The following is a 115,343-nucleotide window of genomic DNA, read 5'->3' on the forward strand; positions in this document are numbered from 1 at the left end:
CAGAGACTATTACTGGAAATATTATAATGGAGTTATTATGTCTAAGGTCGCCTTAATTACTGGAGCAAGCAGAGGTATAGGTAGAACTATTGCATATTATTTTGCGCAGCAAGGATACTCATTAATTTTATTATCTTTACATAAAGAAAATCTTCAGAAAATACAATCAGAACTAACTCAACAATATTCATCATGTAACATAGAAGCAGTAAATGTCGATTTTAATCATCCCAATGATGTTGAAACCGTTATTACGTCGATAATTTCTTCTCATGAAAAAATTGATGTGATGGTTAATAGTGCAGGAATATTAAAGGCTGGAGGTACTAACCTCTCTTTATGTGAACTGTCTGAGTTAATAAACATTAATTTACTTTCAACAATAACTGCTTGCAATTTAGTTGCTAATAAGATGAAACAGCAAGGTTCTGGCGAAATATATAATTTAGGTTCAACCGCAGGATTAGAGCCTGTTCCTAAAATTGCCGCTTATTCTGCAACAAAATCAGCCATCGTTAGTTATACTCAATCGCTCTATCATGAACTGCTACCATTTGGTGTGAAAGTCTGTTGCTTATGCCCTAGCGTGGTAAATACAGACATGACCAATGATGGTCGTATTGATAATAATCTAAAGATTGATACAGAAGATTTAGCAAAAGCGCTTGATTTTATTCGTAGTTTATCTTCAGCAGCCGCAATTAATACTTTGGCAATACGTTGTAAAGTCATCGATTTAGAAAAGCAGCCCTAACCGATAACATGCACATAGTAAGTATAGGCAGCCATACTTTCACACAAAAGTATGGCTGCAATAAAGCTAATCCACTGTAGTTCTCTATTGCTATAACAGCGAATTGCTATTTTTTATCTGCGTATTTCATTGAGTCTAAAGCCACAGCAAAAATAATAATTCCACCTTTTATTATATATTGCCAATATGGGCTCACACCAATATATGTCATACCGTAGTTGATTACCGTAAATATCAATACCCCAGTTACAACACCAGCAACACTACCGACACCACCAGCAAAAGAAACACCACCAACAACACAAGCAGCAATCGCATCTAATTCATACATAAAACCGAGGTTATTTGTAGCACTGCCAATTCGTCCTGCTTCCAACATGCCACCAAAAGCATAAAATACACCGGATAAAGCATATATTTTAAGCAAAGTCAGCGGAACGTTTACACCTGATACTTTAGCCGCTTCAGGATTTCCACCAACAGCAAATAGATTTTTCCCAAATACCGTTTTATTCCAGAGGATCCAAACAAAAACAATCGCCACAGCAGCATAAAATGTTAGATATGATAATCTGAAATCACCTAGGCGAATAAATCCTTGTGTAAACTCAGAGAAGCGTTGATCAAATCCTGCAATTGGTGATGCACCAACTGAATCAAAATAAAGAGAATTAATACCGTAAACAATGATCATTGTTCCTAAAGTCGTAATAAAAGGTGTTACTTTTAAATAAGCGACAATTAATCCATTAACAAGTCCAATTAAAGCACCAACAGCACATACGGCAATAATAACGCCAACAATTGGGATCTCACCTAAATTAGGAAAGACTTTGTTCACATTATCAGAAGCTTGTAATAATGTTGCTGATAAAACAGCAGCTAAACCAACTTGCCGACCAACCGATAAATCGGTACCTTGTGTAACAATGATCCCTGCAACACCAAGTGCAATGATAATACGAACTGAAGACTGAGTAAGAATATTACTTAAATTTCTCAAGCTAAGAAAAGAAGGCTCTTGTATAATTATTATCGCAAGTAATATAAATAAAACAGCATAAATACCACCTTCTTTAAGATAACGGGTCATACTTAATTTTTTTAGATATTCCATGTTGTTAACCTTATAAATAACGTGATGCTAAACTAAGAATTTCATGCTGGGTTGTTGTTTTGGTTTCAACAATGCCAGCAGCACGACCATTGCTCATAACTAAAATACGATCAGTAATTCCTAATAACTCAGGCATCTCTGATGAAATAATAATTACGCCTTTATCGCGGTTTGCTAAATCTAGAATAAGTTGATAAATTTCAAACTTAGCTCCAACATCAATCCCTCTTGTTGGTTCATCTAACATTAAAATTTCAGGCTTGGTCAGTAACCAGCGGCCAATAATAACCTTTTGCTGATTTCCTCCCGATAACGATCCAATTTTTGTTTTATGTGATGGCGTTTTAACGCGCATAGAATCAATTACCCATTGGGTATCACTATCCATTTGGCTATAACTTAACAATCCCCCCCATGCTGTATAATTTTCAACGTTAGCCACTAACGCATTAAAGGTAATATCCAAGTTACTATATATACCTGTTGCTCGTCGTTCTTCTGTCACGAGTGCAAATCGATTCCTAATAGCCTCATGTGCATTACGATTTAGCACTCGGTTATTATTTAAAATTATCTGTCCCTGACTGCATTCACGAATACCAAAAATTGCTTCGACAATATCTGTCCGTCTTGAACCAACCAATCCCGCAATACCAAATATTTCGCCTTTACGTAAATCAAAGCTAATATTTTGAATTGAAGGCTGATTGAGAGCTGTTAAATCTTTAATCGACAGTATGGTTTCTTTAGGTATATTGGTTTTATCAGGGAATCGTTGTGTCAGTTCTCGGCCAACCATCTTTGCGATAATTTGATCCATATTAAGATCAGCCAGTTTTTGTGTATCGACCCAGCGTCCATCACGTAAAATAGTTATTTCATCGCAAATAGAAAAAATCTCATCCATTTTGTGAGATATATAAACAATCCCACAACCTTTACTTTTAAGCTTTTGGATTATTGTAAATAAATGATTAACTTCTTTTTCTGTTAGTGAAGATGTTGGCTCATCCATAATGACAATTTTTGCGTTATAAGAAAAAGCCTTTGCAATTTCTAACATTTGCATCTGTGATACAGATAATGTTGCAACTTTTACTTTGGGATCGATATCAATATCTAACTCAGAAAATATTTCTTTTGTATCTTGATACATTTTTTGATGATCAATAAATATTCCTTTTGTTGGATACCGCCCTAACCAAATATTATCCATTACTGTGCGCTGTAAAACTTGATTCAGTTCCTGATGAACCATTGAGATTCCAGCTTCTAACGCTTGTTTTGACGACTGAAAATTAACCTTTTCACCTAGAAAAAAAATCTCTCCCTTATTTTTTTCATAAATACCAAACAGGCACTTTAGTAAAGTTGATTTACCCGCACCATTTTCTCCCATTAATGCATGGATTGAATAAGGTCTAACATTTAAATTAACCTCATCGAGTGCTTTTACTCCGGGAAATTCTTTACAAATGCCTCTCATTTCTAAGAGAAACTCATGGTTATCAACCGCTGTCATTATTAATACTCCATCTAAATTAATACAACGACATGGCAGATAACGATCTGCCATGTATCTGCTAATGACTTAATTCAGATTGGATTTATCAATACCAACGTAAGGAATTCGAACAACTTTATTGGTGATTATCCACTTCGTTCCTTCCTCTGCTGGTCGACCATTTGCAAGGTTTCGTGCCATTTCAAATGCCGCTTTTGCTTGGTTATCGGCATCATTCAATACAGTACCAACCATTGACCCTGTTCGAATTAGCGCTAATGCTTCTGTTAATGCATCTACACCAAAAACAGGCATTTGCTTTTTATCTGCTGCTTTTAAAGACTCAATAGCCCCCATTGCCATACCATCATTATTCGTAATGACAACTTCAAATTTATTGCCATTCGGACCTGACACCCATGCATCCATTTTATCTTTCGCCATTGCGGTATCCCACATAGCGGTATCTAAATGCAATTGCTCAGTTTTAATACCATGATCATTAAGTGTTTTAATCGCATACGTTGTTCTAGCTTCTGCATCTGGGTGACCAGGCTCACCTTTCAATAACACATATTGTAAAATACCATCTTTATTTAAATCCCATGCAGCATTAGCTTGCCAATGTTTAGCAATAAGATCGCCTTGGATAACACCAGACTCTTTAGAATCAGTACCGACATAATAAGCTTTGTCGTAACTTGCTAGTACTTCTGGTGCTGGTTCTTTATTAAAAAACACAATAGGGACATCATCCATTTTAGCTTTTTGAATAATGACAGGAGCTGCTGCTGGGTCAACTAAATTAATCGCTAAGGCTTTCACGCCACGAGCCAACATAATATCAATCTGGTCATTTTGCATAGATTGGCTATTTTGAGAATCATTCATAAGCAATTTAATATCTTGATCTTTACTGGCTTCTTTCACTATTGCTTGACGAACAACTGACATAAAATTATCGTCATATTTATAGATAGTAAAACCCACCATCGTCTCAGCAAATGCCGCAGTACCCACACTCATACCCGCGCACAAAAGCGCCAATAACTTTAATTTTTTCATATAATTAATTCCTAAGTTTAATTTAGATTCCGTCTCGGAGTATATATACAGGAAAGAAATTCATTTCACGAAGAGAAGTTTACAGCTAACAATAAAGTTAAAATGTGACCAATAATTAAATATGTAATCGTTACCATATAATATTGAAGATAATAATATTTTGATCACAAATAAAAATATCAAACAACAATATCTTACACTGAAAAACCCAACAAAATAAAATCAAAATGATATAAAACAATAAGATAAACAAAATCCAACAAAAGATAATAATTATAATTAAATATCTTTTTATAAAATAATAAAGACTTAAAACATCATCCCACCATGGAATAAATACGTCATCCACTATAGATAAAAATATACTTACTTCTATTATTATTTATATAAAAATAACATCAAAGAAAAAAACAAACAAATAAAACCACCTTTAATTATATTGAAAAATATCTTTCCTAATATAATTATTCTCTTTACTTAAGCCCGCAGTATACTTTGATTAATGTTCCTGCTTATGTTTGTACTTGTAATAACATCCTTGAAGTATCATTGCTGCCATACCCAAGCATGCAAACTCCCAACTACTTAATGTGAAATATGTATTTTTATCAGGGAATAAGCCTAAAAGAAGCATAAATGGCGCCATAATAAATGACCTTTTTTCTTTTGCTTTATTATCCAGTTTCCACCAAAGTATCGTCATCGTTACATTCCCTGTTCAGATCCAGCGCGAGCGAATTAATGCTTCAGTGTAGTTACTTATAGATGATTTACAAGAATGTGGATGACTTATAGCAGCCCTTAAAGGATTCGTCTTTAAAAAGGCCTAAGTTCGATATTAAACCAAACTTAGGCCTTAATATTTATGCAGTTTATGTCTAATTTTCAGCGCTCACTGAACCATAACAGTAAAAGTTAATTTGCTTGCTCAGTCGGTAGTTTACGCCCGGTTACTTTCTTCCAAACTTGATCTTTGGCGCTATTACATACTTGTTGGCCATTTATATCATGACAATTTGGGTTGGTTAATGTTTTACCCTGATACTGACCTGTCAGTGCTTTTAGATAAGCAACCATCGCCTTGGTTTCTTTTGGCGTAAAATCAGTATTACATTGGTATTTTGCCATTGCATTAACCGCCTCTGATAAGGTTGCTGCACGACCACCAGAGAAATAAGGCCCTGTAATAGCAATATTACGTAAATTTGGCACTTTAAAGTAATGCATGTCTTTTTTATCATGCGTCACTAAATAGCGGCCTTTATCGCCTTCAAGGTGTTTGCTTTTAATATCATCAAAGAAGCTGCTGTAAACACCCATTTTCTCATATGACTGCCCACCCATACTTTGGCCTACATGACATGTTTGACAGCCTGTTTTTAAGAATAACTTAAAGCCTTCAACCTCTTGTGCTGAAAGTGCACTTAAATTACCTTCTAAATATTGGTCAAAACGACTATTTGGAGTGATCAGTGTTTTTTCATATTCAGCAATTGCATTAGTAATATTTGCTCCAGTTATGCCATCTTTGTAGGAGTTATCAAATAACTTAACTAATTGCGGATCTTGTTTAAGTTTGGCAATGATATTAGTCCAATTTTTAGAGCCCATCTCTACCGGATTGAAAATAGGCCCCGCAGCTTGTGCCGCTAAATCAGCCGCGCGACCATTCCAGAATTGGCTCATATTAAATGCTGAATCATATACTGTCGGCGCATTCATCGGATCATCAAGATTATTTATGCCTAAACTAGTCGGTAAGTTATCGGTACCGCCATTATGGATAGAGTGACAACTTGAACACGCATACTTATTATTTGCAGATAAGTGGATGTTATTATATAGCGATAAACCTAGAGCAACTTTCGCAGGATCAGTTTTGAAAACGGTATGAATTGGTTGAATAGCCAAATTCTTAAATTGTGGTGCGGCTGTTGGGTTTGGATAATATTGCTGGCGTTGATGACGGATCCAATCTAATAGTAACTGTCGATCATCATTATTAAGGTATGCCGATGGCCAATAGATAGCTAAATATTTAGGGATTGGCATTGAATTATTAGTAATAACATACTCTAATTTTGCCAAAGCAACTTGGCTAACCGCTTGGTGATGTATAACAGCCTGCTCTACAGGTGCGAGTTCAAATGATTGATTAGCCTTATCAATATCACCTTGCATGGTTTGTTTTACACCTGGTACTTGGGCATAAAATGGCAATGGGCTATTACGCGTATGACAATCTGCACAACCTTTTTCAGCTAATAAGCGCATTGCTTGTGCTGAAAGGTCGTCGATATTACGTAGCGGTAATGCTGCTAAACGTTTATTGGCTAAGGCAACGTCTTCTTTATGTACGGTATAAACAATTGCACCATAACCAACAATACCTAATGCGATTGCACTCACAATTGCTCTTTTTATATATTTCTTATTAATCATGATATTAACTCTTTTGAAAACTTCCGCGCGCAATATATACGCTTACAGCATAATTCAAATGGCTAAATCACAATAACAACAATTAAGTTGATTTAAATCAATGTCATATATAAATATGTATTACTTTATTTATAGCAAAAAACAGCTAATTATATCCTTATTAATAAAATTTTTGAGTAAAGCATTAGCAAACAGAATAATACTTCACCCAAAAATCGATAAAATAGATTGATATCGATACTTTTAATCTATTTTTTCTAAAAACCATTCCTTATCTACAATTTATCCCCGCTAATGGCTATTTATGTTTTATCATTACTGGTAATAATAACTGAATTGATAACCCTTGAGGATGGCGATTTTCAGCATGGACGCTGCCATTCATAACTAACATTGCTTCTTTAACAATGGCTAAACCCAGTCCGTATCCGCCAGATTGCTTATCTCTTGCACCTTCAATACGTGTAAAAGGATCAAAAATACGCTTTAAATGCTGCTCAGCAATACCATGTCCATCATCTTCAACACTCAATTGTACAAATTGTTTACCATCAATAACCACCAGCCTTGAAACTAAGCTTATTTGAGCATGATCACCGGCATATTTAATTGCATTGCCTAATAAATTATTTATAGCGCGAACAACCAAACGGCTATCGGCCATCACTAAAGGCATATTATTATCAATATCGGTGATAAATGTTTGCTGTTTTCCCAGTAATGTTTTGATATCAGGCACTGTGGTTAAGCATAAACTCTCAACATCAATAGGGATCAAATTAACATTTTCAGTGGTGTTCTGTAATTGGTTAAACTCTAGAATTTCATTAACCAGTTGGTTCATTTCTTCTGATTCATGCTCTAGACGATCAACAAGGTGCTGAAACTCTGGTGCTACTCGCTTTCTCATTAAATGTAATGATAAATTATGGCGTGCTAATGGCGTGCGTAACTCATGTGACACATCACGTATTAATCGTCGTTGACGTTCAGACAAGCTCTGAATTTGTTCTGCCATCTCATCAAAATCAGCCGCAAGAGATTTAAATTCAACAGTACTATCTTTAACAGTATTGGCGACCCTGACAGAAAAATCACCGTTTGCTAGGCTACGACTCGCCTCTTGCAAAGTATTTAATGGCCGTTGTAAATATCGAGCAATAAGAAATGAAAACATAAACAAGATTAAAACAGCGATCACAACTTGAATCAGCCCAAAATAAAATGAAAAATATTTAGCTGGATGCAGTTGATGTGGCAGTTGCACCATTAATTGATTGCCATCTTTTAATGGGATCGCAAAGATAGGTTGATTTACTCGAGAATCTAATAGCGCATTAATACTACGCGCATAGTTTAGTTTAAACGCAAAATGGGGATGCATTTTTCTCGTCCCCATTTCATGCTGATCTTTGTCTAATACAAACAAATAATAAGGCTGCTTATTTTCCCACTCACTAAGTTGCTGTTTATTACCATTATCAATAAGTTGCTGAGCTTCATCTGCCATTACCAATATTTTTTGTTGGACGTTTTTTGGCACATGTAATAGCGTTTTAACTAACGCTATTTCAGCTAAATTTTGCAGTAATAATATTAATAACAAACTCACGGTAAAATACGAAAAAAGCCGCATAACCAGACCGTGCTGTTGATGCGGTTTATACCATGCTTTACGCTGAGAAAGGCTTTCCACACCATGATCCTTTTAATTATTGATTATTGATTAACACTTTCGGTGTAACTATAGCCACGTCCTCGTACTGTTTTAATATGCAGTTTAGACATTCCTGCCAATACGATTTTACGGCGTATATTACTAATATGCATATCTAAATTACGGTCAAAAGGGCTCAGCTCTTTTTTTAGAACTTGCTGTTGTAGTTCCGCTTTTGAAACCACAATACCGTCATGTTTAATTAAATATTCTAGCAATTCAGCTTCAGTGCTGGTTAATGGTAAACGCGACATTTCTGCAGCCATGTTTTCTGCACCAGAACGGATCTGATGTCGTTGTCGCTCAAGTCCAACTCGACGTAAAATCGCACTGATCCGTGTCAGTAATTCAGGCACTTTAAACGGCTTCGTAATAAAGTGATCTGCCCCTGCCTGTAATCCATCGAGCATGGTTGCTTCATCACCTAATGCCGTTAGCATTAAGATCGGGGTCGCAAACCGTTGGCAAATACGCCGTGCAACTTGCATACCGTCAAGATTAGGCAACATCACATCAAGTAAAACTAAATCGACACCTTTATTTTGTAGATACTCAATCGCTGATTCACCACAATGAACACAACTCACATCATGGCCTTCATCCTCAAGCACTTCTGTCAGTAATTCACACAACTGTATATCATCATCAACAACTAATATCTTTGACACAATTTATCACCCCAAAAGAAAACATCGGCATAGTAATATGCTTAATATGCCTATTCAACCATGCATCAACAATCAGCTCATCATTCTCGCTAATATTTAGATTAGAATGCTGATTAATGATGCATTTAAATACGTTTTAGCTACAAACGAGGATCAGTACTCGTTGATGGCTGAACGGATGTCGCTATAGGGGTAATTGCCTGACATATTTCGGCTAACGTTTTGGCATCTCGTTGTGGTTGATACCAACTATTTAATCCCATTTGAACCATCGTTACCGCTTCTTCTGGCGTCATGGTGCCATTTAACACTTCAACACTGGTTTGCCATAATTGCAGTTCAAAATCAGGGGTACCACGTGACAATATTTGCGCTGAATTTCGAATTGTTGAATCACAGCTATTGCGCCATGCCATCATCTCATTTGCGATAGGATGCTTTACATCAAAAAAGTGATTAGATAATGAAAAGAAACCCGGAATGGAATTGGTTAATAATTCAGCAAATTCAGCTGTGGTCATCCATTTTAAAAATACGGTAGCGGCGGCATTTTTTTCTGATGCGGTATTTAAGCCCATGCCTAAATCCGTATGATCACTGATGTAGCATTCATCGCCTTTTTTAACCACAGGCGGAGCAAATACACCAAAATCAACGCTATTAGCAAAAGTAGAAATATCCCATGATCCTGTTGGATAGATAGCTGCTTTACCTGTTTTAAATAACTCAATAGCGTTAGCATAGCTACGCTGCTGATAATTGTTACCTAAATATGGCATCCAACTTGCTAGTTCACGATATACATTAAGATATGCCGTATCAGTAAACCGTTGTTGCGCTTGAATTAACCCTAAGCGTCCATCTTCGCCTTGCCAATAGTTAGGTCCAATATTTTGAAACCCCATTGTCGCGGCTTCCCACTTATCTTTAGTGCCCAATGCTATAGGTACATAACGTTGGCTGGCTTTAATTTTTTCAAGCACATGTTTAAATTCAGTGGTAGTCGCTGGCACTTGCAGGTTTAAATCGGAAAAAATGGTTTTATTGTAAAAAAAACCATGAATAACCGATGCCATTGGTAAGCAAAATGTCTGAGCACCAGAATCTGTTTGCCATGGCCCTAACGCAAAACTAGGGAAATTTTCCATGCCTTGCATTTCAGTAATATCACTAAAATGGCCTTGCTTAAATAGCGCTAATGAGCCATCAAAAGGTCGACACGCAATCAAATCGCCCGCCGTTCCCTTAGCTAAATCACTATTTAACTGTTGATTAAACGTCGATGGATCAGCCGGAGAGCGATAAGTAACTTTAATATTCGGGTAATGTTTATTAAACGCTGGAATAATGGTTTGATCCCAAATGGCATTATCATTACGCCATGAATCAATCACTACTTCACCACTGATTGGCTGTACATTAGCTATTACCAAAGTGGGAACAAATAACACTGAGTAACAAACTGTTTTTGTTAATTTTTTAAAAGAGTTACGTGCATATTTAGATACTAAGAAAATTTGCATAATTAGACCTTAAAGCGTTCAATCAATTGACGTTGTTGAGTTGCCAGTTGTGATAACGCTTCACTGCTTTGTGCAGATTCCCTCGCTTCACTTTCTGCGTTATATGCCACAGCAGCAATGCCATTGATATGCTCCGACACATCTTGACTCACAGCAATTTGTTCTTCTGTTGCATGAGCGACTTGAATCGCCATATCTAAAATAAGATGCATTCGCTCAGCAATGGTTTGTAAGGCAATATCTGTCGAACGAGCCTGCTCAACACATTGCTCAGTTTGTGTTTGCGAACGCGTCATCACCTGCGATACTTGCAACGCGTTTTGCTGCAAATTAGTGATCATTTGCTGAATTTCTTCTGTTGATTGCTGAGTACGATTGGCAAGGGCTCTCACTTCATCAGCAACAACGGCAAACCCACGACCTTGATCGCCTGCGCGCGCAGCTTCAATTGCCGCATTAAGGGCTAATAGATTAGTTTGTTCTGCAATACTACGAATTACGCCTAAAATACTGCCAATATTGTTTGAAAATTCAGATAGCTTTTGAGTAATAGCCACCGCTTCTGTCATTTCAACTGCAAGTTGCTCGGTGATAGTACGGCTGGTTAATACTAACTCTCGTCCTTGTTGCGCAGCTTGGTTTACTTCATTCACTTCTTCAACCGTTTGTTCTGAAGATCGTGAAATTTCTTTAGCGCTAACTTCTAATTCTGAAATAGCTGCAGCCACTTGATCCGTTCGTGACTTTTGATCTTCAACACGATTCATGGCTTTTTCGCTAGTAAGTGCTGTCTTGGTTGCTTCATCCACTAAATGAGCTGAGCCGAGATTAATCTGGGTTAAAATTTCGGCCATACTTGCGGATAATTGATCAATTGAACGTGATAATGCACCAAATTCACACCGTGATTGATAATTTGTTCGCTGCGTCATATCTCCTGCAGTCATTTTTTTTAATACTGCGTTAATCTTTACTAAAGGTGTATGAATACTTTTTGCGGTCGTCACAGCCACAACTAATGCAATCACAGCAGAAATAATAGCAGCAATAATAATACTCAATGTCGCTTGATTTGCAGCGTCATCAGCGGCATGTTGACTTGCTTTAGCATTCGCTTGAGCGTATTCCATATATGCTGTTAATGCTTGTTGTGTGACTGTTACTTGTTGATTTGATTTTTCATTTAATGCCGCAAGCTCTGTGGCTAGGCGATGCTGTTTTTCCATCACCGCGAGCATGCTATTTGCCCCTAATGTCAGTTCGTAAACACGGTTTAAATTTTTGCTATAACGTGCTTTTACATCTTTAGCGACATCAATACGTGCAATACCTTGCTTCGCCATTTCAATATCTTTGGTTAATACCTTTGATAATGTCTTGAGATCTGTTTGAGGATTTGCTCGACGAACATTTTTCAAATCACGACTAATACCACTAGTGATCAATTCCGCCCTATTGCGCAATGAACGTTTATGGCTAGCACTTTGAATAAGTAAATTAGCAGCCGATTGGTAAGTATCTTCTAAATGAATAAATTCAAGATTTAATCGTTGATGTTGGCGTTTAACCCCTAACCATTGATTATAACGTTCAATAGTCGTGTTTGATGTGGTAAAGAAAGTATTTGCTGCCGATAATGCTGCTGTTAATTGAGCCTGTGCTTTAGCATCAGTAGCATAAATTTGAGCTTGTTGTTCTAATAATCGAAACCGATGTTCCGCTTTTTGAACATCCACTTTTTTTAGCGCTAATAAATCAATGTTAGTTGTCGTTTGATAATCAATCACTGTTAACTGATTTTCTCGCAGACTTGCTAATAACTGGCTGGCAGAAATCACCATCGGCGTTGATATTTCAGTAACATGCTGTAATCGACTGTGGATTCTATCTGTATTAGCATAACTTACCCCACCAATAATGAGAATAAGCACTAGCATTAACGTAAACCCAGCAATGGTACGTTGAACAATTGAAAAAGACATACCGCGCTCTATTATTAAAGAAATGAAACCATTACCAATAACTGCATCAATAATGGATAGTCGCTAAATATAATTATTTCGGCACTCAAAATAAAAAAATATCAGTCATTTCAATACATAGATCACACTATTTTACTTCTATATTTTTATAAGACATACAAGCTTGTCGTTAATGAGAAATTATTTCGCTAGCGAATGATGGCTTCATTATATTAGAAACACTATTTCAACATTTAGCGTTTAATAACGATTTGGGTATAGTTTTATATTTTAAATATTAAACTATATTTTAACCCCAAATACAAAAAATAACCTTTCTGTTTGATCATTGAACTAAATCAATAAATTTATTGTTATTCACGAATTTCAATTAACTATATGTTGACTTTGCCAGAGGCAGCACCAAATCTAGCTTTAGCGCATTTCCCACAGAGTTATGCACAGCTTCTGTGGATAAACACATTTTTGGGGATAAATTAATAAAACAATACCTTATCAATTTATAGAATTTTACCCATAAAAAAAATTAATCATAACTAATTGATTATAAAGAAAATAAACAAGTAAAACTATTAACCCTAAATATGGTTACTCAATAAATCAACATCTTTATTAATTTATTTCTTCACTAAAAACATGTTTATTGTTAATAAAATGATACTTATACATTGAATGAGTCTGTGTATTATAAATATACCAGTGCTAAATTTCCGTATTAAACAAAGTATAAAGATAACATAGCCAAGTCTTATAAATTAAGTAACTTTATACCATCCCATTGTTTATATTCAAAAAAAAATGGAAGTCCACTAATAAAGCAGACTTCCATATTAATCACTGTTAATTTGGCTATTAGTATCAGTTTAATCGTATTGCTATTGCTGTTTTTATGCTATTTAAACTCTTAAACGTCTAAAAAACGCACTGCTACATAGCAATAATAAGCCAATAAAACCAAAACTACCGCCGCCATCACGATCTTTACCTATATTGCAATTATTGGCTGAAAGGCTGTCATTACAGCCATCACTGCCAGTACCACCACCGTCTGTACCACCGCCGTCTGTACCACCGCCGCCAGTACCACCGCCGCCAGTACCACCGCCGCCAGTACCACCGCCGTCTGTACCGCCACCGTCTGTACCGCCACCGCCTGTACCACCACCGTCTTGATCATCATATTTATCATTAAGGAAATCAGGAGGGGTAATAGGGTAAGTTGGTATTTTGTTACTGTTATCAATAATCCAATTAGTATAATTACCAACACGAGCATAGAAACTAGGGCGTGTCATTGAACCGCAAACAGGGCTACCAACCGTCCCACCACTGACAATACCCACCTGTAACTGATTACCTTCACTATCAACAGCTAAAATAGGACCGCCACTGTCACCTTTACACGAATCAGCACCAGTCAGTTCAGAAATCACAACAGGAGGCAAAGCACATAATTTAGTAACATTTGCTGGGCTATCAATAATTAAACCTGGATTATCATTAGACTCAATACGCTCATAACAAAGATCAATTGGGAAAAAGCTCAACATCGCTTGTTGCAAGGTATCAGACGCTGAGTCGCTACTTCCTAATGGATCCGTTGCTCCCCAGCCTAATACCTCAATATTTTCGGGACGATGGTCAGTAGGAATAGGATCATTGGCCACTTCCCATTCTGTTTTTAAGCGTTGCTCAATCAACTGTGATTGCGATAACGTTGCTAATGTAACTTTACCTAAATCAACAAACTTACGGTTTACCCGTATTAGAGCAACATCATTATCTAGTGCTGAACTAACAATCTCAGTAACCACTTGATCATTAACTGTTGTCTCTTTTATTACAGCTACTGGACTATAAGCAGGATGTATCACCACATGCGTAGCCGAAAATATATGTTTTTTTTGTGGGTAGCTATTATCAAGTAACCCTGCGGTAATCGTAATATCAGAAGGAGCTAATACAACAGCATCTTTATCACTTCCTTGAACTACACAATGTGCTGCGGTCAATACCCACTGATCATTGATAATTGTTGCACCACAAAAAGGAGTGTCATCTGCTTTATTATTCCGTAGCGATACCATAAAGTTTTCAGTGGCGGGTGTATTACTATCAACATCATCACCGCCAACAACATATGGTGAAACGATATTTTGTGATATAACAGCATCAATGGATGCATATACGGGCGTTGTGATACTTGCTGTAATCGCTAACATCAACCCACTGTATTTATATGGGAACATCCTTTTTCCTTTATTTAATGATAATGGCAATAGTTTACCCCTATCATTTTTTTAGTGCTGTTCGAAACTAACACACTGCGATAGGCTTCATTTTTTGATGTAACTACTGCACATATTACTTAATAAATTATGTCTGTAACTGCTACTCTTTCAATGATGCCAGTGTGGCTATATTGTTAAATGTGAAACATTACCTACTTCATTGAGTTAATAGAATGAAGCCATCTGAATATTAAACAGTCTGTTGTACTATAAATTTCGTGATCTGGGACTTGTTTGCTTTTCTTCTGTACAATAGAGCGGCATAATATCGGCACAATAAATCAATGGACAATTCCCATGACTATCGAACAAGCATTAAAAACGCGTAGTGAATCAAAATGTGAGCTATGTTCTTCTGAAAATAATCTAGCGGTATACGCTGTTCCTGCTTCTGAAGACAAGAGCGCGGGTTGCTGTGTACTACTTTGTGATACTTGCCGTGGTCAGCTTGAGAATCCAGAAACAACTGACGAAAACCATTGGCGTTGTCTAAACGATACCATGTGGAGTCAAGTTCCTGCTGTTCAAGTTATGGTTTACCGCCAGCTTAAGCGTCTTTCTGCTAAAACTGACTGGGCAATGGACCTAGTTGACATGATGTACTTAGAAGATGACGTGAAAGAGTGGGCTGAAAAAGGTCTTGTTGAAGAAGAACAAGCTTCAATCCCTACCCGTGATGCAAACGGTGCCATCCTTCAAGCTGGTGACAGCGTAACCATCATTAAAGATCTACCAGTTAAAGGTTCAAGCATGGTGATCAAGCGTGGTACACCAGTACGTAACATCAGCTTGACTGACAACCCACTTCACATCCAAGGCCGTGCTGACGGTGTGCAAATGGTGATCATCTCAGCTTACACTAAGAAGTAATTCTTACTGTATTGAGAATAAAGAAAGCCCCTGCTGTGATTAAACAGCAGGGGCTTTCTTGTATTACACAGATGCTTTTATTGTTGTGGCTGTTTTATTGCAACGGTTTAACCACTACTGTACGGGCTAATTTATCATGCCATCCCTGCTTTCTTTTATCCCATCCAACCCACATTAAACCAAGCCCAAAAGGAATGGTTGACACAAAATAGCCAAAATAACGTATCACCGATTGTTTCAGGCTAGGTTTATTACCGCTGTTAGCATCAACTATCTGCGCTTTAATGACCATTTTCCCGGGTGTAGCTGATTTATAAATCCAAAATAAAATCACCCCAACAAACGGTAATAAGTAATTGAGCATTACATCCATCGGCCCAACAGCAAAACTATCGGTTGCTGGGTACATTTCACCATATGCGAAATACATAAGTGGCGCTGTTATCAATGCGACAATTGCAGTATCAACCAAACTGGCTAATACTCGCGGCCAAAATCCGACATACATCATTGTTATTTGGTCATTCATATCGAGATAGCTTTCTATTTATAATAAAGTTAATCAATCGTTTACCTATTTTTCCATACGGCGCATAGAGATATTTGTTTGAGCTCAGCGCAGCTTGTTGCATCACTGGGCGCATTTTGGATAAACGCTCAAACCCTTCACGACCATGGTAATGCCCCATACCGCTGTGACCGATGCCACCAAAGGGTAAATCTTCCTGCGCGACATGTAACATAACATCATTCAATGCAACCCCACCTGAACGTGTTTGATCTAATACTTGCTGTTGTACTGCTTTATCGTTACTGAATAAATACAGTGCTAATGGACGCTCTCGTGCATTAATATAATCCAATGCTTGTTGAAGGCTCTTATACGTCACTACAGGCAATAATGGCCCAAAAATTTCACGCTGCATAACTGTCATCGCGTCTGTTGGCTGGCAAACAAGTTGTAACGGAAACTTGCGTTGTTGTGGATCAGGGTCTGAATGAGGGATCAAATTAATCACCTTTGCGCCCTGCTGCTGTGCATCTTTGACGGTATCACACAAACGAACAAAAGCAGCATCATCAATAATTGATGTGTAATCAGGATGCTGAATATCGGTAAACCGTTGTGCCATGATCGATTGTGCGTGTTTGATTAGTTCATTTTCTAAATCTTCAGGGATCAGTAAGTAATCAGGTGCAACACATGTTTGACCACTGTTATAAACCTTACCGCCAAGAATACGTGATAACGCTGTATGTAGATCATAATCATCTGCCAAGATAACCGGTGATTTACCACCAAGTTCCAACGTTACAGGTACTAAATTAGTTGCGGCTGCCGCCATAACAGCTTTACCTGTAGTAGTAGAGCCGGTAAAAATCAGATGATCAAACGCTAGCTGTGAAAAAGCGATACCTGTTTGGCCCTCTTCGGCAATAATGCATATTTGATCATCACTGAATTCATGACCAAACAATTGCTGTAATAACTGACACAAAGAAGAGGAATTTTCTGACATTTTGACCATGACACGATTACCTGCCGCTAATGCTGCTACCATCGGCGCAATCGTCAAAAATAGTGGATAATTCCACGGCACAATAATACCGACAACACCTAACGGCTGTGGAATAACTTTATTCTTTGCCGGTTTAAACCATAACGATGTATGTCGACGCTGTGGCTGTATCCATTTCGGCAAACGTTTAATTGCATCGTTAATTGATTCTAACGAGGTAAATATTTCAAGAAGTGCTGTTTCAGTGGCTGAACGACAACCAAAATCAGAGGCTATTGCTTGACAAATCTGTGTCTGATTTTGGATTATCAATTGCTTTAATTTATTTAAATCACTGATACGACTATCTAAAGAGGGCATAGATTGCTGCATAAAAGCCTGATGCTGGCGCAAGCGGTAATATTCAAGTTTTGCAACTGATGTCATCATAGGTTGGTCATCTTCTAGTATAAAATCTATCAAACTGTATACCTAATATACTCATAGCAATACTCTCTAGAACAGCATTATTTTGTTCTCCATCGCATTAAAATCACAGCCGATATCTTATTATTAAGAATATGTACTAAACTTAATTATCATTAAAGGACAGAATTTTTGGGAGGGATCAGATGACAAAACCAATATTATATAGTTTACGTCAATGCCCTTATGCTATACGGGCACGTTTAGGTTTACGTTTGGCAGAACAAGATGTAGAAATGCGTGATATATCCCTAAAAGACAAACCCATCGAAATGCTGGCAGTAACATCAAAAGGCACTGTCCCTCTTTTAGTATTAAATAATGGCGATTATATTGATGAAAGTCTGAATATTATGATTTGGGCGCTGAACCAACATGATCCACACAACATACTATTAGCTGATAATAGCCATTTATTTACAGATATGATCAACCTTATAGCTCGTAATGACTGTAAATATATTGCCGCACTTGAACACTACAAAGCTGATATCCGTTACCATAATCCCGATATCGCTATTTATCGTAATTTATGCCGTTCTTTTCTTGATGATCTCGAACAGCGCCTTAACAAACACCGCTTCTTGATGTGTGATAATCCAAGCCTTGCTGACTATGCAATTTTACCTTTCATTCGTCAGTTTTCTCATGTTGAGCGACAATGGTTTCGCCATGCTCCCTACCCTAAATTACAGGCTTGGTTAGAAATGCATTACCAAGATCCTATATTTTCACAGATAATGAAAAAGCACCCTCGTTGGCAATCTAGCGACACCTCATGCCCACATGAAATAGCATAAAAGATAGGTATCTAACCAATAATCGAAGCTTGAAGCATTAGTCATAGGCTAAAAAATTATTCCCCTGACAGCGTTGCACTGTCAGGGTATTTTATTATTTGTTACGGCTAGCGATATACTCGTCTTGCAACATATACATACGCTTAACGTCAGTATATTGACCGTTAATGAAGATTTCCTTCACTAAATGGCCTTCTTCAATAAAACCGCACTCTTCATATAAATGAATCGCTTTTTCATTTTCAGTTGCAACGTGTAAATATACTTTATGCAAGTTCAAAATCGTAAAGGCATAATTTAAAGCACGGTTAATTAGTGCACGCGCATAACCACAACCTTGAAAATCAGGTGCAATAATAATCTGGAACTCTGCACTACGGTGAATGCTATTGATTTCAACGAGCTCAACAAGACCAATTGATTCTTTATCATTATTTTCAGCAATAAAACGTCGCTCAGTGCTGTCATGAATATGCTTACGGTAAAGCTCTTCCAGCTCATAAAATGACTCATACGGCTCTTCAAACCAGTATGACATAATGGCACGGTTATTATTAAGCTGGTGAATAAAACGTAAATCAGTTTGTTCTAAAGCACGTAGACGAATTTCATTATTCATTATGGTTATCCATTTCCTAAAAATCACTATTGTAGAATAATCTATTAGTGAACTTGTTGTGTTCTAGAAAATATCACTAAAACGTAAAAATAAAAGATGTAAAATGTAAATTTTTACGACAATATGCTAAAAATACAATTAGCCGCTCACTTTGCACTCCAACAGTTCGATAAATCGCCGCACTTTCGCTGATAGATGTTTGCGACTGGGATAAACAACATACACATTTACTAATGTACGGTCGTATTCAGGCAATAGCGCCACTAACTCTCCGTTTTCTACTTCTGATTCAATATAAAACTTGGGTATATGGCAAATTCCTACCCCGCCTACAGCCATAGCGACCATCATCGGCGCGCTATTACAACGTAACTTTTGTTGAACATCAACGTTAAACGGTCTGTCATCAGCTGCTGTATATTGCCATTGGTTTGATTTTTTAAGATTGCTATAACATAAACACTGATGATGAATCAATTCCGATGGATGTTTTGGCACACCGAATTTTTGAATATAACTTGGCGCAGCAACAGTGCATATCGGACTGCTAAAAAGACGTTTACAAATAATACTTGATTCAGTTAGTGCGACTGATGCACGAATAGCAAGATCATAACCATCAGCAACAACATCAACCGTTTTGTCATTTAAATCAATATCTAATTGCATATCAGGATACAAGGCTAAGTAGTCACTAAATACCTGCTGTAAATATGTTGTCCCTAACCATACCGGACAGCTTATTTTAAGGGTGCCTCTTGGATTTAAGCTGTCTTGTGAAATAAGCCCTAATGCTTGCTCTGCATCTATAATTAATTGTGTACATTCTTGGTAATAAGCCTCCCCTTCAGGAGTCAATGCCAGCGAGCGTGTCGTACGATTAAGCAACCGTACACCCAAGCGTGCTTCTAATTTATTAATTTCTTTACTAATGTGTGAATTTGAATGTCCAAGCATTTCAGCAGCAGCACTAAAACCACCACTTTTAACAACTTGAACAAAAATAATGATGCCATCAAATAATTTATTATTAGTCATATGGAAATAGTTAAAATACTTTTGGCCTATTAATTAATTTAGACTATCAATATACACTGAAACAACACCAACAAGGTATCGTTATTAACCAATAAATATAGCGAATCCAAGATTATAATGAAGGATTAAACATGAAATTACTTACTTTTGCCGCTAGCAGCAGTCGCCAATCAATTAATAAGCACCTTGCAACATATGCAGCATCATTAGTTACGAATGCTGAAATTGATTTATTAGATATTAATGATTTTGAAATGCCACTTTATAGTATTGATCGTGAAACTGAATCAGGTATTCCATCATTAGCGCAAGACTTTTTGGATCGTATCGCTCAAGCTGATGCCATAATCATCTCTTTTGCAGAACATAATGGTTCATATACTGCCGCCTATAAAAACCTCTTTGACTGGGCATCACGTATAAACCCTAAGGTTTACCAAAATAAACCAATGGTATTACTGGCCACTTCCCCTGGCCCTGGTGGTGCAAATACAGTATTAACCACAGCCGTTACTTCTGCACCGTATTTTGCAGGTGAAGTAAAAGCTTCGCTATCAATACCGAGTTTTTATGATAATTTTGACTTTGTTACCGCTAAAGTAACGAATGAAGATATTAATATAACATTAACAACCACAGTTAATAGCTTAACTGAAAATAAACAGTCATAAATAAAAAATAGATATTAGTTCCAAACTAAATAATAACATGATGCTGTAGCAGTATTGATTACAAAAAAGCTCTACCGAGATCACTATTAATAATAAATCTATCAGTATAATTTAAGCCAACTAATGATAGTTGTTGCTAATTAACTGAGATTACGGATGAATTTAATTAAAAGTCTTGCTGCTATTGCCATTACTTCAGCCCTGTTAGGTGGATGTAATAGCCATAATACAAATAGCGTTAAACCTGTGGCAAAGGATGTCACTATCGCTACCTTTAATCTGTCATTTGATCGCAGTAGCTTTGAGCAACTCGTTGATGAAATGCAAACCTCTCCTGCTGAGCAACAAGCATTAATTAAAGGCTTTAATGACAATACTCTTACTCCAGAACAAAAACAAAAAGCCCTTAAAATTATTCAAATCCGTAACGTTGCTGCAATTATTCAAACCAAACGCCCTAATGTCATTCTTTTAGCTGAGTTTAATAATGATGGCAAAGGTGAAAATACTGCTGCACTGACAGGTTTCCAAGATAATTATCTTTCTATTGGTCAAAGTCCAAATAGTATTGATGGTGGTGATACGCTAGAACCAATCAAATACCCGTTCTTTGAGAGCTATGCAACCAATACAGGTTTAATGAGCGGCTTTGATCTTAATAACGATGGAAATGTAAATTCAGGTCCTAACGATGCGTGGGGATTTGGTTCGTATCATGGTCAATATGCCTTTTCACTAATGTCACAGTATAAAATCGACACAGCTAATACCCGTACCTTCCAAAACTTTAGATGGAAAGATCTCCCTTCAGCAGAAATGCCAACAATCACCAATTGTAATGATCCTGTAAATAAAATACCTAAAGGTATGGCGTGTGGTGATGACTGGTACACCCCAACTGAATGGGACAATCTACGTTTATCATCAAAAAATCACGTTGATGCACCGATCATTATTCCAACCGCTAATGGCGAGCAAACCATTCATATTTTGATGTCACATCCAACACCACCAGTATTTGATACGGTGACTCAAAAGAATAAAATGCAAAACCGCGATGAGATTCAGTTTTGGAATAACTACATTACCCACGGTGACTTTATTTATGATGATAAAGGCACAACTGGCGGCCTTGCAGAAAATGAAAAGTTTGTAATTGTTGGTGATTTAAACGCAGATCCTTATGCTGGTGATGGTTACCGCCAAACAATTGAAAGCTTATTAAATCATCATCGCGTAAACCAAACTGCGACGGATGGTGAACTGACGCCTAGTAGCTTAGGGGCTGAAACTTGTTTTAGTGATGGCGAATGTCATCAAGATAACCCTTATCCAAATCGTTTAACCAGTAATTTTGGTTTACAAGTCGACCACGCAATTCCATCCAATAATCTTAATATCACTGCTTCTGGCGTATATTGGCCAGCGCATGATGAACAAGGTCGATTACTTGTTAACGATGCGCGTATCGGCAAAAAAGGAGCAGGGAAAGACGTATCTTCTGATCACCGTATGGTATGGATAAAAGCAGCTTTATAAGCCTATTTGTATCTACCGTTATGTAAATTAAGGCACTTAGGTTAAACAACTAAGTGCCTTTTAATTTCAAAAAACTTGTAATTAAAACAAATTTGGCTGATGACTATAGTCAGCACTTAGTGTCTCGATTGAAGTCACGCCCTCAAAATGGGCAATCCATGCCATATTGCTGCGGGGAAATTCTTTTGCTATGGCTTTTTTGAGTTGTTTTAATAAACTCACGCTATCAAAAGTGCATGTTTTAGAATCAAAACCAAACTGCTTAAAGATAAAACGATCAACATCTTGCTTTAGCACCACAATACCACGATCTTTTTTAAATGTTCTTGCTTCTATCGCCTCACCTGCCACCATATCAGTCAACGCTCTCTGAAAAGTATGATGCAATTGAGAAATATGAACCTTAGCCATGACGAACTCAACTTACTTATAATATTAAAGGCAATAATGCATCATAGAATGTTGTTATCACTCGCCTCTATTCAATTATAATTAACGTTAGTATAAATAAGTCTTAAATGATCATTATTTCAACTAACGTCAAGCAGTTATCGGTTCGTATTGCTGTTGTTAACCTGAATCGGCCTCGATATAATTCAGAATCTTACCTTTATTAAAGAGAGTTATTTATAATGTCACGCTTTAGCCAATTTTTTCATGCCTACTGGAAGTTAATCAGCTTACTCATACTCATTCTTATAACCGTTTTATCTTTAACACCTCAAGCTGAATTACCTATTGTTGCAGGCACAGATAAAACCCATCATTTCATTGCTTACGCTGCTTTAATTTTTGCTGTCGCATTTGTAAAACCTAAGCAATGGTTCGCGATTGCCGTTTTTTCTTTTGCTGGAGCGGTGCTATTGAATTGATCCAACCTTATGTTAATCGGTATGGTGAATGGCTCGATTTGGCTGCCAATACTGGCGGGTTAATTTCTGGCTTTATTGTTGCTAGAGCAATGGCTTATATTTGTCGAACTAGGCATTAATACGTTAATTCCATCATTATTTATTCGATTACCTAACCAATTGTTGACAAATTAATGGTTATTTAGGTTTATTTTGTCTATATATAAATGACACTGTTTGTGGTCGATGCAAGCAATATAGCCATACAATATCGGCTGATAATTCAGCATATATAGAGTGAATAACACAATTAGAACTAAATATAAGATTACTATTTTCAACGCTATTATTGCTTATATTTTAAACAAAACAATAAAAGTCATATTTAATCATGAAGTTACGATTGGCATGTTATTTGACTGTAATAAAATATCAATGAAACCTAAAATTCATTAACTTGAATTACATATAAAATGCGAGCAATATCCGAAAATTATATCTAACCGGAATTTGATGTTTCTGTGTGCATCGTCATAATAAAAATGACTTAACGAAATGGATACTCAGTAGCATAGAAATCGCTAATTTGTTAATTCAATGTTTTTACAATCAACAACAAAACAAATAAAGCATTACTCAAAAGTAATGTGGGGAAAAAGAATGAATCCTGAAGATAAGCAGTTTGCTGTAATTGGCCTTGGCCGATTTGGTATGTCGCTATGTGAAGAACTTAGCGAGCGCGGAGCACAAGTATTAGCCATTGATGTTAATGAGATATGTGTTCGTCAAGCAGCCGATATTGCCACGCAAGCTGTCGTCGCTGATTGTTCAAACGAAGCAACCATTGCCGAACTAAAACTTGATGATTATGATTTAGTGATGGTTGCTATCGGTGACGATATCAATGCTAATATCTTAACGACATTATTATTAAAAGATGCCGGTGTTAAAACTGTCTGGGTCAAAGCCAAAGATACCCCACATTGTAAAATCCTTTCAAAAATTGGCGCTGATAAAATCATAAGACCAGAACGTGATATGGGTATTCGTATTGCTCGCAACATGTTAGATAAACGTGTATTTGAATTTTCAGAACTTGGCAGTGGTATTTCTTTAGCTGAAGTTGTCGTAACAGCACGGAATATGGGCAAACCCCTTTCACAACACCCTTGCGCAAGCAGTGATGAAACCCAAGTGTTAGCTCTGAAACGTGGTCCTGAGGTACGTAAAGCTCCTGATATGGAGATGGAAATGCAAGTTGGTGATATTTTAATTATTACTGGCCCTGAAGACGTATTATCAGAAACATTAAGAAAGTTATGAGTTTTATCCCTAATCGGGCAATGTATGTCCCTATAAAAACAGACAAACGCAATAAACGTTGGTCTGAACCAAAAATCATTATCTTTAGCTTTTTAGCGATTTTGATCCCTGGTGCCATTTTATTAACCTTACCGGTATTTTCTGTGTCCGGCTTAAGTTTTGTTGATGCGCTTTTTACGGCAACGTCTGCGATTAGTGTTACAGGACTTGGCGTTGTTGATACTGGCACCCACTTTACTACTAGTGGTAAAGTTTTATTAATGATCTTAATGCAGATTGGTGGCCTTGGGCAAATGACCTTATCTGCTGTTTTGTTATATATGTTTGGCCTACGCGTTAGTCTACGCCAACAATCGCTAACAAAAGAGCAACTCGGGCAAGAAAAGTTTACCAATATACGTTTACTGGTTAAACACATCATTATTTTCGTTATTGTCTGTGAATTGATTGGTACTTTTTTTCTATCACTGCGTTGGGTACCAATGATGGGATGGGATAAAGGTCTATTTACGGCTGTTTTCCACTCAATATCAGCATTTAATAATGCGGGTTTTTCACTGTTTTCTGATAATTTAACCCAATATGTTGATGATCCTTTAGTGATTATCACTATTGCTATGCTCTTTATTCTAGGGGGTTTAGGCTTTACGGTTATTTCAGATTTACAACGAAATTCACATCGTGGTTTTCATTTTTTATCACTGCATTCAAAAATAATGATTATTGCGACACCAATATTATTACTTGTTGGCACAATAATGATTTGGTTGCTTGAACACGATAATATGCAAACATTAGGTAGCTTAAATACTTCTGGTCAATGGCTTGCAGCATTCTTTCAATCAGCAACAGTACGTACAGCAGGCTTTAACAGTGTTAATATCGGCGCATTTACGGAGCCTGGTTTATTAGTTCTGATGCTTTTAATGCTAATTGGTGCAGGTTCAACATCAACAGGTGGTGGTATTAAAGTATCGACCTTTGTTGTTGCAATTTTGGCGACCTGGTCATTTTTAAAACAGCGAGATCGGGTCGTTTTATTTAAACGCACCATATCCAATCAAACCGTAACCAAATCACTGGCAATTATTGTCGTCAGTGGAATTGTGCTATTGATAGCGATGTTTGCTTTAATGCTGACAGAAAAAGCGCCTTTCTATGAAGTCATGTTTGAAACCATTTCAGCCTTTGCAACCGTAGGTGTAACCGCTGGTTTAAGTGCAACTCTTTCTGAACCCGGTAAATACATTATCATTGTGGTTATGATCATTGGTCGTCTTGGCCCATTAACATTAGCTTATATGTTAGCGCGTCCAAAACCTACATTGCTTCGTTATCCTGAAGATAACGTTGCTGCTGGTTAATCGTAACACTCGTTAAAACGATAAAAAAAGCGTGTTTCTAATTATTTCTTTCTGTTTGAAAGTATATAGAAACACGCTTTTTTATATTAATCTCGTGGAAGATCTGACGATAAATGGTCATCGAATCCTACTGTAACGAGGTGTTGATATGCTTGCCACACTGGCTGAGGGATCACTTGTTCAGTTGAAAATCCTAAGGCCGGATAATAGCGAATACGTTGTAAGTCCCCTACCATCACATTGATAGTGTCACCATAGCTAATAACATCGTTAGCAAAGTCATCAAACTCAATCGGCGGAGAGGTTACCAAAGCCGTTTTTGTTGGCCATTGTTTTTCAAATGTTGCCAGTGTTCGACGCTCCATAAATGGTTTTTGTACTAGAATAAAGCTTTGTGGATCAAGGTGCTTATCTTTTAATAGCGCTCGCGTTTTTATAACATTGTCACCCGTATTGGACGCTTGTGATTCAATATAAATACAGTGATTGGGAACACCCATTTCACGTGCTATATTTGCAAAATGTTCAGCTTCTGAGCATGGAAATAGCCCTTGTGTGATTTCTCCAACATTGCCAGAAAATACAATATAAGGCGCATATCCTTGTAAGAAAAGTTGAGCTGCGTACTCAGCAACTCTTATATCATTACTACAAAGCACAAATAAGCAATCACTTTTCAGTAATGATTGATGTAACAAATGATAATCCCAAACAGTTTTAGCTGAACGATAAATGTTTGACGGCATAAGCAATCCTTTGGTTATCTTAAATTCTTATTTCAATAATGATGACGATTAATTGTATATTGCTAATATCAAAAATATCATTCCCATTATAAGTAGTGTTTTGATTTTATTCGTTAACTCACGCTACCATGAGCACCATCAATATGCCACAGCCAAATAATACCAAAACCAATTAACTATGCCACTTCACTATTACTTAAAAATGATCAAAAAAAATGGAATAAGTCTGCACTTATTCCACTCTTTTTAGCAATACACATAATAATCGTATTGATTAACGCTGCCACCATTCTGGCATAATCGAAATACTTGTACCGTGTTGATCACTTAACCAAGCTTGCTCGCTTTCAATCGTTAATTGCAACTGCATTGAACGCTCAACTAACTGCTCTAAGCTCTTTAATTCTTCATCACGGATAAAGACCACTGATACATTTTTTAGAGCACTAATCTTAGATTTATTTGCTTGCCACCACACAGGTGCAGCATGATCACCGTAGGCATAAACAATCACTTTCTTAGCACGATGTGATGCTTTACGGATACGTTTTTCATCAGGTAAACCCAACTCAACCCATAATTCAATTTCATCAACTAAGTTTTTAGTCCATAAATCAGGTTCTTCAGCAGAACTTACACCTTTAGTAAATTGTAAGTCGGTGTCTGCATTTAATCCCCATGCAAGCACTCGCAGCATAAAACGCTGCAATGTTTCTGATGGATGACAAGCAACAGTATGCTGACTATCAAGATAAACATGGCGATCCATGTCTGCTACGTTAATATTTACTTTGTATATAGTGGCACTGATCGCCATGGAAAAACCTTAATGAATGTAATCATTTCTAAATAATAATGTTCGCAGGCCATCGATTATTTATGGCACACACAAACACAAAAATACTGCTGACGTTTTAATCACTAAACAGCATATATAAAGAAGTATTCTGCACAATCAAATCTTCTTTTTGCGCTTTGGTTAAACGTTTTTTAATTCGATACTCAAACTGCATTGCATCGCGTTTAGATTTTACTTGTTGTGACCACATTAACGTTAAAGGGCCTTTACCTTTAAGATATTTAGCCCCTTTTTTACTGTGTTGATGTTCTTCAAAACGACGACCAACATCTGTGGTAACACCACAATAGAGTGTCCCTTGACGAGTACGTATAAGATAAACAAACCAAGGTATGGTAGACATGATAACAAGCCATAAAACAAACAGGCTCAACATATAATGCTGAGCCTATATAAACGATAATGCTGTACGAATACAGGTTGAGTAATCTACCAGTATTCGTAAATAATAGAAACTATTCTGTCAATGATTCTAACATTGCTTGTAATTCAGTCAGTTGTAACTTTAATTGCTCAACGTCTTGCTCTAACGCAATGATTCGCTCTTCATTAATTGTACTACTCGTAGTAGCTGACTTAACGGGAACATAATTATCAACATCGATCTCGCCACTTAGTAAATGCATATAACGGCAATCACGTTTACCTGATTCTTTTGGCAACTTAACAACATAAGGCCCTTTTTCGGCAGAGGCTAGTTGTTCAAGTACCAACTCTGCTTCTTGCGTATCAGCAAAATCACACAAACGATTAGTACGTGTACGAATTTCACCCACACTTTGTGGTCCACGTAATAGCAACACAATAATAGCAGCTAGCTGTTGTTTACTAAATTGCAATGAACCAAATTCAGTATTGCAAAAACGATGTTGGAACTTAGAAACACGACTACCAAAACTTGATACATCGCTCACCATTCGCTTTTCTTTTAGTTCTTCTAATGTATCAAGCACCGTTGCTTCATCAAGAGCCATAACGGGCTCACGACTTGATTTTTGATTACATGCTGTCGTTAACGCATTGAGCGTTAAAGGGTATTGATCTGGAGTTGTAATTTCTTTTTCAAGTAAGCAACCAATCACTCGAGCCTGGTGTTCTGTTAATTGCATATCCATGATCATCCTATTCATCATTACCAAATAGCTTTAGCGTAAGAATACAGTATTGATATTCACCACTCACAAAGCCATTACTACAATACAGTGTAAAAAGACTCTAAGAAGACTAGCACATTTAGCTTTAGCAGCAAGCAGTTAGCTCATCAAATACCGTAATCTTGACCAAAGACAAGTGAATATTAGTTTTCATTATGGCTGACTAAAGAATATGGGTATTCTGCTGTTACAAATTGATCACGACCATTATCTTTTGCCTGATATAGTAAGGTATCAACAGCTTGATATAAATTCTCAACCAGTTCAAGCCCTGTTGGCACCCATGAAATCGCACCTTGGCTCACCGTCAACTGATTGCTAATTAACGAATTCTCATGTGGTACTCCAAGCTGAAAAATTGCATCCTTTAGTCGTTGACACTCTTTAATTGCTTGTTTTTCATCACAATTACAGATTAATATAATAAATTCTTCACCACCATAGCGACCACAAACCTCCCCTGCGCGATTAAATATTTTTTTCAAACTTGTAGACAATAATTTAAGACAATTGTCTCCCTCAATATGCCCTTGAAAATCATTGAATAACTTAAAGAAATCGACATCTAATAGGATAATTGTTAACGGTAAATTGTTGCGTCCATGTAAGGCAATAAACTCTTTTAACTTTTGATCAAGATAGCGACGATTAGCAAGCTTCGTCAGTGGATCTTCATTTGCTTGTTCTAACAATAACTTATTAATTTTCTGTAGCTGTATCGTGGTATGCTCTAACCGTTGTCGCATAACAGCAATTCGGCTCATCGCTTGCATTTTTGCGGCTAAAATAATCGCATTAACAGGTTTAACCAGATAATCATCGCCACCAACATCAATGGCTTTTGCGATAATATGAGGATCATCAAGTCCGCTTAAAAATATTACAGGTACCCACTCTTGATATTGATGCCGAAGTGTGTGAACTAATTCAATGCCATTTTGTTTCGGCATTTCAATATCAATGAGTAACAAGTCGGGCTTAAACTCTGTATAGCAACTCAAGAGCTCAGCACCTGATGATACTGACTTAACAATATGACCAAGATTAGTTAAACATGCCGTTAAATATAACCGTTCACTAGCGATATCATCGGCAATTAAAATCCGCATCACTCCCATATTAGATCCTTATACGATAGCAAGCATACAATATAAAACATATTGCATTGTTCGTGCCATATATGCTGGGTATAAAAAAAATCCCTTAACAGCGTGATTGCACCATGACTATTTACTAAAATAATTTTTATTATAACTTTTATAATCATATATTGACATTTATCAGTAGGAATATAGGATTCCTCCTCTCAAAACACAATGCGTTAGGAAAAACTATGTCTGAAATTAATAGCAACGAAGAGCAAATCATTGAAGAAACAGTATTCACACTCGATGACTGTTCTCCAGAACTTCGCCAAGTAGTCAAGTTTGAAGAAGTGCCAGCAGAGTTGATTGATATGCTTGTGAACGTTTATAAGGTATCAGAGCCTACTTCACGTGAGGCATGGAATACATTGCCAGCCAGCGCACAAAATGTTTTGGATAATTTTGAGCAATTTCACTCTCTTGTTGCACTAAGCCAAAGTTACTCTGGTGTAGACTTCCTTGGTGAAATGCAAGATACCAAATTCCCAGAAGATATGAGTGCAGAAGAACAAGCTGAATACAAAGCATCTATGCTTGATAAAGTGCTGGTTAACTGCGTTAAAGACATGTGTAAACAATTGAAGAAAGCTCGTCGTAACCCGCCAATGAAACGCGAGTTTACTGAGATTTTTCAAAAGTAATTACGATTACAGCTATAAATGATATCTAAAGAAAGAGTATTTATGCTCTTTCTTTTATTTGAAACAACTATTCACTCAGGCTATCAACCATAGTTAAATCTATAAAATGTAAAAATCACGTCAATTAACATCATTTATTGATAAAAAATAACATCTTTGCTCATAAAAAAGTGCTCATATGGCATATTTTTGTTTGTCGCTAGTTTGGAATATTCTTATTTGTAAATTATTTATTTTTTCGATGTGAACAATCATTTAGCCTATTGTATTTCATGGTACTAATTAATATTATCACAACAATTAGATATAACTTTAACACCTATAAGTCATTTTATAACTCTTTCATGATAGAATTGACAAACTAAAAATTAATATGTGAGGTTTATAAATGGCAAATATTGAGCAAATAAGATTTAGAACAAAAGTATGCTTCATTGCAAGCCAAGGCGTACTCAAAACATCTGAATCTACGCTCAAGCTAAATTTGTCAGAACAATATATTCTTAGCTACCTCATCGAAAATCATAGTACTCCTGTCACTAAAGATGAGTTACTCAAGGTTGGTTGGCCAGATCGTATCGTTACTGAAGCCTCACTGTTTCAGGTTATTCGTGCGTTACGTGTAAAACTTAATGAGCAAAACAAAGGTGATGTGATTGAGACATTGCCTCGTGTCGGCTATCAAATTCGTGAATTTACGCGAGAAGAGGTTGATCTAAGCGAACAAAAATCACACTCTATTATTAATAAAATTAATAAAAAGACTGTTGCCTCTGTCGCTATTTTGGGCGTGGCATTATTAGGTAGCGGTGCATGGTATATGTCACCGGCTCAAACAGAACCAACACATTTTTTAACCGAAAATGAAAAAATTGGTACTAATAATATAACGTTCATCACCAAAAATTTAGAACAACAAGTTGATTTAAGAAATAAAATCAAAGCTATTTTTTCACAGCAGGTAGACAAGCACGGAAAAATAATAACAACAGATCATAAAATCTATTTTTATACCTCTGATGATTTTTATTCTATTGCTTGGTGTAAAGTCAAACCAGAAACCAATCAATGTATACCGATGACTGATTTCAGTTATAAAATTGCTCCTGATGAATGGACTCAATTCACTCATCTTATTATTGATAATGAAAAGCTATTTCATGAAGATATTAGTATCGCTTCTGACGCTATCCACGAACCATTGTCAGTGGTCTACCGCTCATATCTTGGCGATTATGGCGTAACATATAAAGTATCAAATTTTTATATCTCGCCAACAGATAAAAATAATGTTTTCGATTACTCAAAAGTCAGTTTTATTGCCGATAAAAAAACTGGACGTTATCAGGCCTTATCACTATCAGCAGAATCGTTAACAATAATTAAAAAGGATGCTCAATTTATTGCGACCTTAAAAATAACTCCTGAAGTTTTTCATTGGGCCTATCAAGCAAATGCCAATTTAAATGAAAATAAATCCATTATCTTTTCTGATGATGATAATGCGTCTAGTTCATATAAAAATAATGCAATTCGTTATGACTATATCATTGCCGCTCAGAAGAAATTACAGCTCATATTAGGTGAAAATTCGGGTCTTTATTGGCTACACAGCAGTAAAAATAATCCATTAACCGTTTTACCAACAAAACATTATAAGTAATTTATCATTTTACATGTTTCCCCTCCCCCCTACGGCTAATAACGATGAAGTGGTAATATAGTGCCACCACCGCCTTTTAGCCATAATTTATTGCCCAATAATGCCTATCGCGCTCCCCTCTTCCAGATAAATAACTACGGTCATGTACCGTAAATATTTCACATTAACACACTCACCCACACTCTTAACCATTATGTAGCAATATGTCATAATATTAGCAATATGTTATGAATATAATTGTTAAATATGATAATGTTCTATAAGGATAATTTATAAAAAACACATTAATAAGTAATGAATCCCCTTATTAATCTATTAGTAAACTCGATGGTTAATCAACATAAGGAATATATAGATGCCGCTTGATCTCATAACTAACTTGCTTACAAGTCCACAACTGTATTTACTGATATTTATTGTTGTTACACTTAAATTAAGCATTATTTTCGTACCACAAAATGAAGCATGGCTCATTGAACGCTTTGGTAAATATCGATCAACCAAGGAGGCCGGTTTAAACTTCCTTATTCCATTTATTGATAGTATTAGTGCCAAAAGAAGCCTCAAAGAAACAGCGGTTGATGTTCCATCACAATCTGCAATAACCAAAGACAATATTAGTCTTGTGGTTGATGGAGTACTCTATTTTCGCGTTCTAGAACCTTACAAAGCAACGTATGGTGTTGATGATTACCGCTTTGCTGTCACTCAACTAGCACAAACGACTATGCGTAGCGAGTTAGGTAAAATGGAACTCGACAAAACATTTGAAGAGCGTGACCTTTTAAATGCAAATATTGTTGCAGCGATTAATACCGCATCTGAGCCTTGGGGTGTACAAGTATTACGATACGAAATTAAAGATATCGTACCGCCAAGCTCTGTGATGGAAGCAATGGAAGCACAGATGAAAGCCGAGCGTGAAAAAAGAGCACAGATTCTTGAATCGGAGGGTGATCGTCAATCAGCAATCAATGTTGCTGAAGGTAAAAAACAAGCGCAGGTGCTTTCTGCTGAAGCTGATAAACAAGAGCAAATTTTAAGAGCCGAAGGTGAAGCTGCTGCTATTTTGGCCGTTGCAGAAGCTCAAGCACAAGCGTTAAGAAAAATCGGTGAAGCCGCAGATACAGATCAAGGTCAAAAAGCGATTCAACTTGAGCTGGCAACTAAAGCTATTGAGGCGAAAAAAGCTATTGCTAAAGAGTCATCGGTTGTTCTTCTTGCAGATGATGCAACCAATGCAAGCTCGATGGTTGCTCAAGGTTTATCAATCATTAACTCAATTAACAAAGCTCAGACAGGTAAATCCTAGAGCTAAGGTGTTATATGTTTAGCAATATTCCGCAAACATTAGTCACTTTAGGGCTATTAGCTCTTATTATCGAAGTACTAATACTCGGTTGCAGTACGTTAGTATTGCTATTTTTCGGCGTTGCTATGCTCCTTACGAGTGGTTTAATTTACATAGGTATTATTGATGCTAATTGGTTGAGTACGATTTCAACCTTAGCGATTATAACGTTGTTATTAACCCTTATACTTTGGAAGCCGATGAAAAAATTGCAAAATAAAGCAGCTAAAACTGATATAAATAGTGACTTTGCTACTATCCAATTTGAACTAGAAAAAAACTTATCACCATCAACGCTGTATCAATATAATTACTCAGGCATTCAATGGCACATTAAATCAACATCACCCATCAATAAAGGTGTTATTGTAAAAGTAGTCAAAAAGGAAGTCGGTATCTTATGGGTTGAACCTATTGATAATACAATTAGTTAAAATAGCATAATAAAACATTTCATCTAAAAATAAGCCGTTAACATTATTTAACGGCTTTTTTAAGTACTATTGCAATATAACACTTATTAATCAACAAGTTCAGTTTTTGCCAATAATTGACAAAACTGATGTTTGATAATTGTTTGGCTAATATAAATAACGTTAATCGTATCATTAAAATACGTATAAGCTAATCGAAATACGGCGTCTTTAGCCGCCACAATTTTATATTCATAAATTCTTAAACCATTATTACGCAATTGTCTAGCCGTCTTTATTTTTGCTGACTGTGTAAGAATTAAATGTGGTAGCCGCTCTCTTACATCTTTATAAATAATTTCTTGATATTGTTGTTGTAAATGAAAAAATTTTCGTAAATGTCTATTTTCGCTATAAGTAATATTCATGGTTTGTTTATCTATTTATACTTTTTACTTATTATATTCCTTAAATTTCAGATATTACAGCTTAAGCAGATTAAATCCCCCTTCAAAAAAAGTGAACATTATCCACAGAATAATTCTTATACTATGCATAAATGACAAATCTGTACCACAATTAAAGTGTACCAGCGAAAAAGGAATACGCTAATGAGTACAAGATTAAGTGATACAGTCAGTATCGAACTACATATTCAAGCCGCTGTTAGGGAAATAGCGACATTTACGGAGCTAACAGCACGTTCGCCGTCTATCGACGATCGAATGCATGAAGCTGTTTATCAAGCTAAGATATTTTTCACGTTATACTTAATGGTGCAGTCACTACATAGTGAGGCCAAAAACACTGCTGCCAATATTCTTTCTCAACACAACATCACGGCGCCTAAAGTTAACTTTGAATGGGTAATACAACATTGCTTTAATATGTTTTATATCTCAAATCACGACTATGCAATAGAGCAAGCGAATACCTGTCGTCAAATAACGACGGTAACATCTAATGATATGTTTAGATGGTTGGCATCTCCTATACCTGAAAACCTTGAGAATATGATAACAGCACTCGCGACTAAGCATGTCAAATTTCTTGCTGACCTATTTTCACAAAAACAAGATATTGATAATGCATTACTATCGGTTTTCAGTCACGCAATGACAAATAATACCTTAGATCTTGGTGTTAAATTATCATCACAGGCAGGTACTCAGTTATTAGAGCAAGTGATCCATTCAAGAACAGGAACTGTATGCCTTATTTTTTTAAATATGACTAACAATAAAGAAGAAAAACAAGCAATAAGCCAATATTTAGCAGATATCGATAGCTTTTATAACACCTTAACCGTTAATGGTTTAAAACAAGGTTTATTTTTTTTAGACAAACTGTCCAAATAACTCTCCTTTCAAATAGAGAATATGTCTCACTCTCAGGTAATCAAGACATATTCTCGACTCACTAGTTTAAATCACGAAAGTTTACACATTAAATATTTTGATTTTTTAACCATATCTTTAGTTATGGATCAGTTAATATAAGCCGCTTTTTATAATGTTGATCGACATATCCAGAGACTGAACTCAGCAATGAATCTTGCAGGAATGACTTTAATGAACCCATCCCTACTATATAGATTCAACTGTTAATTATTATCTTGTTTGTAGAAAAATACTGTTCAACGACGGAAAACATAAAGCATTTAAACAGTAGTTATTAAATAAACAAATAACAGCACTTAATAAATAACTATATTAAATAGTTCACTTCTTATATTCACAAATCAAATAACCAGATGCAATATCTGCCCCCTCTATATTCATCAAATAAATACATTTTTCTTTATTTGTCAACTTTGTGATATCGCTTCCATTTAAAAGCGTATTTACATTAAGAATTAAGGAAATAATTCATTATTATTCAGCTTGCATTATTATTAGGATAACAATGAGTGAAAAAGCTTTCTTTATATATAATTCCTGTACAGATCTTTTTAGCTGCGTATTGGTTAAAAAATGGCTTTCTTGATAAAATAGTTGGAATTTTTCTAGGTATAATTCACCCTGAAACAGCTTATTATGGTTTAACATGGAATGGTTGGCATGATCGTATTGTTGATAGTTGGGATAATAGCCGAATAGGCCATTTATTTTTTAGCCCCTTTTTCGACATTTTATTTCCTACAGTCATTGTTTTACAATGCCTGCCTTTTTTATTCATTTTTATGTCAATCATAAAAAAAGAATTTTTGACTAACAAACATCGTCCATGGTTAATAAAATCAGCTATCTCATCATTTGTCGTCACAGCCGCTATGATTTTTAGTGAAACATTATCAAACACCAGAGATGCAGAATATTTATTACATTTATTCAGCATTAGTATGATATTAATCATCTATGTTCATTTTGTTGAAAAAATAATAGAAAAATAGCCTTCACTAACAAAAATAATGATAACAATAAAAAGAGTCTTGTAACTTTTTTTATTGTTTCATTATTAAATCCTACATTTCTCTACAGCCTTATTTTCTCATAAATAAGAATATTCGATTTATTTCCCTCAATAAAATCGATGCATAAAATAACTCTATGAAAGAAGTGATATTTTATTCTATCCAATGGTAATTTTTTATTCTTAAGTATCATAGCTAATCGATTGAGTTTCATAATTTCATCGACTAACTTTAAATAGAGTGAAAAACAATCAAAATAAGAGGGTGTATTATGCATAAATCGATGAGGAAGTTAGCTTTTGTTACATTAGCAATAATGCCATCATTAGCACAAGCTGAAGTAGGAAGTATTCAAGCAACCATTGAGATTATTCCTCCTCTATCTATTTCACAAACCAGCTCATTAGATTTTGGAACTATATTCTCCGATCGAACAACAGATGTTATTGTCGCTACAACGGACGGTGGTGCAGCAGCATTTACAGTAAGTGGTCATGATGGCTTGACGGTTGATGTTTCAACAGAAGCAACAACAACCTTAACTCATACCACTGATGGAACAAAAACAATTCCTGTAGTTGGTATTAATTTAAATAACGCATCAGTGGTCTTAAACGGTGCCACAGAAGTTAAAGCTGGCGGTACTGCAGATATTGATAATGCAACTGGAGCACTCACTGTGGGTAACTATACCGGATCATTTAATGTTACCGTTGTCTATCAATAAGTATTTATGCGCTTTCCTTTTTATAAGTACAAATGCTTTTTCGCTTGAATTTATTGAACAAGAGAATATTGTCATCACTGTTGTTGAAAGCCATTATTCACAACAGGTAAAATTTTCTAAACATAATATTGAAAGTGGAAGCTTTAGTTTTAAGCTAAAAGGAAAGCCTAATTCTCATGTTAAAATTGACACACTAAAAAGTAAAAAAAATCATATTTTCATTAAAAATATAACATACAGAGATGGTTTTACTTCTAAAGGTTTAGTTGTTATCAACTCTAAAGGCTATTCAAAAAAATTAAGTATTGATGGAACAATTATTATACCTGCTAAAATGCGCAGTGGAGAGTTTATCACATCACTGATGTTACATGCGGAGTATATAAAATAAAAGGAATTACCATGTATCGATTATTAATCTTCATTTTATTTTTCTCCCATCACGCAATGGCAAATATGAAGATAGCGCCATTAAGAGTGATTACAGCAGAAGCAAATACGACTCAAAAATTTCTCGTTTCAAATACTGGAGATAAACCGATTAGAGTCCGTATTGCCCCTTCTTTTATTGCCTCGCCAATGGCTGAATATCAAACTCGGCATAATAATATGACACCAGAGATGGAGGATCTTACGCCTTTCCTTCGAGTCTCCCCACCTGTTATTAGCAAGTTAATGCCAAATGAAAGAAAAATTGTCAGATTACGTATTGCTGAGTTACCAAATAGTTATGAAAAAGGTGAATACCGCACTCATTTAAAGTTTACTCAAGAAGTTATCAGAAAAGTAAATACTCCAGCAAATAATAATGAATCGATCTCATTTGATTTAACAATGCTCGTTAATTCATCGATACCTATTTATTATCAAAAGAAAGATACTAATTCACCACCTAAAGCTATCATTCAATGTAGTAATAATAAACTCAAGATAATTAATAACTCTCGCTACCAGCAAAAAATAGAATTATTAAACGATAATATCTATAAACAATTAATTCTTCTTCGCCAATCTGACCTCAATATTGCTTATAAAGGAAAAACAACGATTAAGGTTAATGATGAACAACAAGAAATCTGTTTATAACATCCTATTTCTGTTTTTTTCTTCATCCTTATTTGCAGAAAACTTATCAGAAGCATTTATCGAAATTCAAACTAATGAGCGTTATGACTCTTTTTTTAGGGTGCTTGTCGATAATGAAACACCTTATGTAAATATATCAACTTTATTGCCCTTACTTTATGGGCTTGAAGAGAAATGTAACAATGATCGTTGCCATTATTTTGTGGCTTTAAAACCAGCGGATAATCAAACAACGATTGATTTCAATAAGCTTCATTGTTATACGACATCAAATAAAAAACGCCATCAGATAACAGTTCAGCATGAGGAGGAGCAATATTGGTTGCATTGGCAAGATATTGGAGTTTGCTTTGATGCCAGTGTTTATTGGGATCCTGATAGCTACATATTAAAAATACAAACGCGTCATCTATCGCCGACAGACATTCAAGAAAGTATTGATCTCGCTCGTTCTATCTCAATCAAAAAAGCACAAATGCTTAACCGCCAAAACGCTCAACCGCGTACCCCACCAACCAATACAACAATGATACAAAATCGATTATCACTTACCACTCAATATACTGCACAACAATTTCGCGTAGAGGTCGCGAACGATTTTTTTTTCGTAACAACCAACAATTTTTCGATGTATCAATGCAATCAAATAGCGCTGATATCTTTAGTTATTACCGCTATTTCTATGAAAACATTCTTGCAGATAGCAGTTTAACTATTGGCGATATTGTCATTCCTGAATCAATGACCAATAGTATTTACCATACTAAAAATGGCTATAGCCTGACTAACTATGAAAGTGACGGCGAAGGCGGTTTTTATGATGAAAGAACGACCCTTGCGGATGCTTATGTCGATATCTATGTTAATGGTATTTTTGTCAAAACGGTGCAAGCCAATAATTCAGGAAGATACATTGTTGACGGTTTTTCAGTTATGCCCGGCGATATGGTTAACTTTAAAGAACGTATTGGAATAGGAAAGATCGTCGATACACAAATTCATATAGCAAACACTTCTGAATCCGTTCTCAAACAAGGTCGTTTCGCATATTCGATTCAGGGCGAAATCGACAATATACAACGTAAACGTGCGCGTTTTAGTTATGGTTTACAGAATAACCTTACATTAGGCTTGAGTGCTTACCACTCAAATGAAACCACAGATTTTACTGTTGGTTTTCGCGCGATTCCAACCTCAAACATCGGTATGACCCTTGCTTGGATCGCCCCTCGTAATGATATTTTAGCTGAAATAGACTTCAATCTTTATGCAAATCATTACTTAAAACTTAATTATAATCGCTCTAATTTATTTTCTGCCAACAATGAGCAACAATTTAGCCAACTTGAATATCGATATTATAATAGTCTGGCATCATTAGCGGTTAATGCGATCAAAAATGATGAACATCTTAATACTAACGTGACTATTCGTTCTCAATTTAATTCAATGCTATCTGGCGCATTTACCATCAATGACACTCGTGCTAATAAATCCCCTTATACAGAATATGCGCTTGCGTTTAACTACATAAAAAGTGCCTCTGAGGCATTAGAATTAAACGTTCTACGTTCACCTCAGGATAATCAATTAGCTTATAATGTAAACTATCGTTACCAATGCGATAATTGTTTTTTTCCCTCACTTATAACCTCAAACCTAAGCAGTTATAGCTTTAATGCGTCTTATAAAAACAATCTAACAGCGTCTGCTGCTTTTTCGATTGAATTAAACCCTGCCCTAAAGTTAACAACCAGCGCGACTCTTAATTCAATTTCAGTATCAGCCCGTTATAGTTATGGGCTTAAACTTGCAAAATCGAATAACTGGCTATTATCCTCAATGGATCCTAATGATTATGGTTATGCGACCATTAACGGGCAAATAATTGACCATACAGGAAGCCCTATTCCTAATGTTAAAATTAATGTTTACCGTAAACAGACAATGTCTGATACTGATGGGTTGTTTAAAATAGAAGGGGTTGCTATTGCTGATAATGTCGCATTAACACTCGATCCTGAAACCATTGATATAAATTTACAGCCACAATTTAACCCAGTATTGATTAATACTCAAAAAGGCGGTGTAACCAATGTCATTATCAGCTTAAATCGTATTTTTGGAGTCGATGGCTACATCACAAATTTTGATGGTCACACCAATGCGACGATTACTTTTCTCAACAATAGCACCCAACATCAGCTTACTTATAAAATAGACTCTGATGGTTTTTTCATGATCGAAGGACTAACCGCAGCAGATTACACTATCACCTATCAAGCCGGCGAACGAAAAGCATCAGTTTCATGGTCTGCTATTAATCAACAACAATGGCTCAGTAATATTCAATTACAGATTAACTGTATCGATCAAGCGCAATTTTGTGGTTTATCAATAAACGCTTCCCACTGAATTTGACAGCAGTAAATTAACTCTTTCAGCAAGTTATCATTTACATTCATCACCAATGATATTACTTTGCGATCACTTAATTACTCATTTCGTAAGCATACTACCATGATCATCGAATCAACGACGTTACTTGCCATTGCTATGATCTTTTTAGGCTCGTTTGTACAAACGGCTATTGGATTTGGGCTAGCAATTATTTCTGCGCCTATTCTTATTATTGTTGCACCACAATATGTTCCCGCCCCTATTTGTCTTGTCGCTTTATTTATATCATTACTTAATAGCAGAAAATATCGCTCATCTATCGAACTTGGTGGACTAAAAATGGCAATCCTCGGCCGTATTCCAGGTTCGATGGCAGGTGCTGCACTACTGGTTTTTGTATCCGCTCAGACATTATCTTTATGGGTTGGTTTATTAGTATTATTGGCTGTTTTTATTAGCATCATGCCTTTTAGAATTGAACCGACACCAACAAGAATGGTTTTTGCGGGATTTTTCTCTGGACTGTTTGGTACAAGTTCAGCGATTGGTGGACCGCCGATGGCTATTTTGCTACAACATCAAGAAGCTAACCAGTTACGTGCTAATTTATCGGCTTTCTTTGTCTTTAGCTCTATTATTTCCCTAACAACATTAATACCCGTTGGTTTTTTAACTTTTGAAAAATTATGGCTAACACTGCCGTTATTACCAGCGGCATGGGCTGGATATTGGTTAGCACTCAAAACAACACAATCACTACCAAAAGAAACGATTCGCTATGGTGCATTAACGTTATGCTTTATTTGTGGTGCACTGGCTGTCTATAAGAGTATCGGGTGAACCGTATTATGAAGTAATAGTAGGAGTGACGATTACTCCTACTATTACCTATACGTCACCTAATCAATATTGACGCGATATACAACACTACCACTTTCACCTGGTCTTAATGTTCCGGTTAAGATCCACTTAACATTACCTCGATAGCCACTTGCATTTAAAGGCGCGATAGGTATGAAGTTACATGTTAATCCAGCAGGTATTGTTCCTGCAGTACAATTAATAGAGCTATTAAGTGAAGTGTGTTCTGGTACTGTATCTAAGATCACTACTTCTTTAATATTACCACTACCAGTGTTGGTAAAAATAACAGTATATTCTAAGTCTTCACCCGGTTTAGCAGTATTGCTAATGTCATTACCATTTGATGTGGTTATATTAGCGACTTTTTTCTCTAGCTTCAGCGTTCCTGCACCAGAAAAAACAGCACGTACAGTATCTGAATCAATGACTGTTTTGGTCACACCATGCGCTGTTGAGGTAGTATCATCAAAAACCATAACCGATTTAATATTGTAGTTAAATAAACTATTTAGTGAGGCATCTGCAGGAATAAAGACTTGTACAACTAAACACACTTCTTTGTTGGTATCCGCATCAACATTTATACTACTTAGAATAGTCTGATTATTATTAATTTGATCATCACAATCTACATTATGTTTTAGCACCGTACTCCAATCACTATTTGCAGGAGTAACTACTTTATTGACGATAGAAAATGTCACACTACCACTGGTATTCGCTTTAAAGTTATGATGAAAAGCAATCATTTTCCCTGGTTCTACTTCGGAATAGTTATCAGGGTTCATAACGGGTTGTTGTACCTTACCAAAGTTAATATTTTTAAGATTATCACCAGCAGATGCAATCACGACCATTTGGCTGTCTGTTACTGTTGCTGATGTTACTTGTGAGTGACTACCGTTATTTTCACTAATATCAATCCATTTTGCTTGGGAAACGACCTCAAGCTTCAAGCTTTTACCAGCAAGAATAACAGGAATAATCAAACTATATTGCCCAGTACCACCGCTAATATCAGTTGCAACCACATCACCAGGGTTATAGCCAGCAGCAGCAATAGAGCCATTAAACAACGCCCTTACCGTAAAGCCAGCTATACCAACTTCATTACCATCTATAATTCCATCATGCGCTGCGGTTGCTGCTCCTAAGCCATTGTCTTCAAATATATTACCATTTAGTACAATCTGATTAATCAACCTAAATTGATAATCTTCAACCTCACCATCAGCAGCTACACTCGCAGCACTATTACACGCACCTGCGGTACTACAGAGACGAAAACGCATAATGCTATCGCCGTTATAAGAATCTGTTTGTGCCGGATCAATGGTTATTTCAAGGTTTGTTGTTTGCTGACTAATGGCTTTATCATTTTCAATATGTTCATCGGTATCATTAAAATCCCCGTCACCATTCAGATCAACAAACACATTTAAGAAACCTGTACTTGCTGGCACAGTAACAGCAATTTGAGCAGGAATTCCCACGGTAATTGATGCAGGAACATTGACGCCATCATCTTCTAGATCTGCATTGGCCGCACTGTCTTCCTTAGTGCTTAATTCACTGTCCCATAAACTGCCTAAAGCCAGATCTTGATTGCCGTTACTTGCGCTATCGTGATAACCATGACCAGCAATGCCATAAGAAGTAACAGCATCACCATAATCACGTGAGTAGTAACAACCGGCGATATCTTGGTCAACGATATTAATATCTTGTCCTTCGGCAAAGAAGGTCATCTTTCTTGTTAATACATTAATTTTATAAATAGCCGATTTATTAATTAAATCATAGCTGCCATCTTGGTTAGTATCATGATCACCATTATTAACAAAAGCATAAATATTATAACTTTTATCTGCGATCAAACCGCCAGAGATTGCTTCGCCGCTATTATCTTGAGGAAATAATCCACCGCTATAAATAATGTTCTGTTCAGTAACACTACCTTGCGCTGTAATAGATGACAGCTTACCTGTGGCCATCTTAGTCGCATAAATCGTATCTGTTTCTGTATTAACGGCAATATCACCATCATGTATATATTGAGTTAACGGAATAACCTCAAATGTTCCAGATGCTAATGCTATTTTTATCAGCCCTTTTAAGCTCGGTGAAGATGCGTAAAGATATAATCCATCCGTTGATATATCTCCCATCGTTACACTGCCTATCGCATTACCTCCAACCGTTAGTGCCAACGCATCGCCATCAGCAAAATTAATCACACCATGGGTTGTATGAGTGAGTGATTGTGCGCCATTCGCCGTTATTGAATCTAAACCTATAAATGAATTACCCATACGGTCAGTATTGAATAAGTAAGCATCGTCACCACTGTAAAAGACACCATAAAATAACCCTAGGATACGATTGAAACCAAAGCTATTAATATCAGTAACAGTAGGATGACCAGCTATAGTAATTGGTGACGACAAGGTTGTGAATGCCATCGGATTGGAGGCTGGATCTAATTGTGATAAAGCAGCGTTACTGCCACCTACCGAATCAGTTCTAAGAATGACATCACAAGTTGTGTTAGCGATTAGATCAGAGAAATATAATCGATAATCTTCGACTTCACCATCATAAGAAATACTGTTGGGCGTATCACAACTTGTATTAAGACTACAAAGGCGAACGCGTAAAAAGCTATAACCCAATAAAGTATTATTAGGGATCGTAATTGAATAAAGTTTACTACCCACAATTGCGCTATTATCGTTAATTACTTTTTCACTAACTTCCCAGACACCATCTTGATTAAAATCGACCCAAGCATGTAGTTGACGTCCGTTATCAACTTCCTCTTGAATTTCAATAGTTAGCTCAAGATCATTATTAATATCGATAAAGGGAGTAGAAAATGTCACACCGTCATCATCAGCTAAGTTATCATTATCGTCTGCTAATGCCAGTTTATCTTGTTCATTTATATTAGGATCCCATAATGTACCTAAACGAAGATCCATAATATAATTACCATCACTATCTGCTTCGCCATGAAAAACATCATTACCAGCTAATAAGGCATCACCCATATCACCTTGTAACACATCCGTCGACATTGCATAGATATTACTTAACCCAGTATCATCCTCAATATAAATACTAATATCCCTATTGCCGACAATACTACTATTATTTTGATAGCGAATAGCTTTCATTAAACCAGCAGCAGTGGTCGTTGTCGCGGCATCATCAATAAAATTAATTTGTAATGGCATTCCAACACCATCATTAATAATGTCAATTTCACCAAATAAAACCCCTTCATAATAAACTTTGTTTTGCGCATCAACACGAATTTCACCTGTGCCATCTCCAACAGACTCGACAAATGTTATTTCGTTTGCAGCATCTTTATAGGCAACATTAATTTTAAGCTGACCACCATTAAGAGTAACACTATCAATATCTGTTGATACGGCATCTGCGTTAACATCTAAAGAAGCAACAAGCCCCATAATATAGAGAGATTTATCGCCATTAATATTTAGAATTTCAGGGGCATTAGGATCGGGAACAATATAGGTAACAGTAAAGTAACCATGAACAAAATTATTTGTAGTATCAACAACTTGAAATGTCATCGGGTAAATGCCCGGATCTAATCCACTCCCAACAGGTCCAGGAGTAAAGGTAAATTCATCAACCCCAGTTTCAACCAAAGCACCAGAGATGTCACCTAAGCTCATAACATCAATATTATTTCCGGTGACATTAAAAGTATAACTGTCTCCTTTTTTAACAATAACTTCACTATCAGTGAAAGCAATATAATTAACAACCGGCTTATCAACTAATTTAAATAATACATCAAAATGTGTTTTAGACTTAATAACGCCATTATTATCAACATCTTCTACAACAATACCTGCACTATATAACCCAGGTGATAATGTGCCAGAGTTATTCCACGTTAAAACACCAGTACTCTCATCAATAGTTAGCCCAGGAGGATTACCACCGCCTCCCATTTCACTTGTATTACCAACACGGAATTTAATATTATCGCCGTCAGGATCTAAGGCTGGAATTTTAATTGTATAATTTGTTAGAACAGAACCGTCAGTGTCTTTTTGAGGAACTTGAAATAAAATAGGAAAATCAATAAGTGGAGATCTATTTCCACCTTGAACAAGAATTGTCGATTGTATATTCCAAGAACCACCAGAGTTATTCTTCAAATTAATGCGACAACAACTACCATAATTAGCAAAATACGTTGTATTTACATCAACATCTTTAATCTGAGTTTCTGATACTTCTAATTTATATTCACCATTGATTATTTGATTCGTAATTACGCCAAGATAGGTTTTTGAACCGCCAGAAACAGTTACTCGATTACCATTACAATCAGAACGGTTAACATGACAGGCTGTTTTTAATGAAATAATCACATCATTTTTGATTCCATCAGCGTCTAAAGCAACAGGTGACCATGTTATACCACCTCCACGCCAGTGAGCGGCATGAATCGCTGCCGAAAAAAACACGGTACAAAAAAACATTAATAGAGTGATAATGCAAAATGTTATTTGTTGATAATTGTTATATTTTTTAAATATCATATCTCATCATCTAACTTTTTTATAAAGGTGAAACAGACATGCATATATTAAACCAACCAAGTATCACAAATAAAAAACTTATAATATATTGATTTGAAAGCAAAAAATAGAACTCACTCATCAACTTCCATTTATATTTGCAAAATACAATTTATTCTTGTTGATGGTTTTTATTTTGATTATCATTTTCCAATAACTCTAAATCCTTAATTATTATTTTTCACACACCGTAATACTTATATTAATGATATTAAAAGAATATAGCGTTATGAGGTTAACCAAGAGTAACAACTCGTAGAGATATTACATCCTCATATAAAACATAGGGTTCTCAGACAAAATCCCTATTTTTAGACAATTTACTTCTAAAACCCGTCATCACACTGGATAAATATTCCAACAAGGGATAAATTAGAACCATGCGCATTTCTTATTAACTACCGTGCCGACAATGATTCAATCCAATATTTTACTTCGTTACCCATTTTTACGAACCTTCTTAAATTTAAGAACAAATATCGCAGCGCTTAGTTTCATTAGCTGCTCTATTCCATTGTTTCTCATGGGGCATGTCACCATGGGGATTGCATTCTCGTTAGGTAGTATTAGCTGCGGCTTTGCCGATACTTCAAGTGTGACCAAATACCGTATTTTAGATTTTTCAATTACCCTACCATTATTTTTCTTGATCAGTTTAGGTATTGAAATCGTTTTTCCGCACTCATTATTATTTGTTGGATCATTAGCGGTCGTTAGTTTTGCACTTTTTATGCTAGCGGTATTAACACCACGATTAGGTGCAATTGGTTTTGCAGCGATTCTATTAGCCATCTATGCAATGCTATTACATCTTGATGGACGTCCAATATGGTTGATACCGTTATGGCTAACGGGTGGCGCTGTTTGGTATATTTTATGGCAAACGTTGGCGATTATTTTTCTTCCAAACCAAGAATCTAAAGATATTTTATCCGATTTATATCAGGCGCTTGCAAAGAAATTGATGATTCATGATCAAGGGTTTATTTTTGCAACAGATAAGAATCAATTATTTATTCAATCTGCACAATTACGATCACAAATAGCTACCCTGTCACACACGCTTGAATACCGAATCCACCAGCAATTTAGTTGTGGTGAAGACAGCGCAAAATTACAAGATCTTTACCGCTTTCTAAAAATTGCAGAGCGTATAAATGAACAAACACGATTGATGTATTTCACTTCAACACCACTTTTAAAACAACATTGCCCACAATGGTTAGAATATATCCACCATGCTAACCAACAAATTAGCCAATATCTTGCACAGGTGAGTGTCAATAATGTTCACCATTTAGCTTTACCTAACATTGATTTTGATGCATTACGTCGTTATCAAGCCCCTAAAGAAGCACAGCAAGAAATCATCGCAGCACAAGCGTTTATTAATAAACTTGATATTATTTATCTGTCTTTATGTGAATTAAAAAACCAATCAAATACATTAACGAGTCCAATTATCACTAAGCCGATTCTATTAACTTGGAAATGGCGTGATATTGCCTCCAAATTAACCAGTCAGATGACGTTGAAATCAAGTTATTTTCGTCATGCACTGCGTGGAGCATTAAGTCTAACCACTGGCCTTATTGTTGTTCGTTTATTAGATCTCGATTTTGGTTTTTGGACACTGATGACAAGTTTATTGATTCTTCGCCCTAATTTATCAATGACGTGGACAAGATTACTGCAACGTCTAACAGGCACAATCTGTGGTTTAATGGTGGTGGGAGGATTACTACACTTTCAAGTAGCAACCAGTATTTTACCGTTTATGTTTTGTATTGCGGCGGTATTATTTTTCCATACCTCTGCCCGTCATTATGGGTTTGCGGTCTTTTTTGTAACCTTATTTGTATTTGCTGGTTTTTCCCTTAATGGTCAAGGCGATAACATTATGTTACCACGACTTGATAACACCGTCTTAGGGGTTATTATTCCACTCGTATTTGTGTTTATTTTAACGCCTGGCTGGCAAAAGAAATCATTTCCAACTCAACTTGATACAACGATTAACGGCTATATCGATTACTTAAAAAGTTTACAAGTATATTTAGTAAATAAACAAGAGTCACAGCTGAATATCGTTCAAAGCCACTTCCAAGACTGTGTTGTTAATGATACCAACTTATTTGATCACTGGATGGGTTACCTTGGAGAACCGCACCGTAAATCACAAACCAGCAGTCATATTTTATTGTGTAGCCGTAGCTCTAATATTATTTTACGGATCTTAACTCAACTGAATGAAAATAAGCAGACACTACCGCTAAACCCTAGTGTTAGTTCAAATCTAGACCATGCAATTACGTCACTGACATTATTACAGCAAAAATTACAGCAATCACCACATCATACTGATTTATTTGACCATATATCTAAACAAGAACAAGTTATTTATCAATCATTTACATATATAGAAAATGAAATTTATCAACTTAATAATACTGAACTACTCGCTTTGTTATCACAAGAAGTTCGCTCGTTTCTTACCACAATGGATCTGCCATTAACGGAAAAATAAAAATACCGACAATCAACATAAGATAGAAATCACTTGATTGTCGGTAATTTTTAACCCGTTCTAGTTAATAATATTAATGGTACAAATTACACCAAAATGATCTGAGACCACATCATAAAAATCACCATTAAAAATAACTCGATGTTGCGGTACGATAACGGGCTGATTTGCAAAAATATAATCTAATCGTAGAGCTTGGCTATTTTGTTGCCAGCCATCAATATTTTTCACCACCGTGGTACCGTTATCTTTACTTTGAGCTAATACAAAGCAATCCTTTAAGTTACAATGTAACGCATAATCATAGCCTTGATCACGAACATGACTTGGATTATTAAAATCGCCGAGTAAAAAGCTTAATCGTGATGATAGCGTTGCTGTAATACGGTTTAAATGATCGTCAAACGGACTTTCTTGATCATTCCACCACCCGCAATGACAATTATAAAAATCAATATGCTGGTGCTGATAAGCGACGGTAATGCGTACCGCTCGGCGATGTTTCCAGTCACTTTCATCATAGTTATCGTTCAAATCAATCACACGATGTTCAACAATCGGCAACCGCGTTAAAAAAGCTAATCCTTCTTGGTAAACCTCGTAACTTTGATGAACAAAATCCCACGTTAACTGATAATGATGTCCTAATTGAGCCAATTTTTGTTGTAATAAATAGCCATAATTATCCTTTCGCACAGGGTGATTACTTAATATTTGATCACTAATAATGTCACTTAGTGAATGCTGATTAACCTCTTGTAAGGCAATCACATCACACCCTTGCTCAATAACAGCTTGCGCAACAATATCTAACTTTTGATATTGTTCTTCTTCTTGCCAACTGTGGGTATTTAAGGTCAATAACTTCATAAATCATTCACTTATCGATACGATATGAGATAAAAAAGCGCAGCAATAATCTTCTGCGCTTATCGATAATATCCAGTCTCTGGGCAAGTATTATGCTATCGCAAACTTATCCACTAATCCTGATTTGATCACATCAACACCTGGGCCATAAATCGCTTGTACCCCTTGATCTTTAATCACCAGTCCTAGTGCGCCAGTTGATTTCCATAGTGTATAATCAGCCACTAGTGCAGGATCTTTTACAGTAATACGTAGACGCGTCATACAGGCATCAACCTCAGCAATATTGTCACGACCACCTAAATTTTGAATGATGATTTCCAGTTTGTCGTCTTGTGACATCCCTTCTGCTTTTTCATCAATGTAATTACCTGCGCGTCCTGGTGTTGGTAGATTAAATTTCACAATTAATAAGCGGAATAAAGCATAGTTAATTGCAAAGAACGCAATACACACCATCACAAAACTAATTAAATCACCGCCAATCCCTGCAGAAATCATCATCGGAATACGTGTTATCAGTTCAATAAGGCCAAATGCATGTACGCGTAAATCAATCAAATCCACCAGTGCAAACGCCAAACCTGTTAATACTGCATGAGCGACATAAAGTACTGGTGCAACAAACATAAACATAAATTCAATCGGCTCTGTCACACCTGTTAGCAATACCGCAAGACAAGCAGAGAAGAACATTGGTTTATATTGCAGACGCTTATCGCTATCAACACAGTGATACATTGCTAGACCAATACCAATTAAAGAAGATGCAGCAATGATCACCTGGCCTGCTTTAAAACGTGCAGGATGAACAGTATCAAGCAGATGTTGGTATGTTGTTGGATCGGTTAGTTTAAGGTTGTTTAAATCACTCACCCATGCGAGCCATAATGGATCTTGACCATATACACTTGAACCTGCACTTGGCCCTGTTAATAGCTGATATGCGCCACCTAGCTCGGTGTAATTCATTGGAATAGTTAACGTATGGTGGAGGCCAAAAGGCAATAATAAACGCTCTAACGTACCGTAAACAAACGGAGCAATAATCGGTGCGCTGTCTTTTGAACTTGCAATCCATTGACCGAAATCGTTAAGCGCGCCTTGTACTAATGGCCATACGACAGCTAAACCAAGCGCAATGATCACTGAATACACAATCACCATAAACGGCACAAAACGTTTACCATTAAAGAACGCTAACGCTTCTGGTAATCGCGAAAAATCATAATAACGGTTATATAAATTAGCACCTAAGTAACCAGAAATAATGCCAATAAATACTCCCATGTTCAGTGCTGGCGCGCCAAGAATAGTCGTAAAAAATTGAGAAACAGGCAGCTCAGTACCAAACAAGCTCATTACTGTTGCATGAGGATCGGTCATCATCGCGCCATTAACGCCAAAAATAACCCCAGTGGTACGGTTGATCAGTATAAATGCAATCACCGCAGCAAATGCACCACCAGCTCGCTCTTTTGCCCATGAACCACCAATTGCCACCGCAAATAGAAGATGAAGGTTAACAATTACTCCCCAACCAATATTTTCCATAATATGGCCAAGGGTTTCGAGTGCACCGACTCCTCCCGCATACATGGCAACCACTTTACCCAATGAAATCATAATACCGGCAGCGGGCATTACGGCGATAACAACGATCAGTGACTTTCCAAATCGTTGCCAAAAATCAAACGATAGCAATTTACTCATAACTATTTCCTTGACTGAGATGGCAGGTTTACGTCATCAATGACCTGCCATAAACACAATTAATGTTTTTTTACAAACACGTAAGCGGCATAAGCAGGCGCAATATGTGTGGTAGTGAAATCTGTTCGCGTGGCTTCATTGTTCGGTGTCTGGTTATCGAGTACTAATTCCCCGAGTTGGTCGCTATCAAGATCAACCACTACTTCTTTATCACTTAAATTAGTAATAATGGTCCATGTGTGATCTGAACTGATGCGTTGATAGGCATAAATATTGGTGTCATTATCAAGCAACAATTGATAGCGACCGACAATCAAACTGTGGTTATTTTTTCGAAGCGCGATTAGCTGTTTATAAAACTGCAAAATGGAATACGGATCATGCGATTGTTGTTCAACATTAATCTCACTGTAATTAGGATTTACAGCCAACCACGGCGTGACTTCTGAAAAGCCAGCAAACGACGTGTTATTCCATTGCATTGGTAAACGGCTGTGATCACGCGAGACTTGATTGAGTAAAGTTAAAATCTGCGCATCGGTTTGCCCTTGCTGCTGTAATTTGATGATCAAGTTTTTTGCTGATACATCATTAAACTCAGCTAGTAATGTAAACTGATGATTTACCATGCCAATCTCTTGACCTTGATAAATAAACGGCGTGCCTTTCATTAAAAAATAACAAGCGGCTAATGCTGTTGCACTACCATACCAATGGTTAACATTGGCAAAGGTATTAATACTGCGCGCTTGATCATGATTTTCTAGGTATAACGCATTCCAACCTTTGCCTTCTAATGCATTTTGCCAACGGGTTAGAATTTGCTTAAATTCCACTAAATCAAACTGATCACGCGATTGTTCTTCAGCCCACAGTTTCATGTGTTCAAACTGGAAGATCATATTAAAAATGCCGCCTTTATCGGTGGCAGTCGCTTCAGCAACCCAAGTCAATGCATCTTGAGCCTCGACACCATTTGCTTCACCCACAGTGACAATATCAAATGGTGCAAAAGCTTGATCGCGCAATTCATAAAGGTGCTGCTCAATACCATCAACATTCATGTGATAATCAAAAGAAGACACATGATCTAATCGCTTAGGGTTAGGTAATGACGGTAGCTCTGGTTGTTTTTGAATATGGCTGATCGCATCGACACGAAATCCATCAATACCGCGCGCTAACCACCAATGGATCATCGAAAACAGCGCTTGCTTAACGTCAGGATTTTGCCAATTAAGATCCGGTTGTTTTTTAGAAAAAAGATGTAAGTAGTATTGCGCCGTATCAGCATCATATTGCCATGCACTGCCATGGAAAATACTTTCCCAGTTATTAGGCTCAAGTGTGGGTTTTTCAGCCGTTGCTTCACAGCCGTCACGCCAAATGTACCAATCACGTTTAGGGCTAGTTTTACTTTGACGAGATTCAATAAACCACGGGTGCTCATCGCTTGTATGGTTAATCACTAAATCCATAATGATACGAATGCCACGCTCATGAGCAGCACTGATCAAGCGATCAACATCTTCAAGGCTACCAAAATCAGGATGAATCGCTTGATAGTCACTAATGTCGTAACCATTATCGTCGTTAGGTGATTGATAAAATGGACAAATCCATACTAAATCAATCCCTAACTCAGCCAAATAATCAAGTTTTGCAATGATCCCTGCAATATCACCGATACCATCTTGATTGCTATCATAGAAGCTGCGTGGATAAATTTGATAAGCCGTAGCGGCCTTCCACCATATTAATGGCGATGATGTTGCATTATTGACGTGATTCATCCCTTTGACCTTAGAGAATGTACAATGCATTCTTTGCATGTGTTACCGATAACACATACGATAAGATCGAAGCTAATCACATGCAAAATATTTTTAAATAAACTGAGAGCTTTCTCTTATTTTTATCTCAAATTGACCTTCACAGCTGCTGAAATCACGTTTGATTAGCTTCTTTACTGCTTGGTAACCCATCTGATAATAGTTAAAACTCACGCTGGTTAAGCTCGGTACTAACAGATCGCTATAGTCATAATCACCAATGCCCACCACCCAAATATCATGACCAATTTTCAATTGCTGTTGTTTTGCTAACCGGTATAAACGAATGGCAATATTATCCGTCGCGCAAAAATACACGTGCTGAGGTTGTAACTGGATGTCTTGGTAGGCGTGTTTTTGCTCAGAATCTGTGACAGGTTGTAGATAGCATGGCAAGTGAGGCACGGCAGCTGCAATAGTGGTTTGGATTAACTGGGTTCGACTCGATAGCATTCGCTGATCATAAATATAATCAATCGCAACCACTGGCGCCTGTTGGTGTTGAAGTTGAGTCAGGGTTTGTGTCACCAATGCAGTAATTGCAGCGTGTTCTGGATAATATAAACAGCAACGTTGCGAGCTCTGTTTACCAATGAAGATCAGGTTTTCTAATCCTTGATAAAAAGGTTCTACGACACTGTGCTTTGACGCAATAACAATGGTACCTAATGCATTCAAACCGTTAAATTCGCTAACCGCTTGACGTTCTGATTCATGGCTAAAGCCAGTTGCATGAAACAGCATACGCGCATTTGATTCATTTGCTGCCGCTAGTGCACCTTTAATCACTAAACTGGTGGTATAAGATTCAATTCTTGGTGCGATAAAACCAATAATATTTGATTGGCTACGAATTGATCGCGCAAATTTATTGGGGGTATAGTGATTTTCTTTTACGATCGCATCAATTTTAATACGATTTTCTTCTGACACATAGCCACCATTAAAATAACGTGACACTGTCATTTTTGAAATTCCAAGCTGCTTTGAAATATCAGCCATAGTCATTTTTTGCGTCATAAAAACTGTATTACTCTATCAATATCATTATTTACAGTATCCAATATATCTGCCTACAACACAGTAACTAAATGGCATACAGCACCTATTATCCTTCATTCTGCAGCCTATAACGGGCTCGAACCCTATCACCACCAACAAAATCACCTCAAACAAACCACAAAAACACAACAAAATTTAAACTTTTTTTCAAAAATACAACGCATGTATAAATTTTAACATTTTTAATACAGTAATTTAAAATAAGCATTTTATTACTAGTGTTAATTGATCCAAAATAGAGAAAATCAGTCGTTATGGTGATAAAGACAGATTAGTTGATTAACTGACAACCAACTAAAAATCTCACAACTAAGCACTTTTTCATCATAAAAAATAATTAAATATTATATATCATGCAGTTATCTTTTGTTACAATGAAAACCGAAGTTATTACAATTCATTAACGAAAATGAAGTGCTATCAGCAGTTTTTAACGTTCTCAGTTGATTTGTATAAGTAAACTGTTTCATGGAGGAAAAAATGAAAATAATCCGTAGTAAGAAGATGATAATAATTCTTCTTACCTTACTTGCAACATTGCTTATAGTGGCTCTTTTTGCCAGCAGTAATATGGTGCTGTTCGACTCTAAAGGCATCATTGGTGAAGCCCAGTCATCATTAATCATTACATCAGTACTCTTGATGGCAATTATTATTGTGCCGGTTTTATTTATGTCGATTTACTTTCCTTATAAATACCGTCATAGCAATAAAGAAGCTGAATACACGCCAGAATGGGAACATTCAACCAAAATAGAAGTTATTGTCTGGACAGTGCCTTGTCTTATTGTTTTAGCTTTAGGTTGGATCACTTACCAAACCTCTTATTCACTTGATCCAAGAAAAGAAATTGTCTCAGATAAAGAGCCGTTAACCATTCAAGTCGTCGCAATGAATTGGAAATGGTTATTTATTTATCCAGAACAGCAAATTGCAACAGTGAATGAAATCGCATTACCCGTTAACCGTCCGGTTAAATTCTTAGTCACATCAGATACCGCCATGAATTCCTTTTTTATTCCTCAGCTAGGTAGTCAAGTTTACGCAATGGCTGGTATGGAAAACCGTTTAAATCTCATGGCACAACAAGAAGGTTCTTACCGCGGTATTTCAGCAAATTACAGTGGTTATGGCTTTGCCAACATGCGATTTAAAGCGCATGCAGTAAGTGATGCCGATTTTGACCAATGGATACAGAAAGTCAAAACCTCTGAGCAAGTTCTAAATAACACCACTTATGACCAACTCACAGCTAATGCTAAAGAGCAAATTAAGGCCCCTCATCCAGTGACCTATTTTGCCTCTGTCGCACCGCTGAAATTTAAAGATATTATTGAAAAGCATGCAGGAGTCCAAAATGGCTTATAAAGGAGATGTATACGCCGAAGCGGATCCAATTTTCGGCAAATTAAATTGGGATGTCATTCCTTTTACTGATCCCGTTGTTTTCCCCGTTATGATGGCTGTTGTCATTGGCGGATTAGCACTACTTGGCTTGATTACTTATCAAAGAAAGTGGCACTACCTATGGAGCGAATGGTTTACCTCTGTCGATCATAAAAAAATAGGTATTATGTACATCATTGTCTCAATGGTGATGCTTGTACGTGGTTTCTCTGACGCAATACTGATGCGCTCCCAACAAGCAGCTTCAACGATTGATGCCAGTTATCTGCCACCAGAACACTACGACCAAGTCTTCACCGCTCACGGCGTGATCATGATTTTCTTCGTTGCAATGCCATTCGTGGTAGGGTTAATGAATATTATTGTGCCATTGCAGATTGGTGCCCGTGATGTCGCCTTCCCATTTTTGAATTCCCTGAGTTTTTGGCTATTTGTTGTCGGTGTTATTCTGATTAACATGTCACTGTTTATTGGTGAGTTTGCCGCAACAGGTTGGTTAGCTTACCCGCCACTGTCAGGAATGGATGCCAATCCTTGGGTCGGGGTTGATTATTGGTTATGGTCTCTGCAGATATCAGGAATTGGTACGCTATTAACGGGTATTAACTTTGTTGTTACCATTCTTCGTATGCGTGCACCTGGCATGAAAATGATGCAAATGCCGGTATTTACATGGACATCACTATGTGCCAACGCACTGATCGTCCTCGCTTTCCCTATTTTAACCGTCACCCTAACCTTACTCACCCTCGATCGTTACGTCGGTACCCATTTCTTCACCACTGATATGGGTGGTAATCAAATGATGTACGTCAACCTGATTTGGGCATGGGGTCACCCCGAAGTTTATATTTTAGTCTTACCCGCTTTTGGTATTTTTTCTGAAATAACCGCCACTTTCTCTCGTAAGCGCTTGTTTGGTTATACATCGTTAGTGTGGGCAACAATGGTAATTATGGTGTTGTCATTTATTGTATGGCTACATCACTTCTTTACCATGGGCGCTGGCGCAAGTGTTAACGCCTTCTTTGGTATTGCGACCATGATTATCTCAATTCCAACCGGAGTTAAGATCTTTAACTGGTTATTTACCATGTATAAAGGCCGAGTCGAATTCAGTGCCAGCATGTGGTGGACGATTGCGTTTTTGATCACCTTTACCATTGGTGGTATGACAGGGGTAATGCTAGCAATACCAGCGGCCAACTTTGTGCTACATAACAGCCTATTCGTTATTGCCCACTTTCATAACGTAATTATTGGTGGTGCCTTATTTGGCTACTTTGCCGGTTTAACTTACTGGTTCCCTAAAGCAACTGGATTCACCCTTGATGAACGTCTAGGTAAGATTTCATGTGCACTTTGGACCGTCGGTTTCTTCGTCGCCTTTATGCCTGTATATGTGCTTGGCTTTAACGGTATGACCCGTCGTCTTAATGTTGCAGATAATCCAGAATGGGCTCCTTACTTATGGGTAGCAGCATTTGGTGTGTGTATTGTTGCGGCAGGTATCGCTGTTCAATTCTACCAAATCTACGTCAGTATTCGTGATCGTAAGAAGAATGTAGATCTCACAGGTGATCCATGGAATGGTCGTACATTGGAATGGGCTACATCATCCCCACCTCCATTCTATAACTTTGCTCTATTGCCAAAGATCCATGATCGTGATGAGCATCATTACGCGAAAGAACACAGTTTAGCCTACCAAGAACCTGAGCGTTATAAGCGCATCCATATGCCCAAAAACACTTGGGCAGGTGTGGTTATCAGTCTGTTCTCATTGATGTTTGGCTTTGCTTTCATCTGGCATATCTGGTGGATGGTGATTGTCGGCAGCGTGGGCATGATTGCATCTTGGATCATTTATAGCTTCCAACGCACTAAAGATTACTATGTTGAAGTTGCTGAAATTGAAGCTATTGAACGTAAGCATTTAGCCAAAGTTCGCGGTGAGAAGACATTTGAAAACGAAGATGGTGAAGATGATGATGATTTCAATCCATCAGGTCTAAATCCAGCAGATTCAATGGCATAAGGGACGAGAGCAGTTATGACTACAGACGTAAAAGATACACTTAACCTCAATGTCCCTGCTCAGTCTCATGACGGTCATGATCTCGATGATCATGACCATCACGACTACGCTGGTGATACTATTTTTGGCTTTTGGATTTACATCCTCAGTGACTGTTTATTATTCGGTACGTTATTTGCCGTTTATGCGGTTTACTCCAACAGTTTTGCTGGCTTAATTGAGCCTAAAGAGCTGTTTAATTTAACTTTTGTATTGGCGGAAACGGCGTTACTACTGTTTAGTAGTTTTACCTTTGGCATGGCAATGTTAAAGGCTAACCATGAAGACATGAAAGGCATGCTCAAATGGTTAGGCATTACTTTTATGTTGGGTTTCTCTTTCTTAATCATGGAGCTATATGAGTTCTACCATTTCAGCAATGAAGGTGCGACATTCCATAGCAGCGCATACTGGTCTGCATTTTATGGCCTAGTTGCAACTCACGGATTACACGTATTTGCTGGTTTAGTATGGATGATTGTACTGTTCTTCCACTTTAAACGTGATGGTTTCTCTGAGGACAACAAAACGCGCTTAGCCTGTTTAAGTTTGTTCTGGCACTTCTTAGATATTATCTGGATCTGTGTGTTCAGTGTTGTTTACTTAATGGGAGTATTGTAATGAGCAATTCAACTAACCAACACGCAACTGGACATGGCCAAGGTGGCCAAGCGCATGGCAGTGTTAAAGAATATGTTCGAGGACTGATATTCTCGATTATTTTAACCATTGTTCCTTTTGCAATGGTAATGGCTGGCGTTGGTTCAACCCAGTTCATTATTGGTGTGATCATGGTATTAGCCGTGGCACAAATCCTGGTACAACTGGTGTTCTTCCTTCATATGAACACCTCATCAGAACAAATGTGGAATACGTCATCGGCCGTATTCGTGGTCGTCATTGTTTCTATTATTCTTATTGGCTCTTTGTGGATCATGGATCACTTAAACCACAACATGCTAATGGGTCATTGATCAGGGATGTTCTATGATTAAACCTTATCTTAAACTCACTAAACCGGGCATTATCGGTGGCAACTTAGTTGCCGCCATTGGTGGTGTTCTACTTGCATCTCAAGGCAACATTAATTGGTTATTACTCCTCGCAGTATGCGTTGGTACAACCTTAATTGTTGCTTCTGGGTGTGTATTCAATAATGTCATCGATATTGATATCGACAAGTTAATGAAACGTACCTGTGAGCGTGAGTTAGTCAAAAAAGTCGTACCTGTCTCCCACGCTTTATTGTGGGCAACGGCATTATGCCTGGCAGGTTTTTTTACCCTTTATCAATTCACATCTTTAGTCGCATTTGAATTTGGTGTGCTTGGATTTGTGGTTTACGTCGGCTTTTACAGCCTCTATTTCAAACGTAAATCTATTCATGGCACTTTAATTGGTGGCTTATCTGGTGCATGCCCACCTGTTATTGGTTATTGTGCCGTTACTGGCCAGTTTGATGCTGGTGCAGCGGTATTATTCATCACATTTTGTTTATGGCAGATTCCGCACTCATATGCGATTGCGATCTATCGTTTCGAAGATTACAAAGCCGCATCAATTCCAGTGTTACCGGTTGAAGTGGGGATTGCGCGAGCACGTCACCATATCATCGGTTACATTATTGCCTTTGCAATGGCGGCATTTACCCTCACTTACCTTGGTTACGCTGGCAGTTGGTATGCATTAGGTATGGGGCTGGTGAGTCTACATTGGCTCTATATTGCCAAAGTCGGCTATCAAAAAGTGCCTAATGCGCAATGGGGTAAAAAAATGCTGCTAAGCTCTATTTTTAACATCATGGTATTTTGCACCTTAATTTCTCTGGATTTTTCATCTGAAACTCTCGAAGAAAACTACCAAGTAAATGCACTTCCAGCAGTAATAATGGAGCCGCATTCATGACCAAAAACCCAACCAAAATGGTGCTTCTCGTCGGAGCACTGTTTCTTGCCACACTGATGGGGTGTTATGTCTATAACACCACGACCCCTGTTGGTGAAAATGTTAAGCCTCTTAAAGATCTCGGTGGCCCTTTTGAGCTTAATAGCTTAAATGGCCCTGTCAGCCTTGATCAATATAAAGGCAATATCGTAGTGCTTTATTTTGGCTTTCTAAACTGCGCTGAAGTGTGCCCTTCTTCAATGGGGGTGCTATCGGCAGCTTTGTCACGCCTATCACCACAAACCTATGACCATGTGCGCGGGCTATTCATTAGTGTCGATCCTGAACGCGATGATTTAGTGTCTTTAAATCAGTTTGCTAAGTATTTTGACGATCATGTTGTCGGCGTAACCGGTACACAACAACAAATTGATGCATTAACCAAACAATACGGGGTCTATTTTGACATTGTCGACATGGAATCATCGGAATTAAGCTACACCGTTGATCACTCTTCACGGTTCTACATTATTGATGAAGCAGGCACATTAGTTGGTGCGATGAGTCACAACACCACCCCCACTGAACTCGCTGCAGGTATTGAGCGCGTTTACGCCAAATCAATTGCTAAACAATAGGAGATATTATAATGAAAAAAAGTTCTTTGTATTTAGCATTATTGCTTAGCTGTTTTCCAGCGGCGGTTTTTGCCACTGAAATGCCTCATGCGGAACATCAGCCACCAGCCCAGCACGATTATACTAATATTCAGCAAATTAACGCTGCATTAACCGTTGAAAATGCGACAGCCAAAGCCACAATTCCAGGTGCCAAAGTCAGTTCTGGTTATATGAAAATCATCAATAACAGTGATAAAGCAATCACTCTTACAGGCGCGAGCACAGCTATTGCCAAGCATACCGAATTTCATCGAATGTTTATGCGTGATAGCAAAATGGCAATGCGTAAAGTAGATGCACTTGAGATCCCAGCTAAAGGCAGTATTACCCTTGCAAGCAATGGCTATCACCTGATGTTTATGGGCGTTAAAAATGCGCTTAAAGCCGATCAAGTGATCACAGTCCGCATGCAACAAGCTGATGGTGAACAGTTTGATGTTCAGTTATTAGTTATGCCGCTGAAAAAGCATTGATCGGAGCGCTGAAATGAAAGATGCACAACTTTTTATTATTGGAGTCTGTCTATTGCCAAATATGTTTATTGCACCAGCAATGGCGAAAACATCAATGGACAGTATACTAGAGAGTCAAGCCATCCCTTGTTCGACCGAATTAATACAACTTGCTGATGTGACATTGAAAACCAACCCCCATCGTATATTGTCTTACACCGATAAAGTAGACGATATTCACCTTTTTAATGCACTGGCAGTAACCAGCTATCGCGATCGTGATAGCCATATTAGCTTTCACGGTGTCAAAAATACCGCAGGTGGCTGTGATACTTCAGTCACTGAAAGTTACGTATTACAAACTTCGTGCTCTGATGCTCGTCACGAAGCATTCAGTAAGTGGAATTTTCAAGGCAAACTCAATGAAAGAACTTATGTACTCAACAGTAAACGTATTAAAGGTAAACAAGCTTTTTTAACTGATCAGCTACCCAATATTTGTTTAGTCACAACTAGGCAAGTGATCAGTAATTAATATTATTGTTTTATTAAGAGTACAGTAATAATAACCACGCATAAAAAGGCTCAATTCAGAGCCTTTTTCTATACGTATTCCAAACTCGAAATTGAGTGGTGAAGATGTTAAAATCGCCGCCCTTATTCGTAATAGATACCATCATGCACGCATCTGACACTAGCTTCACCCGCTTTATCGCAGCAACTGATATCCACCCTCTTCCTGAACGGTTTACATTTCCGTTTTGCTACACGCCTCATCCTTTATGCGTGTTAGCCGCTCAAGAGTTACAGCACCATATCGATACTCAACAGCAGTGGCAGCATAATTTTGGGTTGGATAATGATGATGCGATTGGTCACATGTTTGGCATATTATTGGTTCAAAACCAACAAGGTGAACTCGGTTATTTATCGGCATTTTCAGGCAAGATTGCCAATCTTACCCACCTAGCTCACTTTGTTCCGCCTGTGTTTGATGAACGCAACATCGATCCTACGATGAAGGCTCAGCAAGCCTTGATTGATGAACTTAGCACTAAAATAACCGCAATTGAGTGCAAGCCAAGCTACATTCAATTACAACAGCAGTATCAAACAGCTCAAACTCAAGCCGAGTTAGCCGCTGAGTCATTTCGATTACAAATGATAGAACAGCGCAAACAACGTAAATTACAACGCAAAGCGGCAGAGAAAAGTAACGATAGCGAGTTCATGACCCAAGAATTCCATCGCCTAGCCCGTGAAAGTGCATTTGATAAACACCAACAGAAAGCAATTCGTCAGCAGTGGACTCAAACACTGGCCGATATTAGCGATAAATTACAAGCAGATAAAGCAGAGTTAACCTTACTCAGATCAGAGTACGACAACTTAACAGCAGCATTACAGCAACAGCGTTACGCACAATATCAATTTCTAAATCAGTATGGTGAAACGCAAGATTTAAATGCTCTCTTTGATGATATAACACCACCACAAGGTGCGGGAGATTGCGCCACCATTAAATTACTTCAGCATGCCTTTAAGCAACACCTGAAACCTTTAGCGATGGCTAAATTTTGGTGGGGAGCCTCACCTGCTGCGCAAATTCGTAAGCACAAATACTTCTATGAAGCCTGTAAAAACAAATGCGAGCCGATTTTACAACATATGCTAGCAGGACTAGACATTGATGCGAACCCGCTCGAACAAAACCCAGCGGAAGGCAAAGAGCTAGAGATTGTGTATCAAGACGATGCGATGGTGGTTATCAATAAACCGGCAGAGTTTCTATCGGTTCCTGGCAAAACTATCACCGATTCTGTTTATAGCCGCATGCAAGCGATGTTCCCTGACAGTGATAGTCCATTAATTGTCCACCGTCTAGATATGTCGACCTCTGGGCTAATAGTCATTGCACTTACCAAAGATGCGCATAAAGCCTTGCAAAAACAGTTTATTGAACGCACCGCAGAAAAACGTTATGTGGCATTATTAGATGGTATTGCCGAGCAGGATCATGGTGAAATTAACTTACCAATGCGGGTTGATTTAGACGATCGCCCGCGCCAATTAGTCTGTTATGAACACGGTAAACCTGCACTCACCAAGTGGCAGGTTCTTGAGCGTAAAGACGGTAAAACCAAGGTGTATTATTACCCGAAAACAGGCCGCACTCACCAACTGCGTATTCACTCTGCCCACCACAACGGCATGAACATGCCGATTGTCGGTGATGACTTATATGGTCAAAAAGCAGATCGTTTACATTTGCACGCACAATACCTTGGCCTAACCCACCCCATCACTGGTGAGCCAATGGTATTTGAGGTCGATGCCGATTTTTAAGTCGGGTTAGATAGCGGATATAAAGCTAACAAGCAATAAAGCGAATGTTAGCTTTTTGATTTATTTATCATGGCAGCTCTGAATATTACCGTCAAATAACTAAAAGATAAGCTAATTGAGTCCCGACATATTCTCTTGGTAGTTATCGTAATGACAAAGTCGCTTGGTAATTACGATACGACAGAATCGCTTGGTGATCACAAGAAAGTGCTCACTGTGAAGTGAAGGTTCTGGACAGAAACTGCTTAGATTATTTGCTCTATTTCGGCTAGCAGGTATTAGGAAAAGTAAGGGTAATGTTATATTCGACTTTTCAACATTACCTTTGAGGTATTTCCAATATTTACTTATATAAGGTGCCTTGGGCTTATCCAACACTTTGAATAGGTATCGGCTAAGCAATACGCACCCTTATTTTTTATGTGTCTAATTCGATCTCTAAATTTTGATTTAATCGAATACTGTAGAGCTTTAATATATCTATACTCGTTTTCTTCCCTGCGGTTACAAGGATGTCACAGGTAATTGAAACTTGTTTTTTTGCGTGTTCTGCTTTTAAAGTTTCATATAACTCAGAATCAGTCTCGATATAGCAAGTGAAGTCTTTTCCATCAATACTTAGCCTTAGGTAGACTCGACCTTTTTCATCTTCGATAGGCCAACTATATTTTTCAATATATGCTGGTAAATCAACATACTTTTCAGTTCGGATACTGCTTAAAAGCTTTTTAAATTTCTCTATCTTTTTTCTATCAGAATAATCAAATTCAACTTTATTTGGTACATTATCAGGTAATTCTTCCTTAAAAGACCAATCGAAATTAAATTCAATCTTATCTGAATTACAAGAAAACAAACCCAAAAAATCAGTACAAAATTTATTATCAATACCGACACTAAGCAACTTTGATGGTGAATTTGTATCATCCAATTTTATTTTTTTTGAAACTCTAGATAATGCAATTGCTAGATTTGCGTTAACATATCTACTTAAAGAAAAGTCACTTTCAAGAGAACTACTTTCTTCTCTTTCAGTTTCATCTTGTAATTTGAGTTCAACGTTGTAAATAAATGAACCAGCTTGTGGTGCAAGCATATTGACACCTGCAAGGTAATTACTAATTGCTTTACGTTTACCTTTCGACCTAATATTTCGATCGGCAGAAGACTTTATAATCCCATAAAGGCCATTCAGTGCCTCTAAGCCTTCTGAAAAATTTATACGACCGTGAGGGATTCGCTCACCAGAAGAGCGAACACGCAAAAAGTCGCTACTACAATTCAGCAATCTAAACCGGAAGCGTTCTACATCGAAGTCTCTTGCAACTGCTAACTTCTCGATAACTTCAGTCAACAAAGATTCAGACTGTTCATGATCTACAAGTTTTTCATCAGGCAGCATCAACTCAAGATCGAACTTTTTGTCGTACCAGACACTAAACCTATTAGGGATATTAACTTTTTCAACAATTCCAGCCGTCACGAAAAATTGCTTCAGTGAGACAAAAATCGCTTGATTATCACTCATTTTCTCTCACCTTTAAGTTCTCAATTATCGAACCATTACTCGCTAATTCCATCATTCGCATTAACGCTTTACTGTCGAACCTTTGCTCAAGTGGGATTCTAACAACTCTAGACCCCGCTGTAATCTGGTCATACCCATAAAGACTATACCAATAAGATGCATACTTTATAGTTGTTCCGCTGTCCCTTTCATCTAGCCACTCATCAAACATTTTGGGAGCATAATGGACAACTAATAGTAACGGAATTGGGGAAGGCTTCACCAAGTAATTATAATTTTTCTTCTCTAACTGAAATACGAGTTCATTTTTATCAAAATCAATACACCCATCACGCGCGGTACATTTCAATTGTACTTCTATCTTAGGCTCCTCGAAGTATCCATCAAACCCTTTACCTCTAATCGTAATATCAATCCCGTCATTATCGATCTTTGGCTCATTATGGTTTAAGCCCGTAGCGGCTAATAAGGCTTGCACGTATGCAAGGCTTAGAGACTCTTTCGAATGAGATAAAGCAGTACCACCCGCACCTCTAACCACTTTAGTGTTCAAAACTCAACCTGACCTTTGTGATTTTTGCGTCAAAATATCAGCTATTGAAAAAAAGTCTATGATTAATATCAACTTATACGCATAACTAAAAATTAATAAGTATTCGTACAACACAAAGCATATGACTAAAAGTAAAGGCTACTATACTAGTGCATGCACACTAAATCAGGCAGCTGTAATACTTTGTTACTAATATAGGGGGATTGTGGAGAAAAAGTAAATTTAACTAATATTTAAAGGTAATGTCATAAATGAAACTAATCCAAAATAACGTTAACACGATATGAATGAGTATTTGCTCTGAATGATAATGGGGCAATACTGAGTCAGCGCAGATTTCGCTGACTCGAAGATGGACAGAAACGGTTTAAGTTATTTGCTCTATTTCATCTAGAAGGTATTAGGAAAAGTAAGGATAACGCTTGACTTCTTTTTAGCATCACCCTTCATGATACTTCTAATATTTATTTATATAAGGTGACTTGAGCTTGTCCACACTTCGGGTAGGTATCGGCTAAGCGACACATAAGCTTATAAGTTAACCTATTGTTTTACCATAATTTTCTTGGACAATTCTCATTGCTGACTCGGCAGCAACGTTGTAACTTTCAAACTCCTGCTTGTAAAAATAGAAAAACGCGACCCCAAACTCGGCTAACTCAATAAATATAAAGCTATTTGTAGAGTGGAAAAAGTGAAAATCTTTGTTTTTAGTATGGATAACACAGAGAGAATTAAGCCTGTTTACTTTTGATTTCACGCTTAATACTTGCAGTGCAGAACGAAGATTCGAGAAAACTTTTGAGGGGCTTGTATCCATAGGGCCTTGAAACATTGCTATTGGCATTTTGCCAATATAAGGTATGTATTCCGCACCTTTTACCTTGTTTAGATTTCTTCTAAGGTCAAGAACTTGGAATTTGTACTCTAAAGTTTCTAACCATAAAACGATTAACTCTAAGCTCTCTTGAGAGAACTCTTGCTTGCTCACATCAATTTTTTCAAATTCATGCTTCAAATGCCTTTCCAAGTAGCCAAGCAGATTCGAATTGCAATCTTTGCATGCTGGTAGCGTCGTCTTGTTGTACGTTTGATAAGTGCCATTAGTCGTTGTATTGAATGTTCGTTTTGTACAACGATTATAGACCCACTGAGGGATCACATGCTCTCTAGTCAATTGCTCTGGAGAACCGCAAATTATGCATATGTCTGCGGAGTGATTTGCAATTATTGTATCAATTACTTTCTTCTTATTTGCCCTGATTTTCTTTCTAAACTGAATCAGCTTCAACTGAATACTCATTTCACAAATGACTCCTAACTCAGACACATAACTGTATATTAATAAGCATTCTTACTTGCTCGCAAAAGAATGCCCTTAAAGTCCCACAATCATAATCGATTTAATTCATAAATATCATGACCTTGATATCATTGTTTTATTTCGAAGTGTTTATTTTTAACTTTAAGAGCAGAGCAAGGAGCAAACATGAGTTATCAATATAAAATAGATTATTAGGCAAATACGGCCACTAAAGCTAATACTCGACAGGACCGAAATGTCCTTGGTAACCAACGTGTGTGATGATAAGCCGATTAATGGAAACCATTTCTACTAAATTAGACTGAAGTGGGAAATCAAAAAGAGCTAAATTTTCTATTGTATAAGCCTTAGCATACTTTTCTCGTTCAGGGTGATGCCTACGTAATGACAAACCATAAGCAGTTTCGAATGGATGCCCTCCAGTTCTAGTTAAGCTAAAAAATGATGGATATATAACCCCATCATAACCTGCTTTTTTAGCAACCTTAACTATGGAACGAGATATTTCATAGGAATGAGACTTAGCTAAAAACAACATATGTATAGCCATATCTAAACTCTCAAATTCTGTTGAATTTTCTTCTAAAACATGAGTCAAATCTAGCAACCTCAAGCTTTTTGTAGTTTTTAGCGTAGCTACATAAATATCATCATCTACCGAAGCTCTGCATTCATGAATACAGACATCCAGATCTTGGGAGCCATACATAACAGATAAGTCTGATGAGTCTAAGCGCCCTCTACCTGAAAATTCAATTGGTGGGCTATCATATTCCATTGGATCAGAAGGATTATCAGGGCTAATTCTCAAACGGTAAAATTTAGTCCCAATAGGAAGCATTTTTTCGGGATATTCATGTATTACACGTTTGATAACATCGTATCGTGTACTTTCATTTTGTAAGTCTTTAAGCGGTTCAACCTCACCGATCATCCATAAATTTGGACCGTAATGAAAAAAACCAATTTGAGCGGCATTTTCTATTAACTTGATGTCATTCTTTAACCATGCCGATGGACGGATATCACTTTTACCATAGTGATACTCATTGGTTTGAATTACAGGTGCTGCACCGTAATCACAACGAACTGTAGTTCCACTTACAAAAAAACGCCAAGCCAAATATTTAATCAAATCTTTAGTAAGCTTACGCCCCCCTGAAGTACTACAGTTTGGGCAATCTTCTTGAGATTCATTACCTATTTTATATGCATCGATGCTTAAACCTTCATCATTAAAACAATTAGAACAAAGAAGTATTTTTTCACCAATAGGAGACTGTTTATTCATGTTTTACCTATTTGATTTCCACCTTTAACCACTAAAAATCACACATGGTAAAAATGGTATGCCTGACGAATTTACGCTGGATATTTTGTTAAACTAATTTTCAAATTATTCGCTGTAATAGAAAAGTTCGAATTCCCCAGTTAAAAAAGAGATATCCATACCTAGCTTTCCGCCTAACACTTCCATTAGGCTCATTACAGATAGTTGATATCTCGCCATATTTTTTTGACAAAAGTCTCGTTGATATTTTGGAGCGAAAGAAAAACCAATGTATGTAATGGGATCTTTGTAATGTACTAGGTAGTCTCTTAACTTAAACAACTCAACAAGGTCATCGCGCCATTTTAACGAGCCATAATTTATCTCATTTTTTTTACAAAGATACTTAATCTTATCGACAGTCCCTTTGAATTGCTTTTCCTCTAAACCTGAAGTACTAGGAGTATTTTGCCAAGCTAGATTAACAAACGCTTCAGTTGCTATAGCCCAACCTAAAACAGATTCGATACACAAAGATATTGTTTTTTCATCATCAAACGCTGGACTCATTAACATAATGTCTTTTGCAGTCACAGGATCAGAGTGCCTAACTGAAACCAAATTTTTATCAGCTTCTAACCAACTCCTATTTGCGTTTTTGAGTAGAAGCTGTTCTACATTTAACCTGTATCCGTAACTCAATATGACTCCTATACTCTTGCACAATATCAAGTAGTGGACAATGACATACCCCACTCTAAGTAATTGTGCTGTAAGAGCTAAATTCAATGTAAAACCAAAATATAAAGAGCGTTGAATGTCCATCTTAAACACTCTGTTAAATGACTCTATGCCCCGATTCTTCGATGTGTTCTTCAGTTAGTAATGGAATAATCTTGGGCTCCAACTCTTTACGTATGGTTGCTACATATGAAAGCAGTTTAAAAGACATACTTTCCAAAAGATCTAACTGTTCAAGGTTAAAACACCTTGAACTTCTATTCCTTACAGGCTGAAGCATTTGAAAACTCCCATAAATATGGACAGTAAACTTCATGTCAATAGCTTGAGAATCTGAATGTGCAATAAGCTGATTCCTTAGCTGAATTAATAACTTATGTAAGGATAGCTCGTCAGGCGATAGAATTTTTATTGCGGTATTAGGTAAATCGGGCACCTTGATTTGATTTCGAGAATCATTTCCAGAAAATGGCTTACAATAAGATAAAATCATCGCATTAGTTAAAGCAGATAAAACAAGAAAATTGCCATCTAAATCAACGTAAAGTTTGTTTTTCTTAATGTAGCGAACAATATCATGGGCTTCTTTAAAATCTGCAAATGAGATAGCAACTCGCTTGAACTGCCTCAACAGACCATCACTTTTTCTATCCACAACGACCTCTAATTTACTCGAATCGTATAACATTAAATTAATGAAGGTACACATTAAATATTAAGTAGCACGCATAGTAAAAATGCTACGCGTTGAGAATCACTCTTAACAGTTTTTATATAACAAAATCCACGAGTTCAAGCTTGCCGAATATATCGTGTTTTGCTTCTTTAAGCCCAATATGAGACAAGTCATGATTTTCATTAACCAATCTCGCTATCAATAGCTTGTGTTCTTGCGACATTCCGTAACCAAAGATAATTAACTTAAAGGCATCGAAAGGTATTCGTTTTAGGTTTATCTCGGAATATTCATTAAATAAGTGGGAAACTTGTTCTGGTAGTTGTAAACCAAAATCTGGTTGCACTTTTGCACCAATTTTCTCTTCACAGAACATTAAAGGGCACACTATTCTTGATTCCTCTTCATATGCCCATTTTTTATCTTTCGAATACAGTAACCGATCTGATAAATCCTCAATTTTAATACCTTTACTCAAAAGAGATTGTAGTGTTTCTATCGAGTTACTAAATTTATCTAATTGAAAATGCTCTATTGGCGCACCATTTATCCGCATTGTTCCTTTGTAATAGGTAAGCGAAGCTCTTTTCTCTGGTGTATAAGTTACATCTTTGGGTTTAAATTGATTGAAAAATGAATGTTCTTCATCAAAGGTAACAGCTAAACCCTTTCCATCACTTGCGTAATGAGTCCACATCAGCTCATTCGTAGCTGATTTAGATAGAGACAGTACACCTAACTTACAACTGAGAGCCTCAACTAAAAATAAATTAAGTTTTTGGACTGCTTTAACTAGGTTTTCTTTGTCATATTCTTCTATGGATTGGAAGCCATCCTCCCACAACATATGAGGGAACTGCTCGCCATACCTAACTCCTACAGGCTTAAGGAATAAGTTTTCTAGTTCTTCATTCGATGGAATGTAAGATGGATTCATCTCTATTTTTGAGTGTTCTTTTCGTGCCCAAGCATAATCCGCAGGTGAAAACTTATTAAAATACGGAGATAATCTTGCTTCACTACCCTTGTCGTTTAGATACTTAGGTTGAGTCATACGAAATAAGCCGTTTGAGATGAACTCAACTCTAGGCAACCAATTTTTGCTTTCTTGATCAAAGACTAAAGCATAATATTTTACGAGCACAAAATTTACCTTTGTTATACAGAGTGTTTAATTAGCATCGTTACTTTAACTTAAAAGAATGCCCCTAAAGCTCCATAATCATAATCAATTTAATTCATAAATATCATGAGCTTGGTTGCATTATTTTATTTCTAAGTATTTATTGAAAACATTCAGAGTAAGAAATGTATTAAGTAAGACTGATTTGCATAAAAATAAGTCAACAAAACTAATCCAAATTTACGTTAATACGATATGAATGAGTATTTTCTCTGAATGATAATGGGGCACTTCTGAGTTACGAAGTGCCAACTATGAATTGTGAACATAGGCCCCATAATTTCCCTTTAAATATTTAAAAACTGGTTATAATGGCGATAGATAATCTACTATCCACGCGTTGTAGAGTTAGTGTTTATCTGTGAAATTTTACGTGTTTTATTGGTGTCTTTTAGGCTCAAGCACGCGTTGAGTAGATCACGGATAGCCTCGTCCCTCGCCTTCCGAGATGACGTAAATTAAGCAGAGAGATTGCCTAGCTCAACCCCCGTCATTCCCTGCAGTGAATGCCCGCGAGGGCGATAGATAATCTACTATCCACGCGTTGTAGAGTTAGTGTTTATCTGTGAAATTTTACGTGTTTCACTGGTATCTTTTAGGCTCAAGCACGTGTTGAGTAGATCACGGATAGCCTCGTCCCTCGCCTTCCGAGATGACGTAAATTAAGCAAAGAGATTGCCTAGCTCACCCCCCGTCATTCCCTACAGTGAATGCCCGCGAGGGCGATAGGGAATCTACTATTTACGCGTTGTAGAGTTAGTGTTTATCTGTGAAATTTTTCGTGTTTTATTGGTGTCTTTTAGGCTCAATCACGTGTTGAGTAGATCACGGATAGCCTCGTCTCTCGCCTTTCGAGATGACGTAAATTCAGCAGAGAGATTGCCATGCTCAATCCAGCCATTCACTGTAAACACAGCCTAAAACGCAGTAAAAACAACTAAAAAGGCCTGACTCCGATTGAATATCGAAATCAGGCCTGACTAACCCGCTGAACCTAAATGTCCAATGATTAGAGAATGCTTATTAAATCGGCCTCTCAATCATGTGTTCTTAACTTAAATCAACATTTTTGGTACCGAAGAACCATGTCATCGCAAATCCAACAAGGTATGAAATTAGCAAACCAATGGTGAATATTGCCATACCAGCAAAAATACCGGAGCTTGATGTCATTAATGGCAAGGCAACAATACCTGATGGGCCAAATACCGTATTTAAACCAATTGGTAACCCCATGTAAGAGACTAACCCAATAAAGAAACCACCCGCCGAACCACCAATACAAGCAGTAACAAAAGGTTTAACACGCGGTAGCGTAACGCCATAAATAAGCGGCTCACCAATACCTAAGAAGCCCGGAATAATCGCCCCTTTCACTTGTGTGCGTAGCAACGAATCCTTTTTAGCTTTCGCATATAACGCTAATGCTGCGCCAACTTGTCCTGCTCCTGCCATTGCTAAAATAGGGAAAAGTGAATTAAACCCTTGCGCATCCATCAGTGCAAAGTAAACAGGTACAAAGCCTTGGTGAATACCAAACATAACCGATATTAAGAATAGTCCGGCTAAGATCGCGCTTCCTAACGGGTTACCATTAAGGTTGATAAATAACCATGACATACCTCTAAATAACTCACCGCCAATCGGCATGATGATCACAAAAGTTACCGCGCCCATAATCAACAAGGTGATCATCGAGGTTAAAATCATATCTAGATTATCAGGAATAAATTGACGAACCTTTTTCTCAACGCCAGCACCAATAATGGCTGCTATTAACACTCCAATAATATTGCCTCGAGGATCAATACCATTACCAAAAAAGTCGTTCATTCCCGAATAAATACCAGAGGTGGCATCTGGGTTATAACCTAATACAAAAAAGGACGCTAAAATCGCACCATTGACACCTGAACCGCCAAACGCTTGCTGCGCATTATAACCAATAAGGATACTTAAAAAGCTAAACAGCCCTTTACTGAAGACCTTCATATACGCTATTAAATCAAGTAAATGCGCATTAGGTGCAGTTTAACCAATGACAAAAAGTTGTTCTAATAATGTCGCAATACCTAATAATAAACCTGCCGCAATAAAGCCCGGAATTAAAGGCGTAAAAATGGTCGCAAACTTACTCAAAAAACGTTGCGCGGCACTGGTCTGTTTTTTCTTTAATTGTTGTTTATGCGCAGAAGCAACATCTTTCAGATTCGAATGCTGATTTGATGTATCCCCAGGCTCTTCCGACTCTTTATCAAGCATGCTATTTAACATTTCAGCCGCCGTTTGTGCTTTACCCGGCCCTAAAACAATTTGAAACTGATCATCACTCTCAACTAACCCCATTACTCCTGCAATGCGCTTAATTGAATCTCGATCTGCTAAACTATCATCTTGTAATGTAAGACGTAATCGCGTCATGCAGTTACCACATTTGATAACATTTGCCTTACCACCAATTGCCTCGAGTATTTGTTGCATCATTGAAGCTGTTATTTTGGCCATCTTATGCTCCTTAATAAAACCTGTTGTTCAATCATTTTTGGTCTAAAAGTGCATGACGAATAAAGCCATTATGTTTACTCAATTTTGCTGCGGCTAGCTCTGCATCGATATCAAGTAAAATCATTAAGATAGCGGTTTTACAGTGATTATTGCATTGTGCAAGTGCCTCTGCTGCTTGTGATTCTAAGCACCCCGTCGCTTCAACCACTATATTATGCTGACGCTGAATGAGCTTGGCGTTAGTGGCTTCAACATCAACCATTAGGTTTCCAAACACTTTTCCGGTACGAATCATTGCGCCAGTGGTTAACATATTCAGCACTAATTTCTGCGCGGTACCAGCCTTCATTCTTGAAGAACCCGTTACCACTTCAGGACCAACAATGGGGGTCATATTAATATCTGCTATCTGCGTCATTGGGCTATTGGCATTACAACTTAATGTCGCAACCGTTGCGCCAACGCTTTTGGCGTAGTTCATCGCCCCTAATACATAAGGTGTACGCCCACTTGCAGCAATTCCCACAAGCACATCTTTGTTATTAAAACCAATCTGTTGTAAATCTGCAGCGCCAAGTTCAAAGTTATCTTCTGCATTTTCAACTGCTTTTAAAATCGCTTGATGTCCACCAGCAATCAAACCAACCACTAAGCTAGGATCTGAGCCATATGTTGGAGGACACTCACTCGCATCTAAAATACCTAATCGACCAGACGTTCCAGCTCCGGTATAAATCAACCGACCGCCAGATTGGAAAGCATTTGCAATAAGATCAACAACCTTCGCTATTTCTGGAATAATCGCTTCTACTGCTATAGCCACTTTTTGATCTTCTTGATTAATCACTTTCAACATATCCATTGTTGCAAGCATATCAATATTCTCGCTTTCGGCATTTCGGCTTTCAGTCACTAAGGTGGTTAGATCGATTTTCATCATCAGCTCTCTTCAGTTGCAGATTAGGTTTAGAGGCATCATATAGAATAAAAAATTCGATTAAGTGACAATAATCACAACTAAAATTATTCATTTCATGCCAAAATTAAAGAATAAATGTGATTCACAATAGCCATCACCAAGCAGAAAACAGCATAAAAACACTATAATTACATTAAGTTATCGCTAATCAACAATAAGAATAATCGTTTAGCGTTAATGAATAATTAATTCAAAAAAAATCAGGTGTTCATGAGTATTTTAGAGAGAATGCAAAACCAACGAAGTCAGTTATCGAGCAATGGAGTGAAGATAGTAGACTTTATTATTGCAGATCCCGCTTCCTTAAGCGGGTATGTAAGTCAGGATTTAGCGCTAAAGGTGGGAGTTTCACAATCTGGTATTATCAAATTTGCGCAAAAGCTTGGATTTAAGGGATTCACAGCCTTAAAACTTGCCATTATTGAAGATCTTGCTAAACAAAAGGCAATTCTAGAGCCTAAAAGACCGATCCATAACAAAATTCATAGCGATGACTCTTCATTAACCATTGCCCAAAAGTTAATTCAAGAGAAAACCCACGCCTTAATTGCAACAACCAATGCTATTGATTTTACCAAGTTTGAGGCGATTGTTAACCTGCTCAATCAAGCACAACGTATTCAAATTGTCGGTATTGGTGGTTCAGCATTAACGGCAAAAGATCTCACCTTTAAGCTGTTAAAAATCGGGATCACCGCACTCAACGAACAAGATACGCATGTTCAAGTTGCCACTGCAAATACGCTCACTAAAGACGATATACTCATCGCAATTTCATTTTCAGGAACACGCAGAGAAATACTTGTTGCGGCTCAATCTGCCTATGATAAAGGCGCAACAATTATTGCATTAACCAATATTAAAAAAAGCCCCTTACGAAAATTGGCTCACTATACGATTGATACCATTGCTGATGAAAAACAGTTTCGAAGTTCTTCTATTTCTTCTCGTACGGCACAAAATGTCATTACCGATCTGCTTTTTATGACGCTATTACAACTTAAAAGTGATAAAGCAAAACTATTACTCAATGAGATATCCTCCGCAGTGGAAAGGATTTGATTTATTTTTTACACATAGCATGGGTATAAAAGGCATAGTATTTTTAATAAAACTCGGCTGGTATTTGGGCTTCATCCGGCCACTGAATTCCCTTTTCATCATCTTTCTCACTAATCACAAAAGGAACGACCCATAGCTTTAAGGTTTTCTCGCTTTGAATCGGGAAATCAAAGCTATGTGGTATTGCCTGCTTAAAACCTGAGTGTGAGGGATATACCAAGAACATTTCTGGGTTTTCTATCTCAGTATCAAAGTAGTGATGACCGTATGCTAACATCTGATAAAAATCACTTTGTGATAAGCCATATTTATCGGTGCCATTGGCTTTTGATGAATCGAGTAATTTCCACTTAGTGTCTAATACCGTCACAACTTTACCGCTATGTTCAATCACCATGTCAGGCTTGAGCTTAAACCAGCTCGATCCATTGTGAGTCACTAAACTCTTACTCTGTAGCTGTGCTTTTAAACGATGTGTTGTTTTCAAAGCTTTACCGAGTGATTGAGCAACATAGTCTTCAAATACACGCTCCATCGGGAACAACAGTGAAGCAGCATGATGATCCCCTTTCATTGTTTGTGGCGATAGTCCGTCTAAAATCAACTTCACCCAAGCTAAAGGCAATTCATAATAGTTCATTCCCCTACCTAGCGCCACCAGCGAAAAATCATGCTTATGGTTGTGACTAACTGGTACATCATGAAAGACGATTTACCAATAAATATCACCGAACAATTACTAACCATGCTTACAGCGCTGTAACGTCTAAATACATTAACGGGCAAGCATCCCCTAACAGTTATGGTAAACTCAGTGATAAGTATTTGTATGTAAGCGATCGCAGCATTACCAATGTGGATAGAAAATGATGTCCACTGCTATCTTTTACAGTAAATTTTAGTACCTCTGGTTGTATCCCATAGGCTAACTAGAAAAATAAAGAGTATATAAATCAAATGAGTAGTCAAAGTATCCAGTGGTTCCCGGGCCATATGCACAAAGCCCGCAAAGAAATTGAAGAGGCAATGCCGAAAGTCGATGTGATCATCGAAGTGCTAGATGCCCGTATTCCTTTTAGTAGTGAAAACCCACTGATCAAATCATTCCGTGAAACTAATGATGGCAAACCGGTTGTTAAAGTACTTAACAAGCGTGATTTAGCTGATCCTGAAATGACCCAACTTTGGATCAATCACCTTGAAAAAGAGCAAGGTGTAAAAGCAATTGCGATCACTACCGAGAACTTAAACGAAGTAAACCAGATCATGGATTTATGCCGTAAACTTGCGCCACAGCGTGAAGAAGCCGGTAAAAAAATTCGTACCATGATCATGGGTATTCCTAACGTTGGTAAATCAACCATCATTAATGCCCTTGCAGGACGTACAGTTGCGATCACGGGTAACCAACCTGCAGTTACACGTCAGCAGCAACGAATTAATTTAGATAATGGTATTTTGTTATCTGACACACCTGGAATTTTATGGCCTAAAGTAGAGAACCCACACAGTGGTTTTCGTCTAGCGGCAACAGGTGCGATTAAAGATACCGCCATGGATTACATTGATGTTGGCTTCTTTACTATTGAGTACCTTATTAAGGCTTACCCAGAATTAATCAAATCACGTTATAACCTTGATGATGACCTTCCTGACTCTGAAATTGAACTAATAGAAGCGATCGGCCGCAAGCGTGGTTGTTTAAAAGGCGGTGGTCGTGTTGATTTACACAAAACGTCAGTTATTTTAATTAACGAATTACGTAATGGTACTTTGGGTAACATTACTCTTGAGCATCCAGAGATGATCACTGAAGAGTTGATTAATGTTGCGATTGCTGAAGAGCGTAAAACTGAAGCAAAAATCAAGAAGAAAGAAGAGCGTCGTAAGCGTTACCTTAAAAACAAACGTTAATTAATAAAACAATATTTTTTTACATAAGTTTTAATAGTCACTTCCATCTATTTATTAATTTATATCTGATGGAGTGACTTTTTTTGACCAATCAATAAATACCCTCCCCTAAGAAGAAAATTTATTGGTGATCATTAATTTTTTTCTTCCTAAATACCCAAAAATCAATCATTAAACTCAATTACAACACTAATGAATTTGTTGTTATTAATTGATTGATTCAGCCACACAATTATTGTAACTCATTAAATAAACACTACTTTTACCTTTAAAGTACTCTATTGAATGCATTGGATTAAACATAACTCTAATCATTTTTTTTCTATCGATAACATTATAATTAAAAACATTGTTTCGGATTAGTTTTTCTCATTTTACTCCCACCTCAGTTACGTGAATAATCGCTCCGCTTTCAGTCGAAAGTAAACCTAAACAGCACTGTCTCTTCTACCTAATCAGCCTTTCTGGTTGGTGGGTTTAATACTCTTTCAGGATTACTCCTTTTATTAAAAGAGACAGATATTCTAAACCGAATTTATGTGGAGAGTACGGTAGTGCAACAAACCACTACTTGTCACCAAAGCAACGGCATGCTTGTGCCAGTTGCGGGACTAACTGTATTTGCAATTGCTTCAGGCTACTTAATGAGCTTGATCCCGCTATCATTAGCAAATTTTAATATTGATAGTAGCTATGCTAGTTGGTTAGCGAGTATCTATTATATTGGCTTATTAATCGGATCATTAATGATTGAACCGATTATTGGCAAAATAGGTCACCGTATTGCCTTTATTAGCTTTCTTGCATTATTAGCTTCAACGGTTGCTGTGTTGCCTTTGTTTCCACACAAAGAAGTTTGGTTATTTGCACGTTTAGTTGCAGGTATGGCTGTTGCAGGTATTTTTGTTGTCGTTGAATCATGGCTATTGATTGGCGATAGCGCAAAAGAGCGCGCTAAACGTCTTGGTTTTTACATGACGTCATTATATGGCGGTACGACAATTGGTCAGCTTGCTGTTGGCTATTTCGGTATTAAAGGGTTCATTCCTTTTGTTGTGATCATGGTATTACTGCTACTTGCTATTTTACCACCATTATTGATCAAGCAAGGCCAGCCAGATAACAGCGGTCACCAAGTATTGTCACTTAAACAAATTTCACGTTTAAGTAAGCCTGCAATTATTGGCTGTATTACTTCAGGCGTAGTAATGGGTAGCATCTATGGCCTAATGCCATTGGCACTGAAAAAGAGTGAGCTAACAACTAACCAAATTGGTGTGTTAATGGCTGCGATTATTTTAGGTGGTATGGTTATTCAGCCTATTGTTAGTAAGCTGTCGATTCGTATGAGCAAAACATTACTATTAGCATTAATGTCATTGTTAGGTGTATTTGCGATGGGTCTAACTTACTTATCACCAGATTACATCGTGTTAATCACAGCATTAGCGCTACTTGGTATGTCTGCATTTGCGTTATACCCAATTGCGATCACATTAGCGTGTGATAATTTAGATTCATCATATATTGTTGCAGCGACGCAAGTGATGCTATTTAGTTACAGCATTGGCTCAGCATTAGGTCCAATTGGTGCTAATAGCTTTATGGCACAAAAAGATGGATTAATGGACTTCTTCTTTATTGTTCTACTTGCAACAGCTATTTATATGCTATTTGCAAGTTTACAACGCAAGCCTCAAATTTTGGCAAGCTAAGTACAATAAAAGAGCTAAAAAAGGCGTGATGGCAGTAGTTATTAACACTAACTAATTTGCTATCACGCCTTTTTGTTATCTGATAATAATCAATTAAAGAGCTATTTATTTAACCAACGCTGCAGCACCAAAAACACCCGCACTGTCACCCAAATCTGGCTTCACTATTTGAGTATTAAGCTCGCCATTAAAGAGATGCGGTAAAATCGCCGCTTTGGCATGCTGATATAACGCATCAATATTACCCACGCCACCGCCAATCACTATCACATCAGGATCTAACACATTGATGATCTGCGCCGCTGCAATACCAAAGTAATGCGACATTCTTGCCAAGGTTGCTTGCGCCTGAGGATCATTCTCAGCGGTTAATTCAACAATCTCAGGCAATGAGAGTGCTTGCCCTGTTTGTTCGAAATAAAATCGCTCTAATCCTTTGCCTGAAATCACCGTTTCTAAACAGCCGGATTGACCGCAATAACAAGCTGCACCGTTAGGTTCGATTACATTGTGTCCCCACTCACCAGCAATACCATGACAGCCATATAATCCTTTACCATTAACGACAACACCAGAGCCAACGCCAGTGCCCATAATGATCCCAAACACCACTTCTGCATTGGGTTTAACTCGCTTTGCAGCCCCAAAGTGCGCTTCTGCTAAGGCGAAACAGTTGGCATCGTTAGCTAACACTACCTTAGCGCCAAGTCGTTTAGTCAGATCTTTATCAAGCGGTTTACCATTAAGGGCGGTTGAATTACAGTTTTTCATCACGCCATAGTGAGGATCTAACGTACCCGGAGTACCAAAGCCAATCGCTTGAGGTCGTTGCCCTAATTGCTCAGCACAGTGGTTAATCAATATCTCAATTTGATTTAAAATATGATCATAACCTTGATCGCTTTCTGTTGCGATTCGCTCTCGTACTACACAAGTATCAGTGCTACGTTCAATCACTGCACACTCAATTTTGGTACCGCCTAAATCAACACCCCAATAATAACGATCCATTGTTACTCCACTGCTATTTTGTTATTTCGAGTTAGTATACTTGAGGCATAGGAGTAAATACTGCGATCTTGCCGAAATTTTATTCGATAATATCTATTATTGGGGCGATTAAAGCGTAAAAATTGTGCATTTATTAGCTCACAGCAACAGAAATACATTTTCTTGCAAAATATCTCTTGTAGCGAAGCGATATTATTTTAAAGTAGCGGTACTTTTCATCGATGCGCAATTTCGCGTGGCTTACAGTAGTACTAAATGAATAAATACCGTCCTTATCTTGATATGCCTCTTTGTATATCAATTCTCCTTTTGATTACATTTAGTTCATTAACCGTATGGAGTGCCAGCAGCTTTAGTGTACCCATCATTGAGCGTCATCTTATTCGTGGCATGCTAGCGATTGGTGCATTAATTGTGATGTCTGCAATCGCGCCAGCCACTTATCAACGTTATACACCCTATTTATTTCTGCTAACGGTAATTTTATTACTGGGTGTTTTTGTTAGCGGTGACAGTACCAACGGTTCACGACGCTGGTTAGCGCTTGGGCCGATTCGTTTTCAGCCATCAGAGCTGGTAAAAGTCGCTGTGCCGCTAATGATGGCGTGGATTTTAATTGCAGAAGCAGGACGTCCAACTCTTAAAAAAATCCTGATTTGTTTGATGATAACAGCGATTCCGGCTGGACTGATTTTTATTCAGCCGGATCTTGATGGTGCCATCTTTACCATTTTGTACGCGTTATTTGTACTTTATTACGCAGGCATGAGTTGGAAGTTAATATCAACAGTGTTAGGCATTATTGGCGTTAGCATCCCTTTAGCTTGGTATTTTGTAATGGCAACCTACCAGAAAAAACGCGTACTGCAATTTCTTAACCCAGAATCAGATCCACTTGGCTCGGGCTATCAAATTATTCAATCAAAAATTGCAATTGGCTCAGGAGGCTTGCGCGGTAAAGGTTGGACAGATGCCACTCAAGGTAATTTAGGCTTTATCCCTGAAAGTCACACTGACTTTATTTTTTCAACCTTTGCTGAAGAATGGGGATTTTGGGGAAGCGCATTACTATTAGGGATTTACGCCTTTATGACCTTTCGCGTTATTTGGTTAGCTAATCAATCGGAATCACCGTTTGCGCGTTTAGTCAGTGCCTCTTTTGCCCTTAGTTTCTTTTTATATAGCTTTATTAATATTGGCATGGTGAGTGGTGTGTTGCCTGTAATGGGAAGTCCGTTACCTTTCTTTAGCTATGGTGGTTCTGCCATTATTACTCAAGGGGCTATCTTTGGCATGATAATGTCTTTGTGTTTACGTAAAAAATCTATTTGCGCACCAAGTAAATAATCCTTTCTTGTTACAAAAAGCCATATAAAAAAGCCAATCATGGACATTATTTGCATGATTGGCTTTTTACTATTTTTGCTACAACATTAAGGTTAGATTAACGCTCAGAAGCAGCTTCTGTCGCAATCTTTAACGCAGGAGAAGTAATCTCTACACGACGGTTCTGTGCACGTCCTTCAGCAGTATCATTGCTAGCCACAGGATGTTGTTCACCCATACCTTGCGCTGTAACTTGTGCAGGATCTGCAACATATTTGGCTAATTCAGAAGCAACAGCGTTAGCACGTTTTTCAGATAATGTTTGGTTATAAGCCGCTGTACCAGTATTAGACGTATAGCCAGTTACAACAACGGTAGCGTTAGGGTAACGGGTTAAACGCTGCTTCATAGGTTGCAGTGCTTTTTCATTATCAGCGGTTAATTTATACTGATTAACACCATAACCTAATGATAATGTTGATGGCTCAATTGTTACCGTTTGTGCCATTGCAGGTGCAATAGTATCAACGACTACAGGCTTCGCTCCCCAGTTGTAAACCAAGCTTAAGCCATAGAAGTTAGTATCAAACTTATAGCTTAAATCAGTACCACGAGGTTTTGAGGTTAAATCGTGGTAGTACTGGTATTCAAGACGTGTAGATAAGTGATCGGTTAATTGATACTCAACACCCGCACCAACAGTACCTACAACATGATCATCTGTATCACTGATCCCATTACCATGGTAAGCCGTTAGCATATAACTGCCGCCCGCTTTAGCAAATAAGCCCCAGCTATCATTAAGATGCCACGTTGCTTTACCCGTTAAATCAAACGCGTGTTGTTTAATATTTTGATGGTTAACCTGTGCATCACCCAGCCACGTATAGCCAGTCTCAACCGCGAACCATGGGGTAATGTTATAACCTGCAAAAATACCAGCACCCAGATCGTTTTGTTTCAAACCAAGGTTCGATGCATGGCCATTATGTTCAAAGTGTGAATAATTAGCATCACCTAAACGAACACCAACATAATAAGGATTAGCAGGAGCTGCATGAGCAACGCCAGAAAGAAGAACAGCAAGCGGTAACAGCGCAAAATATTTTTTAGACATATTATTTACTTTATAATGATTAATATTAGATATATTGTCGATGCAATTAACTGCACAGTTACTAATAATGCCAAAATAGTATTTATTTGTCATACTTAAATAAAAATAAAGCCATTTAGTGATGATTAACATCAAGATTGAATCGCAAAACACCAACAATAGCTCAAATAATCAGTAATGCGTAATAGCAATCCCTATCTCAGCGGCTAACTGCTGCATTTGCTCATCAGTATCTAATTTCACCGACCAATTCAAACCACTACCAACAGCAGTGATCACATTGCCCCCCCCAATTAAGGTTAATTCGTCAACTTGTGCCTGCATCGTAATTCGGCAATCACCTTCAATTCGAATAACAACTTCATGTTGAGTCGCAATAATTTTGCCTTGAGAAAAAGTAATGATCATTGTGTTTACTGCTTTTTATGTTTTAAAACGGCCATCGTTAAACGACTGGTACAAACGAGTCGCTGACGTTCATCGCGAATTTCAATCTGCCATACTTGCGTTGTCGCACCAAGATGCAACGGTGTCGCCTTTCCTGTCACCACGCCGCTACGTACCGCGCGAATATGGTTAGCATTAATATCTAAACCGACGCAATAATAATCAGTGGTTACTGCAAAATTAGCCGCTAATGAACCTAATGTTTCAGCTAAAACGACAGAAGCACCACCATGTAACATGCCTAATGGTTGATGAGTACGGCAATCTACTGGCATGGTTGCAGACAAAGATGAATCATCAAATGCAACGTACTTGATCCCTAAATGTTCGACTAAGGTATTTTTAGAGGTCTGATTAAAAACGTCTAACGTAAATGGTCGTTGCCAAATAGCCATAATATTCTCTGGTTAGTTATTAGGTATAACACCTACTGCTGCGGGATAGTATTATGATATCACTCTCACGATAAGTTCGAAAAAAATACTCAGATTATCGACAGCAAGCGTCGTTATGGCTTAGTCAATATACGGCAGTTAACAAATAGCAGCAAAAAAAAAAGCGCCAACTAGGCGCTTTTTAAAAATACATTTACGTAATACTTATTGAGCAACAGCTGCTACAGCTTCTTGTTCAATTTCAAAACCAGGAGTCGTTACATCTGCACGACGGTTTTGAGCACGACCTTCAGAAGTATCGTTTGATGCAGCTGGGTCTAGTTCACCACGACCTTCCGCAGATACACGGCTAGGATCAATGTTGAAGTGCTTAGTTAAGTATGTAGCAACAGTAAGAGCACGTTGCTCAGATAGGTTCTGGTTGTATGCTTCAGCACCAGTGCTATCTGTGTGACCAATAACAACAAGTTGTGCTTCAGGGAAGTTCACAAGACGTTGTGCGATTGGGTCTAGACGTTGCTTATCTTCTGCAGATAGTTCGTTGCTATCAAATGCGAATGGCATTTCAGCAGAAATAGGCTCTAGTTGAATAGTTGTAGCTTCAACAACTTCAGCAACAACAGGAGCAACTACCGCAGGAGCACCCCAACCGTATACAAGGCTCACACCGTAGTAGTGTGCGTCCCAGTTGTATTTAGTCTCAGCAGGTTTCACTTCCATATTGTGGTAGTACTGGTATTCAGCACGAGCAGAAAGGTTATCTGTGAAGTGGTATTCTGCACCAAGACCCGCTGTAGCAATTAGGCTATCGTCACGATCAGATAGACCCGTTACTTTATCGTGGAAACGAGAGAACTGCCATGCACCACCGATTTTAGTGTAAAGATCGATTGAGTTAGTTGGCTGGTAAGTGAACTTACCTACAAGATCAATAACTTGTTGCTCAACTTTTTTGCTATGAGCATCATCATTTTTCAGTGTTACTTCGCCTAACCAAGTATAACCTGATTCAATTGCGAACCATGGTGTTACGTTGTAACCCATGAAGATACCGCCAGCAAAATCATCTTTATCGATAGAGTGAGAATCGCTTGGGTTAGTGTTAACGTTACCAGCTTTCGCGTCAAAATCAGCGTAATGAACACCACCAGCGCGTGCGCCAACGTAAAATGGGTTTTCAGTTGCTGCGTTTACTGCACCTGAAACAAGAAGTGCAAGAGGTAAAACTACCAGATTCATTTTAGACATTATTTATCCTTTATTATACTTATAACCACTACTGCTGTTTTATTGAGATTCCAACATAGAAATGTAATTCGCGACCACACTTTTATATTTAAGTTCAAAAAAACAGGATGCAATTTAGCAAAAGAAAAAATAAAAATCCATAATAAATAAATAATAACAACCAAAAAAAAATATAACGCATTGAAAATAAAGAATAAATAAAAAGCAATATTGGCTCTATTTATTCACTAAAACACGAAAATTATTTTCAAAAAGGATATGTATCATTCATATAACAACCATAATCAAGCATAAATATATCAAAAACAAATAACAAGACCTCAAAAACACCCCTAAAAAACCAACAAATACCTATAAAGAATCCAACATGCTAAATAATGAAACTATTTATAAGCAGAATAATACTTTACCGCTTTTGATTGGATTTTAATTAGTGGCTATTTCTCTTTATCGTATTACAACGTAAAATAAGTTTACTCATGCATTGAAGGGATTTATTGCATATGCTTTTATCAAATAAGTCCTTTCTATTGTTTTTAGCTGATTGACGTGTTCAAGCATTATGAATTTAATTGAAAGTAAAACGACATCCCTTCTCATCGCTGATTCACCGATCACGGTGGGTATTATTGGTGGCGGTATAGCTGGATCGACTATTGCACTTCGATTAGCTGAACAAGGTATAAATGTTCAGTTGTTTGAAGAAGGGAAAAGTCTTGTAAATGGCCCACCTATTTGTCACTTACATGCCGGTGGTAATCTTTATCGTGAGATATCAGATCAACAATGTATAACGCTACTTAAGCAATCTATTGATACATTGCGCGTTTACCAGCACACCTCAAATATTCGACCGACTGTTATTGCGATCCCTTGCAGTGATGCTGGTAATCCTGATGATTTATTGCCACGTTTAACATTATTACAGCAAACCTACCAAGCACTGGTTGCAGACGATGCGAAAAATTGTGTATTGGGCAACCCAAATGATTATTTTAAACTCTATCAACGCAGTGATTTAGAGCGTCTAGCATTACAAGATAATCCTCAACAACCTTTAACACCGGATCAATGGATGATCCCAGTTGCTAAATCAATTAATTTAGATCAATTTAAATACCCATTAGTCATGGTGCAGGAATATGGCTTAAGTGTTTTTAGAATTGCCGCAACACTGGCACTTGCCTTACAACGATTACCTCATTGTCATGTAAATACCAATACCAAAGTGACGTCGTTAGCTGAGCTACCTAATGGCTGGCAAGTTAGCTATCAAGATGCTACTCATCATCAACAGATTAATGTCGATTACTTGGTTAATGCTGGCGGCTATCGTACCGGAACAATTGATGATTTAGCACATATCCCCCGTCAACGGATGGTGGAATTTAAAGCGGCCTATGTTACCCATTGGCCACAATGTGATGCACAATGGCCAGAAGTTATTTTTCATGGTGAACGTGGTACGCCTAATGGTATGGCTCAATTAACACCTTACCCTGACGGTTTCTTCCAACTTCACGGTATGACGCAAGATATTACTTTATTTAAGAATGGCTTAGTGGCATCCAATGGTAATAGTGCTCAGCCACAATTAGATGCATCTTTTAAAGAGAAGTTGCAGCAACATTGGACGCAACAAGAAATAGAACAGCGCACTCAACGCGCCATTAACCACATGGCACAGTTTGTTAATCACTTTGATCAAGCGACGGTTGGTGGTAAACCTTTATTTGGTGCTCAGCAAATTCCAGGGAATGATCCAACTTTACGCGCCGCTGATGTTTCTTATTCGCATCAACGCTATGCGCGCTCTGAAATTGTTAAAGCCTCATCGGCATTATCTGTCGCTGACGCGATCATTGAACAACTGGCAGCATTGGATTTAATTCAGTCACCACTACCACAAACCCGTGAAAACGCATTTCCTGTGGCTCAGCAATTAAGCCTCAATGAAATCGTTAGTTATGCTGAAAAATTAGCAGCAGAGCGTGGTTTTCCAACCTCACTTGCGCGCCCAATTGGTCACTAGATATATACTGCGATAACAAATACAAAAATAGCTGCAATTTGCAGCTATTTTTATTTTATTTAGTAACAACAATAAACATTATTTTTTGCTTATTTCTTTATTACCTATTTCTTTATTACCTATTTCTTTATTAATAGCCGTTAAAGCCTGTTGCTGAGAAGCTAACGTTGCTTGTTGAGTCTTTAATAACCCCAGTTGTTGTTCATAATTATCACAGTCTTTTTGTGATACCCAATTCCAACTATTACCTGATTTAAACTCGTCACAAGCCTTTTTAAAGCCATTTGTTGTTTTGGTTAATTCAACAACTTGTGCTTGAGTGGCTTCCACATTCGCTTTCATCTCAGCTTGGCGTTTAAAATACTGCTGCGACTTATCAATCACCACTTGCTGTTTATTAGTGGTGGTTTTTAACTTAACAACTTCAGTATTTAGTTTCTTTTTCGTCACTTCTAATTTTTTTTGACTTACAGATAACTGCTGCTTTTTTTGTGCCAAAGATGCCAGTTGTTTTGCAAAGTCCTTTTTTTGTTTTTCTGCTAATGCAGTCATTGTCGCTAACTCTGTTGTTGCTTGAGCTAACTGTTGTTGCTGCTGTTCATTTTTTGTTACTAATGCTTGATATTGTTCAGTGCTATGCTGAAGCTGATCTGTTTGAGACTGCAGTTGTTGCTGACAAGCTTGTAGGCTAGGTGCACTACTGTTCTGCTCTACTTTCATTCCCACACCATAACCAATTGCACCACCGGCGATGAGTGCTAAAAGAGATAACAGCAAAGGGGTTTTACTCGTCGACTTAGTAGACATAATCACTTTCTCCATTTTATTTATTGGATTAAGAATCACTAATAGTTTTATCTACCAATGAAGTTACCACTTTCACTGGGATAGATTGTTAATTTTGCATCAAATAATCTTTTATTGTTTTAAAAAGATCTTAATTATTAGTTAATTCGCATCAATCCCTTGCCAATTCTCAATTTTAATAATGTGTTTCAACCGTAATATATTGTGATATTAGTCCATAAATATTACTCAACCACACTAGGATTAATTTAACGGATTTCAATACACCGCAAAATATATAGGTATGTTTATGATCACATCACTGATTGCCTTAACTGTTTCAGCATTTTCACTGCCTTTGCTTGAGAACTCTACCTATAGTCAGACCGACACTAAATGTACACTCACGGTAAAAGAACAACATTTACAAGAGAATACCGTTCTCACCATGTCTACAGATAAACGCAATAACTTTGATGTTAAAATTTACCATCTTAATGATCTTCAAGCGCCATCCCGCGGTGAATTAAGCCAGCATTCAATGGATAATATCGAACAATATCCATCCTTTAACTATATTGTCGACCACAACTTATTCAAACGGCTTGATAACCAAACAGCGATTTATACCGCCACCATTGCCAACGATAATTTTAGCCCTCAACGTTTTACTCAAGCATTTAAGACCCACAGCTATCGCACCACATTACACCTTGAGGGGCTGAAACCTTTTACTTTTATTGCTAGCCAACGCCAAGCCGATGCCTTTTTTCGTTGTGCAGAACAACAAATATCGACCCTCGCTAAGCGTTAGCCATAATCACGATTAGCTTAGTTTTAGAATTAGATCACTGTCTTTGATCCAGCCCTGACGACGCATTATATAAGCGACAATAAGTGTAATCAAAGCAGGTAAAACAAAATGCATCAGCACAATTAATCCATAGATATAACCACTGCTCACACCAGGTTGTTCCATCGCAATCAATGTTTGAATTTGCCCCACTAGGCCTGATGTTCCCATGCCGGCCCCCAAAGGTGTATTTTCCATATGAAATACCACCGTCGCGATAGGCCCCAACACCGCTGAAGCAATAATCGGTGGAATCCATATTTTGTAGTTCTTAACAATATTTGGCATTTGTAACATCGATGTGCCTAACCCCTGAGCAAATATGCCCGCCCAGCCGTTAACGCGATAACTCATAACAGCAAAACCAACCATTTGTGCTGCACAGCCGACCGTCGCAGCCCCTGCTGCCAACCCATTTAAACTCAACATAATTGCAATCGCCGCACTACTTATCGGTAAGGTTAATGCCATGCCCATTAATACCGCCACCAGCGCGCCCATGAGTAATGGTTGTAACTGGGTTGTCGACATAATTAATTGACCAAACTGGGTCATAACAGCGCCAACCAAGGGTCCAATCCAACTACCAATAAAAACGCCAACTAACACGGTAACGGCTGGCGTCACTAAAATATCAACCTTGGTTTCTCCAGCAACAACTTTACCGCACTCAACCGCGCAAATGGTTGCAACGAATGCACCCACGGGCCCTCCCATTGCCGCCCCAGCAGCACCAGCAATGGTAGAGGAAAATAACACTAATGGTGGCGCTTGTAGTGCATAAGCTATCGCAACACCAATGGCCGGCCCTGTCATTTGTTTTGCTATTGGCCATAAAACATCACTTAACAGCGGGATTGATAACTTAATACCAATAGTGTTTAGAATTGAACCAATTAACAACGAAGAAAACAATCCGAGCGCCATAAAACTCATGGCATGAATAAAATAACAATGAAACGAAATCTTGATATTTTTAGACACTAAAAACGTGTTAACGCGAGAAAAAAAACCAGATAAAGAAGGTTGCATTACAGCAAAGACCGTATGAAAAGCTCAATAATGACGAAATTTTACCTTAGCTCGCCTATAAATACAGTCAATAAATAACCTTTTTTTAGCATTTTGACTATATTGATACTCAACATACTTAATTCCTATTTAGCACCTCAAACACATAAATAATGTAACTGTAACTTGATTCACATTCTGTAGTTCCACCATTCGCACAAACGTAACTAAAAACAGGACACAGTAATTTACCCATTTAGCCCCTTTATTTACTGTTATGTCTTAATGTTCACGAGGGATCGATAGCATGACATCATTACCATTCCAACTCTGTAACAATCATTACAATGTGCATAATTTTCAATGCATTGGAAAACGATTAACCTCAATTGCCGCTTTGGTTAGCCTTTCACTCAGCTTTCCTGTTACTGCAGAGCAGGTGTCATTGATGTTGGCTAAAAGCTTACCCAGTGATCAACTTAATGCTGTCCATTACAGTGATGATGCTCAAATCCACGACAATTTTACTATTGCGGATTATTTAGTCAGTGAAAAACTGGATGGTATTCGTGCTTATTGGAATGGTAACCAGTTGCTGACAAAAACAGGCAATATCATCCATGCGCCTAATTGGTTTTATGCTAATTTCCCGTCAATACCGCTTGATGGTGAACTGTGGATTGAACGCGGTCAATTTCAAGCATTAACACGCACTGTGCTTGATAGTAGCCCCAACCATGAGGCGTGGCAGCGGGTTAATTACATGGTGTTTGATCTGCCGCATAACACAGCCCCTTTTGAACAACGCTACCGTCAATTGCAAGCATTGATTGACCAACAGCGGGATCATAATCATCGCCCAATCAAACACCTGCAATGGGTTGAGCATAAATCTCTCGATAATTTGGCAATCTTAATGCAATGGTTAGATATTGTGAGCAGTCATGACGGCGAAGGGCTAATGCTGCACCATAAATCAAATAATTACACAGCTGGTCGCACTGAACATTTATTAAAGCTCAAAAACCACCAAGACGCCGAAGCGATCATTATTGGCTATGAAGAAGGTAATGGGAAATACCAAGGTATGATGGGGGCGGTGTGGGTCAAAACATCAACCAATGACACCTTTAAAATAGGCTCAGGTTTTAATGATCAACAGCGGCAGTCTCCCCCTGCTATTGGCTCGACCATTCAATATCGTTATAACGGCTATACCGATCGAGGAATTCCTCGTTTTGCTCGCTTCGTTCGTATTAGAAATACACCTGATAGCTAATAACGACTACAAGTTATATAGCAATAATGTCATTGCCTACGACATTTGTTGTTACATTATTCACACAAAAACCAACATCAAGTCATTGATTAGTTATCGTATGGCTTTACTATACGATCATATATCTACATCTATAATGGACTATTCATCATGACGCTATTAAATATTTCTCGCCTTCTAACCACCGCTATTGTGCTCACGATTGGCATCAGTAGTCACGCTAATGCCATGCCTAAAGGTGATGCCACTAAGGGTGAGCTCAAAACACCAAGTTGCCGTTTTTGTCATGGCAGTAATGGCATCGCATCACAACCAAGCTACCCAAACCTTGCCGGTCAACAGCAGCAATATCTGTATGACGCGATGCTTGCCTATACCAACGGTACTCGAACAGGCCCGATGGCAACGATGATGAAAGGACAATTACAGAACCTTAATTCACAAGATCTGGCAGATATTGCGGCTTATTATTCGGCAATGAAATAACAGCTGACGTTAAAGTAGATCATTTTTAATCGTTTCAAATTGGCACAACCATTCAGAAAGCTCAGCTACCTGACGTGCCAATTCTCGATTAAGCCACAAATAGCCGTAGTAACTAATATCAGTACGGCTATCAACACTTGCTGATAATTTCGGATACAGGGCTAAGATCTCTAACTGGTTTTTATTGAGTACCATCAGTGGTTTTTCTGAATCCAATAAGTCCTCCCCCAATAATTCACACATTAGAGATAATTGCTCTTTAGCTTTTGATAATGCCCGTATTTCCTGCACTTTTTCTTTGCTATATTGATGTCGCCACTGAGTTTGAACGATATTCTCCAGCAAATTAAACATTCTTACCTGACAAGCAATCGCCTTTTTGACTGATAGCTTCATCTTTGGTGTCTCATGACCAATACTCGACTCTAATGCCGTGATCTTATTCAGTGTTTGACGCAATTTTACTAGCTGAACTTCACGATAAGCATCATCACTGTTGACCAACGCATTATGCTCAGAATAGTTTTGATGAAATAAACGTAAAAAATCACCACAGGCTAATTTAAAATGATCAGTGGCTTTGGCTGGAAATAAATATTGGCTCGCGATAATTGCGACTAACCCACCCCACAGCACATTGGTAGTACGCCATAATGCAATATGTAAATCCCCCGGGCCACTACCGGCAACTAATACTAAAGTGACAGAAGTTAAAATAGCGCTGTATGAATATTTACCAAGCGTAAAGTAAAGTGACACACTCAGCATTGCCACTAATAATCCATAGTGCCAATAGACATTATCACTTGGGAAAAAATACAGCGATAAACCGAGAATAGCTCCGATTGTCGTTCCCAAGATTCGCTGACTGGCTTTATCTGATACTTCACCAGAATACTTAGCTGACATCACCACGATGATCGTGATCGGTGCCCAAGTTGCGTAGGGGATCTTAAAAAATATATCGATAGAAAAAGCAATAATACAGGCGCTAATAATACGTAATACATGAAATAGACGCATGTACTTAATAATGTTGAGATGTAAGGCTTTCATTTAGAAGTGTAACCACACCAATGTTTACTCTGGATAGATTGATACAAATACCATACCCCTTTTAAGATAACCAGCCACATAAACGCAGCGCCTATGGCTTTAGTGCATAACTTATCACTATAAAAGCCAAGTTAGTCACATTAATGTGCTTTAATCATTGTTTTAATAAAAAGTATGCATTTTTATTGTAGCGTCATCACTTAAACTAACAATGAAACCTTATTTTGATGAACAAAAATCATTATCGATAGCCATCGTTTGTGATAGCCTAAATTAATACTTATAACGATAACGAGTAAAGACCATGAAAATTTTCAGTAACTTTGAAAGCGGTAGCATCAATGTAGTTAAAGCAGAAAGCAAAGACGACATTCAACTTAGTATTCCTAACGATAACCAATCTGAATTACATCAATGGTTTCACTTTCGTTTAGAGTCAGAAGCTCAGCAGCCACACACCATTAAGTTATTAGATCTTGCTAACTCAGCCTACCCTGAAGGTTGGAATGGCTATGATGTTGTGGCTTCTTACGATCGTGAAGAGTGGTTCCGTATTCCTTCAGAGTTTGATGGCGACACATTAACGTTTAACGTGATCCCTGAAAATGAATCAATGTACTTTGCTTACTTTGCACCGTACAGCTACGATCGTCATCAAGATCTATTGCATCTTGCACAAAGTCATTACAACTGTCGCCTAGAAACACTCGGTCATACATTAGATAACCGTGATGTTAGCCTATTGGTGATTGGTGATGAGCAAGACGCTGAAACCGAACAAGCACCAAAGAAAAAGATCTGGGTTATTGCACGTCAGCACCCAGGTGAAACCATGGCAGAATGGTTTGTTGAAGGCTTAGTACAACGCTTATTAGATGAAACCGACACTGTTGGTCGTGCCCTGCTAAACAAAGCCGTCTTCTATGTAGTACCAAACATGAACCCAGACGGCAGCGCACGTGGTCACCTACGCTTAAATGCAATCGGTGTAAACCTTAACCGCGAGTGGCAAACTCCATCATTGGAAAATAGCCCTGAAGTATTCTACGTACGCGAGAAAATGCTAGCAACAGGCGTAGATATGTTCCTTGATATTCACGGCGATGAGGCAATTCCATTTAACTTCGTTGCGGGTTCTGAAGGTATTCCATCATACGATGCGCGCCTTGAAAATCTTGAAAATAAATTCAAACAAGCGCTATTAACCGTTACGCCTGAATTCCAAGACGAGCACGGCTACGGCAAAGATAAGCCAGGCGAAGCGAACCTAACTGTGGCATCAAACTGGGTTGGCGAGCAATTTAACTGCTTGTCTTACACTGTTGAAATGCCATTTAAAGATCATAACAATCAGCCAGATAGCCTATACGGCTGGTCTCCTGAGCGTAGTATTGGCTTTGGACACGACACCCTAGCAGCAGTACTTGCTGTTACTGATGATCTTCGTTAAGACTGATTATTGCGACTTATAATATTAACGGCTACCTTTGGGTGGCCGTTTTTTTGAGTGTCTTTTTTAAATCTTTTATTTCAGCGCACTATAAGTAGATTCGCTCTCGCCAGCTCGAGTATTTACTCGCCCAATATCCGTCATCTGAAAGTCGAGGAACAAGGCTATCCGTGATCTACTCAACGCATGATTGAGCCTTAAAGACGCCAGTGAGGTATGTTTAATTTTATCGTAAATACAGAACAACCATTGGGTGAAAATTATGAGTGTCCTGTCTTTTTTTAAGATATTTAGCTTTAGGTGAGGGAGAACCGTTTGATAAAGAACAGATACTCTCAGGTACATGCCCTGATTTAAATATAGACAGCACTTCAACTTCAGAATTAATTAAAGATGAACCAATAAGAAAAATAACTCAGTTTCCTTATGATGGCGGTCGTTTAATAACCCAAAAATTAAAAGTATTAGCTAATGTCTCTGAGTTTCAAGATCTTGCTGAAGTATTTGATATCCCACGTTCAACAATCTCAACATGGCATACACGTAATATAACTCCTTATGAAGTCGTATTACGCACACATTTAGCTACGGGATGCTCATTAAAGTGGCTCATGCTTGATCAGGGTGAAGCATTTGAGAAAACAGAAGATTCTTCAATAAGTACACTCCCTATAGAAAAAATATCAAATGGGAGCTTAGAAACTAAAGGTCATATTTCTTTAGATTTAATTACGTTAGAAAAATATGACTTGGAAGAATCAACAACAACTGTTGTAGAGCAAGATCATAATCTCTATTTTGTGAATACACTTGAGACTAACCCAACATCAGGTCGATACTTAATAGATATAGATGGTTCACTATTAATTAACCATCTTCAGCGTTTACCCGGAAGAAAACTTGCAATAAGTTTTGGGGACTCTTCAGTTGAAATAGCACAAGAAGATATTAGAGTGATTGGTCGTATTGTGATAGTAATAGATAAAGAATAGCGATAAAAAATGAGTTAGCCAATAATGGCTAACTCATAAGTATAAAAATCATATCTAATTTTTAGTAATTTATATTAAAGGTATCACTATAATAATATATTATTAATTGTCTAATGATACACCCAGTAAACAAGAGAATTCATTAATAATATTCACATCAAGCGGCCAATCATTAATTAATCGACTTCTCCTACGGACAATTAACCACCCAATAAATAAGGAAATACTTTGCCTATATAAAGGATCAGTTAAGGATTTTAATTTAATCATATCTAACACATATGAATTAGACTTAAAGAAAGTTTGCATTGTATTTACAAGCTGTGAATCAATTAAGTCTTCAAATTCAGCAAGTACTACTAATCCCGACTTTTGCATAACCATAGGCTTAATACCAATAATATCTTCATATAATGAATCAAGATTTTTTTGTATATTAAACTCTTCAATATTCCCCATATTTAAGATTTGATGTACATTGGAGAAAAACTCATCTGTTGTTTCGATTAAAGCCATACTTTTAGCAACGGTTCTGTGAACCTGTGGTTCTACGCGCTTCTTAGCTTTATATATAGAATCATGAGTAAGCTCAGCATAAGCATGCTGAAGAAGAGTTCTTACTTGAATTTCACATGGAGTGTCCTTTGTTATTAAAATATCATCAATGGATATGTCTCTTGATGCCCTAACAACATAATGAACTGACTGATAAGTAAAAAGAAGAGGTGCTTTAATCCTTTCCCTTTCAAAATGACGACATTCCTTGTGATCCCAATCACCACAAGACGTAATAATATGGATTATTTCATCAATATGTTCGAGTAAAAGGACAACAAACCTAATACCAACCTTATCTTCAATATCATTATACGGATCAGTGTAACTTTTCCCTTCTCGATAAAAAGCCTTATCTATCAATGAATCAGCTTCTTTAACTCGAGGGACTGCCGGTTGCTTCAAATATGACGATAAATCATAACCTTTAGATGAAAGTTGCTCAATAATAGTTGATGTGACAAACTTGCCCCATGCTTCATACATAGACTTTTCATTGAGCCACTTATCCAAAAAGGTTTCTTTGTTCATCCCTGATTAACAATCTGATCTTTAATTAAAATATTAGTCCATTTTACAGCATCACCAGCTTCATTTCTTTCAATAGTTTTAATTTGTACTAATTGTTGAAATAAATCAGAAGGAGCAATTATTTTTATGTTCTTACTAAAGGATAACCTACGCATTTTAAGATGACTTGTAATATGTTCTATATCTTTAGTAAATGCAGTAACAGGTAACTCTCTAAGTTCAAGATATTCAACATATAGGTCACGATTTGCAACTGAAAAATATCTATCAGAAAATTCAATCGCGCTTACTATTTCACTATTTTCTACTTTTAAATAGGAAACTAAAGAATTACGTAAGTCGTTCTTATCTTCTGCGCTAATTTCTAATTTATCAATAAAACTACAAGTATAATTATAAAAATCCTTAGTCTGCCTTGCACTTGTTTCTGGGTAACCACAACCAAGAAAATTCGCATAAAAATACTGTGCCGCAGCTTTGCCGTCAGTCTGACTTATCTGAGAATCAGAAATGTATACCTCCCAAGAATTATTGAGATTAAGTTCATCAGAATCTTCATCAATATGATTTCCAGTATATGCAAAACCTGCTGTCTTGAATAATTTTGTCGAAGGTGTTAACAACGCTTCTTCTACATATTCTAATGAAATTTCATTGGTCGATTCATTTTTAGTTTTAGCATAAGCACTATGAATATCGGCTTTCATTATACCTATAATTGTATTTCGATTATCAACATCTCCAAAAATACCTTTAAATACAACAACAATTCCCCCCTGCAATTGCTTTCTCTTCTGAGAATCAGCTAGCTTATCTGCAATATCATACGATAAATTTAAAAAATCATCGTCATTGGCATTACATAATTTCTGAATAATTGTTGCAACATCATTACTACCTTGATTAACAATAACCATATTAACGGCTTTAGACTGCGATCCTAATGCATAGATTACACGTTGCTTAAATGTTTCCAATGCTATTGTGTCAAAATTAATTAATTCATTACTTTTTAAGGGTGGTATTTTATTACCATCAAGATCGCGTTGAAAAATTTGATGTATAGCAATCTTGCTTATATTGAGATCTAACAAATGCATTTATCTTAACCTTCATTACTTATTTGGTATATTTACTTGTTTGGTTAACTGAGGTTTATAAATGATACTCCGCCATTCATTACTATCTCTTTCCCAAATATCTTGATATTTTTCGAATATTTCTGCTGCAAATTCCTCGCTTGTTCGCTCAGATGAAATACAGTAATTCAGATGATTTTTTAAATGATAAAGATCTAACAAAGTGGATTTTTGTCGTACCCATAGTTTCTTGTGATCAAATACCGCAATCCAACCGCTAACAATTGTTAAAAGTGCTCCTAATGCAAGTGCTATATTTTGCTGAACACCTTCATAGCCAGTAATTTTTAACCCCAGCGTTAATGTGATCAATGCCCCAAGTACAATTGATGCGCCATTAACCCATTGAGCTTTACTTTTGTGCTTTTCCACTTTTGGTTTTAATGTACTTATACTGCTGTCAATTTGTTCTCTTAAGAATGAAAACGTAGGAACATTATTTTCTTGTTGATTCATAAGGTTAAGTTTCTAAATTAGTGTAACTAAAAATAAACAGACCGATTTTCCCACAACCATAAGCCATTGAAAATAAAATATGCATCACCGTTAATATCCAGTAACAAAAAACTTTATTAATCTAATTAGTCATATAATAAATAGATATTCGAGATTACGAAAAGATTAATTATAATTTTAGAATTCTTGTTCTAAAAATAAGAATAATTAATTTAGTAACATTTAGTAACACACGTATCAAACTACTCCCCCCTTTAATTGATATAATTACGAATCATAAACGTACCATTAAATTTAACATAGAGTTAACAAATATATAATGAAGAATATCAGAGAAGAATATGAAGTACTATCTCGTGATTATGAAAGTTTAAAATCAGAGATAATATATACTCTTGATAACACGTTCAATAATAATGATATAAAAATACATTCTATTTCAGGAAGAGTAAAAGAGTGGAATTCATTAGAAGAAAAGATGATAAGAAAGGAAGCTACTTCATTATCTGAAATAGTTGATATTGTTGGAGTAAGAATAGTTTGTTTATTTAGATCTGACATTATGGATATTGTGGATATTATAAACAACATCTTTAATGTGATAATTTTTGACGATAAAATAAAAGCAACAACAGACTCAACTTTTGGATATCAATCCTATCATATAATTTCTACATTCAAAGATAATGTTAATGGTTTTCGTTATGACAGAATTAAAAAAATAAAATTTGAAATTCAAGTCAGAACTGTATCAATGGATGCATGGGCTAATATCTCTCATCATTTATCATATAAAACAGAGATTGATGTCCCTTTAGATATTAGAAAAGATTTTAATGCATTAAGTGCTTTGTTTTATCTTGCAGATTCCAATTTTGAAAATGTATATAAATTAAAGAAAGATAATATTGACAAATATGATAAGTCATTAATAAAAAACAATAAAAATAACACATATTTAGATTTTGATTTATTAAATGAATATATGAAAATTAAATTTAAGGATAGTCGACAATCAGAAAACTCAGAGTCTATATCTGAATTATTACAGCAATTACATAATTCTGGATATAATACAATAGAAAGATTAGATAAAGTTATCGACCACGGATATGATGCCTTCCTTAAATATCAGAAAAAATACCCACCAACATCTATAATAGATAATAAATTTAATTCAGTTGGCATTATTCGGATTACAATATCAATTTCAGATGATAACTTTGCATCAAATCATAAGAACAGCATACAAAACAAAAATCGATACAAAGAATTTAGATATCTTATAAAAAATCAGTAATAAGGGATAAGACGTTAATATAAAATAGCTTAATAAAACGTTACTATCCCTAATTATGTAAATAATTTGCAAGTGTTATTATTACTTACAGCTTATTTTAAGTTGTCATATTACAATTATGGAGTTACCTCAAGATGTCAGTTTTAGCTCAGCAATTTAGAGAGATAAAACCCAAATACGAACGACTTGCAATCAATGTGGAGCAAGCGTTAATTCAATTTCTTATCGAGGAAAAAATATCATCTTTTGATGTGGAAAAACGAGTAAAAGAAGAAAAGTCATTCATAGATAAAGTAGTTAGAAAATGTTATGACGAACCTTTTAAACAAATTGAAGACATAGCTGGCGTAAGAGTTATTTGCTATTACAACGAAGATATTGCTGCTATTGATAATATAATCAAAGAGCAATTCGATATCATCTCATCTTCCAATAAGTCCGAGGAATTAGATGATGATAGATTTGGTTACACATCAAATCATTATATTGTTAAATTAAAAGAGGAGTGGTTAAAGGCTCCTAATTACCGAGGTTTGGATGAATTAAAAATTGAAATCCAAGTCAGAACAATCTTAATGCATGCATGGGCAGCTATTAGTCATAAGCTACTCTATAAAAAGAATGATGATGTTCCAAAAGAGTTAAAAAGAAAACTGAATCGTCTTAGTGCTTTGATTGAACTCGCAGATGAGCAATTTGATGATATCAAAAACATGAAAGTTAACTACCAAAATACTGTTGTTGTTAATGAAAGTGTTAGTATAAATGCAGACAGTTTTTTAGCTTTAATGAATAAATATTTCTCTAATAGGAAGATGAGAGAATCTGATATGGCTTCGATCTTGTCTGAAATTCGTGAATATTCAGGAAGTCTTACTGACTTTGAACAACGTATTAAAAGGTGTATATCAGTTTTAGATGCAATGGAAAATGAAGAACGCAAAGAAGTTGAGGCCTATGGCGAAGATTACACTGGCTGGGGGCTAAGCGGTGTAGCTAGAACCATTTTAGATCTCACTAACGACGACTATTGGGAAAAAAGATACTCAAGTGATCCATATACATATATTACAGAGCATTATAGAGAAAAAATTAAATAGTTTTTTATATTAGAATTGATCGTAACCTCCGCTAAACCGAACTCAAAAAGTCACCAATATCATAATGGCGACTTTTTACATCTAAAAATCATTAGATACATCTTCAATTACTTGGTCTATTTAGTTGAATTCGTTAGATAAGAATTAAATCATCTATGTTTAATTCATCATAAACAAACATTGCTTTTTCCCTAAAAAATAATACTGTATATAAAAACAGTATTGTTGGTTTTGTTATGGCGACCCGGAATCTAAAAGACAACAGCAAGAACCCATGGCTTTGCGAGTGTTACCCGCAAGGTCGAGAAGGCAAACGCATTAGAAAACGCTTCTCTACCAAAGGTGAAGCTATCGCTTTTGAGCGTTTTACTATGCGGGAAGTTGAAGATAAACCTTGGCTTGGTCAAAAAGAAGATAATCGACGCTTAACCGATCTTATTAAATATTGGAAACTTGCTCATGGCATGACACTTTCTAATGGTGAAAAAATTTATAGTTTATTAATGCTTATTGCTGAGGCGATGAATGACCCAATAGCCTCTCGCTTAACAAGTAAACACTTTTCAGATTTTAGAAAAAAACGCTTATCGGGTGAGATTTCATTTGTTGAAGATAAATGGAATAGAGGAACGGCAAGTATTGCTACATGTAATCTAGATTTAGCCTATCTTCGCTCTGTCTTTAATAAACTCATAGAACTAGGCGAATGGCACTCCCCTAACCCGCTTAAAGATATGAAACCGTTTCGTAAAAAAGATAATGTAATGGCTTTCCTTACCAAAGAACAAATTACGATCCTATTAGACAGCCTAGCCACTAGGCAGAACCCTGACATTATTAAGGTCGTTAAACTATGCCTATCTACGGGAGCACGTTGGAATGAAGCGGCCCAACTGAAAGGTAGTCAACTAAGTAAATACAAAGTGACTTTTACTAAAACAAAAAGTGGCAAGAATAGATCAGTACCTATCAGTAAAGAACTGTATGACGAAATATATCAACCAACGTCTGGGGCTTTATTTTCGCCATGTTATAATTCTTTTTGGAATCTACTTAAAACAATGGACTTTGATTTACCATCAGGACAAGCATCACATGTATTACGCCATTCATTCGCAAGTCACTTCATGATGAATGGCGGCAATATATTGGTGTTGAAAGAAATCTTAGGTCATTCTGATATTACAATGACCATGCGTTATGCTCACTTCTCACCAGATCACCTATCAGAAGCACTCACCAAAAACCCCCTATTTAGCCTATAAAAAATGGCGACAGAATGGCGACGAACATCATTAAACGTCGCCTAATATCGCAAAAAGTCGTATTTTAAAACAATGCAAGTCATTGATTAAAAACCTAAGTAATTGTTTGTAATCGATTTTATTTTTTAGCGCTAACTTCTTCCATTTAACTTCGTTGCTGGTTCTGAAGGCATTCCATCATACGATGCGCGCCTTGAAAATCTTGAAAATAAATTCAAACAAGCGCTATTAACCGTAACGCCAGAATTCCAAGATGAACACGGCTACGGCAAAGATAAGCAGGCGAAGCGAACCTAACTGTAGCTTCAAACTGGGTTGGCGAGCAATTTAACTGCTTGTCTTACACTGTTGAAATGCCATTTAAAGATCATAACAATCAACCAGATAGCCTATACGGCTGGTCTCCAGAGCGTAGTATTGGCTTTGGTCACGACACCCTAGCAGCAGTGCTTGCTGTTGCTGATGATCTTCGTTAAGACTGATTATTGCGACTTATAATATTAACGGCTACCTTTGGGTGGCCGTTTTTTTGGGGTGTCTTTTTTTAAATCTTTTATTTCAGCGGAAAACATTGGACACCCATATCTTACTCTTTGATATTTCAGCGCGCTCTAAGTCGATCCCCTATCGCCCTCGCAAGCCTTTACTGTAGGAAATGACGGGGTTAGGCTTGATGTAATAACAAAACAGCCCTTGAATAAAAATTATGGGTGTCCTATCTTTTTTTACAGCAATCTATGGAAGTGATGACGCATCATTTACTTATTAAATTATCACCATCCCCTTTTTTTAACGATAGAAAAGTTAATGCAGAGAAAATGGTTATTAAGCCAATAGATATAAAAGTCTGATGGAAATGGGCAATTGAGTCACCATAGCCGTATGAATTAAATAGCTTTAATATACAAGAACAAACAGCAAGACCGAGACTAATTGCTAACAATTGTGTTACCGCTAATGCACTATTACCCGCACTGGCATTTTGATCATTTAAATCAGCTAAAGTAATAGTATTCATTGACGTAAATTGCGTTGCACGCACTATGCCGAGGCCAAACAACAACGGTACCGCAAACCATATCGATAACTGATTAGAAACCAGTCCAAATGCTGCCGTTATGACACCAATAATGACTGTGGCTAACATTAATGTGCATCTATAACCAAACCGATGCAGCACTTTCTCAACGAAAGATTTTCCAAATAAAGCACCAAGAGCTAACGGTACCATCATGCACCCAGCATAGAATGCAGACATTCCCATTCCTACCTGTAACATCAGTGGCACCAGGTAAGGAATAGCACCTGTACCTAAACGCGATAAAATATTACCGCGAATACCAATTTTAAATGTACGAGTTTTAAATAAAGATAAAGGAATTAATGCCTTTTCGTTATTAAATGCATGCCAACCATAACCAATTAATAATAACACACCGACCAGTAAGGTTAATATTGGAAATAAAATAGATACCGCTTGATTTCCAAATAATTCAATTCCACCTAAAATAAAAATTAAGCTAAAGCCAAATAATATAAAGCCTAAAAAGTCGAAATGGGAAGTTGTTGAGGTAAGATTAGGCATATAACGCTTAGTTATCCATAAGCCTATAATACCAACGGGTATATTAATCAAAAAAATCCAGTGCCAACTCGCGTAAGTTACTAATAAACCGCCTAATAAAGGTCCAACAACGGGTCCAACTAAGCCTGGCATTGTTGCCAAATTTAATACACGAACAAAATCTTTTCTCGGATAGCAACGCAGTAATGCTAATCTAGCGACTGGGACCATCATTGCTCCACCAATCCCTTGCAATACACGCGCGATGACTAGTTGTGAGAGCGTTGTTGATAAACTGCATGCTAATGAACCGAGAGTAAATAACCCTACAGCCCATAGAAATATAACTCGAGTGCCAAATTTATCAGCTAACCAACCACTGACAGGAATAAGTATTGCGACCGTCAACGTGTAGCTAATAATTGTTAACTGCATATTAAGTGGCGATTGATGTAAACTTACAGCCAATGATGGAATGGCAGTATTTATAATTGTGGCATCTAAAGTCTGCATAAAAAAGGCTATACCTGCTATCCATGGTAACCATTTTATTTGCGATGCCGATTGGGTCACCTTCATCATATCCACCTCATTAAAAGTAATGGTGATATCCCTCATGATAACGACTCAGTCTTAATGATGTGTAATAGTAGCAAGGGGAGATAAACACTTCTGGTGATTGAGAATAACAGAACCAACTTAACTTAATATGAATAAGTATCAATTAACGAGCACAATAACGTTCAGCAGTAGCAACATAGTAGAACATGGGACAGCCATATCTTACTCTTTGATATTTCAGCACTCTAAGTAGATTCCCTATCACCCTTGCGCGTATTCACTGTAGGGAATGACGGGGTTAGACTTGATGTAAACACAGAACTGCCATTGAATGAAATTTATGGGTGTCCTATCTTTTTCTATCTTTTGGTCTTTTAGCTACTAACTATGATGGCTATCTTTTGGGGAATGGCAGAGGGATAAACAGACAGAAGTGTAGTGGCCTACTTAGATGCAGTAGACCACACAGATCAGGTATTATTTAGCAGCCTAACTTTGATAATGGCTTACCTGCCATCAGGTTAGATTCGATCTGCTCCAAACTCACTCCTTTTGTTTCAGGAATAACAAAAAAAGTAACAATTAAAAATATTAAATTTAAGCCGGCATATAACCAGAAAGTGTTAGCGTTCCCTAATATCTGCAAGAAAGAGAGGAATGTTGCACCCACAATCATATTTGCAATCCAGTTTGTTGCAGTGCTGACCGTAATACCAAAATCACGCGCTTTTAGTGGTTGAATCTCTGAGCATAAAACCCAAATTAAAGGACCTGCACTCATCGCAAAACCAACAATAAAGACTAATAAAACAAACGCTGCACTGTATTGTTCAAATGATGTTGATATTCCAGCATGTAAGAAGTAGCCCAATATAGCCATTGCCGAAGCCATCACAGCAAAACCAACTTTCAATACAGGCTTACGACCCCACTTATCGACTAAACCAATCGCAATAAAGGTTGCAAACACATTAACGAGTCCAACAATAACAGTGCCCCACATTTGCTGCTCAGTACTTGCAAAACCTGCAATTTTAAATATTTTAGGTGCGTAATACATTACTACATTCATACCAGTAAACTGTTGCATTACTTGCAAAGCAATACCTAAGTAAACCACACGGCGACAATTTGGATTAGATTTAAATAGACTCCAACCACCTTGTTTTATCTTTAAACTCTTACGAATGGCGTTTAATTCTTGTTTGGCCTCTTTACTGTTACCACGCAATAATTCTAAGATCCTGTGTGCTTCAACATCTTTCTTTTTAAGAGCCAACCAGCGCGGACTCTCAGGTAGCATCATCACCCCAATAAATAAAATAAAAGCAGGCACAGTAATAACACCCAACATCCAACGCCATTGCCCTGAAAAACTAAACGCAGTGTCAGAAAGAAAAGCAATTACAATACCAATGGTGATCATCAACTGGTACATCGAAATGAGACTACCACGTAAACGCTGCGGCGCAATTTCTGAAAGATATAAAGGAGCAGTAAAAGAGGCAACGCCAACAGCAAGACCTAACAATACGCGAAAAATAATCAACATTTCAGTATTATAGGCCATTGCGCAACCAAGCGATCCAGCAATAAACAACAATGAACCAATAAGTAAAGTATATTTACGTCCAATATTTAATGACACCGGGCCAGACCCAATCGCACCTATAGCGGCACCAAACATCATTGAGCTCACAACCCATTCTTGGCTCTGTGTTGCCAAACCAAATGCTTTACTAATAAAAGGTAAAGCTCCTGAAATAACCCCGATATCAAGTCCAAATAATAATCCAGCTAATGCTGCTATAATACAAGCAACAAATACATATCGGTTTATATCATTATTTTCTTTGAGTCTTTTACTTTGTGCTCCTACCATAATACTCATGATTGCTCCAATTAATATTAATATGAACATACTTTAATTTATCAATTAATTAACATGATAATAATCGAGTAGAAATAATAATAAGGTGATGAATATCACTAATCTAATGGCTAGCTTTTAATAGCATGTAAGAGATATTTTTTACAACTAAGCAGATCAAAAAAAATAATTTAAAATGTAAGTTACCTGTATTGTAAATATTATAATGGCATTTTTATGTCTAAGATGGGCTTATTTACTTGGGAAAATCAGCTATTGTAAATACTATTTAACATTATTTTTAAAGCAAGTTAGTCATTATTTTTTATGATAATTAAATTATGAAAATATAAAATACTACAATCATAGTTCAGCAATAACATTGGACATCCATATCTTACTCTTTGATATTTCAGCGCGCTCTAAGTAGATACCCTATCGCCCTCGCTAGCATTCACTTAGCCCAATATCCGTCATATCGAAAATCGAGGAACAAGGCTATCCGTGATCTATGGATGAAATTTATGGGTGTCCTATCTTTTTCTATCTTTTTCTACTATCACGAATATTTAAAGCCATTAGCGTTAGGTTAGTAAAACCTGCGATCAATTCAATAACCTGAACAATATAAAAGGTAGCAGTAAGCCACTGATTAATGGCAAAATGATAGAGAAATATAATCAATATGAGATGAATATTCTTTTATTATATTTTAAGTTACGCTAAAAAGTATTATTGATTCATCAGTTTTAGTCTTTGTTAAGCTCTCTGTATTAAGAGAGCCATAATAGGTGCCTGTACACTATTATAACCATAACCTGTGTTATTTAAGTAATAGTGTACAAATTTTGTCAATAATATAGTTATTATTTTAACTTTTGCTCAAGCAGCAATTTAGTGTTATCTAACCATTCATAACGTCGACGATACATTGCCCGTTTAGGGCGTGAAATATCTTCAGGATCTCGACGAATATCATCAAGTGTTAACTGGTATAAATGCTCATCAAACTCAGTGCCACCTAACGCAATCCAATGTTTATCATAATCCATTTTAATTTTACCAGTAGCATAACGCTTGGCAGAATAAGTATGAGCACTATTCTTAATCGCTAGCAGCGTATCGACCCGCCAAACATTAGCAATTAATGTGATCATTTTAATCATTAGATCTTTTGGTCGTTGGCCGAATAATGCTTTCGTCAGTAATTTTATTTTTTGATTATTTTCAGGGCTACTCGCAGGGCCTTGTAATCCACCAATCACTAATTGGCGCTTCCCTTCCACGTTACGAATAGAAAATGTAAGCGTATAAAAATTTTCATCAATATCATTAAAGAGTGTAAGGCTCATATCACCCTCTTTTTGATAACGAGAGTAAAAAGCCAATTTAAAACAGTAATTAATATCACCGACAGTAAAGTCAAATAATGTGAATCCGTTACTATCTTTATAAATAGCGTCGCTAATATTGGTCGGTAATTGAGACACAAAATTAAAATGCTGTGCAACAAATTTTGCACGCTCAATGCCGCTGGTGCCGTAAATAACATAAGGGCGAAATGGCTTTTCTAAAAAGCGAGAATTACGCTGGCATAAAGTTTCTAGCAGAGAAGAGTCAATTTCAGAAGTGATATGCTGGAAAGCTTTACGATAATAGATTGCACGAAGTATAAACTTAACGCGATAACGCCATAATGGTGAGTATTTTTCAGCTTGGCTATCGGGATAAATAATTTGCGCAAGGTTACTTAGAGACACACTAGAGACTGTCACACTGTTATTTCCTATATTAAATGATCATTTGTACCAATATTGACGCAAAATACACTAATATATAACAAAATGGTATAGTATACCTTCAAATTATCCACTATTTTCATTAAAAATAAGCATAGAGAAACCTAATTGGCATAGCCGCAATATTACCTCTTTATTAATACTGTGATAGCAGTAGATAAATAACGACATGCATACACTTTCTTTTTGAGCGACAGTTAGTTATATTTCGATATCGACAGAAATAAATACCACAATAAAGGCCGCTTTTACGATGACTACCCATTCAACAGACATTAACCATATTTCAAAATCACTCAAAGAACTTGGCCATCCAACCCGTTTAGCTATTTTTAAACGTGTAATAAAAGCAGGTCGTCAGGGTATTGCCGTTGGTGATATTCAACAGCAACTTGAAATTCCTGGCTCTACCCTATCGCACCATATCTCAAGCCTTGCTTCGGCTGGATTACTGATTCAACGTCGCGAGGGACGCACGCTTTTTTGTGTAGCTCAATACGATGCTTTAACTGATGTGATCAATTTTTTACAAGATGAATGTTGTATTGATGAACAGTAAAAAATAATATCCATATTATTCAATAAATTAAACAAAATCACTTTTTCCAGCCCTAAATAATTCCATAAAAATCGAAATATTATTTTGACAATGGTCTTTTTTGACCCTATATTTCGACAATACTAGAAACACAGAGATGATATTATGTTCACCATTACTTCAGAAATGATAATGAATACCCTTCATATGTTTGGTTTTCTTGCGCTAGAGCTAACCATACTTTTTCTTGCGATTAGTTATTTAGTTGGCGTGTTGCAGGTTTATATTCCACCCGCAAAAATTCAGGCTATCCTTAGTGGCAAAAATGGTAAAGGCTACTTTATTGCAGGATTACTTGGCGCTATCACCCCCTTTTGCTCATGTTCTACTATTCCATTTTTAAAAGGGTTGTTACGTGCTAAAGCTGGATTTGGCACCATGATGGTATTTTTATTTGCCAGCCCACTGCTTAACCCGATTATTATTGGTTTATTTGCGGTGACCTTTGGTATAAAAGTGACGGTGTTTTATTTTGTGATCGCAATGGGTGTTTCTATTATTGCCGGTTATTTATTAGAAAAATTAGGCTTTGAAAAATATATAAAAGCCGAAGCCTATAGCGAGCCTAAACCTTCATGTTGCGGATCCAGCTGTAATGCGACGCCACAACCGACGAATAAATGGCTTCAAATTTGGCAAACAACTTGGACAGATTTTAAAAAAGTATTGCCCTATTTAATTGGCGGTATTGCATTGGGTTCGATGATTTATGGTTTTATGCCTACTGAATTTGTGGCAAAGGTTGCCAGTGAAAATAACCCATTTGCGATCCCTGTTGCGGCTATTATTGGTATTCCACTTTATATTCGTGCTGAGGCCGTCATTCCATTAAGTGCTGCACTAGCAGCTAAAGGTATGAGCCTAGGTGCGGTAATGGCATTGATTATTGGCAGTGCAGGCGCAAGTTTAACTGAAGTGATATTGCTAAAATCTATCTTTAAAAATCAAATGATTATCGCATTTTTAGCGGTTATTATTGGTATGGCTATCAGCGCCGGTTTTCTGTATCAATGGCTGTTTTAAAATAATCTAAAAAAAATCCCTCACTCTTTTTGAATGAGGGATTTATTAGGTTAAACATTAATAATAATATTTATAAGCAGCTATATTAGCTATCACTGGTAATAGTTGATCTTTTACTGGTAACTGTATTGGCCGTGACCACTAGAGAATGTCCAGTGATTGCCATTTGACCATTTTATGCCAGGAACTTGCGTACACTGACCACCAGCATTGATAAAACCAGCCCCATAAAAACCACTGCGAGTTACGCTACATAAATTAGCATCATTATCTGCAACTGCTTTTACTCGTTGACCAACTTGTTGCGGATTATTGAGCGATATCCATTCAAATTGATTAACAGCCGATACTAATGGCATCTCACCTTGACTATCTGTCACTGTAATTTCTGTACCACCGGTACATTGGAAATCACCGTTACCAAAATCTTCAACGTAACCATGAACAGTTTGCTCTACGCCATTAATCGTTAATGGGAATCGGCAAACATTGGGTCTTTCACTTCCCATGCTCAATGTTGCTAACGAGCTACGATCGCGATTTGATAATGTCTTTGGATCAAATCCTTCAGTATGCGCGAACCAACCCGCAGGAATTGCAGACTCTAGTACTTTATAACCATGCTCTTGACCTACAATTACTGGCCCTCTCAGATTGGCAACAGCGGGATTACGTGGTGTTACCACAGTATCTAACACCGATTCTGTACCAGTCGCTGACGAACATTCAATGGTAATACGAGCGGGATGGTTATCCGCTGGTAAATTAAGGTGTAATTTATTACTTTCATTACTGTTATGACGAGAGCCACTTAGGGCGATATTAGTAATATCGCCATTTTCACCTTCAACGATCAACTGGCACTGCTTTTGTGAAACAAAACTATATTGCTTAATACCACCTTGATGAGTTGCATACGCCCAGTTTGCACCGTTAGTATGTTTAACATTGGCAATTTGTGTACACTTATTATTCTCAATAAAACCTGCACCGTCATGTGATGTGCCTGATTTATCCAATGAACACAAAGTCTTTTCACCTAACTCAACTGTTGGCGTATAAGTAACATTACCTAGAATGTCGCCTTTAGAGGCTAACAATTGGTAATCATTAACGCTAGAAACAGGCACTTCACGTTGATTGTTAACCGACCAGTACATCTCTGCTGATACCTGACATGTCGCATCGTCAGCATTTTCAAAACCGACAAAATTTGCGTTCTCGCCATTAGCATTGGTATAGCTAAACTGACATAACGGTAACCATTGATTATCTATTTTAAGTGTTTGCCACTCAGTATTATTACGCTCAGTAGCACTCATATCAGCAACTGATACCCAACCTTCACGTTGAGGAGTTGTTGTACTCGGCGCAGGTAAATCAAATAAATTACCGTAATTTGAGTAGGTTAATGGGTATATCTGGCTCGAATTTGTTTCAGTTGGATCATAAATTCCAAGTACAGTGATCACGGGCACGCCTTGCTGTGTAGCCGCTGCAAAACCTGTTTCTGATTCAACATAACGTTGGCTAGTTTGATCCCATTTAACAAAACCTGTTGAGCTATTCATATCAAGATTATTAGAGCGATTAAACCAATCTTGAGTCACTCGCGTTGCCATTGGGTGCTCTAAAGTATAATGGCTGATTAAACCTGTTAGTGCATTCTCACCACCGCCCATTGCTTCACGCATAAAACGGAATTCATTGGCAAATGGTGGCACAGTTTCACCACTATTATCGTTAGTCATGGTGATTGCTGCATCCGACCAATGAATGTTACCAATGAAACGCTTATAACGCGCATCCCAACCCCAGCCTGATTCCATATCATGAATTGAGGCATTTTGCGGGTGATGACCACGACCAAAATTATGTCCTAATTCGTGTGACCACTCATTACCACGGGTTGAACTTAGCGTAACCATGCCACCGCCACCACTACCACCATGCTCCACTACTTTTGAAGTCACGATACCATCTTTATCCTTAGCTAAATAACGGCCAATACTATTGTGAGCAGTAATATGGCTAAATGGACGTGGCCAACTTGCATCACCACCCGCAGTATCAACAACGCCAAAGTTAGCATTATTAATACCAATAGAAATTAATCGCTTACCAATATATTCACGCATATCACCACCATGCCACCCTGGTGTTTCATATTCACTGGCTTTGGTGTAAACCTTACCATTTGGTAGCGTTACTTTACGAAGATGTAATGGCGTATAATCAGCCACAACCATTTTAGAAACGGGAATTTTCTGGAAATAATCAGTGGCCAACTGTTCCATATTATTAATCATGTCATATTGATTACGAGGCTCAACTAACATACCAATATCTATATTTTGAATAACTAATTCTGGCGCACCACCAAACTCCAACAATTCTTGAGTTAACTCACCTTCACGATTGCGATTATCGCTAAATTTTAGTGATAAACCGGGCTTCATCCACTCCCAGTTTAAAGGCAAACTCCATGCATAGTGAGAGAACATCACTTTACTTTTACCGTTATCGAGCTGATCAGTATCAGGTAATGCACTTGGTGGATGCATTAAGAAACGCCCCATGCTCACGCCATCTAACTCAACATCAACCCACAGCTGATGAACGTTTCTTGATTGAGGCGTAACAAGCAATAAACTCTCGCGGTTCATCACTAAATTAGGATGGTTAAGTCCATCATTACCATAAGGCGCGACGCTAGTATGTGTTTGTGCTAATGCTATGTTTGCTTTTAAGTTACCGACTAAATGATTAACAGCTTGACGGCTATCGTTGTAACTTAAACGTGAAGATAAGGTATTAAATGAAAGGTTTTTTTCATCACATCCAAGTTGATTACACTCAACCAACTTGACGTCATATTGGGTATTTGGTTCAAGATCGGCGATATAAAAACCCGAGTTTTTCGCTGGGTATTGATAAGTAATGGAAGATTCACCTTCTCGGTATGCCGTTAATTCAATTTTGTAGCTATTACCGACAGCCGTATCATCCCAAACCAATTCAACACCAATATCTGACACAGATCCAGTCTTAAACCCAGAAATAGTAGGCATAGATAAATCACCACAGTCAGACATTACTGTTCGCTGTACTAATTCACGTTCCCAAATATAGCTACCATCATCATGCTGAGAGCCTCGCCCTGCTGGAATATATTCAACAAAACATCCTGTATCATCAGAATTCATGATGCCAAATTGACGATGAAGTAAATAAAAGCCACCGTTATACGCAACATATTCCCACTCAGGACCGACAAATGGAAAAGCGGTGCTGTATTCACCATTAGCATCATTTAAGGGAAATATCGGTGATTGTTCATGATTCAACCGATATTCTTTACCTTTATATTGCAAATATTGTCGACCATCACGCTCAATAACATTGCTCGGCTGTTGAGCTAATTCTTGCATATTATTGAGAGTATCAAAGGTATTTTTTGCCATATCGGTCAATGAACTTTCTGTTGCCAACGCCCCAGCACTGAACAAATTTCCGCCAATAAGTACAGCTAACAGTTTAATTTTCATCCCATAACTCCTACGCATCAAGGTAAAGCATTATTTTGCTATTGATAAGATATATTACACCTCACACATATACAATTTTAATTTATATCAATCATTAAAAATTATTATTTATAAAATACTCAAAACCCATTGACGCAATCGTTTGCTTTAATTACATTACGCGCTGATTTTATCTTCCATTATTCAAAGGTTATCAATGTCTTTACTTAAACGCGGTTTTTTACTTTTCTGTCTCCTTTTATCCCCAATGAGCATTGCATCGACACCAGCTTCAGCGCCAATATTGATTCAGGGCGCGATGGATATTGAAACCACTACCCTTATAAATGCCCTTAAAAACAAATCACAAACAACAGTGGGTGCATGGACATTTTGGCAAGGTACGATAAATAATTACCCTGTTGTGATCTCTCGTACTGAAGTGGGTATTGCTAATGCTGCCGCAGCTACAACACTGGCTATCGAACGCTTTAAACCTGGGTTAATTATTAATCAGGGAACATCTGGTGGGCATGATCCACAGTTGCAACGTGGCGATATCGTCATTGGCAAAACCAGTTTTAATATGGGCGCATATAAATCAGAATTTACTGAAAAAGGCCAAGGTATTGATCCAACCAAATGGCAGAATTTTAGCGTGACGATGCGATTACGTGAGCAAGGTAAATTTGTCGAACATAATGCTTTCTATGCCGATCAAGGTTTAATGAATATCGCCCAATCAATGGCAAGCAGTTATAAAAAAGGCAAAGTTGTAACTGGTATTATCGGTACTGCAGATGAATGGAACCGCGAAGTTGATCGTATTAATTGGCTACATAGCAATTTCAATACTGCGGTTGAAGAAATGGAAACCTCATCAGCGGCATTAGTCGCTCAAGCTTATAAAGTGCCTTTTATTGGTATCCGTATTTTGTCTAATACTGATCTGCATAACCAAGATTTTGATCCTCAAACAGCGGTTGATTGTCAGCAATTTGTACTTGATTACACAAAAAAAGTTATCATGATGCGTAATTAAAAAACATCAAAATAGCAAGGGTGTTGCCAGCGCCCTTGCTATTCGATAACAGCGTATTTTACCGCTATAATAACACCTCATTCACCAGTAATAGCGGCTCTATAATGGCAAAATCAAAAGCAATTATTCGTATCGACTCATACGGTATTTACTCAACATGGGATTCTGAATCGAAAAAATTACCCAAAGTGCAACAATTCACGCTCGATGTACCTGCTGAAATCGATATTGAGTTTGGTTTTACCGTTAATATCAAAAAAGCCAAAGGTGAAAAGATCCGCTACTGCATTTATCACCCTGAAATTACCGATGCTGATGGCGAAATCATGGCGCCATTTGATGGTGAATTATATATTCGCAATAACGATTGGGATTTCTATCTCGGTGATACAATTTGGGCCCCTATTGATAATAAAATTGGGCCGTGGCGAATGACATTAGAAATAAACAATACCATCATCGCGGAGAAAACTTTTAACGTATATAGCCACGATGAAAACCAATTCTGGAAACGTCGCGGCTGCTAACTTACTATTATTTAACCTTCCGCCTTCATTTTTGAGATCTTACCTTGCCAACTGGCGTGCTGTTTTGAAACAAAGTTGTCATATAAAGCCTTTAGTTTAATACCTAGACAACATAATCATTCTAAAGGACGCCATATGACTAAGTCTCTACTCGCACTATCATTTCTCACTGCCTGTACTACGATATCGACTGCGGCAATGGCAAGTGAACATATTGCCGTTTCTGGTTCAACTTCAGTTTCTGAGATCATGGAAGTATTAGGGGAAACTTACCATCAAAGTCACCCTGATGTGTTTATCGATATTAACGGTACAGGCTCAAGTGCAGGGATTAAATCGTCCATTGAAGGCGTTAATGATCTTGGTATGGCTTCACGTAATCTCTCTGCGGCAGAAAAAAAAGCAGGTCTGGTTGAAACAGAAATCGCGCGTGATGGTATTGCTGTTGTTGTTAACCCAGCCAACCCTGTCAACAATTTAACTACCCAGCAAATTAAACAGCTATTTGAAGGCGATGTGTCACAATGGTCAGCCGTGGGTGGAAATAGCGATCCCGTTGTGATTACAACCCGTGAAAATGGATCAGGGACACGTGGCGCTTTTGAAGAGTTAATCCACCTAACCACCACAATTAATGGTGTAAAAGTGTCAACAATTAGCCAACGAGCTCAAGTTGCCAGTGGTAATGGTATTGAAAAAACCGTTGTTGAACATAACAAAGATGCCATTGGTTTTGTTTCACTTGGATCTATCGATAACACTCTTAAAGCTGTTACTGTTAATGGTCACAAAGCTTCCGTCGCTGATGTTATCAACAACAGCTATCCATTATCGCGTCCATTCTTAGTATTAAACCAGCCGGGTAAACTCAAACCTGCCGCTAAGGATTTCTTAGCTTGGATCATGTCACCAGCTGGGCAAAAAATTGTTAAACAAAAAGGTTATGTCTCAATGTCTTAACCCCTATCAATTCCTCACAAGCAGCCATCTTCCTTATGGTGATATTTAATTCAACGCTCACCCAAAGTACCTGCTGGTATTTTGGGATGAGCTATTAATATGGATGGCGAGTTAGTGCTCAATCCTTGCGTAATTCTATCTAACACACTATTTACATTACAAATATTTATCGAATATTCACCTGCACTAGCATAAAAAACACAATTCGATTAGACTGCAATAAACACCACTAGTTAATTATTTTATAGGATATAAATCATGGGTCTGTTTAACGCTATTTTGGGTAATGCGGGTGAAATGAGTCTTGACGATGCAACAGAAGAGTTAGCAACGATTTTAGGCGAAGGCGAACAGATTGAATTAGCCTATAAATTAATTCGTGATATGATCATTCTAACCGATCGCCGTTTAATTTTAATTGATAAGCAAGGGTTAACCGGCCGTAAAGTGGAATACCGTTCTTTACCGTATAAATCAATTACAATGTATACAGTTGAAACAACAGGTCACTTCGATCTTGATGCTGAATTAAAACTGTGGGTCTCAGGTCAGCATGATCCTATTGCGCTTGAATTTAACGGTTCAACTAATGTCTACGCCTTACAAGGCCAATTAGCTGCAAAAATTGCAGGCAAATAACGATAAAGCCATTATCTAATAGATTGATATTTGTTGATACAACCATAAGTAAAAAGGTTCGCCAACTAGCGAACCTTTTTCGATTGTGATTTTAAACAATCACTGAGTAACCGCAATCAATGCATCTGCGAGGTAATCAATCTGTTGTTCTTGTAAACCTGCGATGTTAACGCGTCCGTCACCGACCGCATAAATAGCAAACTCATCACGTAAACGCATAATTTGCTCTGGCGATAACCCTGTCATTGAGAACATGCCTTTATGATCAGCAATAAACGTGAACTGATCACAACCTTTGGCTGTTAATGTTTGTACTAAGCGCTGACGCAGACCAATAATTCGCTGTTGCATCATCGTCAATTCTTGTTTCCAGACCGCTGTTAGCGCACTGTCCGTCAAAATATCAGCAACAAGCGCGGCACCATGATCTGGCGGCATGGTATAACTTGCACGAGCGAGGGTCAGAATACGTCCTTTGGCTTTTTGAGCATCACTAATATTAGCGCCGACTAACAGTGCTGCGCCTGTTCGTTCACGGTATAAACCAAAGTTCTTTGAACATGATGTCGCAATCATCATTTCTTCTATATTGTCAGCCATAAACTTCAAGCCAGCGCCATCTTGTTCTAAGCTATCACCGAAACCAAGGTATGCCATATCAACAAACGGCATAAAGCCATTTTTATTGGCGAGCGCAGTGATCGCTTGCCAGTCTTCAAAACTAATATCAGCACCGGTTGGGTTATGGCAACAGCCATGCAGCAATACCACATCATTACTGCCCGCTTGTGCTAATGCCGATAGCATAGCATCAGTATTAACTCGCTTAGTGACGCGATCAAAATAGGGATAAAATTTGACCTTAAGCCCAGCGGCTTCCATCACCGG

Annotated in this window: 100 protein-coding genes and 2 pseudogenes (1 of these 102 only partly in view); 50 read left to right on the top strand and 52 right to left on the bottom strand. The window is 37.3% G+C overall.

The features are described 5' to 3' along the window. Positions 1 to 37: 37 nt before the first annotated feature. Complete coding sequence (locus G6R09_RS02685) at positions 38 to 754, top strand: SDR family oxidoreductase (protein WP_163920376.1); 717 nt, start codon at positions 38 to 40, stop codon at positions 752 to 754. A gap of 106 nt (positions 755 to 860) precedes the next feature. On the opposite strand, the gene mglC is transcribed toward G6R09_RS02685, so the two are convergent. The 10 genes from mglC to G6R09_RS02735 form a co-directional block, all read right to left on the bottom strand. Then, on the bottom strand, positions 861 to 1,871 hold the full coding sequence (gene mglC / locus G6R09_RS02690) for a galactose/methyl galactoside ABC transporter permease MglC (RefSeq protein WP_065166805.1): 1,011 nt from the start codon (positions 1,869 to 1,871) through the stop codon (positions 861 to 863). Between the two features lie 10 nt (positions 1,872 to 1,881). Next, positions 1,882 to 3,393, bottom strand: a complete 1,512-nt coding sequence (gene mglA / locus G6R09_RS02695) for a galactose/methyl galactoside ABC transporter ATP-binding protein MglA (protein ID WP_082955638.1) — start codon at positions 3,391 to 3,393, stop codon at positions 1,882 to 1,884. A gap of 69 nt (positions 3,394 to 3,462) precedes the next feature. Further along, the gene (gene mglB / locus G6R09_RS02700) at positions 3,463 to 4,440 is read right to left on the bottom strand and encodes a galactose/glucose ABC transporter substrate-binding protein MglB (RefSeq protein WP_065166804.1); all 978 of its coding nucleotides are present in this window, start codon (positions 4,438 to 4,440) and stop codon (positions 3,463 to 3,465) included. A gap of 499 nt (positions 4,441 to 4,939) precedes the next feature. Continuing rightward, positions 4,940 to 5,143 (bottom strand): hypothetical protein, encoded by a 204-nt coding sequence (locus G6R09_RS02705; RefSeq protein WP_065166803.1) that lies wholly within the window; start codon positions 5,141 to 5,143, stop codon positions 4,940 to 4,942. A gap of 212 nt (positions 5,144 to 5,355) precedes the next feature. Further along, positions 5,356 to 6,882: a cytochrome c peroxidase gene (locus G6R09_RS02710; RefSeq protein WP_163920378.1), complete on the bottom strand. Its 1,527-nt coding sequence runs from the start codon at positions 6,880 to 6,882 to the stop codon at positions 5,356 to 5,358. A 298-nt stretch (positions 6,883 to 7,180) separates the two neighbouring features. Next, positions 7,181 to 8,518 (bottom strand): ATP-binding protein, encoded by a 1,338-nt coding sequence (locus G6R09_RS02715; protein ID WP_163921050.1) that lies wholly within the window; start codon positions 8,516 to 8,518, stop codon positions 7,181 to 7,183. An 83-nt stretch (positions 8,519 to 8,601) separates the two neighbouring features. Beyond that, complete coding sequence (locus G6R09_RS02720) at positions 8,602 to 9,267, bottom strand: response regulator transcription factor (RefSeq protein ID WP_065166800.1); 666 nt, start codon at positions 9,265 to 9,267, stop codon at positions 8,602 to 8,604. A gap of 140 nt (positions 9,268 to 9,407) precedes the next feature. Beyond that, positions 9,408 to 10,790 carry an ABC transporter substrate-binding protein gene (locus G6R09_RS02725; RefSeq protein ID WP_163920380.1) on the bottom strand — a complete coding sequence of 461 codons (1,383 nt, stop codon included), beginning with the start codon at positions 10,788 to 10,790 and terminating at the stop codon, positions 9,408 to 9,410. Between the two features lie 2 nt (positions 10,791 to 10,792). Then, complete coding sequence (locus tag G6R09_RS02730) at positions 10,793 to 12,772, bottom strand: methyl-accepting chemotaxis protein (protein ID WP_163920382.1); 1,980 nt, start codon at positions 12,770 to 12,772, stop codon at positions 10,793 to 10,795. A gap of 896 nt (positions 12,773 to 13,668) precedes the next feature. After that, positions 13,669 to 15,021 (bottom strand): trypsin-like serine protease, encoded by a 1,353-nt coding sequence (locus G6R09_RS02735; RefSeq protein WP_163920384.1) that lies wholly within the window; start codon positions 15,019 to 15,021, stop codon positions 13,669 to 13,671. A gap of 339 nt (positions 15,022 to 15,360) precedes the next feature. Here G6R09_RS02735 and G6R09_RS02740 point away from each other — a divergent pair, with 339 nt between their 5' ends. Next, positions 15,361 to 15,933, top strand: a complete 573-nt coding sequence (locus G6R09_RS02740; RefSeq protein ID WP_060999361.1) for an alkylphosphonate utilization protein — start codon at positions 15,361 to 15,363, stop codon at positions 15,931 to 15,933. A 94-nt stretch (positions 15,934 to 16,027) separates the two neighbouring features. On the opposite strand, the gene G6R09_RS02745 is transcribed toward G6R09_RS02740, so the two are convergent. Together G6R09_RS02745 and G6R09_RS02750 are read right to left on the bottom strand one after the other, a co-directional pair. Beyond that, positions 16,028 to 16,462, bottom strand: a complete 435-nt coding sequence (locus tag G6R09_RS02745; RefSeq protein ID WP_163920386.1) for an RDD family protein — start codon at positions 16,460 to 16,462, stop codon at positions 16,028 to 16,030. Beyond that, positions 16,455 to 17,882, bottom strand: coding sequence for a coniferyl aldehyde dehydrogenase (locus tag G6R09_RS02750; RefSeq protein ID WP_235860157.1), 1,428 nt, complete (start codon positions 17,880 to 17,882; stop codon positions 16,455 to 16,457). The genes G6R09_RS02745 and G6R09_RS02750 overlap by 8 nt, the downstream gene beginning before the upstream one ends. A gap of 182 nt (positions 17,883 to 18,064) precedes the next feature. Between G6R09_RS02750 and G6R09_RS02755 the strand changes: the two genes are divergently transcribed. Next, positions 18,065 to 18,718: a glutathione S-transferase gene (locus G6R09_RS02755; protein ID WP_065166795.1), complete on the top strand. Its 654-nt coding sequence runs from the start codon at positions 18,065 to 18,067 to the stop codon at positions 18,716 to 18,718. Between the two features lie 94 nt (positions 18,719 to 18,812). Here the strand turns inward: G6R09_RS02755 and speG are convergent, their stop codons facing one another. Both speG and G6R09_RS02765 read right to left on the bottom strand, forming a co-directional pair. Beyond that, positions 18,813 to 19,337, bottom strand: a complete 525-nt coding sequence (gene speG, locus G6R09_RS02760; RefSeq protein ID WP_060999366.1) for a spermidine N1-acetyltransferase — start codon at positions 19,335 to 19,337, stop codon at positions 18,813 to 18,815. Positions 19,338 to 19,475: 138 nt separating this feature from the next. Further along, positions 19,476 to 20,375: a LysR family transcriptional regulator gene (locus G6R09_RS02765; RefSeq protein WP_163920388.1), complete on the bottom strand. Its 900-nt coding sequence runs from the start codon at positions 20,373 to 20,375 to the stop codon at positions 19,476 to 19,478. A 131-nt stretch (positions 20,376 to 20,506) separates the two neighbouring features. On the opposite strand from G6R09_RS02765, the gene G6R09_RS02770 reads away from it, so the two are divergent. Beyond that, entirely contained in the window at positions 20,507 to 21,046 is a 540-nt protein-coding gene (locus G6R09_RS02770; protein ID WP_163920390.1) for an NADPH-dependent FMN reductase, read from the top strand. A 156-nt stretch (positions 21,047 to 21,202) separates the two neighbouring features. After that, positions 21,203 to 22,585: an endonuclease/exonuclease/phosphatase family protein gene (locus tag G6R09_RS02775; RefSeq protein WP_163920392.1), complete on the top strand. Its 1,383-nt coding sequence runs from the start codon at positions 21,203 to 21,205 to the stop codon at positions 22,583 to 22,585. 81 nt (positions 22,586 to 22,666) lie between these two features. Here G6R09_RS02775 and G6R09_RS02780 read toward each other — a convergent pair whose 3' ends face one another. Continuing rightward, positions 22,667 to 22,996 (bottom strand): hypothetical protein, encoded by a 330-nt coding sequence (locus tag G6R09_RS02780; RefSeq protein ID WP_163920394.1) that lies wholly within the window; start codon positions 22,994 to 22,996, stop codon positions 22,667 to 22,669. A gap of 221 nt (positions 22,997 to 23,217) precedes the next feature. Between G6R09_RS02780 and G6R09_RS02785 the strand changes: the two genes are divergently transcribed. The 3 genes from G6R09_RS02785 to G6R09_RS02795 all read left to right on the top strand — a co-directional run bounded on the left by G6R09_RS02785 (position 23,218) and on the right by G6R09_RS02795 (position 26,123). Next, positions 23,218 to 23,457, top strand: coding sequence for a hypothetical protein (locus G6R09_RS02785; protein ID WP_240345690.1), 240 nt, complete (start codon positions 23,218 to 23,220; stop codon positions 23,455 to 23,457). Positions 23,458 to 24,096: 639 nt separating this feature from the next. Further along, positions 24,097 to 24,759, top strand: coding sequence for a TrkA family potassium uptake protein (locus tag G6R09_RS02790; protein WP_065166790.1), 663 nt, complete (start codon positions 24,097 to 24,099; stop codon positions 24,757 to 24,759). Next, the gene (locus tag G6R09_RS02795) at positions 24,756 to 26,123 is read left to right on the top strand and encodes a TrkH family potassium uptake protein (RefSeq protein ID WP_065166789.1); all 1,368 of its coding nucleotides are present in this window, start codon (positions 24,756 to 24,758) and stop codon (positions 26,121 to 26,123) included. The genes G6R09_RS02790 and G6R09_RS02795 overlap by 4 nt, the downstream gene beginning before the upstream one ends. Before the next feature lie 86 nt (positions 26,124 to 26,209). Here the strand turns inward: G6R09_RS02795 and G6R09_RS02800 are convergent, their stop codons facing one another. The 5 genes from G6R09_RS02800 to G6R09_RS02820 all read right to left on the bottom strand — a co-directional run bounded on the left by G6R09_RS02800 (position 26,210) and on the right by G6R09_RS02820 (position 30,000). Beyond that, entirely contained in the window at positions 26,210 to 26,869 is a 660-nt protein-coding gene (locus tag G6R09_RS02800) for a YdcF family protein (RefSeq protein WP_163920396.1), read from the bottom strand. A gap of 274 nt (positions 26,870 to 27,143) precedes the next feature. Continuing rightward, positions 27,144 to 27,686: a YaeQ family protein gene (locus G6R09_RS02805; protein WP_060999382.1), complete on the bottom strand. Its 543-nt coding sequence runs from the start codon at positions 27,684 to 27,686 to the stop codon at positions 27,144 to 27,146. A gap of 97 nt (positions 27,687 to 27,783) precedes the next feature. After that, complete coding sequence (locus G6R09_RS02810) at positions 27,784 to 28,071, bottom strand: GIY-YIG nuclease family protein (RefSeq protein ID WP_163920398.1); 288 nt, start codon at positions 28,069 to 28,071, stop codon at positions 27,784 to 27,786. A gap of 112 nt (positions 28,072 to 28,183) precedes the next feature. Then, positions 28,184 to 28,843: a YceH family protein gene (locus tag G6R09_RS02815; protein ID WP_065166787.1), complete on the bottom strand. Its 660-nt coding sequence runs from the start codon at positions 28,841 to 28,843 to the stop codon at positions 28,184 to 28,186. 182 nt (positions 28,844 to 29,025) lie between these two features. After that, complete coding sequence (locus G6R09_RS02820; protein WP_065176694.1) at positions 29,026 to 30,000, bottom strand: diguanylate cyclase; 975 nt, start codon at positions 29,998 to 30,000, stop codon at positions 29,026 to 29,028. A 215-nt stretch (positions 30,001 to 30,215) separates the two neighbouring features. Between G6R09_RS02820 and G6R09_RS02825 the strand changes: the two genes are divergently transcribed. The 4 genes from G6R09_RS02825 to G6R09_RS02840 all read left to right on the top strand — a co-directional run bounded on the left by G6R09_RS02825 (position 30,216) and on the right by G6R09_RS02840 (position 34,116). Next, complete coding sequence (locus tag G6R09_RS02825) at positions 30,216 to 30,668, top strand: DUF3069 domain-containing protein (protein WP_065166785.1); 453 nt, start codon at positions 30,216 to 30,218, stop codon at positions 30,666 to 30,668. 388 nt (positions 30,669 to 31,056) lie between these two features. After that, a complete protein-coding gene (locus G6R09_RS02830; protein WP_163920400.1) occupies positions 31,057 to 32,331 on the top strand; it encodes a winged helix-turn-helix domain-containing protein in 1,275 nt (424 codons plus the stop codon). A 355-nt stretch (positions 32,332 to 32,686) separates the two neighbouring features. Beyond that, complete coding sequence (locus G6R09_RS02835; RefSeq protein WP_065166783.1) at positions 32,687 to 33,643, top strand: SPFH domain-containing protein; 957 nt, start codon at positions 32,687 to 32,689, stop codon at positions 33,641 to 33,643. A gap of 14 nt (positions 33,644 to 33,657) precedes the next feature. Further along, on the top strand, positions 33,658 to 34,116 hold the full coding sequence (locus G6R09_RS02840; RefSeq protein ID WP_163920402.1) for an NfeD family protein: 459 nt from the start codon (positions 33,658 to 33,660) through the stop codon (positions 34,114 to 34,116). 86 nt (positions 34,117 to 34,202) lie between these two features. On the opposite strand, the gene G6R09_RS02845 is transcribed toward G6R09_RS02840, so the two are convergent. After that, entirely contained in the window at positions 34,203 to 34,523 is a 321-nt protein-coding gene (locus G6R09_RS02845) for a hypothetical protein (protein WP_065176697.1), read from the bottom strand. 183 nt (positions 34,524 to 34,706) lie between these two features. Here G6R09_RS02845 and G6R09_RS02850 point away from each other — a divergent pair, with 183 nt between their 5' ends. The 8 genes from G6R09_RS02850 (at position 34,707) to G6R09_RS02885 (ending at position 41,561) form a co-directional block, all read left to right on the top strand. After that, entirely contained in the window at positions 34,707 to 35,453 is a 747-nt protein-coding gene (locus G6R09_RS02850) for a hypothetical protein (RefSeq protein WP_163920404.1), read from the top strand. Between the two features lie 551 nt (positions 35,454 to 36,004). Further along, positions 36,005 to 36,487: a hypothetical protein gene (locus G6R09_RS02855; RefSeq protein WP_065176698.1), complete on the top strand. Its 483-nt coding sequence runs from the start codon at positions 36,005 to 36,007 to the stop codon at positions 36,485 to 36,487. Positions 36,488 to 36,779: 292 nt separating this feature from the next. Next, positions 36,780 to 37,235, top strand: a complete 456-nt coding sequence (locus G6R09_RS02860; protein ID WP_065176699.1) for a DUF4402 domain-containing protein — start codon at positions 36,780 to 36,782, stop codon at positions 37,233 to 37,235. Beyond that, positions 37,213 to 37,626, top strand: a complete 414-nt coding sequence (locus G6R09_RS02865) for a hypothetical protein (RefSeq protein WP_065166777.1) — start codon at positions 37,213 to 37,215, stop codon at positions 37,624 to 37,626. Before G6R09_RS02860 ends, G6R09_RS02865 begins: the two co-directional genes overlap by 23 nt. 11 nt (positions 37,627 to 37,637) lie before the next feature. Continuing rightward, entirely contained in the window at positions 37,638 to 38,321 is a 684-nt protein-coding gene (locus tag G6R09_RS02870; RefSeq protein ID WP_065176700.1) for a molecular chaperone, read from the top strand. Continuing rightward, on the top strand, positions 38,293 to 39,033 hold the full coding sequence (locus G6R09_RS02875) for a hypothetical protein (protein WP_146145151.1): 741 nt from the start codon (positions 38,293 to 38,295) through the stop codon (positions 39,031 to 39,033). The genes G6R09_RS02870 and G6R09_RS02875 overlap by 29 nt, the downstream gene beginning before the upstream one ends. Beyond that, positions 38,958 to 40,736 (top strand): carboxypeptidase-like regulatory domain-containing protein, encoded by a 1,779-nt coding sequence (locus tag G6R09_RS02880; RefSeq protein ID WP_163920406.1) that lies wholly within the window; start codon positions 38,958 to 38,960, stop codon positions 40,734 to 40,736. The genes G6R09_RS02875 and G6R09_RS02880 overlap by 76 nt, the downstream gene beginning before the upstream one ends. A 105-nt stretch (positions 40,737 to 40,841) precedes the next feature. Beyond that, positions 40,842 to 41,561 carry a sulfite exporter TauE/SafE family protein gene (locus G6R09_RS02885; RefSeq protein WP_163920408.1) on the top strand — a complete coding sequence of 240 codons (720 nt, stop codon included), beginning with the start codon at positions 40,842 to 40,844 and terminating at the stop codon, positions 41,559 to 41,561. Between the two features lie 59 nt (positions 41,562 to 41,620). Here the strand turns inward: G6R09_RS02885 and G6R09_RS02890 are convergent, their stop codons facing one another. Next, complete coding sequence (locus G6R09_RS02890) at positions 41,621 to 46,096, bottom strand: GEVED domain-containing protein (protein WP_163920410.1); 4,476 nt, start codon at positions 46,094 to 46,096, stop codon at positions 41,621 to 41,623. A gap of 526 nt (positions 46,097 to 46,622) precedes the next feature. Between G6R09_RS02890 and G6R09_RS02895 the strand changes: the two genes are divergently transcribed. Continuing rightward, on the top strand, positions 46,623 to 48,737 hold the full coding sequence (locus tag G6R09_RS02895) for an FUSC family membrane protein (protein ID WP_240345691.1): 2,115 nt from the start codon (positions 46,623 to 46,625) through the stop codon (positions 48,735 to 48,737). Between the two features lie 60 nt (positions 48,738 to 48,797). On the opposite strand, the gene G6R09_RS02900 is transcribed toward G6R09_RS02895, so the two are convergent. From G6R09_RS02900 to G6R09_RS02915, 4 genes are all read right to left on the bottom strand, one after another. After that, entirely contained in the window at positions 48,798 to 49,607 is an 810-nt protein-coding gene (locus G6R09_RS02900; RefSeq protein ID WP_065176707.1) for an endonuclease/exonuclease/phosphatase family protein, read from the bottom strand. Positions 49,608 to 49,697: 90 nt separating this feature from the next. Beyond that, positions 49,698 to 51,320: a PTS transporter subunit IIBC gene (locus tag G6R09_RS02905; protein WP_163920412.1), complete on the bottom strand. Its 1,623-nt coding sequence runs from the start codon at positions 51,318 to 51,320 to the stop codon at positions 49,698 to 49,700. Positions 51,321 to 51,379: 59 nt separating this feature from the next. Beyond that, positions 51,380 to 53,113, bottom strand: a complete 1,734-nt coding sequence (locus G6R09_RS02910) for an alpha-glucosidase (protein ID WP_163920413.1) — start codon at positions 53,111 to 53,113, stop codon at positions 51,380 to 51,382. A gap of 93 nt (positions 53,114 to 53,206) precedes the next feature. Next, positions 53,207 to 54,172 carry a LacI family DNA-binding transcriptional regulator gene (locus tag G6R09_RS02915; protein WP_065176710.1) on the bottom strand — a complete coding sequence of 322 codons (966 nt, stop codon included), beginning with the start codon at positions 54,170 to 54,172 and terminating at the stop codon, positions 53,207 to 53,209. 522 nt (positions 54,173 to 54,694) lie between these two features. Between G6R09_RS02915 and cyoA the strand changes: the two genes are divergently transcribed. The 9 genes from cyoA to G6R09_RS02960 all read left to right on the top strand — a co-directional run bounded on the left by cyoA (position 54,695) and on the right by G6R09_RS02960 (position 63,060). Continuing rightward, positions 54,695 to 55,582: a ubiquinol oxidase subunit II gene (gene cyoA, locus G6R09_RS02920; protein ID WP_163920415.1), complete on the top strand. Its 888-nt coding sequence runs from the start codon at positions 54,695 to 54,697 to the stop codon at positions 55,580 to 55,582. Next, entirely contained in the window at positions 55,572 to 57,659 is a 2,088-nt protein-coding gene (gene cyoB, locus G6R09_RS02925) for a cytochrome o ubiquinol oxidase subunit I (protein WP_163920417.1), read from the top strand. The genes cyoA and cyoB overlap by 11 nt, the downstream gene beginning before the upstream one ends. Positions 57,660 to 57,674: 15 nt before the next feature. Then, positions 57,675 to 58,319 (top strand): cytochrome o ubiquinol oxidase subunit III, encoded by a 645-nt coding sequence (gene cyoC / locus G6R09_RS02930; RefSeq protein ID WP_060999413.1) that lies wholly within the window; start codon positions 57,675 to 57,677, stop codon positions 58,317 to 58,319. Continuing rightward, positions 58,319 to 58,672, top strand: coding sequence for a cytochrome o ubiquinol oxidase subunit IV (gene cyoD / locus G6R09_RS02935; RefSeq protein WP_163920419.1), 354 nt, complete (start codon positions 58,319 to 58,321; stop codon positions 58,670 to 58,672). The genes cyoC and cyoD overlap by 1 nt, the downstream gene beginning before the upstream one ends. Positions 58,673 to 58,685: 13 nt before the next feature. After that, complete coding sequence (gene cyoE, locus G6R09_RS02940; protein ID WP_163920421.1) at positions 58,686 to 59,603, top strand: heme o synthase; 918 nt, start codon at positions 58,686 to 58,688, stop codon at positions 59,601 to 59,603. Beyond that, positions 59,600 to 60,220: an SCO family protein gene (locus G6R09_RS02945; RefSeq protein WP_065166763.1), complete on the top strand. Its 621-nt coding sequence runs from the start codon at positions 59,600 to 59,602 to the stop codon at positions 60,218 to 60,220. The genes cyoE and G6R09_RS02945 overlap by 4 nt, the downstream gene beginning before the upstream one ends. Positions 60,221 to 60,231: 11 nt before the next feature. Beyond that, on the top strand, positions 60,232 to 60,735 hold the full coding sequence (locus G6R09_RS02950) for a copper chaperone PCu(A)C (protein WP_065176713.1): 504 nt from the start codon (positions 60,232 to 60,234) through the stop codon (positions 60,733 to 60,735). Positions 60,736 to 60,748: 13 nt separating this feature from the next. Further along, on the top strand, positions 60,749 to 61,249 hold the full coding sequence (locus G6R09_RS02955) for a hypothetical protein (RefSeq protein ID WP_240345692.1): 501 nt from the start codon (positions 60,749 to 60,751) through the stop codon (positions 61,247 to 61,249). Between the two features lie 143 nt (positions 61,250 to 61,392). After that, positions 61,393 to 63,060, top strand: coding sequence for an RluA family pseudouridine synthase (locus tag G6R09_RS02960; RefSeq protein WP_163920423.1), 1,668 nt, complete (start codon positions 61,393 to 61,395; stop codon positions 63,058 to 63,060). A 418-nt stretch (positions 63,061 to 63,478) separates the two neighbouring features. On the opposite strand, the gene G6R09_RS02965 is transcribed toward G6R09_RS02960, so the two are convergent. The 9 genes and pseudogenes from G6R09_RS02965 to murQ all read right to left on the bottom strand — a co-directional run bounded on the left by G6R09_RS02965 (position 63,479) and on the right by murQ (position 73,777). Then, complete coding sequence (locus G6R09_RS02965; protein ID WP_163920425.1) at positions 63,479 to 64,588, bottom strand: hypothetical protein; 1,110 nt, start codon at positions 64,586 to 64,588, stop codon at positions 63,479 to 63,481. Continuing rightward, positions 64,581 to 65,141: a DUF4365 domain-containing protein gene (locus G6R09_RS02970; RefSeq protein ID WP_163920427.1), complete on the bottom strand. Its 561-nt coding sequence runs from the start codon at positions 65,139 to 65,141 to the stop codon at positions 64,581 to 64,583. The genes G6R09_RS02965 and G6R09_RS02970 overlap by 8 nt, the downstream gene beginning before the upstream one ends. 538 nt (positions 65,142 to 65,679) lie before the next feature. Further along, entirely contained in the window at positions 65,680 to 66,444 is a 765-nt protein-coding gene (locus G6R09_RS02975; RefSeq protein WP_163920429.1) for an HNH endonuclease, read from the bottom strand. A gap of 235 nt (positions 66,445 to 66,679) precedes the next feature. Next, positions 66,680 to 67,756 (bottom strand): RES family NAD+ phosphorylase, encoded by a 1,077-nt coding sequence (locus tag G6R09_RS02980; RefSeq protein WP_163920431.1) that lies wholly within the window; start codon positions 67,754 to 67,756, stop codon positions 66,680 to 66,682. A 105-nt stretch (positions 67,757 to 67,861) separates the two neighbouring features. Next, positions 67,862 to 68,560, bottom strand: a complete 699-nt coding sequence (locus tag G6R09_RS02985; protein WP_163920432.1) for a hypothetical protein — start codon at positions 68,558 to 68,560, stop codon at positions 67,862 to 67,864. A 13-nt stretch (positions 68,561 to 68,573) separates the two neighbouring features. Next, positions 68,574 to 69,131 carry a hypothetical protein gene (locus G6R09_RS02990; protein ID WP_200817785.1) on the bottom strand — a complete coding sequence of 186 codons (558 nt, stop codon included), beginning with the start codon at positions 69,129 to 69,131 and terminating at the stop codon, positions 68,574 to 68,576. A gap of 115 nt (positions 69,132 to 69,246) precedes the next feature. Next, positions 69,247 to 70,296, bottom strand: a complete 1,050-nt coding sequence (locus G6R09_RS02995; RefSeq protein ID WP_087853105.1) for a DUF2971 domain-containing protein — start codon at positions 70,294 to 70,296, stop codon at positions 69,247 to 69,249. A gap of 1,089 nt (positions 70,297 to 71,385) precedes the next feature. Then, positions 71,386 to 72,840, bottom strand: a pseudogene (gene murP / locus G6R09_RS03000) (PTS N-acetylmuramic acid transporter subunit IIBC). A gap of 31 nt (positions 72,841 to 72,871) precedes the next feature. After that, complete coding sequence (murQ, locus tag G6R09_RS03005; protein ID WP_163921059.1) at positions 72,872 to 73,777, bottom strand: N-acetylmuramic acid 6-phosphate etherase; 906 nt, start codon at positions 73,775 to 73,777, stop codon at positions 72,872 to 72,874. 252 nt (positions 73,778 to 74,029) lie between these two features. On the opposite strand from murQ, the gene G6R09_RS03010 reads away from it, so the two are divergent. Next, positions 74,030 to 74,881 carry an SIS domain-containing protein gene (locus G6R09_RS03010; protein ID WP_163920434.1) on the top strand — a complete coding sequence of 284 codons (852 nt, stop codon included), beginning with the start codon at positions 74,030 to 74,032 and terminating at the stop codon, positions 74,879 to 74,881. Between the two features lie 43 nt (positions 74,882 to 74,924). Here the strand turns inward: G6R09_RS03010 and G6R09_RS03015 are convergent, their stop codons facing one another. Continuing rightward, positions 74,925 to 75,593, bottom strand: a complete 669-nt coding sequence (locus G6R09_RS03015; protein WP_163921062.1) for an McrC family protein — start codon at positions 75,591 to 75,593, stop codon at positions 74,925 to 74,927. A gap of 245 nt (positions 75,594 to 75,838) precedes the next feature. On the opposite strand from G6R09_RS03015, the gene ylqF reads away from it, so the two are divergent. Together ylqF and G6R09_RS03025 are read left to right on the top strand one after the other, a co-directional pair. Beyond that, the gene (gene ylqF / locus G6R09_RS03020; RefSeq protein ID WP_163920436.1) at positions 75,839 to 76,795 is read left to right on the top strand and encodes a ribosome biogenesis GTPase YlqF; all 957 of its coding nucleotides are present in this window, start codon (positions 75,839 to 75,841) and stop codon (positions 76,793 to 76,795) included. Positions 76,796 to 77,349: 554 nt separating this feature from the next. After that, positions 77,350 to 78,510, top strand: coding sequence for an MFS transporter (locus G6R09_RS03025; protein WP_205522971.1), 1,161 nt, complete (start codon positions 77,350 to 77,352; stop codon positions 78,508 to 78,510). Positions 78,511 to 78,615: 105 nt separating this feature from the next. Here the strand turns inward: G6R09_RS03025 and G6R09_RS03030 are convergent, their stop codons facing one another. Then, positions 78,616 to 79,521 carry an ROK family protein gene (locus tag G6R09_RS03030; RefSeq protein ID WP_163920438.1) on the bottom strand — a complete coding sequence of 302 codons (906 nt, stop codon included), beginning with the start codon at positions 79,519 to 79,521 and terminating at the stop codon, positions 78,616 to 78,618. A gap of 255 nt (positions 79,522 to 79,776) precedes the next feature. Here G6R09_RS03030 and rodA point away from each other — a divergent pair, with 255 nt between their 5' ends. Continuing rightward, positions 79,777 to 80,868, top strand: a complete 1,092-nt coding sequence (gene rodA / locus G6R09_RS03035) for a rod shape-determining protein RodA (protein ID WP_065166750.1) — start codon at positions 79,777 to 79,779, stop codon at positions 80,866 to 80,868. Between the two features lie 97 nt (positions 80,869 to 80,965). Here the strand turns inward: rodA and G6R09_RS03040 are convergent, their stop codons facing one another. From G6R09_RS03040 to G6R09_RS03055, 4 genes are all read right to left on the bottom strand, one after another. Further along, a complete protein-coding gene (locus G6R09_RS03040) occupies positions 80,966 to 81,964 on the bottom strand; it encodes an outer membrane beta-barrel protein (RefSeq protein WP_163920440.1) in 999 nt (332 codons plus the stop codon). Between the two features lie 171 nt (positions 81,965 to 82,135). Then, positions 82,136 to 82,372, bottom strand: a complete 237-nt coding sequence (locus tag G6R09_RS03045) for a DUF3389 domain-containing protein (RefSeq protein ID WP_163920441.1) — start codon at positions 82,370 to 82,372, stop codon at positions 82,136 to 82,138. A gap of 5 nt (positions 82,373 to 82,377) precedes the next feature. After that, positions 82,378 to 82,806 (bottom strand): hotdog fold thioesterase, encoded by a 429-nt coding sequence (locus G6R09_RS03050; protein WP_087844590.1) that lies wholly within the window; start codon positions 82,804 to 82,806, stop codon positions 82,378 to 82,380. A gap of 204 nt (positions 82,807 to 83,010) precedes the next feature. Then, positions 83,011 to 84,054 (bottom strand): OmpA family protein, encoded by a 1,044-nt coding sequence (locus G6R09_RS03055; protein WP_065176958.1) that lies wholly within the window; start codon positions 84,052 to 84,054, stop codon positions 83,011 to 83,013. A 562-nt stretch (positions 84,055 to 84,616) separates the two neighbouring features. Here G6R09_RS03055 and G6R09_RS03060 point away from each other — a divergent pair. Further along, complete coding sequence (locus G6R09_RS03060) at positions 84,617 to 86,086, top strand: FAD-dependent oxidoreductase (protein ID WP_065176957.1); 1,470 nt, start codon at positions 84,617 to 84,619, stop codon at positions 86,084 to 86,086. A 78-nt stretch (positions 86,087 to 86,164) separates the two neighbouring features. On the opposite strand, the gene G6R09_RS03065 is transcribed toward G6R09_RS03060, so the two are convergent. After that, the gene (locus G6R09_RS03065; protein WP_163920443.1) at positions 86,165 to 86,893 is read right to left on the bottom strand and encodes a chromosome segregation ATPase; all 729 of its coding nucleotides are present in this window, start codon (positions 86,891 to 86,893) and stop codon (positions 86,165 to 86,167) included. Positions 86,894 to 87,182: 289 nt separating this feature from the next. On the opposite strand from G6R09_RS03065, the gene G6R09_RS03070 reads away from it, so the two are divergent. Then, the gene (locus G6R09_RS03070; RefSeq protein ID WP_065166744.1) at positions 87,183 to 87,686 is read left to right on the top strand and encodes a hypothetical protein; all 504 of its coding nucleotides are present in this window, start codon (positions 87,183 to 87,185) and stop codon (positions 87,684 to 87,686) included. Positions 87,687 to 87,698: 12 nt separating this feature from the next. On the opposite strand, the gene G6R09_RS03075 is transcribed toward G6R09_RS03070, so the two are convergent. Continuing rightward, positions 87,699 to 88,757 (bottom strand): PTS transporter subunit IIC, encoded by a 1,059-nt coding sequence (locus G6R09_RS03075; protein WP_065176955.1) that lies wholly within the window; start codon positions 88,755 to 88,757, stop codon positions 87,699 to 87,701. A 286-nt stretch (positions 88,758 to 89,043) separates the two neighbouring features. Between G6R09_RS03075 and G6R09_RS03080 the strand changes: the two genes are divergently transcribed. Further along, positions 89,044 to 90,015 carry a DNA ligase gene (locus G6R09_RS03080; protein ID WP_205522972.1) on the top strand — a complete coding sequence of 324 codons (972 nt, stop codon included), beginning with the start codon at positions 89,044 to 89,046 and terminating at the stop codon, positions 90,013 to 90,015. 150 nt (positions 90,016 to 90,165) lie between these two features. Beyond that, positions 90,166 to 90,501, top strand: coding sequence for a cytochrome c (locus G6R09_RS03085; RefSeq protein WP_065166742.1), 336 nt, complete (start codon positions 90,166 to 90,168; stop codon positions 90,499 to 90,501). Positions 90,502 to 90,510: 9 nt separating this feature from the next. Here the strand turns inward: G6R09_RS03085 and G6R09_RS03090 are convergent, their stop codons facing one another. Continuing rightward, positions 90,511 to 91,557: an FUSC family protein gene (locus G6R09_RS03090; RefSeq protein WP_163920445.1), complete on the bottom strand. Its 1,047-nt coding sequence runs from the start codon at positions 91,555 to 91,557 to the stop codon at positions 90,511 to 90,513. A 304-nt stretch (positions 91,558 to 91,861) separates the two neighbouring features. Between G6R09_RS03090 and G6R09_RS03095 the strand changes: the two genes are divergently transcribed. Both G6R09_RS03095 and G6R09_RS03100 read left to right on the top strand, forming a co-directional pair. Beyond that, positions 91,862 to 93,007 carry a M14-type cytosolic carboxypeptidase gene (locus tag G6R09_RS03095; protein ID WP_087844596.1) on the top strand — a complete coding sequence of 382 codons (1,146 nt, stop codon included), beginning with the start codon at positions 91,862 to 91,864 and terminating at the stop codon, positions 93,005 to 93,007. A gap of 266 nt (positions 93,008 to 93,273) precedes the next feature. Next, positions 93,274 to 93,999: a helix-turn-helix domain-containing protein gene (locus tag G6R09_RS03100; RefSeq protein ID WP_163920447.1), complete on the top strand. Its 726-nt coding sequence runs from the start codon at positions 93,274 to 93,276 to the stop codon at positions 93,997 to 93,999. 102 nt (positions 94,000 to 94,101) lie between these two features. Here the strand turns inward: G6R09_RS03100 and G6R09_RS03105 are convergent, their stop codons facing one another. The 3 genes from G6R09_RS03105 to G6R09_RS03115 are packed head-to-tail and all read right to left on the bottom strand — an operon-like array spanning position 94,102 to position 96,680. Next, positions 94,102 to 95,085 (bottom strand): GTP pyrophosphokinase family protein, encoded by a 984-nt coding sequence (locus G6R09_RS03105; protein ID WP_163920449.1) that lies wholly within the window; start codon positions 95,083 to 95,085, stop codon positions 94,102 to 94,104. Further along, complete coding sequence (locus tag G6R09_RS03110; RefSeq protein WP_163920451.1) at positions 95,082 to 96,185, bottom strand: nucleoid-associated protein; 1,104 nt, start codon at positions 96,183 to 96,185, stop codon at positions 95,082 to 95,084. The genes G6R09_RS03105 and G6R09_RS03110 overlap by 4 nt, the downstream gene beginning before the upstream one ends. A 15-nt stretch (positions 96,186 to 96,200) precedes the next feature. Then, positions 96,201 to 96,680: an SLATT domain-containing protein gene (locus tag G6R09_RS03115; RefSeq protein ID WP_163920453.1), complete on the bottom strand. Its 480-nt coding sequence runs from the start codon at positions 96,678 to 96,680 to the stop codon at positions 96,201 to 96,203. A gap of 319 nt (positions 96,681 to 96,999) precedes the next feature. Here G6R09_RS03115 and G6R09_RS03120 point away from each other — a divergent pair, with 319 nt between their 5' ends. The 4 genes and pseudogenes from G6R09_RS03120 to G6R09_RS03135 form a co-directional block, all read left to right on the top strand. Further along, positions 97,000 to 97,980, top strand: coding sequence for a GTP pyrophosphokinase family protein (locus G6R09_RS03120; RefSeq protein WP_163920455.1), 981 nt, complete (start codon positions 97,000 to 97,002; stop codon positions 97,978 to 97,980). Positions 97,981 to 98,114: 134 nt separating this feature from the next. Further along, a complete protein-coding gene (locus G6R09_RS03125) occupies positions 98,115 to 99,080 on the top strand; it encodes a GTP pyrophosphokinase family protein (protein WP_163920457.1) in 966 nt (321 codons plus the stop codon). 236 nt (positions 99,081 to 99,316) lie between these two features. After that, positions 99,317 to 100,345: a tyrosine-type recombinase/integrase gene (locus tag G6R09_RS03130; RefSeq protein WP_163920459.1), complete on the top strand. Its 1,029-nt coding sequence runs from the start codon at positions 99,317 to 99,319 to the stop codon at positions 100,343 to 100,345. A gap of 138 nt (positions 100,346 to 100,483) precedes the next feature. Then, a pseudogene (locus tag G6R09_RS03135) lies at positions 100,484 to 100,821 on the top strand (hypothetical protein); the annotation flags it as partial. A 278-nt stretch (positions 100,822 to 101,099) separates the two neighbouring features. Here G6R09_RS03135 and mdtD read toward each other — a convergent pair. From mdtD to G6R09_RS03150, 3 genes are all read right to left on the bottom strand, one after another. Then, a complete protein-coding gene (gene mdtD / locus G6R09_RS03140; RefSeq protein WP_373423682.1) occupies positions 101,100 to 102,491 on the bottom strand; it encodes a multidrug transporter subunit MdtD in 1,392 nt (463 codons plus the stop codon). Positions 102,492 to 102,951: 460 nt separating this feature from the next. Beyond that, positions 102,952 to 104,361 (bottom strand): sugar porter family MFS transporter, encoded by a 1,410-nt coding sequence (locus G6R09_RS03145; protein ID WP_240345694.1) that lies wholly within the window; start codon positions 104,359 to 104,361, stop codon positions 102,952 to 102,954. 845 nt (positions 104,362 to 105,206) lie between these two features. After that, positions 105,207 to 106,115: a DUF535 family protein gene (locus G6R09_RS03150; protein ID WP_163920461.1), complete on the bottom strand. Its 909-nt coding sequence runs from the start codon at positions 106,113 to 106,115 to the stop codon at positions 105,207 to 105,209. Between the two features lie 277 nt (positions 106,116 to 106,392). Between G6R09_RS03150 and G6R09_RS03155 the strand changes: the two genes are divergently transcribed. After that, the gene (locus G6R09_RS03155; RefSeq protein ID WP_065166732.1) at positions 106,393 to 106,698 is read left to right on the top strand and encodes a helix-turn-helix transcriptional regulator; all 306 of its coding nucleotides are present in this window, start codon (positions 106,393 to 106,395) and stop codon (positions 106,696 to 106,698) included. 144 nt (positions 106,699 to 106,842) lie between these two features. Beyond that, entirely contained in the window at positions 106,843 to 107,760 is a 918-nt protein-coding gene (locus G6R09_RS03160) for a permease (RefSeq protein WP_163920463.1), read from the top strand. 113 nt (positions 107,761 to 107,873) lie between these two features. Here the strand turns inward: G6R09_RS03160 and G6R09_RS03165 are convergent, their stop codons facing one another. Then, complete coding sequence (locus G6R09_RS03165) at positions 107,874 to 111,308, bottom strand: M66 family metalloprotease (protein WP_163920464.1); 3,435 nt, start codon at positions 111,306 to 111,308, stop codon at positions 107,874 to 107,876. Positions 111,309 to 111,504: 196 nt separating this feature from the next. On the opposite strand from G6R09_RS03165, the gene G6R09_RS03170 reads away from it, so the two are divergent. From G6R09_RS03170 to G6R09_RS03185, 4 genes are all read left to right on the top strand, one after another. Continuing rightward, positions 111,505 to 112,329, top strand: a complete 825-nt coding sequence (locus G6R09_RS03170; RefSeq protein WP_163920466.1) for a 5'-methylthioadenosine/S-adenosylhomocysteine nucleosidase — start codon at positions 111,505 to 111,507, stop codon at positions 112,327 to 112,329. Between the two features lie 104 nt (positions 112,330 to 112,433). Continuing rightward, entirely contained in the window at positions 112,434 to 112,856 is a 423-nt protein-coding gene (locus tag G6R09_RS03175; RefSeq protein WP_163920468.1) for a DUF3859 domain-containing protein, read from the top strand. Between the two features lie 135 nt (positions 112,857 to 112,991). Continuing rightward, the gene (locus G6R09_RS03180) at positions 112,992 to 113,816 is read left to right on the top strand and encodes a phosphate ABC transporter substrate-binding protein (RefSeq protein WP_065166727.1); all 825 of its coding nucleotides are present in this window, start codon (positions 112,992 to 112,994) and stop codon (positions 113,814 to 113,816) included. 258 nt (positions 113,817 to 114,074) lie between these two features. Next, entirely contained in the window at positions 114,075 to 114,455 is a 381-nt protein-coding gene (locus G6R09_RS03185; protein WP_065166726.1) for a PH domain-containing protein, read from the top strand. Positions 114,456 to 114,554: 99 nt separating this feature from the next. Here the strand turns inward: G6R09_RS03185 and G6R09_RS03190 are convergent, their stop codons facing one another. Then, positions 114,555 to 115,343, bottom strand: the 3' portion of a protein-coding gene (locus G6R09_RS03190) for an amino acid aminotransferase (RefSeq protein WP_065166725.1). 393 nt of this gene lie beyond the right edge of the window; 789 of the gene's 1,182 nt are visible here — the last part of the coding sequence; the start codon falls outside the window, past its right edge — the gene reads right to left on this strand; its stop codon occupies positions 114,555 to 114,557.

The organism is Photobacterium sp. Alg240-V54 (genome assembly GCF_900537155.1).
In the GTDB taxonomy this organism is placed as follows: domain Bacteria; phylum Pseudomonadota; class Gammaproteobacteria; order Enterobacterales; family Vibrionaceae; genus Photobacterium.

Excerpts from the sequence above, each read along its gene's own strand:
- G6R09_RS02685 (WP_163920376.1), top strand. The coding sequence starts at position 38 with ATGTCTAAGGTCGCCTTAATTACTGGAGCAAGCAGAGGTATAGGTAGA.
- mglC (WP_065166805.1), bottom strand. The coding sequence starts at position 1,871 with ATGGAATATCTAAAAAAATTAAGTATGACCCGTTATCTTAAAGAAGGT.
- mglA (WP_082955638.1), bottom strand. The coding sequence starts at position 3,393 with ATGACAGCGGTTGATAACCATGAGTTTCTCTTAGAAATGAGAGGCATT.
- mglB (WP_065166804.1), bottom strand. The coding sequence starts at position 4,440 with ATGAAAAAATTAAAGTTATTGGCGCTTTTGTGCGCGGGTATGAGTGTG.
- G6R09_RS02705 (WP_065166803.1), bottom strand. The coding sequence starts at position 5,143 with ATGACGATACTTTGGTGGAAACTGGATAATAAAGCAAAAGAAAAAAGG.
- G6R09_RS02710 (WP_163920378.1), bottom strand. The coding sequence starts at position 6,882 with ATGATTAATAAGAAATATATAAAAAGAGCAATTGTGAGTGCAATCGCA.
- G6R09_RS02715 (WP_163921050.1), bottom strand. The coding sequence starts at position 8,518 with ATGCGGCTTTTTTCGTATTTTACCGTGAGTTTGTTATTAATATTATTA.
- G6R09_RS02725 (WP_163920380.1), bottom strand. The coding sequence starts at position 10,790 with ATGCAAATTTTCTTAGTATCTAAATATGCACGTAACTCTTTTAAAAAA.
- G6R09_RS02730 (WP_163920382.1), bottom strand. The coding sequence starts at position 12,772 with ATGTCTTTTTCAATTGTTCAACGTACCATTGCTGGGTTTACGTTAATG.
- G6R09_RS02735 (WP_163920384.1), bottom strand. The coding sequence starts at position 15,021 with ATGTTCCCATATAAATACAGTGGGTTGATGTTAGCGATTACAGCAAGT.
- G6R09_RS02740 (WP_060999361.1), top strand. The coding sequence starts at position 15,361 with ATGACTATCGAACAAGCATTAAAAACGCGTAGTGAATCAAAATGTGAG.
- G6R09_RS02745 (WP_163920386.1), bottom strand. The coding sequence starts at position 16,462 with ATGAATGACCAAATAACAATGATGTATGTCGGATTTTGGCCGCGAGTA.
- G6R09_RS02750 (WP_235860157.1), bottom strand. The coding sequence starts at position 17,882 with ATGATGACATCAGTTGCAAAACTTGAATATTACCGCTTGCGCCAGCAT.
- G6R09_RS02755 (WP_065166795.1), top strand. The coding sequence starts at position 18,065 with ATGACAAAACCAATATTATATAGTTTACGTCAATGCCCTTATGCTATA.
- speG (WP_060999366.1), bottom strand. The coding sequence starts at position 19,337 with ATGAATAATGAAATTCGTCTACGTGCTTTAGAACAAACTGATTTACGT.
- G6R09_RS02765 (WP_163920388.1), bottom strand. The coding sequence starts at position 20,375 with ATGACTAATAATAAATTATTTGATGGCATCATTATTTTTGTTCAAGTT.
- G6R09_RS02770 (WP_163920390.1), top strand. The coding sequence starts at position 20,507 with ATGAAATTACTTACTTTTGCCGCTAGCAGCAGTCGCCAATCAATTAAT.
- G6R09_RS02775 (WP_163920392.1), top strand. The coding sequence starts at position 21,203 with ATGAATTTAATTAAAAGTCTTGCTGCTATTGCCATTACTTCAGCCCTG.
- G6R09_RS02780 (WP_163920394.1), bottom strand. The coding sequence starts at position 22,996 with ATGGCTAAGGTTCATATTTCTCAATTGCATCATACTTTTCAGAGAGCG.
- G6R09_RS02785 (WP_240345690.1), top strand. The coding sequence starts at position 23,218 with ATGTCACGCTTTAGCCAATTTTTTCATGCCTACTGGAAGTTAATCAGC.
- G6R09_RS02790 (WP_065166790.1), top strand. The coding sequence starts at position 24,097 with ATGAATCCTGAAGATAAGCAGTTTGCTGTAATTGGCCTTGGCCGATTT.
- G6R09_RS02795 (WP_065166789.1), top strand. The coding sequence starts at position 24,756 with ATGAGTTTTATCCCTAATCGGGCAATGTATGTCCCTATAAAAACAGAC.
- G6R09_RS02800 (WP_163920396.1), bottom strand. The coding sequence starts at position 26,869 with ATGCCGTCAAACATTTATCGTTCAGCTAAAACTGTTTGGGATTATCAT.
- G6R09_RS02805 (WP_060999382.1), bottom strand. The coding sequence starts at position 27,686 with ATGGCGATCAGTGCCACTATATACAAAGTAAATATTAACGTAGCAGAC.
- G6R09_RS02810 (WP_163920398.1), bottom strand. The coding sequence starts at position 28,071 with ATGTCTACCATACCTTGGTTTGTTTATCTTATACGTACTCGTCAAGGG.
- G6R09_RS02815 (WP_065166787.1), bottom strand. The coding sequence starts at position 28,843 with ATGGATATGCAATTAACAGAACACCAGGCTCGAGTGATTGGTTGCTTA.
- G6R09_RS02820 (WP_065176694.1), bottom strand. The coding sequence starts at position 30,000 with ATGGGAGTGATGCGGATTTTAATTGCCGATGATATCGCTAGTGAACGG.
- G6R09_RS02825 (WP_065166785.1), top strand. The coding sequence starts at position 30,216 with ATGTCTGAAATTAATAGCAACGAAGAGCAAATCATTGAAGAAACAGTA.
- G6R09_RS02830 (WP_163920400.1), top strand. The coding sequence starts at position 31,057 with ATGGCAAATATTGAGCAAATAAGATTTAGAACAAAAGTATGCTTCATT.
- G6R09_RS02835 (WP_065166783.1), top strand. The coding sequence starts at position 32,687 with ATGCCGCTTGATCTCATAACTAACTTGCTTACAAGTCCACAACTGTAT.
- G6R09_RS02840 (WP_163920402.1), top strand. The coding sequence starts at position 33,658 with ATGTTTAGCAATATTCCGCAAACATTAGTCACTTTAGGGCTATTAGCT.
- G6R09_RS02845 (WP_065176697.1), bottom strand. The coding sequence starts at position 34,523 with ATGAATATTACTTATAGCGAAAATAGACATTTACGAAAATTTTTTCAT.
- G6R09_RS02850 (WP_163920404.1), top strand. The coding sequence starts at position 34,707 with ATGAGTACAAGATTAAGTGATACAGTCAGTATCGAACTACATATTCAA.
- G6R09_RS02860 (WP_065176699.1), top strand. The coding sequence starts at position 36,780 with ATGCATAAATCGATGAGGAAGTTAGCTTTTGTTACATTAGCAATAATG.
- G6R09_RS02865 (WP_065166777.1), top strand. The coding sequence starts at position 37,213 with ATGTTACCGTTGTCTATCAATAAGTATTTATGCGCTTTCCTTTTTATA.
- G6R09_RS02870 (WP_065176700.1), top strand. The coding sequence starts at position 37,638 with ATGTATCGATTATTAATCTTCATTTTATTTTTCTCCCATCACGCAATG.
- G6R09_RS02875 (WP_146145151.1), top strand. The coding sequence starts at position 38,293 with ATGATGAACAACAAGAAATCTGTTTATAACATCCTATTTCTGTTTTTT.
- G6R09_RS02880 (WP_163920406.1), top strand. The coding sequence starts at position 38,958 with ATGCAATCAAATAGCGCTGATATCTTTAGTTATTACCGCTATTTCTAT.
- G6R09_RS02885 (WP_163920408.1), top strand. The coding sequence starts at position 40,842 with ATGATCATCGAATCAACGACGTTACTTGCCATTGCTATGATCTTTTTA.
- G6R09_RS02895 (WP_240345691.1), top strand. The coding sequence starts at position 46,623 with ATGATTCAATCCAATATTTTACTTCGTTACCCATTTTTACGAACCTTC.
- G6R09_RS02900 (WP_065176707.1), bottom strand. The coding sequence starts at position 49,607 with ATGAAGTTATTGACCTTAAATACCCACAGTTGGCAAGAAGAAGAACAA.
- G6R09_RS02905 (WP_163920412.1), bottom strand. The coding sequence starts at position 51,320 with ATGAGTAAATTGCTATCGTTTGATTTTTGGCAACGATTTGGAAAGTCA.
- G6R09_RS02910 (WP_163920413.1), bottom strand. The coding sequence starts at position 53,113 with ATGAATCACGTCAATAATGCAACATCATCGCCATTAATATGGTGGAAG.
- G6R09_RS02915 (WP_065176710.1), bottom strand. The coding sequence starts at position 54,172 with ATGACGCAAAAAATGACTATGGCTGATATTTCAAAGCAGCTTGGAATT.
- cyoA (WP_163920415.1), top strand. The coding sequence starts at position 54,695 with ATGAAAATAATCCGTAGTAAGAAGATGATAATAATTCTTCTTACCTTA.
- cyoB (WP_163920417.1), top strand. The coding sequence starts at position 55,572 with ATGGCTTATAAAGGAGATGTATACGCCGAAGCGGATCCAATTTTCGGC.
- cyoC (WP_060999413.1), top strand. The coding sequence starts at position 57,675 with ATGACTACAGACGTAAAAGATACACTTAACCTCAATGTCCCTGCTCAG.
- cyoD (WP_163920419.1), top strand. The coding sequence starts at position 58,319 with ATGAGCAATTCAACTAACCAACACGCAACTGGACATGGCCAAGGTGGC.
- cyoE (WP_163920421.1), top strand. The coding sequence starts at position 58,686 with ATGATTAAACCTTATCTTAAACTCACTAAACCGGGCATTATCGGTGGC.
- G6R09_RS02945 (WP_065166763.1), top strand. The coding sequence starts at position 59,600 with ATGACCAAAAACCCAACCAAAATGGTGCTTCTCGTCGGAGCACTGTTT.
- G6R09_RS02950 (WP_065176713.1), top strand. The coding sequence starts at position 60,232 with ATGAAAAAAAGTTCTTTGTATTTAGCATTATTGCTTAGCTGTTTTCCA.
- G6R09_RS02955 (WP_240345692.1), top strand. The coding sequence starts at position 60,749 with ATGAAAGATGCACAACTTTTTATTATTGGAGTCTGTCTATTGCCAAAT.
- G6R09_RS02960 (WP_163920423.1), top strand. The coding sequence starts at position 61,393 with ATGCACGCATCTGACACTAGCTTCACCCGCTTTATCGCAGCAACTGAT.
- G6R09_RS02965 (WP_163920425.1), bottom strand. The coding sequence starts at position 64,588 with ATGAGTGATAATCAAGCGATTTTTGTCTCACTGAAGCAATTTTTCGTG.
- G6R09_RS02975 (WP_163920429.1), bottom strand. The coding sequence starts at position 66,444 with ATGAGTATTCAGTTGAAGCTGATTCAGTTTAGAAAGAAAATCAGGGCA.
- G6R09_RS02980 (WP_163920431.1), bottom strand. The coding sequence starts at position 67,756 with ATGAATAAACAGTCTCCTATTGGTGAAAAAATACTTCTTTGTTCTAAT.
- G6R09_RS02985 (WP_163920432.1), bottom strand. The coding sequence starts at position 68,560 with ATGGACATTCAACGCTCTTTATATTTTGGTTTTACATTGAATTTAGCT.
- murQ (WP_163921059.1), bottom strand. The coding sequence starts at position 73,777 with ATGAAAATCGATCTAACCACCTTAGTGACTGAAAGCCGAAATGCCGAA.
- G6R09_RS03010 (WP_163920434.1), top strand. The coding sequence starts at position 74,030 with ATGAGTATTTTAGAGAGAATGCAAAACCAACGAAGTCAGTTATCGAGC.
- ylqF (WP_163920436.1), top strand. The coding sequence starts at position 75,839 with ATGAGTAGTCAAAGTATCCAGTGGTTCCCGGGCCATATGCACAAAGCC.
- G6R09_RS03030 (WP_163920438.1), bottom strand. The coding sequence starts at position 79,521 with ATGGATCGTTATTATTGGGGTGTTGATTTAGGCGGTACCAAAATTGAG.
- rodA (WP_065166750.1), top strand. The coding sequence starts at position 79,777 with ATGAATAAATACCGTCCTTATCTTGATATGCCTCTTTGTATATCAATT.
- G6R09_RS03040 (WP_163920440.1), bottom strand. The coding sequence starts at position 81,964 with ATGTCTAAAAAATATTTTGCGCTGTTACCGCTTGCTGTTCTTCTTTCT.
- G6R09_RS03045 (WP_163920441.1), bottom strand. The coding sequence starts at position 82,372 with ATGATCATTACTTTTTCTCAAGGCAAAATTATTGCGACTCAACATGAA.
- G6R09_RS03050 (WP_087844590.1), bottom strand. The coding sequence starts at position 82,806 with ATGGCTATTTGGCAACGACCATTTACGTTAGACGTTTTTAATCAGACC.
- G6R09_RS03055 (WP_065176958.1), bottom strand. The coding sequence starts at position 84,054 with ATGTCTAAAATGAATCTGGTAGTTTTACCTCTTGCACTTCTTGTTTCA.
- G6R09_RS03060 (WP_065176957.1), top strand. The coding sequence starts at position 84,617 with ATGAATTTAATTGAAAGTAAAACGACATCCCTTCTCATCGCTGATTCA.
- G6R09_RS03065 (WP_163920443.1), bottom strand. The coding sequence starts at position 86,893 with ATGTCTACTAAGTCGACGAGTAAAACCCCTTTGCTGTTATCTCTTTTA.
- G6R09_RS03070 (WP_065166744.1), top strand. The coding sequence starts at position 87,183 with ATGATCACATCACTGATTGCCTTAACTGTTTCAGCATTTTCACTGCCT.
- G6R09_RS03075 (WP_065176955.1), bottom strand. The coding sequence starts at position 88,757 with ATGCAACCTTCTTTATCTGGTTTTTTTTCTCGCGTTAACACGTTTTTA.
- G6R09_RS03080 (WP_205522972.1), top strand. The coding sequence starts at position 89,044 with ATGACATCATTACCATTCCAACTCTGTAACAATCATTACAATGTGCAT.
- G6R09_RS03085 (WP_065166742.1), top strand. The coding sequence starts at position 90,166 with ATGACGCTATTAAATATTTCTCGCCTTCTAACCACCGCTATTGTGCTC.
- G6R09_RS03090 (WP_163920445.1), bottom strand. The coding sequence starts at position 91,557 with ATGAAAGCCTTACATCTCAACATTATTAAGTACATGCGTCTATTTCAT.
- G6R09_RS03095 (WP_087844596.1), top strand. The coding sequence starts at position 91,862 with ATGAAAATTTTCAGTAACTTTGAAAGCGGTAGCATCAATGTAGTTAAA.
- G6R09_RS03105 (WP_163920449.1), bottom strand. The coding sequence starts at position 95,085 with ATGAACAAAGAAACCTTTTTGGATAAGTGGCTCAATGAAAAGTCTATG.
- G6R09_RS03110 (WP_163920451.1), bottom strand. The coding sequence starts at position 96,185 with ATGCATTTGTTAGATCTCAATATAAGCAAGATTGCTATACATCAAATT.
- G6R09_RS03115 (WP_163920453.1), bottom strand. The coding sequence starts at position 96,680 with ATGAATCAACAAGAAAATAATGTTCCTACGTTTTCATTCTTAAGAGAA.
- G6R09_RS03120 (WP_163920455.1), top strand. The coding sequence starts at position 97,000 with ATGAAGAATATCAGAGAAGAATATGAAGTACTATCTCGTGATTATGAA.
- G6R09_RS03125 (WP_163920457.1), top strand. The coding sequence starts at position 98,115 with ATGTCAGTTTTAGCTCAGCAATTTAGAGAGATAAAACCCAAATACGAA.
- G6R09_RS03130 (WP_163920459.1), top strand. The coding sequence starts at position 99,317 with ATGGCGACCCGGAATCTAAAAGACAACAGCAAGAACCCATGGCTTTGC.
- mdtD (WP_373423682.1), bottom strand. The coding sequence starts at position 102,491 with ATGATGAAGGTGACCCAATCGGCATCGCAAATAAAATGGTTACCATGG.
- G6R09_RS03145 (WP_240345694.1), bottom strand. The coding sequence starts at position 104,361 with ATGAGTATTATGGTAGGAGCACAAAGTAAAAGACTCAAAGAAAATAAT.
- G6R09_RS03155 (WP_065166732.1), top strand. The coding sequence starts at position 106,393 with ATGACTACCCATTCAACAGACATTAACCATATTTCAAAATCACTCAAA.
- G6R09_RS03160 (WP_163920463.1), top strand. The coding sequence starts at position 106,843 with ATGTTCACCATTACTTCAGAAATGATAATGAATACCCTTCATATGTTT.
- G6R09_RS03165 (WP_163920464.1), bottom strand. The coding sequence starts at position 111,308 with ATGAAAATTAAACTGTTAGCTGTACTTATTGGCGGAAATTTGTTCAGT.
- G6R09_RS03170 (WP_163920466.1), top strand. The coding sequence starts at position 111,505 with ATGTCTTTACTTAAACGCGGTTTTTTACTTTTCTGTCTCCTTTTATCC.
- G6R09_RS03175 (WP_163920468.1), top strand. The coding sequence starts at position 112,434 with ATGGCAAAATCAAAAGCAATTATTCGTATCGACTCATACGGTATTTAC.
- G6R09_RS03180 (WP_065166727.1), top strand. The coding sequence starts at position 112,992 with ATGACTAAGTCTCTACTCGCACTATCATTTCTCACTGCCTGTACTACG.
- G6R09_RS03185 (WP_065166726.1), top strand. The coding sequence starts at position 114,075 with ATGGGTCTGTTTAACGCTATTTTGGGTAATGCGGGTGAAATGAGTCTT.